Raw genomic sequence first — 103,450 nt, forward strand, 5'->3', positions numbered from 1 at the left:
CCAGGCTGAGCGTGCTCACCCCCCGCTACCGCCGCCAGTCGTGGGACGAGAAGGTGCTGTGCGGGGCCGCGATCCTGCTGCTGCACTGGCTGCTGGTCAACACCTTTGCCCTGCACGCCCGCACGCCACGCGGCGAACCCGAGAGCCATGCGCTGCTCGGCATCGTGCTGGTGTTCGGCATCGCCCTGGCCATGGAACAGCTGAGCAACATGCGGTTTGACACCGGCCGCCAGCAGTTGCTGCGCAGGGGCCTGTCGATGATGCGGGTATCCAACATGGCCCAGAACCCCGAGCGCGACATGCAGCTGTCGCTCATCGCCGACCACCTGCCCAGCCTGCTGCGGCCGCAACGGCTGGCGCTGCACTTCCAGCCCATCCTGGACTTCCGGCAGCAGGGCGTGCAGTTCGAGGCGCTGCTGCGCATCACCGACAAGACCCTGGGGCCCATCAACCCCGAGATGTTCCTGCTGGTGTGCGAACTGCAGGGCCGGACGGTCGAAGTGGACCGCACCATCCTGGCCAACGCGCTCGACTGCGTGAAGTCCTGGCAGGCCCAGGGCCTGCACGACGTCACCATCAGCGTGAACGTGGCGCCCCTCACGCTGCTGGAAGACAGCTTCGTGCCCTGGCTGCGCGGCGAACTGGCCCAGCGCGCCCTGCCGCCCCGCGCGCTCAAGCTCGAGCTGACGGAGCACGCCATCATCGCGCTGGGCGCGCAGATGGTGGCCGCGATGCAGCGCCTGCGCACCCTGGGCGTGGCGGTGGTGATGGACGACTTTGGCACGGGCTACTCGTCATTGGGCATGCTGGCCGACCTGCCGATCGCCGGCATCAAATGCGACCGCCTGTTCGTGCAGCAGCTGCCGAAGGACCGGCGCCGCCAGTCGCTGCTGCGGCACATCGGCACGCTGGCGCAGGAGTTTGGGCTGTCCGTGGTGGTGGAGGGCGTTGAAACGGCAGAGGAACTGCGCATCCTGCGGTCGGTGGGCCTGCACGGCATCCAGGGCTATGTGTACAGCCGCCCCATGCCCGCGGCGGACGTGCCCGCCTGGCACGAAACGCAGATGCAGCCCCGGCGTGCCGCGCTGCAGGAGCTGGTGCCCGCGAAGGGTACCGCGACGGCGGCGCGCGCGCCCACGGCCTCCGCGCGGGGCCCGGCGCCCTGGGTGCCCGGAACATGACCACCCCCAAGGCGGCCCCCCCGCACCCCGCCGCAACCGCGCGGGAGCGCGCCAGCAGGGAATGCGAACGCACCGCGCGCCGCCGGAAACGCCGCCAGCCACCCGGCCTGGCGCCTGCCCTTCTCCTTTCACCCCCTCTTCTCCTGGACATGCACCACCCGTGACGGCACTCACCACCCTGGTCCTCGGCGGCTACGGCAACTTCGGCGCGCGCATCTGCCGCGCGCTGGCCGGCGACCCCGCCACGGCGGGCCACATGGTGCTGCTGGTGGCGGGCCGTGACGCGGCACGCGCCCAGGCGTTGGCCGGCACGCTCGGGCATGGAGCCCGGGGCGTGGCGCTGGACCACCAGGCACCCGGCCTGGCCGCCACGCTGCGCCAGTGGGGCGTGGGCCTGGTCATCCACACGGCCGGGCCGTTCCAGGCACAGGGCTACGGCGTGGCCCGGGCCGCCGCCGAGGCGGGGGCGCACTACGTCGACCTGGCCGACGGCCGCCGATTCGTGTGCGATTTCCCTGCCGCCATGCACGGCCCGTTCACCGCCGCGCAGCGCACGGCCGTCACGGGCGCCAGCACGGTGCCGGCGCTGTCCTCGGCCGTCATCGACCACCTGTGCGCGGGCTGGCAGCGCATCGACAGCATCGACATCTGCATCGCCCCCGCGCAGCGCGCGCCGCGCGGGCAGGCCACGCTGGCCGCGGTGCTGAGCTACTGCGGCCTGCCCATTCCCGTGTGGGAGGGCGGGCGCTGGCAGCCCCGGCGCGGCTGGGCGCAACCCAGCCGCGTCCAGTTCCACCGCCTGCGGCCGCGCCTGGGCGCGGTATGCGACATCCCGGACCTCGAGATTTTTCCCGCGCACTACCAGGCCACCGACCGCGTCACCTTCCGCGCCGCGCTGGAAGTCGGCCTAGCGCAGCGCACCTTCGCCGCCATCGCCGCGCTGCGCGGCTGGGGCATCCTGCCCCGCCCCGAGATGCTGGCGGGCCTGATGCACCACACCGGGGGCGTGCTCGATTTCCTGGGCACTCCGCTGGGGGGCATGGTGGTGCGCGCGGCGGGCACCGGTGCCCAGGGCCAGCCGTGCCGCCGGGCCTGGCACATCGCGGCAGACCACGACCACGGCCCCGAGATCCCCTGCATGGCCGCGATCCTGCTCGCCCGGCGGCTCGCCGCCGGGCATCCCCTGCCGACCGGCGCCCATACCAGCACCGGACTCCTCCCGCTGGAGGCCTTCGCCCCCGAATTCGCACGATGGGGCATGCAGACGGATGTGGTCGAGGAGCCCGCGCCACCATGATGGCGCCGCCGCAACACCGTCTGCTGCGCTACAGCCTGGTCGCGGTCTGGCTGGCCACCGCCTTCGCCAGCGTGTGGGAGCTCCACGGCCAGAGCCGCGAGCTGCTGGCGGGCCTGCCCAGGGCGTGGACCGACGGTGGTGCACCGTGGCTGCCCACCGCCCTCATCCTGGCCGGGGCCGCTGCCGACCTCGTGCTGGGGCTGTGGCTGGCGTTGCGCCCCGGGCGTTGCGCATATGCGGCCGCACTGCTTCTGATGGCCGCCATGACGCTGCTGGCCACGCTCATCCACCCCGCATGGTGGCTGCACCCCTTGGGGCCGCTCACCAAGAACCTGCCCATCGCCGCCATCCTGTGGGTGCTGCTGCAGGACACAACCACCTCGCCGCCCCCGCCATGAGCCTGTACCTCATCCTCAAGTGGATTCACATCGTCTCCAGCGTGCTGCTGGTGGGCACCGGGCTGGGCTCGGCGTTCTACCTCTTCTTCACCAACCGCAGCGGCAACGTGCAGGCGCAGGCCGTGGTCAGCCACCTCGTGGTGCGCGCCGACTGGTGGTTCACCACCCCCACGGTCTTCATCCAGCCGGCCACGGGGCTGGCGATGGCCGCGATGGCGGGCCTGCCGTGGAGCACGCCGTGGCTGGCCGCATCGCTCGTGCTCTACGCGGTGGCCGGTGCGTGCTGGGTGCCGGTGGTGTGGCTGCAATTGCGCATGCGCGACATGGCGGCGGAGGCGGCGCGCAGCGGCAGCGCCCCGCCCGCGCGGTACTGGCGCTATGCACGCCGGTGGGAGGCGCTGGGCTACCCCGCCTTCGCGGCCATGGCGGTGGTGTTCTACCTGATGGTGAACAAGCCTGCGCTGGCGTTCTGACTATCATCGCCCCATGCTCATAGAGACCCTGGACACGGCGCGCGACCTGGGGCGCCTGAAGGAAATTCTGGGTGTGATGGTGCGCCATGGCTTTGGCGACACCGTGCGCCGCCTCGGCCTGGCCGACAGGCTCGAACGCGCCGGCCAGGCCCTGCACTGGGCGCATGCCGCCGACCTGGCCCGCGTCGAGCCACCCGCCCAGGTGCGGCTGGCACTGGAAGAACTGGGGCCTGCGTTCGTGAAGTTCGGGCAGATCCTGGCGGGCCGCGCGGACCTCTTCGGCCCCGAGTGGATCGCCGAGTTTGAAAAGCTGCACAGCCAGGTGCCCGCCGTGCCCCTCGATGTGCTGCGCCCGCAACTGCGGGAAGACCTGGGGGCCGAGCCGGAAGAGGTGTTCGCCTGGTTCGACGCCACGCCGCTGGCCGCGGCCTCCATCGCGCAGGTGCACCGCGCGCGGCTGCGCGATGGTACCGAGGTGATCGTCAAGATCCGCCGCCCCGGCATTGCCGACACCATCCACGCCGACCTGCGCCTGCTGCTGCGCCTGGCCGCGCTGGCGGAGGCCGAACTGCCTGCGCTGAAGCCTTACCGGCCGCAGCAGCTGGTGCGCGAGTTCGCGCGCTCCCTGCGCCGCGAGTTGGACCTGGCCGGCGAATGCCGGCAGGCCGAGCGCATCGCGCTGAACCTGGCGCAGCTGCCCCACATCGTGATCCCGCGCGTGTACTGGGAGCACACCCGCGAGCGCCTGAATGTGCAGGACTTCATCGACGGAACGCCAGGCGGCGCGCTGGGGGCGCTGGTACCCGAAGCCGGATTCGACCGCTCGGTGCTCGCCCGGCGCGGCGCGCAAGCCGTGCTCAAGATGATCGTGGAGGATGGACTCTTCCATGCCGACCCACATCCGGGCAACGTGTTCTACCTGCCGGGCAACCGCATTGCCTTCATCGACTTTGGCATGGTGGGCCGCCTGTCGCAGCGCCGGCGCGAAGAGCTGCTGCAGTTGCTGCTGGGCCTGGTGGAGCACCAGCCGCAGGCGGTGGCCGATGTGCTGCTGGACTGGACGGGCGATGAACACGGCGTCAACCTGGGCCAGCTGGAGACCGAGGTGGAGGCCTTCGTGGACCAGTACCACGGCGTGCCGCTGGCGCAGCTGAGCCTGGGCCAGATGCTGGCCGACGTGACCGCCATCCTGCGCGAACACCACCTGGGCCTGCCGGCGGACCTGGCGCTGCTGATCAAGGCCTTCATCTCCCTCGAAGGCATGGGCCGCAACCTGGACCCGGACTTCCACATGGCCACCGAGGCCCTGCCCCTGCTCCAGCAGGTGGCGCGCGACCGCTACCACCCCCGGGCGCTGGCGGGCCGCGCCTGGTGGACGCTGCGGCGCGCGCTATCGACCGTGGAGCAGTTGCCCGACGATGTCGCGCGGCTGCTGCGCAATGCGCGGCGCGGGCATTTTCAGGTGGGCATCGAGCTGGCCCACCTCAAGCGCGTGGGCGACCAGATCGACCGTTCGGCCAACCGGCTCGCGATGGCGCTGGTGATTGCCGCGCTGATCATCGGCTCGTCCATCGTGATGACCGTCAAGGGCGGACCCACGCTGTTCGGCCTGCCGGCTTTCGGGTTTCTCGGATTCTTCGGCGCGGTGGTCTGCGGCCTGTGGCTGGTGCGCGCCATCTGGCGCAGCAGCCACCACCGCGACGACGACTGAACACGGCGGCCCCCGGCGGCACCGGAAAAAAACACACGCCATGCCCACCCCACCAGGCGGGCGGGCATGGCGTGTGTACCCAGCAACCACCGACCGACGCATTCGGATTCGGTTGTCAGGGCGGCCCGAACCCCAGCCGCCGCAGCACGGCCTGCGCCGCCGGTTGCCGCAGCGCGGTGGCAAACGCCTGCGCCGCAGCGGGGGCATCGGCGCGCACCGCCATGCCATAGGCGGCCCCCACCTGCAGCGCGGGGGGCAGTTGCACCACCCGCAAGCGCGGCACCTCGGCCTGCGCGGCCACCGCGTTCGTGCAATAGGTCAGAAACACATCGGCCTGGCGCTGGTCCATCACCCATGCGTAAGTGCCCCGGCCGGCGGGCGGCTTGGGCGAGTCCGCGCCCCCCGTGAGCTTCAGGGCCTTGGCATCCAGCTGGGCATAGGCGCCCGGCTGAATCTTGTCGGCCTGGCGGAACAGCGCCCAGGCGTAGTCGCCCGACGGGTCGGCCTTGGGCGTGGACGTGCCCACGCGCACGTCACTGCGCAGCAAGGTGGCCAGCAAGGTGCCGGGGGTGGCGCTGATCTGTTCGCTGGTCAGCGCACACAGCGCATTGCGCGTGAACACCACCGGCGCCCGCCAGCCGCCCCGGGCCGCCAGGCGCTCGGGATGGTCGGTGTCGGCCGAGGCAAAGACCTGGGCCGCCTCGCCCTTCTCGATGCGCTCGCGCAGCAGGCCCGAGGCCCCGAAGGTCAGCGCCACCTTCTGGCCGGTGCGGGCTTCATGGTCGCGCGCGATCTCGGTGAAGGCCTCGCGCAGGCTGCCGGCGGCATAGACCTGCACGGGTGCCTTTTCAGCGCCCAAGGCCTCGGCAGCCACCGTGGAACAGCCCGCCAGCGGCAGGGCCAGCACACAAACCACGGCCGCGGCCAAGGCCGCCGTCCTCACGCGGTGCTCCATGGCGCGTTCTCACGGGGCTGCGTTCGGGAAGAACAGCTGCTCGCCGCCAATCTTGTAGCTGGCGATGGCGGCCTGACCCGCGGGCGACACCACCCAGTCCACGAACTTCTGCGCGTCCTGCGCCTTCACGTGCGGGTGTTTGGCGGGGTTCACCACCATCACGCCGTACTGGTTGAAGAGCTTGGTGTCGCCCTCGACCAGGATGGCCAGGTCGGCGCGGTTCTTGAAGTTGAGCCAGGTGCCCCGGTCGGCCAGCACGTAGGCGCCGCTCGATGCCGCGATGTTGAGCGCGGGCCCCATGCCGCAGCCGCATTCCTTGTAGCCGCTGCCCTTGGTGGCGTCGGCGCCCGCGAGCTTCCAGTAGCGCAGCTCGGCCGCGTGGGTGCCGCTCTTGTCGCCGCGCGAGATGAAGCCGCCGTTGGCCGCGGACAACTTCTGCAGGGCTTGCACGATGTCCTTGCCCTTGGTGCCCACCGGGTCGTTCCTGGGGCCGATCAGGATGAAGTCGTTGTACATCACGGGATAGCGCTTCACGCCCCAGCCATCGGCCACGAACTTTTCCTCGGCCGCCTGATCGTGCACGAACAGCACGTCGGCATCGCCCCGGCGCGCCATGTCCAGCGCCTGCCCCGTGCCCAGCGCCACCACCTTGGTATCGAGCCCGGTGGCCTTCTTGAACTCGGGCAGCAGGTAGCCGAACAGGCCCGACTGCTCCGTGGAGGTGGTGGACGCCATGGTGATGCTCTGCGCAAACGCGGAACCAGACGCTACCAAAACAATAGCTACCAGCGCTTTGGGTACCGGCGCTGCAGCGCGAAAAGGCTTGAAACTCGTCATACCAGCTCTCCTTTGACAAACAGACGGGCGGCCTCCGGCAGGGGGCCGTTGAAGAAATCGTGCACCGGCAGGTCGGCCACCAGGCGGCCATGCTCCATGTAGATCACGCGGCTGGCCAGGCGCTTGACCTGGCCCAGGTTGTGGCTGCTGAACACCATGGTCACGGGGTGCGCCGGGCCTGCCGCGCTGTGGCTGGCGGCAAAGTCGGCCATCAGGGCCTCGACCTCGCGCTTGGCATGCGGGTCGAGGCTGGCGGTGGGTTCGTCCAGCAGCAGCACGTCGGGCCGCAGCGCCCAGGCGCGGGCCAGCGCCACGCGTTGCTGCTGCCCCCCCGACAGGGTGCGCGCGTTCTGCGCGGCGATGTCCCGCAGCCCCACGCGCTGCAGCGCCGTGAGCGCCGTGACTCGCGCATCGCGCCACCGCACGCCCCGCAGCCACAGGGCCAGCGCCACGTTGTTCCGTGCGCTGGTGCGCAGCATGTGCGGGCGCTGGAACAGCATGGCCTGGCGCAGCGCGGCATCGCACTGCAGGCCCCCCCCGCTGGCATCGGCCAGGCCGTTGAGCACGCGCAGCAGCGTGCTTTTGCCGCTGCCGTTGGCGCCCACCAGCGCCACGCGCTCGCCGGGGGTGATGCGCAGCGTGACACGGTCCAGCGCCTGCACGTGGCCGTAGCGCACGGTCACCTGGCGCAGATCGACCCAGGGGTTTGCCAAGGGCCCGCTCATGCCGCCACCCCCACGGGGGTGCTGGATGCAGAGCCGTCCACCCGTTCGCGCCAGCGGCGCACCAGGGCGATCAGCACATTGAGCGCCAGCACCACGGCCAGCAGGATGATGCCCAGCGCCAGCGCCAGGGGCAGGTCGCCCTTGCTGGTCTCCAGGGCGATGGCGGTGGTCATCACGCGCGTGAAGCCGTCGATGTTGCCGCCCACGATCATCACCGCGCCCACCTCCGAGATCGCGCGGCCAAACGATGCCAGCAGCACCGTCAGCAGGGCGTAGCGCTCGTCCCACGCCAGCAGCAGGGCGCGCAGCAGCGGGCCGGCGCCCATGGAGCGCAGCTGTTCGCCATGCGCGCGCTCGGCATCCTCCACGACCTGGCGCGTGAGCGCCGTGACCACCGGCAACACCAGGATGGCCTGCGCCAGCACCATGGCCTTGAAGCTGAAGAGCCAGCCCAGCGAGCCCAGCGGCCCGCTGCGCGAGAGCACCAGGTACACCACCAGCCCCACCACCACCGACGGCACCGCCAGCAAGGTGTTGAGCACCGCCAGCGCGGCGCCGCGCCCGGCGAAGCGGGCCACGCCAAGCCAGGCGCCCAGCACCAGGCCCACGCCGCAGGCAAGAAGGCACGCCGTGGCGCTGACCGACAGGGAGCGGCCCACGATGGTCCACAGGACGGGGTCGGACGAGAGTGTGAGTTGCAGCGCTGTGCTCGCGCTTTCCGAGAGTGTGGACATGGGTTCGGCTATCGTAGGCACCCAACCAATATCCAGCGATATGAACTCCCGTGCATAGGGTCCAACTTCACTACACACTCAGCCGCGATGCCGGCAACGCGCTGATCCGCAACCCGCTGCCCGAACTGCTGCAGGCGGTGGCGGAGCACGGGTCCATCTCCGGCGCGGCGCGGGGGCTGGGCCTGTCCTACCGCCACGTCTGGGGGGCCCTCAAGCGCTGGGAGGACCAGCTGGGCGGCGAACTCATCATCTGGGGCAAGGGCCAGTCGGCGCAGCTCAGCGAGTTCGGCGCCAAGCTGCTGTGGGCGGAGCGGCAGGCCCAGGCACGGCTCGCGCCGCAGATCGCCGCGCTGCACGCCGACCTGGAACGCGCATTCGCCGTGGCCTTCGACCCCCACGCCCATGTGCTCACCCTGTACGCCAGCCATGACGACGCGCTGGCCGCGCTGCGCGCCCATGCCGCGGCGCACGGCGGAACGGGCGCGCTGCATCTGGACATCCGCTTCACCGGCAGCGTGGATGCCATCCGCGCGTTGAACGAAGGGCGCTGCACGCTGGCGGGCTTTCACACCGTGGACAACGCCAAGGCGGACTCCCTGACGGCACGCACCTACCAGCCCCTGCTGCAGCCCGGGCTGCACAAGATCATCGGCTTTGCCCAGCGCACCCAGGGCCTCATCGTCGCACCCGGCAACCCGCTGGCGCTGCACGGCCTGGACGACATCGCCCGCACCGGGGCCCGCTTCGTGAACCGGCCGCTGGGCACCGGCACGCGCGTGCTGCTCGACGACCTGCTCGCGCAAGCCGGGATCGGGGCCACCTCCATCGCGGGCTATGCGCTCAACGAACCCTCTCACACGGCGGTGGCGCAGGCCGTGGCCGCGGGTGCCGCGGACGTGGGCATGGGCATCGAGCTGGCCGCGCGGGCGCGCGGACTGGGCTTCGTGCCGCTGGTGCACGAGCGCTACCACCTGGCATGCCTCAAGGCCAGCCTGGACCAGCCCGCCACGCAGGCGCTGCGCGCGCTGCTGCAGACCCCCGAATGGCTGGAGCGGCTGGGGGCCCTGCCGGGCTACACCCCCCTGCACTGCGGCGAAGTCCTGGCCATGAGCACCGTGCTGCCCTGGTGGCGCTTTGCCCGCCCCAAGCGCCGGGCACGCGCCACGGCCTGAGGGACGGAAGGGGCCCGGGAGTCCGCTGAAGCGACTCCGAATCCACAGGAGGCCTGGACAGCAGGCCCGCCGGGAGACGGCGCGGTGGGCGGACACCGGAGAAAAAAGGCAGGAGAAAGAGGGGCAGACGCCCGCCCCCCTGAGGAAAACCCCATGTCCGCGCGTCAGGCTTTCTTCAGCGGCGAAGGGGTAGGATGCGCGTTACTTTCGGACACCCGTTGGGATATTGCTGCGCGCCGTGCAGGCCGCGGACATGCCCCTGGGCCCAGCAGCGCATTGGGCTCGCCCCTTTTTTATACTCTCAGGAGACACCAAGTGTCAGCACTACTCAAATTAGCCTTGGGCATGGACTGGATTTCCGGCAAGCTCAGCAAGGTGGCCACGTGGACCGTCCTGGCCGCGGCGCTCATCTCGGCAGGCAACGCCTTCATCCGCTATGGCCTGGACCTCAGCTCCAACGCCTGGCTGGAGATCCAGTGGTACCTGTTCGCCGCCACCGTGATGCTGGGCGCTCCGTTCGTCCTCATGCTCAATGAGCACGTGCGCGTCGACATCATCTACGGCAAGCTGCGCGGCAACAAGCAGGTGTATGTCGACATCGCGGGCCTGGTGGTGTTTCTGCTGCCCGCCATGCTGCTGATCGCCTACCTGAGCTGGCCGCTGTTCACCCGTGCCTTCTTCTCGGGCGAAATGTCGGGCAATGCGGGGGGGCTGATCCGCTGGCCCGCCATCCTGCTCATGCCGATCGGTTTTTCACTGATGTTCCTGCAGGGCCTGGCCGAGATCATCAAGCGCGTGGCCTATCTGCGCGGCATCTACCAGATGAGCACCCACTACGAGAAACCGGTTCAGTAATCCGGCCCGCAAGCGCCGAACCATGAACCCGTGGTGCCGCTGAGCTGCGAAGCCCGCCGCGCCACGCTCTCAATTCCGGATTTTCAGGAACAACAAAATGCAAATGGAAAACTTTGCCCCGATCATGTTCGCGGGCTTGGTGGTGGTGATGCTGATCGGCTTCCCCGTCGCCTTCTCGCTGGCCGCGCTGGGGCTGGCCTCGGGCTTCTTCGCCATCGAGATGGGCTGGTTCCCCGCCGTCTTCATGGCCAACCTGCCCATCAATATCTTCGGGATCCTGAGCAACGAGCTTTTGCTGGCCATTCCGTTCTTCACCTTCATGGGCGCCATCCTCGAGAAATGCGGCCTGGCCGAAGACATGCTCGACTCCATGGGCCAGCTCTTCGGCACCGTGCGCGGCGGCCTGGGCTACTCGGTGATCATCGTGGGCTTCATCCTGGGGGCCATCACCGGCACGGTGGCGGGCCAGGTGATCGCCATGGCGCTCATCTCGCTGCCCGTCATGATCCGCTATGGCTACAACATGCGCTACGCCACCGGCGTGCTGGCCGCCTCGGGCACCATCACGCAGCTGGTGCCGCCCTCGCTCGTGCTGATCGTGATGGCCGACCAGCTGGGACGCTCGGTGGGTGACATGTACCGCGGCGCCTGGGGTCCCTCCATCCTGCAGGTGCTGATCTTCGCGGGCTACACGTTCATGCTGGGCGTCTTCAAGCCCCACTACCTGCCGGGCATCCCGAAGGAAGCGCGCACCATGTCGGGCGCCAAGCTGTGGCTCAAGTGCCTGCGCGGCATCATCCCGTCGGCCCTGCTGATCTTCGCCGTGCTGGGCTCCATGGGCGGCCTGCCCGGCATCGACACCGCCATTGCGACGCCGACCGAGGCGGGCGCCATGGGCGTGGTGGGCGCCATGGTCCTGGCCGCGATCCACAAGCGCCTGACGCTGGCCCTGATGTGGGAAGCCATGCAGGGCACCATGCGCCTGACCGCCATGGTGGTGTTCATCCTGATCGGTGCACGCGTGTTCTCGATGGTGTTCCAGGGCGTGGACGGCGCCAAGTGGGTCGAACACATGCTCTCGGGCCTGCCCGGCGGCCAGATCGGCTTCCTGATCGCGGTGAACCTGTTCATCTTCTTCCTGGCGTTCTTCCTCGACTTCTTCGAGATCGCCTTCATCATCCTGCCCATGCTGGGCCCCGTGGCCGACAAGCTGGGCATCGACCTGATCTGGTTCGGCGTGCTGCTGTGCGTGAACATGCAGACGAGCTTCATGCACCCGCCCTTCGGTTTCGCGCTTTTCTACCTGCGGGGTATCGCCAACACGCTCTTCAAGGAAGGCCGCATTCCCAAGCCCGTGCTGTCCAGCGACATCTACATGGGCGCGATTCCCTGGGTGATCATGCAGCTGCTGCTGGTGACCATCGTGATCTTCGTGCCACAGACGGTGACCATGTTCCTGCCCAAACAGGAGATCATCGACACCGACAAGGTCCAGATCGAGGTGCCGACGGATGACCTGATGCGCTCGGAAGCCACGCCCGATGCGGGCGGAGAAACCGCCGGCGAGAACCCTTTCGGCAACGCCCCGGCTGAAGCAGCGTCGGAACCGGCAAAGTGATGCACAACAGGCCCATCCCCGCGCTCCCATTGCCATGCTGAACCTCACCCCGCTGCCCCTGCCCGAGCCCTTTCGATTTACACCCGAGGGCGGCACGGTCGTGGGCCCCGCGTTCTCGCGCTCGTTCCGGCTCATGGCCACCGTGATCGTGGGCGGTTGCGCCCTGTGGTTCGCCCAGCTGTGGACACGGGGAGCGCTGGGCAACTCGGTGGGCACGGGCACCGGATGGTTCATCGCGGGCCTGGCGCTGATGGCCTGGACCTGGTGGAGCATCATGGTGAGCACCACGCGCATGGACACGAAAGGCCTGCACCAGCGCTGGGTGTGGGACAAGGCCATGCCCTACGACGACCTGGCCTATGTGCGGCTGATCCGCGTGCGCGGGTTCAGCTGGCTCATCGCTCCCCGCCTGTACGTGCGCACGCTCGCCGGCAAGTTCACGGTGTTCTATGGCGCCACGCCCGCACTGATCGGCGAGTTCGAGCGCATGGGAAAAGAGCTCAGCGCCTTCCGGCAATTCTGAGCCGCCACGGCTTCGTGGAGAGGCGGGCACTCCGAGAGGGGTGCCCGCCTTTTTCATGCGCTCCACACGACGGCGGGCCCGACTCGCCAACGCGCAGCGGCGACTACTCTCCTGGCGGACGTTCCCGGGGCCCGTGTGCAACCTCCCGCGCCGTGCCCCCAGGCCTCTTGAACACTCCCCGCACGGCCACCGGGGGCGCTGCATGCCACACGCAGGGCAAGGTGAGCCAGGGGTTGGCCATGGGTGGAGCTGCGTGCCACGGGGATGAGGAGCCCGGCGGCGGCCCCGGCTCCCGCTGCGTGGGCCCATCCTCTGGCGAGCGGACCGAACAGCGAATAGAAAAACGACGCCCATGAAAAAACCGCGCCAGGGCGCGGTTTTCTTGTTGCACTGAGCGCGGCGGGGCGTCAGAGCTTGAGGGTCTGCATGTAGCTGTCGAAACGGCCTTCGGCCACGCGGAACCATGCCACCTGGTCGCGCTGGAAGTTGCGGAAGTCCGCATAGATCTTCTTCCACTCGGGGCTCTTGGCATCGTTCTCGGCGTACACCTCCTGGGAAGCCTTGAACGAAGCGTCCAGCACGTCCTTGGTGAAGGGCAGCAGCTTGATCTTCGCGCCGATCAGTTGCTTGAGGGCCACGGGGTTGCGGGCGTCGTACTTGGCCAGCATGTCCACGGCGGCGTGCGACGAAGCGGACTGGATGATGGCCTTGTTCTCGGCCGACAGGGCATCGAAGGCCTTCTGGTTGATGAAGAAGTCCACTTCAGGACCGCCTTCCCACCAGCCGGGGTAGTAGTAGTGAGGCGCCACCTTGTTGAAGCCCAGCTTCTGGTCGTCATAGGGGCCGACCCATTCCGCCGCATCGATGGTGCCTTTTTCCAGCGCCTGGTAGATTTCGCCGCCTGGCAGGCTTTGGGGAACAACACCCATCTTCTGCATCACTTCGCCGACGAGGCCGCCGCCCAGGCGCATCTTCAGGCCCTTGAGGTCAGCGACCGACTTGATTTCCTTGCGGTACCAGCCGCCCATCTGCGTGCCCGTGTTGCCGCCCGCGAAGCTCAGCATGCCGTAGCCTGCGTAGAACTCGTCCATCAGCTTGCGGCCGTTGCCGTGCATCATCCACGCGTTCATCTGGCGCGAGTTCATGCCGAACGGGATCGCGGAGCCCAGCGCGAACGCGGGGTTCTTGCCGTAGAAGTAGTACGGCACGGTGTGGCACATTTCCACGGAGCCTTGCTGCACGCCGTCAGCCACGCCCATGGCGGGCATCAGTTCGCCGCCAGCGTGCACCGAAATCTCGAACTTGCCGCCCGACATGGCCTTCACCGCATTGGCAAACACCTCGGCACCGCCGTAGATGGTGTCAAGGGGCTTGGGGAAGCTCGACGCAAGGCGCCAGCGCACGGCAGCCTGTGCGTGAACGGCAGGCGCAACACCCGCGGCCAGCACGCCCGCGATGCCCGCATGCTTGATGATTGAACGACGATCCATGTGGTTATCTCCGAAAACTCGATTGCACAACTTGGCGCAACGGGCGGTAACCCACGGGCCAAGAACCTTTTTACCGGAGTCGATTGTAGGAACATGCCCAGTGCCGGATTTGCGGGTTTTCCCGTGAAATCCCAGACGCCCGATCAGGGCTTCAGGGTTCTGCAAGCATCGGCTGCGCCCCGCGCACGCAAGGCCGCAACGGGCCGCATCGCCTGGAAGCGGCGTCAGATCTTCTGCGCCGACATGAAGGTGTCGTAGCGCGCTTCGGCAAAGCGGAACCAGAGGATCTGGTCGCGCTGGAAGTTGCGCATGTCCCCGTAGATCTTCTTCCACTCGGGGCTTTTGGAATCGTTGTGCGCAAAGACCTCCATGGACGCCTTGAAGGCCGCATCCATGACACTTTGCGAGAACGGCAGCACCTTGGTCTTGGCGGCCACCAGCTGCTTGAGCGCGGTGGGGTTCAGCGCGTCGTACTTGGCCAGCATGTCCGCGTGCGCGATGGCGGCGGCTGCCTCCACGATGAGCTTGTTGTCGGCCGAGAGGCCGTCGAACGCCTTCTTGTGGATGAAGAAATCCACCTCGGGCCCGCCCTCCCACCAGCCGGGGTAATAGTAAAAGGGCGCCACCTTGTTGAACCCCAGCTTCTGGTCGTCATACGGCCCCACCCATTCGGCGGCGTCGATGGTGCCCTTTTGCAGGGCCTGGTAGATCTCGCCCCCCGGAATGCTCTGCGGAATGGCGCCCAGCCGGGACATCACTTCACCCACCAGACCGCCGCCCAGGCGCATCTTCATGCCCTTGAAGTCGCTCGGGCTCTTGATCTCGCGCAAGTACCACCCGCCCATCTGCGTGCCGGTGTTTCCCCCCGCGAAACTGACCATGCTGAAGCCGGCGTAGAACTCGTCCATGAGCTTGCGCCCATTGCCATGGAGCATCCAGGCGCTCATCTGGCGCGCGTTGAAGCCGAAGGGGATGGCCGAGCCCAGCGCGAAGGCGGGGCTCTTGCCGTAGAAGTAATACGGCACGGTATGGCACATCTCGACCGCGCCGCCCTGCACGGCGTCCACCACGCCAAATGCCGGCACGAGTTCGCCCCCCGCGTGCACGGATATCTCGAAGCGGCCGTTCGTCATTACTTTCACGGCCTTGGCGAACACCTCCGCGCCGCCATAGATGGTGTCCAGCGACTTGGGGAAACTGGAGGCCAGGCGCCACCGGATGGATGCCTGCGCAAACACCGCGGGCGCCACGCCGGTGGCCAGGACCCCTGCGATACCTGCGTGTCTGACGAGAGAGCGGCGATCCATAGAACTTGTCTCCAAGAGGGGTGTTGGCAGGCGCGGGCGCATGGCGCCATTGCGGCGCTGGCGGGGGACGGGCACTGTTGCCTTTTGTCGCAATTGTAGGAGGAGGGTCCGCGGCTGGCCCTCTAGGTTTTCCCGGGCACGCAAGGCCATGCGCGGCACCGGCTGGCGGCCCCGCCGTCAGCCGCCCCACCCTGTCCCGGAAAAAAGCAGAGGGCGCGGTCTGCGCACCCACCCACGGCATGCGGCCGTCGGCGAAGCCAGTCCGCGCAGCGCGGCCGTTCGCCCTAGCCCGGGAACCGCTTCTCTATCGCGTTGCGGATTCCCGCCGCGTCGAGCCCCTGCAATGCCAGGAGCCTGGCCGGATCGCCGTGCTCGATGAACACGTCCGGCAGGCCCAGCTGCAGCACCGGGCGCACGATGCCCATGGCGTTGAGCGCTTCGGTCACGGCGCTGCCCGCGCCGCCCATGATCGCGCCTTCTTCCAGCGTGACCAGCGCATCGTGGCGCTCGGCCACTTCACGCAGCAGCGCCTCGTCGACGGGCTTGGCCCAGCGCATGTTGACCACCGTGGCGTCCAGCGCCTCGGCCGCTTCGAGCGCGGGGTACAGCAGCGTGCCAAACGACAGGATGGCGATGCGCGGGGCACCGGCACGGGTGCCCTGGCGCTCGCGGCGGATCTCGCCCTTGCCAAAGGGCAGGCTGTCCAGGCCCGCCAGCGGCGCCACGCCCGCGCCGCTGCCGCGCGGGTAGCGCACGGCCACGGGGTGGTCCTGCTCGAAGGCGCTGCTCAGCAACTGGCGGCATTCGCGCTCGTCGGCCGGGCAGGCCATGCTCATGTTCGGGATGCAGCGCACAAACGGGATGTCATACGCCCCGGCATGCGTGGCGCCGTCCGCGCCCACCAGCCCGGCACGGTCGAGCGCGAACACCACGGGCAGGTTCTGCAGCGCCACGTCGTGGATCAGCTGGTCGTAGCCGCGCTGCAGGAAGGTGGAGTAGATCGCCACCACGGGCTTGACGCCCTCGCAGGCCATGCCGGCGGCGAACGTCACGGCGTGCTGCTCGGCGATGCCCACGTCGTAGTAGCGGTCCGGAAAGCGCTTTTCAAACTCGACCATGCCCGAGCCTTCGCGCATGGCGGGCGTGATGCCCACCAGGCGCCCGTCGTGCGCGGCCATGTCGCACAGCCACTGGCCGAACACCTGGGTGAAGGTGGGCTTCGGCGCGGCGCTGCTCTTGACCAGGCCCACGGCCGGGTCGAACTTGCCGGGGCCGTGGTAGGCCACGGGGTCGGCCTCGGCCAGCTTGTAGCCCTGGCCCTTCTTGGTAACCACGTGCAGGAACTGCGGGCCCTTGAGGCTCTTGATGTTCTCGAGCGTGGGGATCAGCGAATCGAGGTCGTGGCCGTCGATGGGACCGATGTAGTTGAAGCCGAACTTCTCGAACAGCGTGGCGGGCACCACCATGCCCTTGGCCTGCTGCTCGAAGCGCTTGGCCAGCTCCAGCAGGGGCGGCACGGGGCGCAGCACGGTCTTGCCTACGTTCTTGGCGGCGGCGTAGAACTGGCCGCTCATGAGCTGGGCCAGGTAGCGGTTGAGCGCACCGACGGGCGGGCTGATGCTCATGTCGTTGTCGTTGAGCACGACAAGCAGGTTGGCGTCGGCCACGCCGCCGTTGTTGAGCGCCTCGAAGGCCATGCCGGCGCTCATCGCGCCGTCGCCGATGATGGCCACCGCATGCCGGTCTTCTCCCTTGCGCTTGGCGGCCAGCGCCATGCCCAGTGCCGCCGAGATGCTGGTGCTCGAGTGCGCCGTTCCGAAGGTGTCATACACGCTTTCCGCCCGCTGCGGAAACCCCGAGATACCGCCCAGCTGGCGCAGCGTATGCATGCGGTCGCGCCGGCCGGTCAGGATCTTGTGGGGGTAAGTCTGGTGGCCCACGTCCCACACGAGGCGGTCTTCGGGGGTGTTGAAGACGTGGTGCAGCGCCACGGTCAGCTCCACCGTGCCCAGGTTGGAGCTGAGGTGGCCGCCGGTCTGGGAGACGCTCTGCAGCACGAACTCGCGCAGTTCGGTGGCCAGCGCCTTGAGGTCTGCGCGCGAGAGCTTGCGCAGGTCTGCCGGGTCATTGATGTTCTGCAGCAGGGGAAAGGACGTCGTGGACATTTACTATTCTTTTTATAGCTTCCAGCGCTTTACCGATAAGCGCCAGTGGCCAGTTTGGTATGTTTCTTCATCGCGACGCGGCACGGCCCGGGCCCTGCTCAGTGCGAGCGGCGCACCACCATGTCCGCCAGGGCCGCCAGTGCGCGGGTATCGGGCAGGCCGCTGCGGGCCAGCGCCGCATGCGCCTCGCCCAGGAGTTCGTCGGCATGGGCCCGCGCGGGCTCCAGCCCAAGCAGCGAGACATAGGTGGGCTTGTCGGCCGCCGCGTCCTTGCCCGCCGTCTTGCCCAGCGTGGCCGAATCGGCCACCACGTCCAGGATGTCGTCGACCACCTGGAACGCAAGGCCCATGGCGGCGCCATAGTCGGACAGCGCCTGGTACGCCGCGCCCACCGCATGGCCGCACACCGCGCCCATGAGCACGCTGCCCTGCAGCAGCGCGCCCGTCTTGAGGCGGTGCATCTGCCGCAGCTGGTCCTGCGTGAGCGCAACCCCCACGCTGGCCAGGTCGATCGCCTGCCCACCCGCCATGCCGGCCGACCCCGCAGCGCAGGCCAGCAGCCGGCACAGCGCGGCCTGGGTGGCCGCGGGGATGAGGGTGTTGTCCGGCGTCAGCAATTCGAACGCAAAGGCCTGCAGGGCGTCGCCCGCCAGCAGCGCCTGGGCCTCGCCAAACTGCACGTGCACCGTGGGCTTGCCCCGGCGCAGCACGTCGTTGTCCATGCAGGGCATGTCATCGTGCACCAGCGAGTAGGCGTGGATCAGCTCCACCGCGCAGGCCGCGCGCAGCGCCGCGTCGTCGAACACCGCGGAGGCGGAGGCACCGCTGCACACCGCCTCATAGGCCGCCAGCACCAGCAGGGGCCGCAGGCGCTTGCCGCCGTCGAGCACGGCGTAGCGCATGGCATCGCCCAGCCCGGCGGGCGCGCCGTGGCCCACCCACTGCGAGAGGGCCTGCTCCACGCGTGCCAGGTGGTTCTGGCTCCAGAGATTCATGTCAAGGGGTCGGCTCGCACACGCCATCGGCACCGCGCTCATTCCTGGTTCCATGGTTGCAGCTGTCCTTCGTCCAGCACCTTGATCTGGTCCTGCACGGCATCGAGCCGCTGGCGGCAGAACGCCAGCAGCGCCGCACCGCGCTGGTAGCCGGCCAGCATCTGGTCCAGCGGCAGCTGGCCCGATTCAATGCGGGCCACGAGTTGCTCCAGCTCTTCCAGCGCCGCTTCGTAGCTAGCGGGTTCGGCGGGGGGCGCGGGAGTTGCGGGAGCCTTGGGCATGGAGGGGGCGACGGTGCGCGGGTGAAAAACCGGTCATTTTAGGCGCACCACCGCGGCGCGGCGCGGGACGCCCCCCGGCGCGCTCCGCCCCCGGCGCCAGAAGCCTGTGTCCGGCCCGCCACAGGGCCGCGGCGCGCCGTGAGCAGATGGCCGGAACAGGGGTTTCAATACACGTAAGTGGGATGCGGGAATAACCCCACCGCCTATAATCCCATTCCCGTCGAGCCGGCTCATCTCCTGAGCCGGTTTCTTTTTTCCAGATGCGCCCAGGCGCACCTCCCTGTGGGGAGTCTTTAGGTCAGGTCACCCATGTCTGATTTAAGTCTTCAACTGCAGCAGGCCGCAAGCCAACTACCAGTTTCAAGCTACTTTGACGATGCGCTGTTCCAGCGCGAGCTGGAGTCCATCTTCCAGCGCGGGCCCCGCTATGTGGGGCATCAACTGTCCGTGCCGAACGTCGGCGACTACTACGCACTGCCCCAGGAGGGCGAGGGCCGCGCCCTGGTGCGCAACGCCCAGGGGGGGGTCGAGCTCGTCTCCAACGTCTGCCGCCACCGCCAGGCCGTCATGCTCCAGGGCAAGGGCTCGCTGCACACCCAGCAAAAGGGCAGCGCGGGCGGCAACATCGTGTGCCCCCTGCACCGCTGGACCTACAGCCCCCAGGGCGAGCTGCTGGGCGCCCCGCACTTCGCGAACGACCCCTGCCTGAACCTGAACAACTACAAGCTGCGCGAGTGGAACGGCCTGCTGTTCGAGGACAACGGTTACGACGTGGCCGCCGACCTCGCCCAGATGGGCCCGCGCGCCGACCTGGACTTCGAGGGCTACGTGCTCGACCACGTGGAGCTGCACGAGTGCAACTACAACTGGAAGACCTTCATCGAGGTCTATCTCGAGGACTACCACGTGGGGCCCTTCCACCCGGGCCTGGGCAGCTTCGTGACCTGCGAGGACCTGCGCTGGGAGTTCGGCAAGAACTACTCGGTGCAGACCGTGGGCGTGGCCAACCGCCTGGGCAAGGCCGGCAGCCCCGTGTACGAGCGCTGGCATGAGGCCCTGCTCGCCTTCCGGGAGGGCAAGCCGCCCAAGCACGGAGCCATCTGGCTCACGCTGTACCCCCACATCATGGTGGAGTGGTACCCGCATGTGCTCACCGTGTCCACGCTGCACCCCGTCAGCCCCACCAAGACGCTGAACATGGTGGAGTTCTACTACCCCGAGGAGATCGCCGCCTTCGAGCGCGAATTCGTCGAGGCGCAGAAGGCCGCCTATATGGAGACCTGCATCGAGGACGACGAAATCGGCGAGCGCATGGACGCAGGCCGCAAGGCGCTGCTGGCGCGCGGCGACAACGAGGTCGGCCCCTACCAAAGCCCCATGGAAGACGGCATGCAGCACTTCCACGAGTGGTACCGTGAGGCGATGGGCTCGGACACCATCGACCCGGCCACGCCAAAACGCTGAATACGGCGGCAAAACCCCGCCAATCCGCAGGCCCACCATGGTCTGCTCTCATTACAATAGCTGCCAGTGCTTAAAAAATAAGCGCTGGCAGCTATTTTCATTTCTGCGCCCCACGGCGCGCCTCGAGAGACCACAACCCGATGCAAGCCCTCTGGATGGTGTTGGCCGCGTTCCTGTTTGCCAGCATGGGCGTGTGCGTCAAGATCGCGTCGGACTTTTTCAACTCGGCCGAGCTGGTGTGCTACCGGGGCCTGATCGGCATGTTCATCCTGTGGCTGCTGGCGCGCTCGCAAAAGGTGACGCTGGCGACGCAATACCCCGGCATGCACGCCTGGCGCAGCCTGGTGGGCGTGACCTCGCTCGGAGCCTGGTTCTTCGCCATCGCCCACCTGCCCCTGGCCACGGCCATGACGCTCAACTACATGAGCAGCGTGTGGATCGCCGCCTTCCTGATCGGGGGCACGCTGCTGGCCTGGCGCCCCTCGCCAGCCACCCCGCGCCCGGCCCTGCAAGGCCCGCTGGTGCTCACCGTGCTGGTCGGTTTTGTGGGCGTGGTGCTGATGCTGCGCCCCAGCCTGGACCAGAACCAGGCCTTTGCCGGCCTGATCGGGCTGATGTCGGGCCTGACGGCTGCGTTTGCCTATATGCAGGTGGTGGCGCTGTCGCGCCTGGGCGAGCCCGAGTCGCGCACCGTCTTCTACTTCGCCGTCGGCTCGGCGGTGGCGGGCGGCGTGGCCATGCTGTTCACCGGCACCTCGGCCTGGCCGGGCTGGCAGGCGCTGTGGCTGCTGCCCATCGGCGTGCTGGCCGCGGGCGGCCAGCTGTGCATGACCAAGGCCTACGCCAGCGCCAAGACCCAGCGCGGCACGCTGGTGGTGGCCAATCTGCAGTATTCAGGCATCGTGTTTGCCGCCGTCTACAGCGTGCTGCTGTTTGGCGACAAGATCCCGCCCATCGGCTGGTTGGGCATGGCCCTCATCGTGGGCAGCGGCATCGTTGCCACCATCCTGCGCGCGCGGGCTGCGCCCGGGGCACCTGCCGAAGAACACTGACGGATACAAAAACAGATACGGCCAGACGAGGACACGCTCCACCGGGATGGCCACAATGGAGCCCCTTTCGACGCACTCCGTTACTTTGCCCATTTTCTGCCGATGACCACCTACACCACGCTCATCTCTGCCCCCGACCTGCAATCCCTGATCGCCAGCGGTGCGCCGCTGATGGTGTTTGACTGCAGCTTCGAACTGATGCAACCCACAGCCGGTGCACAGCAGTACGCACAGGCGCACATCCCCGGCGCGGTGTACGCCAACCTTGACAACGACCTCAGCGCCAAACACGGTGCCCCCGGAGCTCACGGCACGCTGACCGCCCAGGAAGCCGACCAGCCGGCATCCGGTGGGCGCCACCCCCTGCCCAGCCGCGAGCGTTTTGCAATGTGGCTGTCCAGCGTAGGTTTTGCCAATGGCATGCAGGCCGTGGTGTACGACCGCCAGGGCGCCAACTACTGTGGCCGCCTGTGGTGGATGCTCAAGTGGGAGGGGCACGATGCTGTGGCCGTGCTCGACGGTGGGCTGCAAGCCTGGCAGGCCGCCGGGGGGGCGGTGAACAGCGGCGAAGAGCCCGCGCACTTCCAGACCAATTTCCAGCTGGGCGCCCCCTTGCGCCAGCTGGCCACGGCCAGCGAGGTGCTTGCGCGCCTGCAGCAGCCCGGCCAGACCGTGATCGACGCCCGTGCAGGTGCCCGCTACCGGGGCGAGGTGGAGCCGCTGGACCCCGTGGCCGGCCACATTCCAGGCGCGCTGAACCGCCCATTTGCCGAAAACATCGGCGCGGATGGCCGCTTCAAGCCTGCTGACGTGCTGCGCTCTGAATTTGAAGCGCTGCTAGGCGGCCGTGACCCCGCCACCGTGGTGCACCAGTGCGGCAGCGGCGTGAGCGCCGTGCCCAATCTGCTGGGCATGGAGATAGCCGGCCTCGGCCCGACAGCATTGTTTGCTGGCAGCTGGAGCGAGTGGTGTTCAGACCCCACGCGCCCGGTCGAAAAAGGCTGATCCAGCGTCCAGCACCGCAGCGCAGGTTGTAAAAGTGCAAAAAAGATGGTTTTGAGGGTGCTATCAAAACCATGAACAGAAGTGGGCAGCCTGGGCCCACTGCCACAGCAGCGACCACCGCCTGAAATGCCAGCCTGCACCTGATGTGCGTGTAGGGCAAATTCCTACGCAGCCCACCGCAGAACCAGACACGCGGCACAGCCAAACCCCGACTTAATTTTTGATTGGGGCGGTTTCACAATCCATTTCAACGGATCGCGAAAACCTGCAAACAGCAGGCCACCACGCAAGACCCGGAACTGGAACAAAGGAAGCCGCCATGACCAACGAACAACTCCTCGCTGAAATCCGCGAAGCCAACCTCACTTACCTGATGCTGGCCCAGACCCTGATTCGCCAGGACAAGGCAGAGGCCGTGTTCCGCTTGGGCATGAACGAGGAGTCTGCCGATATTCTCGCATCGCTGTCGGCGGCGCAAGTGATGAAACTGGCCTCCAGAAACACGCTTCTTTGCAGCTTCCGCGTGGACGACAACCTGGTGTGGAGCCTGCTCACCAACCACTCGGCCAAGAAGGTGGGCAACGAGGCCACCAACACGCTGCACGCCAACATCCTGATGGCCAGCCGCGTGTCCGAAGTGCTCTGAGCCCACCGCCAGACCTTTGCACCGAACGCCCTCCATCTCTCTCGCCGAAAGCCCGCCATGTCCTCCACCACCGCCGCCAAAGCCCCAGCCAAGAGCGTTCTGAACGAATCCAAGCAGATCGAACGCGCCGCCATGCTGATCCAGATGGGCGCCCGCATGCAGGTGCTGGAGTCGGAAACCACGCTGTCGTACGAGCGCCTGATCCGCCTGTACAAGGAAATCGCGGGCAAGTCGCCATCGAAGGGCCAGCTGCCCTTCTCCACCGACTGGTTCCTGACCTGGCAGGAGAACATCCACAGCTCGCTGTTTTTGAACATCTACGAATACCTGTCCAAGGGCGTGGACCTGGATTCGGTGGAGCTGCTGACCAAGGCCTACCGCCTGTACAACGAACAGGTGGCCACGGCCGAGATCGAACCCCTGCTGTCGTTCACCCGCGCCTGGCGTCTGGTGAAATTCGTGGATGCCGGCATGCTCACCCGCACCAAGTGCGCCCAGTGCAGCGGCCAGTTCGTGACCGAGCTGTACGAGAACCGCCATTTCACCTGCGGCCTGTGCAACCCACCCGCCCGCGCTGGCAAGAGCAAGACGGCCGGTGCACTGATGCTGCATTAAGTACATCCCCCCGAGCGGCTTTGCCGCTTCCCCCTTCTCTCGAACCGCTACGCGATTCGGGAAAGGGGACGATGCCCTCGCTGCGGGGCGGCCCTTGCCTGGCATCCCTGGCAAGGGAGAAGGCAGCGCCAGTTCGCAAGGCTCGCCCGGTCGGGTCGAGCGTTCAAGAATCCAAGTCAAATTGGCACTTTGCGCTTATAAAAAAAGCGCGAGCAGCTATCAAATTAATATCAAATCCGGTTGAGGCCTGCGAGCGCCCTGCTACCTCCCGGCCAGCAGCGCCCGCACGTTTTCATCCATGGGCACCGCATAGTTGTGCGCCGCCACCACGGTGTTGCCCACGGGGTTCACCAGCTTGAGGCTGATGTACACCACCGACGTGGACACCGCGTACGTGCCCACCACCACCGCCTGCGCGTCCTGGGCCTGGCTCACCTCGCGCACCTCGCGCGACAGCAGCAGCTCGCCCTGGTCGCGCTGCAGCAGCAGGTTCTCGCGCAGTTTCACCTCGGTCACCTTCAGGCCCCGGTGCACCATGCGGCCCGCGATCTGCTCGGAGAAGATGCGGCCCAGCCGCGACGATTCGGTGAGCCGGTCCACACTGACCAGCGTGGCCACCAGCACGGGCTGGTTGGCGTCCAGCGGTGCGGTCTGCAGCAGCGCATCGGTGGCGCGTTCATTCAGCTCGATGAGGTTGCTGCGCGATACTCCGCCCGCCCGGTCGCCGTAGTAGTAGCTGTGCATGGGGTTGGTAGTCTCGCAGCCTTGCAGGCCCGCCAGCGCAAAAGCGGCGGCCGCCCACCAGCTGGCTGCGCGTGCGCCCCGGGGAGCTTGTTGCGACGTCCACAGCCCCTTCATGGCGCCACCACCCGCCAGGTCTTGACGGGCGTCATCGGTGCAGGCGCGGGCGGCCGCTCGGGCTGATACAGCACCGCGTCGGCCCCCTCGATGTAGTACAGATCGGCCGTGCCGGCCAGGTACCTGTCGCGCGATTTGAGCGTGGATGTGATCAGCACCTCGGTGCGCGTGGGTCCGCCTGCGGCGGCGCCCTGGGTGTAGAGCTGGGCCATGTCCAGCGCCACCCCGGCCCCCACGCCCAAGGCCGTGGCCACACCCGGCAACAGGGTGCGGTCGGAATAGTGCACCGCCCAGTCGCGCCACACGCCCACGCCAGTGCCGATGATGGTGCCGGCCATGGGCACGGGCAGGCCGCGCGGCGAGCCAGACCCGTGCTGCACCAGTTGCGTCTGCACCTCCAGCTCCACCGCCGTGGGCACCGTGGACACCGCCACGCCCCGGTTCAGCAGGTGCACCTTGAGCAACTTGAGAAAGCTCTGGTTGAAACTGGAGTTGTCCGCCACCGTGACGTACAGCGGGTATTCGCCCTCGGGCCAGGATGCGATCTTTTCGGCCACGCGCCCGGCCACATCGCCCGCCAGCACATCCCAGTGGTGCACGGCACGGGCTTTCTTCTGGCCGGTGGCGGGGTAGTTGTCGGCACGCGGCACGTCCAGCGTGCCGCAGCCGACCAGCAGCGCTGCGCACAGCAAGGCTGCTGCGGCGGCCGGAATGCGGTGAAGGAAGGATGGCATGTGGGCCATGGTACTGGCGCCCGCCTGCTGCAATCGGCGCAACAAGGCCGTTTTTCCCGGTCAAAGCGGCCGTTTCAGCCCTTGGAGCCGCCCGCACGAACCTTCACAATCAGCCCATTCATACCAACACTCCGTCACGACCATGCTCACCACAACCCGCACCCACCGCCTCGCGTCCTTGATGGCCCTCACTGCGGCTCTGGCGGGCTGCGGCGGCGCCACGGACAAGGACAACAACACGGCCGCCCCGCCGCCGCCCGCGAGCGCGCCCGTCACGCTGCATTTCGTGCAGCCCGCCGAGAACGTGCTCGAACCCGGCGCATCCGAGCCGCTGGCGGCCGACGTTACCGTCAACGGCGGCGCAGCCCCCAACGGCACGGTGGTCACCTTTACTGTCAGCCCCTCCGCAGCCGCCACCTTCTCCCCCGTGGCGCCCACCACCGTGGCCAGCGTGGCCAGCACCACGCTCACCGTGAGCAGCCTGCCGCCCAGCGCCACCTTCCAGGTCAGCGCCACGGCCACCAGCAGCGCCAACACGGCGGGCGACAGCCTCACGTACTACGTGCGCCCCACCCACAAAAACCTGCAGGTGCTGGTGCCCGCGTATTTCAGCGCCAGCGGCACCTCGTCGCCCTGGGCCACCCTCACCAGCGGCGCAGCCAGCTACCCGGACGTGCAGATCACCGCCGTGGCCAGCGCCAGCGACGGCGTGCTGACTGCGGACTCCGAGGTTGACGACGACCTGCTTACGGCCATCAAAGACTTCAAGGCCGTGGCGGGCACTACCAACAAAGTCGTCGCCTACGTGGCCACCTCGGGCAGCGGCGGGTCGCGCTCGGTGGCCGACGTGAAGGCCACCATCGACAACTACATCCGCCTCTACCCCGACCAGCTCGACGGCTTCTTCCTGGACGGCATGGCCACCGACAGCGCACGGCTGGCGTACTTTCAGGACGTCTACAACTACGCCAAGGCCCGGGCCTCGGGCATGAGCAAAGGCGCCACGCCGCCCAACGCGCCCACCGTGATCGGCAACCCAGGCACCTACCCCGTAGCGGCCTATGCGGGTGTGGCCGACACGTTGGTCACCTACGCAGGCAATGCCGCCGCCTACCAGGCCACAGACCCCCAGCCCGCCAGCACCTGGGTCTACGCCAAGGACAACACCGCCCAGGCCATGCTGGTTCACACCGCCAGCACCTGCACCGACATGCAGGCCGCCGTGAAGCACGCCCACCGGCCCCGCCTGAACACCGGCATGGTCTATGCCACCAACCTGGCCATCGGCGCCTCGTGGTCGTCACTGCCCACCTACTGGCAGCAACTGCTGGGCACGGTGGATGCACTCAACAAGAAGCGCCCGCTGCCGCTGTGCTGATGCCACCGGGCAGGGCGCCGAACCCTGCCACACAGGCACCGCTGGCGGGTCGCCGGGCAAACCACCTGCCAGAGCGTGCGAACCGCAGCATCCCGCCGCCGACACGCTGCATGTCAGCCCGACCTACAACCCAGCAGGCCCGAGTCCCATCACAATCCGCGCATGATGACCGAGCCCACCCCTGCATCCCCACCCGCACCCGCTGCCGAGCCGCCACAGCCAGACAGCCCCGCCGCTGACGCAGCCCCGACCTTGCCCCCCCACGCGCCTGCGGCGGAAGGCCCCGCACCAGTCGTCCAAGCGGCCGAAGCGGCCCCACCCGCCAAAGCCAAGTCAACCCAAGACAGCCCCCCACCGCCTGCGCAGCTGCCAAGCGGCGCGCCCGCAGCCACCGCACCCCTCACCGGCCCGCTCATGCTCCACATGCCCGTGGACGTGCGCAACCTCTCGCTCGCGCTGCTGGCCCTGTTTGCCGGCGTGGCGCTGCTGCACTGGGCCAGCGCCGTGTTCATCCCCATCATGCTCAGCCTGCTGCTCACCACGGCGCTGCGGCCCGCCGTCGAGCTCCTGCGGCGCTGCCACGTGCCGCGCTGGCTGGGCGCGGGCGTGCTGCTCATCGCCATCGTCTTCGGGCTGGCGAGCGCCGCCTGGTCGCTGAGCGACGGGGCCGCGCAGCTCGTCGACTCGCTGCCCGTGGCCGCCAAGAAGGTGCGCGACAGCATCAAGGCGCGCGCAGGCACCAGCAGCCCGCTCGACACCGTGCAGAAGGCCGCCACGCAGATCGAGCAGGCCGCCAACGAAAACAGCGCCGCCAGCCCCACCCGGCGGGGCGTGCAGCGCGTGGTGGTGGAGCGCCCTCCGTTCAACATCCGCGACTACCTGTGGAGCGGCACCATGGGGCTGATGTCGGCCCTGGGCCAGCTCACCGTGGTGGTCTTCCTCACCTTCTTCGCGCTGGCCTCCGGCAACCTGTTTCGCAACAAGCTGCTGCGCATCGCGGGCACCAGCCTGGAACGGCGCAAGGTCACCATCCACGTGCTGGAAGACATCACCAACCAGATCCAGCGCTACCTGCTGGTGCAGGTGCTCACCAGCGCCCTGGTGGGCGTGGCCACGGGCCTGGCCTACTGGGCCCTGGGCCTGGAGAACGCGGCCGTGTGGGGCGTGGTGGCCGGGGTGCTCAACCTCGCGCCCTACATCGGCTCGGCCCTGGTCACCGGCGCATCGGCCCTGGTGGCCTTCCTGCAGTTCGGCACCCTGGACATGGCGCTGGCCATCGGCGGCGCGTCGCTGGTCATCCATACCCTGGTGGGCAACCTGCTCACGCCCTGGCTCACCAGCCGCACCAGCAGCATGAGCCCCGTGGCCGTGTTCGTCAGCGTGCTGGCCTGGGGCTGGCTGTGGGGCCTGTGGGGCCTGCTGCTGGGCATCCCGGTGATGATGGCCGTCAAGGCGGTGTGCGACCGGGTGGAGGATCTGAAGGCGGTGGGGGAGTTGCTGGGGGACTGAGGTCCAGGCGCTGCTGCACGAACGCGGGAAGCTCGTCTGCAGGCACCGCCCGGCCGAAATACCAGCCCTGCACCTCCAGGTCCATGGTCCGGGGCAGCCGTTGCAGCTGCTCGGCGGTCTCGACCCCTTCCACCACGATGCCGCAGCCCAGCCCCTGGCAGAAGTTGAGCAGGCCTTCCAGCACCCGCCCTCCCTGCGCCTGCGCGCTGGCGAGCACGAAGCTGCGGTCGATCTTGATCGTATCGACCTCGAAGGCATGCAGGTAGCTCAGGGATGAGTAGCCGGTGCCAAAGTCGTCGATGGAGACCTTCGCGCCCACAGCGTGCACACGGGCGATGGCGTTGCGCATTCCGAAGACATCCGCGGCCAGGGCATCCTCGGTCAGCTCGATGCTGATGCAGCCGGCCGCTGGCGCGATCAGGTCCACCAGACGGATGCAGTGCTCCTGCGACATGAGCGTGGGGCCCGTGATGTTGATGGAAATGGGCAGCTCGAAGCCCGCGTTGCGCCAGCGCCGGTACTGCCGCAGCGCCGCAGCCGCCACCCACAGGTCCACGTCCTTCATCAGGCCCGCCTCGGACAGCCAGGCCAGGAACGCCCCGGGGGGCTGGACGCGGCCCCGGGAATCGCGGGCCCGCAGCAAGGCCTCGCAGCCCGTGCACCGGCCGGTGCGCAGCGACACCTGGGGCTGGTACTCCAGGAAGAATTCGTAGTCCCCCATGCGGCGCACCTGGGCCAGCAGTTCCTCGCGGCGTGCCTGGCCTTGTTGTGCGACCACCACGGGATCGCGCGCATAGAGGCTTCCCTCCTCCTGCAGGCGGGTGAAGGTGGTGTCCAGCCCGGGCAAGTGCACGGTGGTTTCGTTGTGGCGCTCCAGCGAGCGCACCGCAGGCCCATACAGGCAGGCGCCGAGCAGCACCAGCGCCAGCTGCAGGGCCACCGCGCCCCAGTCGCCCTGGGTGCTGACATAGGCATTGAAGACGACCGGCGCATTGAGCGGCATGGGCATGCTGGCCACGGACACCCAGCCCGCCTGCACGGCCGCCAGCGCCAGACAGGCATTGAGGGCGGGCACGGCCAGGAACGGCAGCAGCATCCGCAGGTTCAGGATCAGCGGGATGCCGAAGAGCAGCAGCTCGTTCACGTTCAGCAGCGCCATCGGCAGGCTCGCCAGCGCGAGCAGGCGCAGGCCGGGGCTGCGGGCGCGCCACAGCACGGCCAGCACCAGCGACAAGGTTCCGCCCGAGCCGCCGATGAAGGCAAATGCCCCCAGCAGGCCCGCGTTCAGGGGATGCTGCGGCACCTGATCGGCCAGCAGGGCCAGGGCGTTCCAGCCCACGGCCTGGTCCAGGGACTGGAACAGCGGCTGCAGCGCGTGGTAGCCGTGGATGCCAAAAAACCACAGCAGCGAATTCAGGCCCGTGAGCAATACGGCGTTGAGATAGGACTGATCGGGGTTGGCCACATCGATGGGCAGGCGCCAGTGCACCAGCCCCTCCCACTGCTGCAGCAAGGCCAGAACGACCACCAGCAGCGCGGTGGTGGCGATGCCGGGAACCACCATGTTCATGGCGTCCTCCACGTTCTCGCTGACCTGGGCCATGCGCGCGACCCGCAGCCCGCGCACCCGCATCAGCCAGGCCATCAGCGGCACGGTGACAAGCGGGGCGGCAATCGCGATGAACAGCACCAGCGTGGCCGCCGCCCGCGGATGGCCGCGCAGCAGGTAGGCGGCGAGCGCGGCATGGACGAAGCACAGAAAGGCCACCGGCAAGCGTGGCAACCGGTGGCGGATGGCCAGCATGTAGCCGATGGAGGCGGTGATCAGCAGCGGCAGGATGCGGCTGATCTCCCCGTGCAGGTCCGCCAGCAAGTCGGCCACGGAGGCCGGCAGGCCCAGCATGCGCGCCAGCACCGACAGCACCAGCAGGACGGCCGACACCATCAGGCACGGCAGGACCCAGAGCAGCCCTTCGCGAATGGCACGCATCGCGTCGGCCCTCGCCACGGCCTCCAGCCGCCGGGACAGCAACAGCCGCCAGAACGCAAGATCAATGCCCAAGCCATGCCTCCCACCCTGAAGCGACCGCGAGGATGCCGCCTGGAGCCTGCCCGGCAGCCTCCAGATTCCCCGCACCCGTCCGAAGAGGCGGCCGGCGATCTGCCCGCGTGTCCTCTCCCCCCTGGGCCCATGCTATCGGGCCTGCCCGCATCTTGCAAAGGGCGCCACCGCCCCCCAGGGAAGCCGACGACCTCAGCCCGTGTTGCGCAGCCCCGCAGCGATCCCGTTGATCGAGATGTGAATCCCCGTCTGCACCCGCTCATCCCCCTGCCCCGCGCGCCAGCGGCGCACCAGTTCCACCTGCAGGTGGTGCAGCGGGTCGATGTACGGAAAGCGGTGCTTGATGGAGCGGGCCAGCGCCGCGTTGTGCGTGAGGCGCTGCTTGTCGCCCGTGATGCGCGTGAGCGCCTCGGCCGTGCGGTGCCATTCGGCCTCGATGCTGGTGAACACCTTCTTGCGCAGGCGCGCGTCTGTCACGAGTTCGCTGTAGCGCGAGGCCAGCGCCAGGTCGCTCTTGGCCAGCACCATGTCCATGTTGGACAGCAGCGTGCGGAAAAACGGCCACTGGCGGTACATCTTCTGCAGCAGGGCCAGCTGGGTCTTGGGGTCCTTGCCTTCCAGGTTCACGAACGCATCGACCGCCGAGCCAAAGCCGTACCAGCCGGGCAGCGTCAAACGGCACTGGCCCCAACTGAAGCCCCAGGGGATGGCGCGCAGGTCTTCGATCTTCTGGCTGGCCTTGCGGCTGGCGGGGCGCGAGCCGATGTTCAGTTCGGCGATCTCGCGGATCGGCGTGGAGTTGAAGAAGTATTCGGTGAAGCCCGGGGTGTCGTACACCAGCGCGCGGTAGCTGCCCATGCTGGCCAGCGAGAGCTGCGCGGCGGCGTCCAAGAACGCCTTGGTGGCGGGCTTGGTGGGCTGCAGCAGCGTGGCTTCGAGCGTGGCGGCCACCAGGGTTTCCAGGTTGCGTCGGCCGATCTCGGGGTTGGCATATTTGGAGGCGATGACTTCGCCCTGCTCGGTGAGGCGGATCTGGCCGCGCACGGTGCCGGGGGGTTGCGCCAGGATGGCCTGGTAGCTGGGGCCGCCGCCCCGGCCCACGGTGCCGCCCCGGCCGTGGAACATGCGCAGTTGGATGCCGTGGCTGGTGGCGAGTTCGTCGAAGAGTTCGACGAGGGCGATCTCGGCGCGGTACAGCTCCCAGTTGCTGGTGAAGATGCCGCCGTCCTTGTTGCTGTCGCTGTAGCCCAGCATGATGTCCTGCTCGCCGCCGCTGCGCTGCACCAGGGCTGCCACGCCGGGCAGTGCATAGAACTCGCGCATGATGGGCGCGGCATTGCGCAGGTCTTCGATGGTCTCGAACAGGGGCACCACGATGAGGTGGTTCTTGGACTCGGCATCCAGGGTGCCGCTCATCAGGCCCACTTCCTTTTGCAGCAGCAGCACTTCGAGCAGGTCGCTCACCGTTTCGGTGTGGCTGATGATGTAGTGGCGGATGGCCTCGTGGCCGAAGCGCTCGCGCATCACGCGGGCGGTTTCAAAGATGGCCAGCTCGCCCTGGGCATGGGCCGAATACTGGGCCCCCACCACGCGCAGCGGGCGGGCGTCGTTGAGCAGCTTGATGAGCAATGCGCGCTTGGCGGCTTCCTGCAAGCCTGCGTAGTGAGGCTCGATGCGGGCCGTGGCCAGCAGCTCGGCCACCACTTCTTCATGTTTGTCGGAGCTTTGGCGCAAATCCACCGTGGCGAGGTGGAAGCCGAACACCTGCACGGCGCGGATCAGCGGGTGCAGGCGCTCTGCGGCCAGGGCTTCGCCGTGGTGCGACTTCAATGACGCTTCGATCACACGCAGGTCGGCCAGGAATTCGTCTGCGCTGCCGTAGGCGTTTTGCGGGGCCACGGCGTGGCGTGCGGCCTCGCCACCGGTCAAGTCCTTCAGCGACGCTGCGAGGCGCGCATAAATGCCGGTGAGGGCGCGGCGGTAGGGCTCGTCCACGCGGTGTTCGTTGGTGTCGGGCGAGCGCTGGGCCAGGGCCTCCATCTCGGCGGACACCTGCACCAGGCGCGCCGACAGCGACAGCTCGCCGCCCAGGTAGTGCACCTCGGTCAGGTAGTGGCGCAGGGCCACCTCGGCCTGGCGGCCCAGGGCGTAGCGCAGGGTTTGCGCCGTCACGTTGGGGTTGCCGTCGCGGTCGCCGCCAATCCACTGGCCCATGCGCAGAAAGCTGTGCACGGGGTACTGGCCCAGTTCGTTTTCCAGGTCGGCGTAGATCTTGGGGATCTCGCGCAGGAAGGTGGCTTCGTAATACGACAGCGCGTTTTCGATCTCGTCGGCCACGGTCAGCTTGCTGTAGCGCAGCAGGCGTGTTTGCCACAGCTGGGCCACCCGGGCACGCAGCAGGGCTTCGTTGGCGGCCAGCTCGCGGGGGGTGAGTGCGTCCTTGGCGCTGTTGTAGAGCTGGGCGCGCACCTGGATGTCGTCGCGCGTGGCCAGCAGCTGGGCGATGTCGCGCTCGGCATCCAGAATGCTCTTGCGCTGCACTTCGGTGGGGTGGGCGGTGAGCACGGGGGCCACGTAGCTGCCCGCCAACGTCTGTGAAATCGTCTTGGGCGCAATGCCGGCCCAGCGCAGGCGCGACAGGGCGACTTCGATGCTGCCCTCTTGCGTGTCGCCCGCGCGCTCGTGCACGGCCCGGCGGCGGATGTGGTGGCGGTCTTCGGCCAGGTTGGCCAGGTGGCTGAAGTAGGTAAACGCGCGGATCACGCTCACGGTCTGGTCGCCCGACAGGGACTTGAGCAGCTTCTTCAATGCGCGGTCGGCCTCCTGGTCGGCATCGCGCCGGAAGGCCACGGAGAGCTTGCGCACCTGCTCCACCAGCTCATACGCGGCCACGCCCTCCTGGTCCCGGATCACGTCGCCCAGAATGCGGCCGAGCAGGCGGATGTCGTCAATCAGGGGCTGGTCCTTGTCGGATCGTTTCATGGTGCGTGGGTCTCCGGAGGTGGGTAGGTGACCTGGCGCCGCCTGCCCCCGCGTCCCCCGGGGCGCACCGGCCCCAGTGCGGGCGCATGCTAGCATCGCCCGCCCCTGAATGATTACAAACAGGTTACGAACTTGAGCCTCGCCCATTCCCCCCTTTCCATCGTCATTGCCACCCGAGAGAGCCGCCTGGCACTCTGGCAGGCCGAGCATGTGCAGGCCCTTTTGCGCGCACGCGGCCACCAGGTGGAGCTGCTGGGCATGACGACCAAGGGCGACCAGATCCTGGACCGATCGCTCAGCAAGGTGGGCGGCAAGGGCCTGTTTGTGAAAGAGCTGGAAGTGGCGCTGGAAGAAGGCCGCGCGCACATTGCGGTGCATTCGCTCAAGGATGTGCCCATGGAGCTGCCCGAGGGTTTTGCACTGGCCTGCGTGATGGAGCGCGAAGACCCGCGCGATGCGTTTGTCTCGCCCCGCTACGAAAACCTCGACGCCCTGCCCCAGGGTGCGGTGGTGGGCACCTCCAGCCTGCGCCGCCAGGTGCTGCTGCAGGCCCTGCGGCCCGACCTGAAGATCGAGCCGCTGCGCGGCAACCTCGACACCCGCCTGCGCAAGCTGGACGAAGGCCAGTACGACGCCATCGTGCTGGCGGCGGCAGGCCTGAAACGCCTAGGGCTCGAATCCCGCATCCGCTCTGCGTTTGCGCCCACGGCCATGCTGCCGGCGGCGGGCCAGGGCGCCTTGGGCATTGAGGTGCGCAGCGACCGACAAGACCTGATCGACGCGTTGGCGCCACTTGCGCACCAGCCCACCTGGCTGACCGTGGCCGCCGAACGCGCCGTGAGCCGCGCCATGGGCGGCAGCTGCTCGATGCCGCTGGCGGCGCATGGCACGTTCACCGACGGCGTGCTGCAGCTCGACGCCGCCTGGGGCGACGTGGACACACAGGCCCCGCTGGTGCACGCAGCGGCCAGCGCCGCCGTCACCACGCTGGCACAGGCCGAGGCGCTGGGCGACGCGATTGCGCAGCGCCTGCGTGCCGGTGGCGCGCGGGGCGCCGAACCCCTGAATTGATCGGCCAAGCCATGCCCCGGGTGATCGTCACGCGGCCCGCCCGCGAGGCTGCACACTGGGTAGAGCTGCTGGGCGCGCGCGGTGTGGATGCCGTGGCCCTGCCGCTCATCGCCATCGGCCCCTGCCGTGATGCGGTGGCAGAGCAAGCACTCACCTTGGCGCATGCCCGGCTTTCACAGTACCGGGCGCTGATGTTTGTCAGCGGCAATGCGGTGGTCCATTTTTTTGAGCCAAATAAGGCCCCAGCGCTTGATGGACAAGCGCTGGAAACTATAAAAACAAGAGCATGGGCACCTGGCCCCGGTACAGCGCGTGCGCTGGAGCAGGCCGGTGTGCCGCCTGGCTGCATCGATGGCCCGGCGCCGGATGCCCCCCAGTTCGACTCGGAAGCGCTGTGGCAGCAGGTCTTTGCGCAGATCCGGCCCGGCGACTGCGTGCTGATCGTGCGCGGGAGATCCGACACGTCCCAGGGTGTGCATGAAAGCCAAGGCAACGGCCGCGACTGGCTGGCACGCCAGATCGAGGCGGCGGGCGGCACGGTGGAGTTTGTGGTGGTCTACCAACGCGGCGCACCGCATTTTTCGGCGCACGAGGTGGCGTTGGCGCAACAGGCGGCGCACGACGGCTCCATCTGGCTGCTGAGCAGCTCTGAAGCCGTGGCCCACCTGGCCGAAGCCCTGCCAGGCCAGCACTGGGGCGCCGCGCACGCGCTGGCCACCCACCCGCGCATCGCCGAAGCGGCCCGCGCAGCCGGATTTGGCACGGTGCGGGAATGCCGTCCGGCGCTGGAAGACGTGGTGGCCTCGATAGAATCGGCCGCATGAGCTCCGCGCCCCCCAACGAACTGCCGCCCGCACCACCCGCAGCGCCAACGGCGGCCCCCGCAGCCCCCAGCCGGGGCGGTGCGGTCACGCTGCTGCTGGGCGCGGTGGCAGCGGCAGCGCTGGTAAGCAGCGGCCTGCTGTGGCAAAAGCTCAGCTCCATCCAGGAACAACTGGCCCGGCAGTCTGCGGACTCGGGCGCGCAGGCCATCGAGGCCCGCACCATGGCGCGCCAGGCCGAAGAACTGGTGCGCGAGACGGCCGCCCGCCTGTCGGTGGCCGAAGCGCGGGTGAGCGAAGTGGCACTGCAGCGCAGCCAGCTCGAAGAACTCATGCAAAGCCTTTCGCGCTCGCGCGATGAAAACCTGGTGGTGGACATCGAATCCGCCATTCGCCTGGCCCAGCAGCAGGCACAGCTCACCGGCAGCCTGGAGCCTTTGGTGGCCGCCCTCAAAAGCGCCAACCAGCGCATCGAACGCGCCGCCCAGCCCCGTCTGGCACCCGTGCAGCGCGCCATTGGGCGTGACCTGGATCGCCTGACTCGCGCCACCGTCACCGACACCGCCGGCCTGCTGGGCCGCCTGGACGACCTGGTGCGCCAGGTGGACGAGCTGCCCGTGCTGAACGCCGTGGCCCAGGCCGCCGCCACCCGCCGCCTGGCCGCAACACCCGCCCCAGAAGGCACCACGCCACCCAACCAGGGCAACCTGGCCTGGTGGCAGGCCGCCCTGCAGCGCAGCTGGGAGGTGGTGCGCGATGAGGCCCGGGGCCTGGTGCGCGTGAGCCGCATCGACCAGCCCGAGGCGATCCTGCTGGCACCCGAGCAGACCTTCTTCCTGCGCGAAAACCTCAAGCTCAAGCTGCTCAACGCCCGCCTGGGTGTGCTGGCGCGCCAGTTTGAATCGGCCCGCGCCGACCTGGCGGCCGCCACGGTGGCGCTGAACAAATACTTCGACCCGGCCTCGCGCCGCACGCAGAACGCGGCCAGTACGCTGCAAACCGCCCAGGCCAGCATGAAGGCGGCCGAGCAGCCGCGCCTGGACGAAACGCTCTCTGCGCTGGCTACCGCTGCTGCTGGACGCTGACGACATGCGCGCAGCACTCTGGCTTTTGGCATTGTTTGGCGTGGCCGTGGCGGCCGCGCTGTTTGCGGGCAACAACCAGGGCACCGTCACCCTGTATTGGCCGCCCTACCGCATCGACCTGTCGCTGAACATGGTGGTGCTGTTGCTGGTGGGCGGCTTTGTCACCGTCTACGCGGCGCTGCGCGCGCTCGCCGCCCTGCTGGAACTGCCCCACCAGGCCCGCCGCTGGCGCGTGCAGCAAAAGGAGCGCACCATGCACGCGGCCTTGCTGGATGCCCTGACCCACATGCTGGGCGGCCGCTTCATCCGCTCGCGCAAGGCGGCGGTGGCCGCGCTGTCGCAGGAACATGCGCTGGGCGCCGCCGGCGAGGCCGTGCCCCACGGCCGCCAGCTGCGCGCCCTGGCCCACATGATTGCCGCCGAGGCATCGCACGCCCTGCAAGACAGCGCCACGCGCGAAAGCCATCTGCAGGACGCCTTGCAGGAGGCGCCGCTGCGCGGCAGCGTGAATGAGCAGGAAATGCGCGAGGGCGCCCAGATGCGGGCCGCCCGCTGGTCGCTGGACGACCGCGATGCCAGCGCCGCGCTCGACCGCCTTGCGGCCCTGCCGCAGGGTGCTGCAAGGCGCACGCTGTCGCTGCGCATCAGGCTCAAGGCCACGCGCCTGGCACGCCAGACGCAGGATGCGCTGGACACCGCGCGCTTGCTGGGCAAGCACCGTGCGTTCTCGCCCGCAGCGGCCCAGAGCATCGTGCGGGGCCTGGCCATCGAACTCATCAACAGCGCGCACGACACCGCACAGCTGCAGCAGACCTGGATGTCGCTGGAGTCGTCCGAGCGCAGCATGCCCGAGCTGGCCATCCACGCCGCGCAGCGGCTGGCCGCCCTGGGCGGTGATGCCACGCAGGTGCGCGCCTGGCTGCTGCCCGTGTGGGACCGCATGGTGGACCTGCCCGACGCGCTGGCCGAACACCATGCGCTGAAGCTGGTCCGCGCGCTGGAGGCGGGGCTGGATGCGCTCGACGCCCCCTGGCTGGCCCGCATCGAATCAGCCCAGCAGGCCAACCCGCGCGACGCCCGCCTGCAGTACCTGGCGGGCATGGCCTGCCTCAAGCGCCAGCTGTGGGGCAAGGCCCAGCAGCTGCTCACCCAGGCGGCGCAGCAGCTCGCCGACACCAGCCTGCGGGCGAGCGCCTGGCGCCATCTGGCGGAACTGGCCGAAAAGCGCGGGGACGAGGCCGCTGCCGCCGAGGCCTGGAAGAAGGCCGCGCTCGGCCAGTAAGCGCCCCGGCCTCTCCCTTTTCTCAAGGCAGGCCGCCGCACCGCGCCGTGCGCGCTTGCGGTAACCGCCACCACGCGCCCCGCCGCGGTTTCAGTCCCTCGGCATGCACCCTGATGGGGCATTCCCCATGCCCAGGGCCCTCCCCCGCCCCGGGCCATGCACAAGCCGCACAGCATTGGGGAACTTTGAGCGCTCAGGCCCTCTCAATTCATTTTTTTTGAATTGAAGCATCAATCTGCCTGAAACCGAATGCGGTGACGGCTTTCTACACTGCCCCATTGCTTGACGAATGTCAGCCTTGGCCGAGAGGCGCTCGCCCGGCGCCTCCACCTGACCACCCGCTTTGCTTTTTGCTCCCAGATGACTGCCCCTGCCACCACCGCCCCCCCGGCCGCCGCAACGCCCCGCCGCTACACGCGCACCGCCATGCTTTTGCACTGGGTGCTGGGCCTGGCGCTGATCGGCCTGTTTGGCGTGGGCATCTACATGACGGGCCTGCCGTTCTCGCCGCAGCGGCTCAAGCTCTACAACTGGCACAAGTGGGCGGGTGTCACCCTCCTCGTGCTGTCGGTGCTGCGCCTGCTGTGGCGCGCCACGCACCGCCCCCCCGCACTGCCGCCGGCGATCGAGCAGGCCATGCCGGGCTGGCAGAAGCTGGCGCACCACGCCACGCACGGGCTGCTCTATGCGCTGTTCTTCGCCGTGCCGCTGATCGGCTGGGCCTACAGCTCGGCCGCCGGTTTCCCCATCGTGTTCCTGGGCCTGTGGCAGCTGCCCGACTTCGTGCCCGTGAGCAAGGAGCTGGCCGAGGCCATCAAGCCCTGGCACCAGTACACCGCATTTGCAATGGCGGGCCTCGTGGTGCTGCACATCGCGGGCGCGCTCAAGCACCAGATCGTGGACCGCGACGGCCTGCTCGCCCGCATGCTGCCTGGTGGATGAGGCGGGCCCCGAGCCGCTTCGCGCCGTCTCCCTCTCCGGCGGGGAGGGGAACGCACCCGCAGGCCCGGCAGAGCCGGCTCCACGGCTGCACTGGCGGATGCGCGCCCCTGACATACACCAGCCGACCGCCCCACCTTCTCTTTTCTGTCTTTTGAACGGAGTTTTCGAATGAATCTGTCTTCTTCTTCCACCCTGTCCCACATCGTGCTGGGCGCCGCCCTGGCCGTGGGCGCCCAGGCCGCCCTGGCCCAGCAACAACTGGTGCCCGCCCAAAGCGAAGTGCAGTTCACCGCCCGCCAGATGGGCGTGCCGCTGGACGGCCATTTCAAGAAGTTCAGCGCCCAGGTGGCGTTCGACCCGGCCAAGCCGGCCACCAGCAAGATCGCGTTCACGGTCGATACCGGCAGCGCCACGCTCGGATCGCGCGAGACCGATGCCGAGCTGCCCAAGCCCACGTGGTTCAACGTGGGGAAGTTCCCGCAGGCGCAGTTCGAATCCACCGCCATCAAGGCGCTGGGTGGCGGCAAGTTCGAGGTGGCGGGCAAGCTCACCATCAAGGGCACGGCGCAGAACGTGGTGGTGCCCGTCACGCTGACCCAAAGCGGGGCCAGCACCACCGCCACAGGCACGCTGCCCATCAAGCGCCTGGCGTTCAAGATCGGTGAGAACGAGTGGGCCGACACCTCGATGGTGGCCGACGACGTGACCGTGAAATTCAAGCTCGCGCTCACCGGCGTGGGCAAGATTTGAATGAAGCTCCCCCGGAGTCGCTTCGCGCCTTCCCCTCTCTCGCATTGCTACGCAACGCGGGAGAGGGACGCTCCCGGCGCAGCGAGGCGGCCCTTGTGCGGGAGCGCTGGCTTGAACGTGCCCGATCCCCGCGTCGCACGGCATTGAATCGCTGATTTCTTTCCTTTTTTCCTTCCTTTTCTTTCCACCACTGCTCCAGGAGTATTTACCCATGCGCAAGTCCCTGTTCTCCCTGCTCGCCGTGGCCGCTGCCACCGCAATGACCGCCGGCGCCGCGCAGGCCGCCAACTACGCCATCGACCCCACGCACACCTTCGTGACATTCGAGATCGGCCACTTCGGCACGACCACGAACCGCGCCCGCTTCGACAAGAAGCAAGGCACCGTGGAGTTCGACCGCGCGGCCAAGTCCGGCAAGGTGGACATCACCATCGACACCACCTCGGTGAACTCGGGCACGCCCCCGTTCGACAAGCACCTGCAAAGCGCCGACCTGTTCGATGCCGCCAAGCACCCCACCATCAAGTTCGTGTCCGACAAGTTCAGCTTCAACGGCGACAAGGTCAGCGAAGTGGCCGGCCAGCTCACGCTGCTGGGCAAGACCGCGCCCGTCACGCTCAAGGCCACGCAGTTCAACTGCTATGACAGCCCCATGCTCAAGCGCGAAGTGTGCGGTGGCGACTTCGAGGCCACGATCGACCGCACCCAGTGGGGCATGAACTACGGCGTGGAGTGGGGCTTCCCCAAGAACGTGCGCCTGGTGGTGCAGATCGAAGCCGTGAAGCAGTAATCCAGCCACGCTGGCCACGCGCCAGCGCGCAGGGCGGCGTCCACGCCGTGCCCACAGGCCACCCGCCGCGCCCGCGCAGCGGGTGGCTTTTTCCTTGGCGCGGCCCCACCAGGCCCCCTTCCGCGTCAGGCAGCGTCCAGCGAGGCGTCCAGGTCCCAGCCCTGCGGCCGCCAGGCCCACACCACGTCCGGCCGCAGCGCGCGCAGGAAGGCGGTGTCGTGCGACACCACGGCCAGCGCGCCCGTGAAGGCCGCCAGCGCGGCCTGCAAGGCGTCCACGGCATCCACATCCAGGTGGTTCGTGGGCTCGTCGAGCAGCAGCATCTGCGCGGGCTCGCACGACCACAGGGCGCAGGCCAGCGCGGCCTTGATGCGCTCGCCGCCACTGAGCACACCGGCCCGGCGATGCACCTTGTCCGCATCCAGCCCGAGTTGTGCCAGGTGCGTGCGCAGCGCGGCTTCGGGCAGCGGCGAGCCCAGTGCCCGCAGCCGATCCAGCACGCTGCATTGCGGGGGCAGCGCGGCGGTGTTGTGCTGATCCAGCCAGGCGGCCCGCACGCCGCGCCGCACACCGCCTCCAGGCACGCCATCCGGCGCCGCGACCAGCCGCAGCAGGCTGCTCTTGCCACACCCATTGGGCCCGGTGATCGCTATGCGCACGGGGCCACTCCACACGCCGTTCAGCGCAGGCAAGCCCGGTGGGGCATGCGGCACCTGCACCTGCTCGAACGCCAGCACCTGCCTGCCCGCCGGCACGGCGCTTTGCGGCAGCACCAGCGCCGCGGCTGCCTGCGCGGGCACGCGCAGGGCAGCCTCGCGCACGGCCTCGTTCAGCCGCTGGCGCTCTTGCTGCTGCCGCTCGTGCTCGCGGCCGGCGTGGGCCTGTGCGCTGTTCTTCCGGCGGTCGAGCAGGATGGACGCCTGGTTGGTGGTGCGCCCCTCCGCGCGCCCGCGTGCCGCGCGGCGCTGCTGGGCGTCATGCTCGCGCTGCAGCGCCCGCAGGCCCTGCTCGCGCTCGGTGCGCGCGTGGTCCAGCGCGGCCTGGGCGGCGGCGGCCTCGGCCTGGCGCTGGGCCTGGTACAGCCCCCAGTGGCCGCCATAGCGCTGCAGCCCGGCGGGCGACAGCTCCACGATGCTGCCCACCGCGCCCAGCAATTCGCGGTCGTGGCTGGCCACCAGCACGCCGCCCCGCCACTGCGCCAGCGATTCCATCAGCCATCGCCGGCCCGCGCGGTCAAGGTGGTTGGTGGGCTCATCGAGCACCAGCAGCTCGGCATCGGACAGGAAAGCCCCCGCCAGCGCCACGCGCATGCGCTCGCCCCCGCTGAGCCGCTGCGCGGCGTGTGCCGGCGGCAGGTGGCCCAGCCCCAGGGCGTGCAGCGCCTGCCGCCAGCGCGCGGGCAGGTCCCACCGCCCATCGGCCACGAGCAGGTCATCGGGCGTGCCTTCGCCCGCCTCCAGCCGCGCCAGGGCGCCCAGCGCTGGCCCCAGCCCTGCGACGTCAGCCACCGTGGCACCGGGCGCAGCAGCCACCTCCTGCGCCACCACATGCAGCGAAGGATCGCCCAGCACGGCGCCGCTGGCGGGCTGCAGCGCGCGCGCCGCGAGCCGCAGGAAGACGCTCTTGCCGCAGCCGTTGGCACCCACGATGCCCGTCACGCCCGGGCCCAGGGACACCGTCAGCGGACGGCCCCACAGGGCCTGGCCGCCAGGCGGGCTCCAGCCAACCCCGGCGAACTGCAGCACGGCCTGGCCCGCGCCGGGCGCCGCATTGCCCTGCCTGGCAGGGGCCTGCGATGAAGGAGCAGAAGAAGATGATGATGGGAAATCAGCAGCCGAGGCTGCGGCAGCGCTGCGGCTGCCATGGGCGGATTCGCCCCGTGAAGGTGTCGCCATGCAAAAGCACTCCAAACAAGACATGCAACCACCTGGCCCGCAAAGGGCGGCAGGGGAACGGCTTGAAGAGGCTCAAAGGCGCATGGGAGTAATACCTCGGCACGAATGGGTGTGACTGCGGAATGTACCGCAAATCACCCACATAAAAATTAACTTAACGTAAATCAATTACGAATAGTAGAATTGCAGCCATCCATTTGAGGAGACACCGCATGAATGCCGCCCCGACGCCCGATCTGGCAACCCTGCCCGCGCCTGCCGCCATCCAGCAGCTGCACCACTACGCCTACAAGGCCCGCGACGCGGAAGAGACGCGCCACTTCTACGAAGACATCCTGGGCCTGCCGCTCTACCACATCATCCAGAGCGACTACGTGCCCAGCACGGGCGAGTACTGCCCCTACACGCACTTCTTCTTCCGCCTGCGGGACGGCTCGTTCATCGCCTTCTTCGACCTGGGCGACGACGTGAAGGCCGAGCCCTCGCCCAACACGCCGCTGTGGGTCAACCACATCGCCTTCCGCGTGAACACGGTCGAGGAACTGGAGAACACCAAGAAGCGCCTGGAAGCCCATGGCATCGATGTGCTGGGCGTGACCGACCACCACATCTTCCACAGCATCTACTTCTTCGATCCCAACGGCATCCGCCTGGAGCTGTCGGCCCAGCTGGCCAACGAGGAGCAGATGGCCAAGGACAGCACCGTGGCCCATGCGCGGCTCAACGAGTGGACGGCCCGCAAGGAGCAGTGGCGCAAGGAGCGCGCCGAGGGCAAGGTGGCCGCTCCGCTCAAGCCCCAGCAGAACGACCGGCCCGAGTACGTGCGCGGCTGAAGCGCAGGCCCAGGCCGCAGCGTGGCGCCGTGCGGCGCCCATATCAATAAAAAACGGCCGCAGCGCTTGATATTCAAGCGCTGATAGCTATACAAACTATAGCAAGCACTTTGCCATCGCTAAGCGCGAAGCGCCACGGCGCGCCGCCGTCAGCCGCCCTGCTGCTGCGCCCGCATCACCTGGTGGCGTTGCCAGTAGTGGCCCACCGTGGCGTTGAACGGGTCTTTCTCCTTCTTCAGGCCGGCCAATTTGATCTTGCTGGTTTTGGCACCCAGGCCCAGGGCGTTCTTCTCGGGGTGGGTCACGATCAACGCGTTCCCAAAGCTGCTCTCCTTGTATTCGAGCGCCTTCACCGCATCCCAGAACACGGTGGTCCCGTCCGCACTCGTGCGGATGCCCTCGATGCTGACCTCCACCGTGTGGCCCCCCTTGAGCGCAAACACCACGGGGGGGAAGTACCGCAGCACCAGTGCGCGCTCTTCATCGGTGGCGGGTTCGTAGCGGTAGGCCAGGCTGCGTTCGTGGTCTTGTGCGAACTGCTGCTCGTAGTCGCTCCACAGGCGCTGCTCGATCGCATCGGCCGTCACGATCTCCTGCACCCAGGTCGCCGAGGGCGTACGCACGGCGATGGCGGCGTAGTCCCGCTCCTTGAGCGCCATGCCCACGTTGCGCAGGCGCTCGGGCATGGCCGGGTGCGAGTCGAAGGGGTGCGGCACGTTGGCCGTCTTCATGGCGTCCAGAAAATCGCCAGAGGCTGCATAGGGTGCCAGCCCCTGGGCCACGAAGCGGGCAATGCCCAGCGTGGTGTCGTCGTGCCGCTCATTGCGGCCAAAGAGTTCGGCCTCGATCTTGTAGCGGTACTGGGCATAGGCCGCGATCTTGACCAGCGACTGCGCGATCGCCGCTGGCGACGTGAGCTTGGCGGCCACGCGGTCGGCCTTGAACTCGCGCTCGCGGCTGTCGCGCGCCAGAGCGATCTCGAAGATGGTGCGGTACAGGTCCAGCAGGGGCGAAGCCATCGCCGTGAGCCCTCCGGTGCGCATGGCGTGCCGGTAGTGGTCGTACTGCACGAGCTTGGGGCCCAGCCGGGCGCTGCTGTGGGTGTCGCCGCCGCGCAGGTGGGCCAGTTCGTGGCCGAACACGGCATCGGCCTCGGCCTGGTCCAGGATGCGCAGCAGCGGCAGGCTCACGAACAGCGTGCGGCCCGTGAGCGTCTGTCGGCCCACCGTGAGCGGGGCCTCGGTCACGAAAAAATTGGCGTCGATGCCCGCCACGATGTGCCGGGGCGGATCGGTCTTGAGGCGCTGCGCCATGTGGCGGATGCGCTTCCACAGCAGGGGCGCATCGTCTTCGGACACCAGCTCGCCCACGGCCTGGTTGCTGGACTGCACGCGCTTGAAGATGCCCCTCACCGCCACCAGCACGCCCGCCAGCACCACAAAACCCACGAACAGCACCAGCTTGGGCGAATACTTGTGGAAGAAGAATGCAGTGACCCAGAATGACAGCCACACCGCCATCGCGCCCTGCACCAGCAGTGCCGCGGCGCTGGCAACGGTGGTCAGGCGCCAGCCCGTGACGAAACTCGTGTACTGCAGCGTGCGGTCGGCGAAGGCCAGGGCCCCCAGCCCCAGCACCGCCACCATCAGCACCGCGCCGGCCACCAGGGTCCAGAACGCCACCTTGCGGGCCATGTCGAACTGCCAGACATCCGAGAAGCGTTCGCACAGGGCTTCGCGGTAGTCCTGCGCCTCGGGGTCGGCGCTGCCGCAGATGGTGGATGGCGGGTTGCTGCGGTAGTAGTCCTTGCGGGCCTGCTTTTCGGCGGGCGCCATGCCCTTTTCAGCGTCGATGCGCTGGCCGATACCGGCCACGAAGCGGGCGTCCTGGTCGCGCTGTACATGACCGGCGAAGACATAGGTCACCGCCGGGATGAGAAAAAGCGCCAGCAGCGCATAGGCGAAGACCTTGGCAAGGCCCACACGGAGTGCGGATTGAAGATTCATGGAGGGGACCGATTGGTTGTATGTTTTTGACCCAGGCGAACACAGGGAGCCGCTCCCCCCGCAGGGGCCCTCTCGCTCCACCGGCGGGATTATCAGGACGCAACCGCCAGCAGGCCCACCCACAAGGTAACAATTGGCGAGAAAAGCCCGATGGACGGGATCCCGGTGGTGGGGCCCGCTCGGCGGGAGCCCGCCAGCACTCCCGTAAAATGCCCGGTCCACTTCTTGTCCGTGGAGGCGCGCCCCGTGCCCGCCTCTTCCTTCTGCCAAATCCCATGAGCTCGCCCCAACCACAACCCGGCCTCGACAGCCTGTCCAAGTCTTTTGAACCCGCCGCCCTGGAAGCCCACTGGGGACCCGAATGGGAACGCCGCGGCTATGGCGTCGCGGGATTCAGAGGCACGGGCGCGGCGCAAGCCGGCGAGCCGGCCTTCTCCATCCAGCTGCCTCCCCCCAACGTGACGGGCACGCTGCACATGGGCCATGCGTTCAACCAGACCATCATGGACAGCCTCACGCGCTACCACCGCATGAAGGGCTTCAACACCGTGTGGGTCCCCGGCACCGACCACGCGGGCATCGCCACGCAGATCGTGGTCGAGCGCCAGCTGCAGGAGCAGGGCATCAGCCGCTACGACATGGGCCCCACCCCGCCCGAGGCGCGCAAGAACTTCGTGAGCAAGGTGTGGGAGTGGAAGGAAAAGAGCGGCAACACCATCACCACGCAGATGCGCCGCATGGGCGACAGTGTGGATTGGAGCCGTGAATACTTCACCATGGACGACAAGCTGTCCACCGTGGTCACCGACACCTTCGTGAAGCTGTACGAGCAGGGCCTGATCTACCGCGGCAAGCGCCTGGTGAACTGGGACCCGAAGCTGCAGTCCGCCGTGTCCGACCTGGAAGTCGAGAGCGAAGAAAAAGACGGCTCGCTCTGGCACATCGCCTACCCCCTGGCCGATGGCTCGGGCAGCCTCACGGTGGCCACCACCCGCCCCGAAACCATGCTGGGCGACGTGGCGCTGATGGTGCACCCTGAAGACGCGCGTTACACCCACCTCATCGGCAAGATGGTGAACCTGCCGCTGTGCGACCGGCAGATCCCGGTGATTGCCGACGACTACGTGGACAAGGAGTTCGGCACGGGCGTGGTGAAGGTCACCCCCGCGCACGACCAGAACGACTACGCCGTGGGCCAGCGCCACAAGCTGCCCATGATCGTGGTGCTGACGCTGCAGGCCACCATCAACGACAACGCACCCGCCAAGTACCGGGGCATGGACCGCTTCGTGGCCCGCAAGGCCGTGGTGGCCGACCTGGAAGCCACGGGCGCGCTGGTCGAGGTGAAGAAACACAAGCTCATGGTGCCCATCTGCACCCGCACCGGCCAGGTGATCGAACCCATGCTGACCGACCAGTGGTTCGTGGCCATGAGCAAGGTGAGCGACCAGGACCCGACGGGCAAGAGCATTGCGCAAAAGGCCATCGACGCCGTGGCCACGGGCGAGGTGACGTTCGTGCCCGAGAACTGGGTGAACACCTACAACCAGTGGATGAACAACATCCAGGACTGGTGCATCAGCCGCCAGCTGTGGTGGGGCCACCAGATCCCGGCCTGGTACGACGAAGACGGCAACGTGATCGTGGCCCGCAGCGAAGCCGAGGCGCAGGCCAAGGCCCCCGGCAAGCTGCTGCGCCGCGACGAGGACGTGCTGGACACCTGGTACTCGTCCGCGCTCGTGCCCTTCAGCACCATGGGCTGGCCTGAACAGGGCGACAGCCCCACCGACGACTTCAACCTGTACCTGCCCAGCACCGTGCTGGTGACGGGCTACGACATCATCTTCTTCTGGGTCGCCCGGATGATCATGATGACCACGCACTTCACGGGCCGCGTGCCGTTCAGGCACGTGTACATCCACGGCCTAGTGCGCGACGCGCAGGGCAAGAAGATGTCCAAGTCCGAAGGCAACGTGCTCGATCCGGTGGACCTGATCGACGGCATCGCGCTGGAGCCGCTGCTCGACAAGCGCACCACCGGCCTGCGCAAGCCCGAGACCGCGCCCACGGTGCGCAAGAACACGCAAAAGGAATTCCCCGAGGGCATCCCTGCCTACGGTGCCGACGCGCTGCGCTTCACTTTCGCGGCGCTGGCCAGCCTGGGGCGCAGCATCAACTTCGACAGCAAGCGCTGCGAGGGCTACCGCAACTTCTGCAACAAGCTCTGGAACGCCAGCCGCTTCGTGCTGATGAACTGCGAGGGCCAGGACTGCGGCCTGAAAGAGCACACCAAGGAAGAATGCCAGCCCGGCGGCCCCGCCCACGGCTACATGGCCTTCAGCCAGGCCGACCGCTGGATAGCGTCGCTGCTGCAAAAGACCGAGGCGGAAGTCGCCAAGGGATTTGCCGAGTACCGGCTGGACAACGTGGCCAACACGATCTATGACTTCGTCTGGAACGAGTTCTGCGACTGGTACCTGGAGATCGCCAAGGTGCAGATCCAGACCGGCACCGAGGCCGAGCAGCGCGCCACGCGCCGCACCCTGATCCGCACGCTGGAAGCCATCCTGCGCCTGGCCCACCCCATCATCCCGTTCATCACCGAAGCCCTGTGGCAAACCGTGGCGCCCGTGGCGGGGCTCCAAGGCGAATCGGTCAGCATCGCCCGCTACCCCGAGGCGCAGCCGAGCAAGATCGACGAGGCCGCCATTGCGCACATGGAGCGCGTCAAGGGCCTGGTGGATGCCTGCCGCACGCTGCGCGGCGAGATGAACGTCTCGCCCTCGACCCGCCTGCCGCTGTACACCGTGGGCGACACGGACTTCATGCGCGGCGTGGCGCCGGTGCTGCAGGCCCTGGCCAAGCTCAGCGAGGTCAAGGTGTTCGACGACGAGGCCGCCTGGGCCGCCGCCGCGCAGGCCGCGCCCGTGGCCATGGTGGGCGAGGCGCGCATGTGCCTGCACATGGAGATCGACGTGGCCGCCGAGAAGGCCCGCCTGTCCAAGGAAATCAGCCGCATCGAGGGTGAGATCACCAAAGCCAACGGCAAGCTGTCCAACGAAGCCTTCGTGGCCAAGGCGCCACCCGCCGTGATCGACCAGGAGAAAAAGCGGGTGGCGGACTTCGGCACCACGCTGGGCAGATTGCGCGATCAACTGACACGCCTGGGCTGAAAACAGCCGCCATACTGCGTGGCGCAACGGGCCCCGCCCTGGCGGCGGGGCTCCATCCGACCCGACGATTACCTATCCCCAAAAGGAATTCCATGACTGTTGCCACCACCGTCCGCAAAGCCGTATTCCCCGTCGCGGGCCTGGGCACCCGGTTCCTGCCCGCCACCAAGGCCAGCCCCAAGGAAATGCTGCCCGTGGTGGACAAGCCGCTCATCCAGTACGCCGTCGAAGAGGCCTACGCCGCCGGCATCCGCCACATGATCTTCGTGACCGGCCGCAGCAAGCGCGCCATCGAAGACCATTTCGACACCGCCTACGAGCTGGAGGCCGAGCTGGAAGCCGCCGGCAAGAAGGAACTGCTGGCGCTGGTGCGTTCCATCCAGCCCGACGACATGGACTGCGCGTTTGTGCGCCAGCCCCGCTCGCTGGGCCTGGGCCATGCCGTGCTGTGCGCCGAGCCGCTGGTGGGCAAGGAGCCGTTTGCCGTGCTGCTGGCCGACGACCTGATGGTGGGCCCCCAGGGCGGCCCACCCGTGCTGGCCCAGATGGCCACCGCCTTCCGCCAGCAGGGCCGCTCGGTCATCGCCGTGCAGGAAGTACCGGAAGACCAGGTGCACAAATACGGCATCGTGGCCGGCGAGCCCGCAGGCGGTCCGCTGATCCGCATCGACCGCATCGTCGAGAAGCCCAAGGCCGACGTCGCACCCTCCCGCATGGGCGTGGCCGGCCGCTACATCCTCACCCCCGGCGTGTTCGACGAGATCCGCAACCAGCCGCGCGGCGTGGGTGGCGAGATCCAGCTCACCGACGGCATCGCGCGCCTGATGCAGAGCGAGGCCGTGTACGCCTTCCAGTACCAGGGCAAGCGTTATGACTGCGGCAGCAAGGAAGGCTTTCTGGAAGCCACGGTGGAACTGGCCCTGCAGCACCCTCAGGTGGGCGCGTCGTTCCGGGAATACCTGAAGGGCCTGAGCCTGTAGGCAGCGCCTGCACCGCGATCTGCGCGGCTGCATGACCAGAAAAAAAATCCTCCGGCAGCCCACCAGGGCTGTGGAGGATTTTTTGCCTTGAGGCACTGCTGCGGCCTGCGCCAGGCGCCAGCAGAAACCAGGCGAATTCCGGCGCCGCGTCGCCTGCCGAGCCCGTGGGCCCGGTTTGCCCAGGCTGCGCACGCGCCCCTCGCACAGTGGCGGCAGAGGGCAAGGCGCACCACCTCGTCAGGGTTTCGCTTCTATTTAACTACCTTCTGCGCAGGACGTGGATGTACTCCTCGCCCATCGTCTGCTGCTCCACCAGCTCGTTGCCCGTCTGTTTGGCAAAGGCCTGGAAGTCGCGCAGCGAGCCGCCATCGGTGGACACCACCTTGAGCAGCTGGCCACTGGCCATGTCCGCCAGTGCCTTCTTGGCCTTGAGGATGGGCAGGGGGCAGTTCAAGCCCCGGGTATCGATTTCTTTGTGGATGTCCATGGTCTTCATCAATCCTTTGGCGGCAGGTTGAGCCCCCGGCGGCGCTCTTCGTTTTCCTCTGCCGTGAAAAACACCGGTTCATGCCCTCGCGTGCGCAGCCAGTCCGCCAGCGCATAGCCCGTGCCGGCGGGCCAGCACCTGAGTTCGTGCAGGTCGTAGAACCGGTGGTCCACCAGCTCGGGCGACAGCCGCACCTCACCCTCGGCCACCACATGGTAGGCAATGATGATCTGGTTCATGCGCAGAAACTCGTAGGCCCCCACCAGCGTGGTGGAGCGCACGTCGAGGTTGGTTTCTTCCTTGACCTCGCGCGCGATGCCTTCCTGCGGCGACTCCCCGGCCTCCATGAAGCCCGTGATCAGCGCAAACATCTTCGCGGGCCAGGCCGCGTTGCGGGCCAGCAGCACCTTGCCATTCACCTCCACGATCGCGGCCAGCACGGGCGTGGGATTGTTCCAGTGCGTCCAGCCGCAGGCGGGGCAGCGCAGGCGCTCCTTGTCGCCACCGTCCTCGGCCAGCGTGATCGGCTGCAGCGCGGTGCCGCAGTGGGTGCAGTAGCGGGTTTCGTAGTGCATATGCTCTTATTTTGATAGCTATCGGCGCTTTCCTATCCAGCGCAGACGGCCCATTTTCATTGCAAGGAAGGTGAAGGGGTCGCCTTCGCTGCCTTTCGTCCTCAGGCGGGGAACACCCCCGTCGACAGGTAGCGGTCGCCCCGGTCGCACACCACGAAGACGATGGTGGCATGGCTGTCGCGCGCCGCGATCTGCTGCGCCACCCAGCAGGCCCCCGCCGCCGAGATGCCCGCGAAGATGCCCTCTTCTCGCGCCAGACGGCGGCACATGTCCTCGGCATTGTCCTGGCTCACATACACCAGCTCATCCACCGTGCTCGCGTCATAGATCTTGGGCAGGTACTCCTGCGGCCACTTGCGGATGCCGGGAATGCGCGAGCCTTCCTCGGGCTGCGCGCCGATGATCTGGATGGCCGGGTTCTTCTCCTTGAGGAAGCGCGACACCCCGGTGATGGTGCCCGTGGTGCCCATGGCGCTCACGAAGTGCGTGATGCTCCCGCCGGTCTGCTCCCAGATCTCGGGGCCCGTGGTTTCGTAGTGGATGCGCGGGTTGTCCTGGTTGGCGAACTGGTCCAGCACCTTGCCCTCGCCGCGCTTTTGCATGGCCTCGGCGAGGTCGCGCGCATGTTCCATGCCACCGCTCTTGGGCGTGAGCACAAGCTCCGCCCCAAAGGCCTTCATGGTCTGCGCGCGCTCGATGGAGAGGTCTTCCGGCATCACCAGCACCATGCGATAGCCCTTGATGGCGGCCGCCATCGCCAGGGCGATGCCGGTGTTGCCCGACGTGGCCTCGATCAGCGTGTCCCCAGGCCGGATGTCGCCCCGCTCCTCCGCGCGCCGGATCATCGACAGGGCGGGCCTGTCCTTCACCGACCCTGCGGGGTTGTTGCCCTCCAGCTTGCCCAGCACCACATTGCCCCGCGCCGCGTTGTCCTGGGCCCCAATGCGCTGCAGCGCCACCAGCGGCGTGTTGCCCACCGCGTCTTCAATCGTCGGATATTTCATGCGCCCTACTGTGCCATAATTTGCGGCTTCACGAATTCCAGCCCGGGTGGTGAAATTGGTAGACGCAGGGGACTCAAAATCCCCCGCCGCAAGGCGTGCCGGTTCGATTCCGGCCCCGGGCACCATCGACTAGTCCGGAAGAGTCCAAACTCTTCCGGACTTTTTTATTTTTCCTTTGAAATCAGCATCTTAGCTGTCCGTACCCGTCCAGACTAGTCCACCCCCATCCGAGAAAATTGGGGGCACATTTGGGGGCACATTTTAAAAAAATGGGGGCACCGATGCACCTCAGGGCCGCAGCCCTGGCGGAGTTCGAAAAGCGCTCACGCAGGCCGTGGCGCTGAGGGGGCACGGGCCGGAACCCTCGGGCAGTGGCGGGCACGCAAAGGATGGACGGGCCCGCGACGCAGGAAGTTCATCTGAAAGCGTCTCAAGGCCATTGGCGCTGGAGCTGGGGTGCAGTTGCGGCGAGTGGAGGCGGCTGCGACGACCTGAGCGTCACGTGAACAGGGGCCAGGCACAGGTCTGGCGCCAAAAAGCAAAAAAGCCCCGGCAGTGATGTCGGGGCTTTTCTTTTTGCGCCATCAGATCATCGTCCAGCGCTTCGCCAACCCCTTCGGCTCAGGCCCGCCAATGCTGCGGCCATCAGCGCCGTCAACGCCACACCAAACGGGGACAGTCCCGGAACTGGTGTAGGGCCGGGGCCCGCCATAGCCGTGGGCGTCACCGCAGCCGAGGTCAACGACACGGGACCCAGGCCATTTGGGTGCTGCGCTCGCACCGTGAATGTGTAGGGAGTGCCATTCACCAATCCAGTGACAGTACAGCTCGTCGCGGGTGCTGCCACGGAGCAACCCGGTCCGGCGTTCGATGTCACGGTGTAGCTGTCTGGCGGGTTGCCTCCGGTGTCCACAGGAGGCGCCCAGCTCACAGTGACCTGCGCGTTGCCGGGGACACCGGCTGGCGTTCCCACAGGGTCTGTGAAACGAACCAATCGCCCCTCGGACGGAACACCGTCAACGATAAGCCGCGCCATGTAGAGCCCGGCGGGTAAGGTGCCCAGCGGGGGCGAGGTGAAACTGGTAGCGGTATGGCTGGCGGGAGCCCATAAGCTGATCGCGCCGTTCTCCGCGCGTTGCAGCTGAAGCTGAGGCGTACTGGTACCTGTGCCGCCCGTAAAACCCGTTCCGTTGAGAATCAACGCCGCGCCTGCACGCTGAAGCAGCGGCAATGCATTCGTCATCGCAGCAGGCCCAGGCGGCACGGCTGGGACATAACGGTCCACCGCGCTATAGAAAGTGAGGCTAGGATTGCTCGAGAACCCGCCCGTCAACAGTACATCGCCATTGGGCAACAGATTGGCCGTCCCGTTCTCGCGCGCTGTTCCCATGGAACCTGCTGGCGACCAGTTTCCCGTTGCTGGGTCATACAACTCCGCTATGGGCTGCGTATTTCTTGCGATATCCGAGCCCCCCGCCATCAGCACCAAGCCAGAGGAAAGTACTGTCGCATGGGCCAGCGGCGAGCCCATTGCACCGTTGCGGGGAAAGTTCAGGGCCCCGGTGGCCGTCCACGTATTGGCCACAGGATCGTAGATTTCTGCATGCGTTGTAACGCCGCCGGCTGTAAAGCCACCTGCGAGCAATACTCTGCCGTCCGCTAGCAGCGTCAGGCTCGCATAGTGACGCGGCACGAGGGGCGCCGCCGCCAATGACCATGTGCCTGCAACAGGGTCGTAGAGTTCCGCGACGGGGACTTCGCCCCCTGCGTTGAACCCTGAAGCCACCAGAACACGGCCATCCCGCAGCAACACGGCGCCATGGGCTCGATGAACCACCGACATGCTCCCGGTCGCCGTCCAGGTGCGCGTTTCGGGGTCATACAGTTCGGCCGTATTGAGATTGCTTCCTCCTGCCACCAGAACTTTGCCATTGGCGAGCAACGTCATCGACGGCAGCGAGCGAGATGCAGACTGTGTGCCAGCCGGGAGCCAGGTGTTGGCCACAGGGTCGTACAGCCGGGCATTCAGGCTGCCATCAGAGCGCACAAGCACATGGCCCGTGCCCAGCGTGACGGCTTCGGTCACATTGCCGGCAATCCCAGTGCCGCCTATTGATGACCAGGAGCCGCCCGAATATCGCTCACCGGTGGCGACGAATCCCAGGCGGTTAACGCCGTTGAAAACAGCCACGGAGCCGTCATCCAGCAGCGCCCCCGCGTGTTGCGCCCGGGGATCCGCCATGGGAGCGTCGACATTCCAGCCGACCGCGGCAAGTGCATGAAACTGCCACAGCAGGGTCACCAGACCAAGGGTTGCCGGGCGTGCCAATTGCCGAATGGGGGTTGCTTGGGCAGTGCGTCGAATCAACTTCATAGGTCCTTCTGTCGGGCTTGTGAAACAAAGGTGCATGGCGGTCCCACCGGCGCTCAAAAATCACGATCGCCCTCGGGCAGCCGCGGAAGACTACACGGTTTTTTCGCGGGGGGTTAGTCGCCTTCTGGGGCCACATACACGCCAGACAAAGAGCGCGGCCACCACTCAGAGAGCTGACATAAGGTAGCGAATCGGCCAAAAAATGTCTACTTTCAGCCGGGTTCGGCCGCATTGTCGCTACAGGAACGCAACGTACCGGCCACGTGTTGTGCGCTGGGGCGCCTCCGCAAAAAGCCTTCAGATCCCATCCTCTCCCAGCAGCGTCAATCCACCCGCCAAGCTTTGGCAGGCCTCGCGGCCATGGGCCTGGCCCCAGGACTACAGCTGAAAGCCCGCGTCCCCCAGGCCCGGGCGTTCCATCAAGAAAAGCAGGTAGAGGATGCGTGATGGACCACAGAGGGCCCCAGCGCAGGCCCTGCGCCACCCATGCCCCCAGCTACACCAGCCGCCTGATCGGCCGCTTCTTCCAGATGGCGTGGAAATAGATGGCCTGCAGTGCCAGCGCACACAGGTACGTGAGCGGGTAGCTGGCCCAGATGCCTTGCAGGCCCAGCAGGTGCTGCAGCGCGTAGGCCAGCGGCACAAGCAGCAAGGTGAGGCAGGACAGGGAAATCACCGTGGGCACGCGCACGGTTCCTGCCGAGCGCATGACGCCGGTGAACACGCTGGCCAGCCCAAACGCGAGGCTGCCCCACACCGTGACGCGCAGAACGGTGGCGGCCAGGTCCACCACGGCGGGATCGCGGGTAAACAGGCTGGCGACCTGCGGTGACATCACCGCCACCAGCAGGGCCAGGCTGCCGGTCAGCGCCAGATTCATCCACAGGCCGACCCGCGTGACATGGGCAACATCCTCCGGCTTGCCGGCACCAATGGCTTGCGCGGCGAACACGGAAGCCGCGACGGCGATGGACATGGCGGGCAGCTGCACAAAGGCCATGGCCTGATTGACGGTGCCCCACGCCGCCGTGGCCTGCCAGCCGTAGCCATTGACCAAGCGCAGCAGCAGCACGTCGGCGAGTGAGCTGGTGACGAAGAACAGACCGGTGGGCACGCCCAGCCTCGCCACGGTGGCAAGCAAGGGGGTGTTCCAGCGCAGGTGGGGCCTGAGGTGCGAGAAGGCCAGCACATGGCCCCTGGCATGCAGGTGCCACGCGAGCCATGCCAAGGCCACGGCATTGCCGATGAGGCTGGCCCAACCCGCACTGGCGGTGCCCAGCGGGGGAAGGCCCAGCCATCCCAGCATGAAAGCAGGAGTGAGCAGCATCCACAGGCCCGAGGCCAGGGTGAGCGCGCGCAGCGGCGTTGCCGTGTCGCCCAGGCCGCGCAGGAGGGCGGCACTGAGCTGGTGCAGGAACAGCACGGGCATGGCCAGGAACAGCACGCGCGCGTAGGCGATGGCCTGCGGCAGCACCTCGCCACTGACACCCAGCACACGCAGCAGGCTGCCGATGGCTGTGGCGCCCACGGCCGCTACCACGCAGCCGAGCTGGAACCCACCGAGCAGCACGGCCCCAGCCACGCGGCGCACCTTGTCCGCGTCGCGTGCACCCCAGGCCTGGCCCACCAGCACCGAGGCTCCGGCACCGAGCCCGATCACGAAGGCAATGCAGCACATGAACAACGGGAAGAAGCTGACCGCTGCGGCCAGCGCCTGCGCGCCCAGCAGTTGGCCCAGGCAGATGGTGACGACCGTGCCGCTCAGCGCCTGAAGCAGGTTCGTGGCCACGAGCGGACCGAGAAACCGCAGAAACCTTCGGGGCAGCGGCGTGGTCGGGTCGTTCGTGTCCATGGTGAACACATCGTATGCGACCCGCGTGCGCCGGGACATGGCCTGGCGCGGGGAAACGACACCCGCAATGGAGCCCCCGCACGACGGCGGGCGGCGGCCTGGTGAATGCGCCGCGCTGTCATACCCTACCCAACCTCACGCGCGCCTGCCGTCCATATGGCGTCATTGAGAACGTCGTCACCGACCTTGCGCACCGTGGTCAAGGCTGGGGTCGGGCTGTCCTTTCACATGCTCTGAGCGAAGCTTGGCGCCTGAACTGCTACAAGGTGATGTTGCCGACAGGTCGAAAAGACGAAGCAACTTTGCGGTTTTACGAGCACGTGGGGTTTGATCGCCAGGGCAAGCAAGCACTGGCGGCAAAGCCTCCAGCCTGGCCTGTGTCGCCGCCTGAACGCTGATCACCCTGCAAGGCCCGCACGCAGTCAGGCCTGCAGTTTCGCCGCCGCCGGCTGCATGCTCTGCAGCACGTTGGCGGCCGCCTTGCGCACGTGCTCCTCGCACAGGCGCGCCGCCGTCTCCCCGTCGCTCTGCTCAATGGCCGCCACGATGGCGTCGAGCTCCACCAGCGTGTGCGGAAACCGCCCAGGCTGGGCCATGGAGATGCGGCGCAGCACCGTCACGCGGTTGTTGAGCTGCTGCAGCAATTGCCCGGCCACCAGGTTGCCGCAGCCCGCGATGAGGATCTCGTAGAACTGATTCTTGACGTTGAGCATCAAGGCGCGGTCCTGCGTGATCTCGGGCTGTGACAGCTCGGTGAGCTTGGCGCGCAGCGCCCGCACCTGGTCCTTGGAGGCATTGAGCGCAAAGCCCCGGCCCGCCAGGCTTTCGAGGTGCGCGCGCACTTCGTAGATGTCGCGCACCTCCTTGGGTGAAATGGTGGTGACCTCGGGGCCCCGGTGCGGAATGATGGTGATCAGCCCCTCGGCCTGCAGGTGCTGCAGCGACTCGCGCACGCAGGATCGGCTCACGTCCAGGCTTTCGCAGAGCTCGCGCTCCGACAACTTTTGTCCCGGCGTGAAGTGGCCGTCGAGGATGGCCTGGCGCAGCGTCTGGGTAGCACGCTGGCGCAGGGAGGTCTCTTCGCGGGGGACTCGCAGCAGCATCTGGTTCATGGCGCCATCCTAATGGGTTTCATACACGCTGATTGTCATACAAACATATGAATCATTCGTCAATCCACATTTTCCATATGTATGATTGTCTGACAATCCTAATAAAGTTCATCCACTGCAACGCCGCGTTGCCGGCCTTCTCCCTCTCTATCTATTGATCCCTTGCCACCCCAGGAGCCTTCCATGACCCGCCCCTACGCCCCCAAGAACCCCGCCCTCTTCGACCAGGGCCTGTCCACCCGCCGCGAGGTGCTCGGCGCAGAGTACGTCGATGCCTCGATCAAGAACGCGACCGACTTCAACATCGACATGCAGGAACTCGTCACCCAGTACTGCTGGGGCGATGTGTGGAACCGCCCGGGCCTCGACCGCAAGACCCGCTCTTTCCTCAACCTGGCGATGATCACGGCGCTCAACCGCCCGCACGAGCTCAAGCTGCACGTGCGCGGCGCCATCCACAACGGCCTGACCAAGGACGAGGTGAAGGAAGTCTTCCTGCAGACGGCCATCTACTGCGGCGTGCCGGCGGCTATCGACTCGTTCCGCGTGGCCTCGGAAGTGTTCAAAGAGATGGACCTCTGAGCAGGGGCGCGACGATGAGCCGCATCGCATTCATCGGCCTGGGCATGATGGGCCAGCCCATGGCCCACCTGCTGCACGCCGCAGGCCACCCGCTCGTGGTGAAGGACGCCCATCCTGAAGCCGAGGCGCAGTTCGCCGCGTCGCATGCCGGCACCGTGGTGGCCACCGACAACGCCGCGTACGCAGGGTGCGACGTGGTCATCACCATGCTGCCCAATTCCGACATCGTGGACGCGGTGGTGGCCGACCTGGCACCCCACTTGCGGGCCGGGGCCTGCGTCGTCGAGATGAGCTCCGCCGACCCGATCCGCACGCGGGCCCTCGCAGCCTCGCTGCGCGGCAGGGGGATCGCGCTGATCGACGCACCCGTCTCCGGCGGCGTGAAGAAGGCCGTCAATGGCACGCTGGCCATCATGGTGGGCGGCGACCCCGAAGATTTCGCCCGGCAACGGCCGGTGCTCGAAGTGATGGGCAAGGCCATCAGCTACGTGGGCCCCGTGGGCGCGGGCCACGCACTCAAGGCGCTGAACAACTACGTGTCCGCCGCCGCGCTGATCGCCACGGCCGAGGCCATCCACGTGGGCGCGGCCTTCGGCATCGATGCGGCCACCATCGTGGATGTGATCAACGCATCGACCGGCAAGAACAACACGACCGAAAACAAGGCCCACCAGTTCATGCTGAACCAGGCTTTCAACTCGGGCTTCTCGCTGGCGCTGCAGGCCAAGGACGTGGGCATCGCGGCCGGACTGGGCCGCTCCCTGCAGGTGCCGATGGACCTGGCCCAGAAGGTGTACGCCATGACGGCCGATGCCAGCGCCGCGCTGGGCCCCAGGGCCGACCACACCGAGCTGTACCGGTTCGTCGGCAAGCCCTGACCGTCCCCCCGGGCGCCCGGCAGGGCGCCCGCCGCAACCCAGCAAACAAACAAGCAAGTGCCACCGCCTGGCAGGCCGGGCCTTGGCTGCTCTCACCCTTTCAGGAGACAAGACAATGCGCAACCAGACAAAGACCCTGCTCGCGGCCGCGCTGGCCCTGGCCTCGACGGCGGTGGCCGCCTTTCCCACCAAGCCCGTGACCATCGTGGTGCCCTATGCGGCCGGGGGCTCCACCGACGTGCTGGCCCGCGTGCTGGCCGAGGCCATGGCACGCGACCTGGGCCAGCCGGTGATCGTGGACAGCGCGGGCGGAGCCGGCGGCACCATCGGCACCGCCAAGGTGGTGCGCGCGCCCAATGACGGGCACACCGTCCTGCTGCACAACATGGGCATCGCCACGGCCCCGGCGCTGTACAGCAAGCTGGCCTTCGACGTGAACAAGGACCTGGAGCCCATCGCCCTGGCCGGCGAGGTGCCCATGATCCTGGTGCGCTACAAGAATTTCGCGCCCGCGACCGTGGCCGAGCTGATCCAGCACATGAAGGCCAGGCCGGGCGAGGTGAAGTTCTCGCACGCGGGCGTCGGCGCCACATCGCACTTGTGCGCGATGCTGTTCAACCAGACGGCCGGCACCACCGTGACGATGGTGCCCTACCGCGGCACCGGCCCGGCGCTGCAGGACCTGGTGGCGGGCAACGTGGACCTGATCTGCGACCAGCCCGTGGCCACCGGGCCGCACCTGCAGTCCGGCGCCCTCAAGGCCTACGCCATGGCGACCAGGGAGCGCATCCCGACGATGCCGGAGGTGCCGACCTTTGCCGAGTCCGGGCTGCCGGGCTTCGAGCTGGCCGTATGGCACGGCGTGTACGCGCCCAAGGGCACACCGCCCGCCGTCGTCGAACGCCTGAACAAGGCGGTGCGCGGGGCCCTGGCCGATGCCGGCCTGGTCAAGCGCTTCACCGACATGGGGGTCATCATCCCGCAGGGCGACCGGCTCAAGCCCGAGGCGCTGCGCCAGCAGACCGCTGCCGAGATCAGGCGCTGGGATCCCGTCATCAAGGCGGCCGGCGCCAAGGCAGAGTAGGCGCGCAGCCGCCAAAGCCCCCGCGCAGGGCGGCCGCACGGGCCGATGAGGGCGGTTGCGCTGGCGAACGCGGCCCCGCGCCACGCCTTGGCCGGGCCCGGCCACCACCGGCAGGCCCAGGCCGCCGGGAACGCTACCCGGGAAAATCGGCTCAGTTGTTCTGCCTGCGCACCAAGTGGCGGCCGGTGTCGGTGATGGTCAGCTGGCCCGACGCATTCTTGGTGATGAAGCCGTGTTCGTACAACCGTCCGGACATATGCTCCTTCAGCGCTGAAACCACGCTGATGTTCTCCATCTCCAGGTGCTTCAGCGTGGCGAGTTCGTCCACCGTGGGCTCGAAATGGGGGGCATGGTAGGTTGCGTTCAATGACATAACGGCTCCTTGATGAAATAGTAAAGGTATGAGGTGCCTGGTACGGCCCGCCGGGCCGCCCGCTGGGTGTGACCCTTGCACACCACATACGTTCCGTCCATCTTCTTCCCGCCGCCTGCAGCGAGTGCCACCAGCGTAGCCCTGTCCGCCGCGGGGCGCAAGCCGGCAAGCGCCCTACTCTGCCGCAGCCCGCGCAGTGTCTTGAAGCCATTTCGAGAACACCGCCAGCACGGGCGGCTGCACCTGCGCGGGGCTGACGAGGTAGTAGCCCCGCTCCCCCCGCAGGGGCCGCGCGCAGGCCACCACCAGTTCGCCGCTGGCCAGCTCGGCCTCGATCAGCAAGGGCGGAATCAGCGCCACACCCAGCCCATGCGTGGCCGCCACGGCGAGCATGGAGAACAGCTCGTAGCGCGGCCCGTCCAGCGCATGGGGTGCGTCCACCCCCATGGCGTCGAACCACTGGCGCCAGCCGTAGGGGCGCGTGCTCTGCTGCAGCAGGGGCAGCCCGGCCAGCGCATCGGCGGCCACGGGCTGGTGGGCGCGCCCGCGCGCGCGCGGCGCGGCGGATTCGAGCAGGCGCGGGCAACACACGGGCAGCACATCCTCGTGCATCAGCAGTTGCGCCTGCACGCCGGGCCAGTTGGCCACCTGCTCCGGGGTGCCGGCGTACAGGGCCGCGTCAAAGGTGGTGTCGGCGAACAGAAAAGGGCGCGTCTGCGTCTCGATGTGCACCACGATGTCGGGGTGCAGTTGGGCCAGCTGCGGCAGGCGCGGAATGAGCCAGCGCGTGGCGAACGTGGGCACCGCCGCCAGCGACAGCGTGCCGCCCTCGCCCTGGTGGGCCATCACGTCGAGCGTGTCGCGCTCCAGGCCCTGCAGCCAGCGCGCCACCTGGCGGCCGTAGTGCGCGCCGGCGGGCGTGAGCACCACGCCGTGGCGCGTGCGGCGAAACAGCTGCACGCCCAGAAACTCCTCCAGCGCCTGGATCTGGCGCGAGACGGCGCTTTGCGTGAGCGAGAGTTCCTGCGCGGCGCGGGTGTAGCTCTCGTGCCGGGCGGCGACTTCAAAACAGGCCAGTGCCTGGGTCGATGGGATATTGCGGCGCATGATGAAAATGAACTTTTAAGGGGCCGGCCAAGTAGATGATCTCTAGCTCAAAGTATTTCATACATTCCAGTTATGCATATCTGGATGAAAAGAACTCGCTTGCGGCGCGCTGGCACGAGGCCTACGATCTGCCCCAGAACACCTTTGTTGCCACTCTTTTTTTCACCTGGAGACACGCACATGGCCCACGCCGCCTTTCAATGGGATGACCCTTTCCTCCTGAGCCAGCAACTGACCGACGACGAGCGCGCCATCCGCGACGCGGCCGCCGCCTACTGCCAGGACAAGCTGGCCCCGCGCGTGCTGGATGCCTTCCGCCACGAAAAGATGGACGTGAGCATCTTTCGCGAGATGGGCGAAGTGGGCCTCCTGGGCCCCACCATCCCCGAGCAGTACGGCGGCCCCGGCCTGTCGTACGTGGCCTATGGCCTGATCGCCCGCGAGGTGGAGCGCGTGGATTCGGGCTACCGCTCGATGGCCAGCGTGCAGTCGTCGCTGGTGATGGTGCCCATCCATGAATTCGGCACCGAAGCGCAAAAGCAGAAGTACCTGCCCAAGCTCGCCACCGGCGAGTGGATCGGTTGCTTCGGCCTGACCGAGCCCGACCACGGCTCCGACCCCGGCAGCATGGCCACGCGCGCCTACAAGGTCGATGGCGGCTACAAGCTCAAGGGCAGCAAGATGTGGATCACCAACAGCCCCGTGGCCGACGTGTTCGTGGTCTGGGCCAAGGAAGTCATCAAAGGTGGCGATGGCAAGGATGTTGTGGGCCCCATCCGCGGCTTCGTGCTGGAAAAGGGCATGAAGGGCCTGACGGCCCCCGCCATCCACGGCAAGGTGGGCCTGCGCGCCTCCATCACCGGCGAGATCGTGATGGACGACGTGTTCGTGCCGGAAGAGAACGCGTTTCCTGAAGTGCAGGGCCTGAAGGGCCCCTTCACCTGCCTGAACAGCGCGCGCTACGGCATCGCCTGGGGCGCGCTGGGCGCGGCCGAGTTCTGCTGGCACACCGCCCGCCAGTACACGCTGGACCGCAAGCAGTTCGGCCGCCCCCTGGCCGCCAACCAGCTCATCCAGAAGAAGCTGGCCGACATGCAGACCGAGATCGCCATCGGCCTGCAGGCCTGCCTGCAGTTCGGCCGCATGAAGGACGCGGGCACCGCCAGCGTGGAAGGTACCTCCATCATCAAGCGCAACAGCTGCGGCAAGGCGCTGGACATCGCCCGCCTGGCGCGCGACATGATGGGCGGCAACGGCATCAGCGACGAGTTCGGCGTGGCCCGCCACCTGGTGAACCTGGAGGTGGTGAACACCTACGAGGGCACGCACGACGTGCACGCGCTCATCCTGGGCCGTGCGCAGACCGGCATCGCGGCGTTCAGCTGACATCCCGCTGAGGCGCCGCGCGCCTTCCCCCTTTTCTCGGCTTCGCGGGGAAGGGGGACGACGCCGGTGGCCTGGAGACACGCCCGCCGCGCCTCCCACGCCCATTCAATACGATTTTGGCCTCTAGCGCTTACTGAACAAGCGCAAGCAGCTATTCAAGTTATAGCAATCACTACCATGACCACATCCAACGCAGGCGCCCTCGCAGGCATCAAGGTGCTCGACCTCTCCCGCGTGCTCGCGGGCCCCTGGTGCACGCAGGTGCTGGCCGACCTGGGGGCGGACGTGGTGAAGGTGGAGCGCCCCGGCGTGGGCGACGATACGCGCCAGTGGGGCCCACCCTTCCTGAAGGACGCCGAGGGCAATGACACGAACCAGGCCAGCTACTACACCGCCTGCAACCGCAACAAGCGCTCGGTGACCATCGACATGGCCTCGCCCGAGGGCCAGGCGCTCATCAAGCAAATGGCACAAGAGGCGGACATCGTCGTGGAGAACTTCAAGGTCGGCGGCCTGAAGCAATACGGCCTGGACCACGAGAGCCTGCGCGCGCTGAACCCGCGCCTCATCTACTGCTCCGTCACCGGCTTCGGGCAAGACGGGCCCTACGCCGAGCGCGCGGGCTACGACCTGATGGTGCAGGCCATGACGGGCCTGATGAGCATCACCGGCCAGGCCGACAGCCAGCCCGGCGGCGGCCCGATGCGCGTGGGCGTGGCGGTGATCGACCTGTTCACCGGCCTGTACGCCAGCAACGCCATCCTGGCCGCGCTGCATGTGCGCGACAACGCGGCCACTGGCACGGGCCAGGGCCAGCACATCGACATGGCCCTGCTCGACGTGGGCATGGCCGTTCTGGCCAACCAGGCCTCGGGCTTCCTCGCCACCGGCAAGGCGCCCGGCCGCATGGGCAACAGCCACCCGAGCCTGGCGCCCTACCAGGACTTCGCGACGGCCGACGGCAACATGCTGCTGGCCATCGGCAACGACGGGCAGTTCCAGCGCTTTTGCGCCGCCGCCAACCAGCCCCAGTGGGCAACCGACCCGCGCTACGCCACCAACACCCTGCGCGTGCAGCACCGCACCGACCTGATCCCTGCGATGGAGGCCGTGACGCGCACGCGCACCACGGCCGACTGGATCACGCTGCTGGAAGACAAGGCCGTGCCCTGCGGCCCCATCAACACCATCGCCCAGGCCTTCGGCGACGCGCAGGTGCAGGCGCGCGGCCTGGCCGTGACGCTGCCGCGCTGGAAGGACGGCGAGGCCGCCACCGACAACGTGCGGCAGATCACCGGCGTGGCCAGCCCGCTGCGCCTGTCGGCCACGCCGCCCGTGCTGCGCAACGCGCCGCCGGCACTGGGCCAGCACACGGACGAGGTGCTCGCCGAAATGGGGCTGGACGCGGTGCGCATCGCGGCGCTGCGGGCCTCGGGCGTGGTGTAGCCGCTCACTGATTTACCCGCTCTTGCGCAACGCCCCGCGACATCCCGCCGCGGGGCGTTGGTCTTTTCGCGGCCACGCTACTTCGGTGCTTGCGGCAGCGGTGCGGCGGCGCCCAGCAGGCAGTCCGCCACCTCGTCAGAAAACCGCATGGGGCGGCCGTCCAGCCACACGGCCTCGGAGCCCTGGGGGTCCGGCGCGGCGGGTGGCAATCCATGGTCCAGCAGCGCCTGCGCGCAGCCCGCCCAGTCGCCATCGGGCTCGGGCGTGTTGATGGAGCCCCACGACAACGCGCCGCAGGCGTTGTCCTCAAAGCCATGCCGGGCCTGCCAGCGCGCGCCGTGCTCCAGCAGGAAGCGGGTGAGCGCCGCGTCGCCCCGAAAGATGGCCAGGTGCAGCGCCGTACCGTCCCAGTCGCCCCCTGTGGTGTCGATGGGCCAGCCCAGGCGCACCATGAGCCGCACGGCATGGCCGCAGTCCGCCTGGGCGGCCAGCTCGGGCAGCAGGCGCTGCTGGGGCAGCGACAGCGCGTCCAACAACCCGGGCCGCGCGGCCAGCAGCGTGCGTGCTTGCGCCTCGTCGGCCTGGGCACACGCGGCCACGAAGCGCTCGTCGACAGGCACGTCGCCCTCGCCCACCGCCGCGCGCAGAAAGGCCGCCACCCCGGGCAGTCCGCAGCGCAGCGCCTGGATGTGCGCGGGCGTGCCATCGGCGGCACAGGCAGCCGGGTCGGCGCCCGCCGCCACCAGGGCCTGCACATGGGCCAGCGACCGCCGCCGCCGGATGGCCCAGAGCAGCGGCGCCGCACCGCCCGGCGCCGCGCCATCGGCAAGCTGCTCGTTCGCGTCCGCACCATGCGCCAGCAGCAGTTGCAGCGCGGGCAGGTCGTCCATGTCGAGCACGCGGCACAGCGCGTTCGTGCCCGGCACCCGCGCGCCCGCCTCCAGCAGCAGCCGCGTGCAGTCCAGGCTTCCGAGCGCGTGGTACAGCGATTCGCCATCGTTGGGGTCCGCGCCCGCGTCCAGCAGCAGGCGCGCCATGCCCGCGTGCTGGTTCTGCCCGGCCGCGCCATACAGCGCAGACAGCGGGTGCGATGCATCAGGCTCGGCCAGCGAGGCGGGCGGCCAGCGGTTGGCCACGCACTGGTTCGCATCGGCCCCGGCCTCCAGCAGCAGCGCCACGCAGGCCTGCAGGCGGTCGGCAAAGGCCGGCAGCCGCGCCAGGCTCGAATGCGCCACGGCCACCAGCGGCGGCAGCTGCAAGGGCCCGCCAGGGCGGTGCACCCAGCCCGGGTCTTGCGCGATGGCCTCGCGCAGCCGGGCCTCATCGCCCACGGCGCAGGCCAGCCACGGGTCTTCGTCCCGGGGGATGGCGCCATCGGCCCACAGGCGCTCGGCCAGCCCCGGCCGGGCGCTGTGGTTGCCGCCCGCGATGTCGCCCGCATAGACCAGGCGCAGCCATTGCAGGGTGGCGCGCACCGGGTCGTCCACCAGCGCGCGCCGCGCCAGCACAAAGCCCTGGAAGTCGGCCCAGGACGCAAAGCCATGCTCGCGCGCCAGGCAGGACTGCGCGTCGTGCAGCCGAAGGCCCAGGGCGGCGATGGCGGCATCGCCCTGGCCCGCAGCCGCCGGCAGCGCGGCGCGAAAGCGCGCCAGCGCCTCGGGCTCGCCGCTGCGGCAGCCAGCGAGCAGGTCCTTGGCTTGTTTCTTGAGATGGCCCAGGTCGGGCCGTGGGGGAATGCGTTTCACGAGAACCTCCGTGCATGGATCGCCGACGGCCCGCAAATCCGGCAGCACAAAGGATGGAAAGTCAGCTCTGCAAGGAGCACGAACGTGCTCCAGGAGTCGGCAAGTGGGTTCAACCCTTCCCGCGGGCCCGGGCGCGGCTTGCACCGCGGGAAGGCATCTTACCGCCGTGCGGCGCCCCCCTTGCGGCATGGCGCGAATTCCGTGTACAAAAAATTACATCCGTCGCCATAATGGCAGCGGGAGTCTCCCCCCCGCCACGCCCGATGGCAGGCCCGCAGAGACTTTGCAGCTTTCATTTTCGCGCCATGGGTGCATGCCGTGGCGCCGTTCCGTGGAACCTCAGGAGTCCGCCATGAAGCTCAGCCTCAAACTCCCCCTGGCCTTTACCGTGGCGCTGCTGCTGCTGTTCGCGGCGGCGCTGTTCGGCATCAGCCGCCTGAACCAGGCCCTGGGCACCTACCAGACCACCGTGGCACAAAGCTTCGAGCACGAGCGATTGGCCTCCTCCATGCTCAATGACTTCAAGGTGCAGGTGCAGGAGTGGAAGAACGTACTGCTGCGCGGCAAGGACCCGGCCCAGCTCACACGCTACTGGGCAGCGTTTGAAAAGCAGGAGCAGGCCATCGGCCTGCAGGCGAAGAAACTGCTGGCTGGCCTGCCGCCGGGCGAGGGCCGCGACCGCGTGGCGCAGTTCGCCCAGGCGCACGAACGCATGGGCGCCGCCTACCGCAAGGGCTTCGAGGCCTTCAAGGCGTCCGGGCACGATGCCGAGGCGGGCGACAAGGCGGTGCAGGGCATGGACCGCGAGCCCTCGCAGCTGATCGACCAGGCGGGCGAACTGATCGCCCGGGCCAGCAGCGAAGTGGCCGAACACGCCGCCGCCACCGCGCAGCGCGCGACCACCATCAGCCTGGCCGTGATGCTGGTGGTGTGCGCGCTCGGCATCGCCGGCGCCATCGCCTTCAGCCGCACCGTGGTGAACCCGCTGGACAACGCGGTGCGGGTGTCGCAGGCCGTGGCCAGCGGCGACCTGACCGTGGCGCAGCCCGTGCGCGGCAAGGACGAGATCGCGCTGCTGCTCAATGCGCTGCACGGCATGCAGCTGAGCCTGTCGAGCGTGGTGAGCCACGTGCGCCACAACGCCGACAACGTGGCCGCCGCGAGCACCGAGATCGCGCTGGGCAACAACGACCTCTCGGCGCGCACCGAGCAGCAGGCCAGCGCGCTGGAGGAAACCTCGGCGTCGATGGAAGAGCTCAGCTCCACCGTGCAGGCCAATGCCGACAACGCGCGCCAGGCCAACCAGCTGGCCGTCAATGCGTCCACCGTGGCCGTGCAGGGCGGCGACGTGGTGGCCGAGGTGGTGACCACCATGAAGGGCATCAACGACAGCAGCAAGAAGATCGCCGACATCATCAGCGTGATCGACGGCATTGCCTTCCAGACCAACATCCTTGCGCTCAACGCCGCCGTCGAGGCAGCCCGCGCGGGCGAGCAGGGCCGGGGCTTCGCGGTGGTGGCCAGCGAGGTGCGCAGCCTGGCCGGCCGCAGCGCCGAGGCGGCCCGGGAGATCAAGAGCCTGATCCACACCAGCGTGGAGCGCGTGGAGCAAGGCACGGCCCTGGTCGACAGGGCCGGCGCCACGATGACGGAAGTGGTGGCCTCGATCCGCCGCGTGACCGACATCGTGGGCGAGATCAGCGCCGCCAGCAGCGAGCAGAGCGCGGGCGTGGCCCAGGTGGGCGAGGCCGTGATGCAGATGGACCAGGCCACGCAGCAGAACGCGGCGCTGGTGGAGCAAAGCGCGGCGGCGGCCGACAGCCTGAAGGTACAGGCGCAGCAGCTGGTGGACGCGGTCTCGGTGTTCCGCCTGTCGCCCGGCGAACACCCGGCGGCGGGGGCGCGCGTGCCCCGGCTGGCGGCGGCCTGACAGGACGGGCGGGCCGGGGGGCGAAGAAAATTGAATCAAAACGACCTCTAACGCCCAACCATCCAGCGCAAACAGCTATGTTTTTAATAGCGACCTGAGCCTGTTCCGGTGCCATGGCGCGCGGCCCCGCCAGCGCGCCAGCCCCCCCATGGGGGCTGGTCAGTCGCCGTGCGCCGCTTCCAGCGCCTTGAACTGCGCCATGGTGCGCAGGCACGCGTCGGCCACCTCCGTGCCCTTCTTCACGAAATGCTCGCGGAAGAACTTCAGATGGTCTTCATGCTCGTGGAAGTCACGCGGCGTGAGCACGGCGGACATCACGGGCACCTCGGTGTCCAGCTGCACGCGCATCAGGCCGTCGATGACGGCGGTGGTCACGAACTCGTGGCGGTAGATGCCGCCGTTGACCACCAGCGCACAGGCCACGATGGCGTCGTAGCGGCCGCTTTGCGCCAGGCGCTTGGCCAGCAGCGGGATCTCGAAGGCGCCAGGCACCTCGAACTGCTCGATCTGGCTCGCAGCCAGGCCGTTGCGGGCGAACTCCGCCACGGCGGCGTCGCGGGCCTGGTGGACGATGTCCCGGTGCCAGCCGGCGCAGATGACCGCAACGCGTTCGCTGCGGCGCGCGGAGTCTGCACGGCCTTGTTCGGCATTGGCAGCGGCGGCATGGTGGGAATGGAAGGACTGATTCATGGATTTTCTCGTAGCAAAGAAAAGGATTACCAGAATCAGGGCGCGCGCGAACAGGGCACACCACAACGGCAAGCAGGCACCCGCGCGCCGGGCCCGGGCAGCCGCACGGCGGCGCGCACGGCAAACCGCGCCCGCCCGCCCGCACCAGCGAACACCCGCACCACTGCACACGGGCACCCATCCCGATGGGCGGCCATGGCTTCGCGATCTCTTTCATCCGGACTGTGACCGTCGGCTCTGGCATCGCACCAGATCTGCTGACCCCGGGCCGCCGCCATGCCTGGCGCGGCCCGGGCGCTCGCGGGCTGCTGCGGTGCGGCTGTAGCAACAGCCACCCGCAGATACCGCCGGTGGGGAATTCCGCCCCGCCCTGAGAACGCTGCCGGCCCCCACAAGCTGTGGAGGCCAGCGGCGCGATTCTAGGGGTTACCCGCGGGGCGGGCCGTCGCCCAGGCGATTGCCTGCACCGTCAGCGGGGCCGTTCGAACCCGGCTTCGGCCCAGGCGGTGGCACTGGCGGGCGTGAGCTTGAACGTGGGCGGCACGGGCACGCGCGCCAGTTCCTCGCCCAGTTCATCCTGGGCGCTCAGGGTGGCCGTGGCGCCCTCTTCGTCGGGCACGATGGCCAGTTGCACGCGCAGGCGCTGGCCATTGACCGTGACCGCGACGTTCTTGTGGAGCTGTGCATGCAACTGCTGCTCGTGGCGGCGCAGCACCTCGCTGGCGGTCTTGACCAGGGTGTGGAAGGCCGAGACATCGAGCGGCTTGGGGTTCTTCTTGTCGCGTCCCATGGTCCAGGGCCCCACCAGCGCGGGCTCGGCCTCGCCCCGCAGCGTCATGGACACGGCCCAGCCGTCGTCGTCTTCGTTCTTGATGACCTGCGCGGTCCATTGGCCGTCGCTCCAACGGCGAGGCTCCTGGATGGTGTCGGGGGTGTCTTGCATGGGGAAAAGGGTCGCAGAAGATTCAGGGAAAGGGCGCAGAGCATAACGGCCCCGGCACGGAGGCGGGAGCATGCATTTTCAATAACCGCTGGTTATTGACGGCGGCCGGCACCAGCCCCCGTCACGGCGCATCGGTCACCGGGTTCGCCACCTCGCGCAGCACGTCGGTGAAGGCCTGCATGGCGGGCGTGGGCGGTTCCCCCAGCCGGGTGATGAGGCCGTAGTCGGGCATGCGGTCCGGCAGGTCCACGGGGATGCGGGCCAGCAGGCCCTTGGCGATGTAGCGCTCCACCAGCGCCTGGGGCTGCAGCGACAGCATGTCGGTGGCCTGCATCATCTCCAGCGCGAACAGGAACGACGGGGTCTCCACCACGCCCGAGCCGAGTGCGAGGCCGCTCCGCCCGAAGATGTCGTCCGACACCTTGCGCACCGCGGTGGACGCGGGGTACAGGATCCACGGCCAGTGCGACAGCTCGGCCATGTCCAGGTCGCGCGCGCCGCGCAGGGGGTGGTGCAGGCCGCCCACCACCAGCAGCGGCTCGCTGGACAGGCGTTCGTAGTGGAACTGCGTGCGGTGCGCGTCGTCGGTGAAGCGGCCGATCATCAGGTCGATCTTGCGCTCTGCCAGCCACACGATCAGCTGGTCGCTGCTTTGCTCCAGCACCTTGAGCACCAGCAGCGGGCGCAGGCGCTGGATCTCGGCCACCGACGCCGTCAGCACGTGCGCGGCCGATCCCGTGATGGCGCCGATCGCCAGGTGGCCGTGGCCGCCCTCCTTGAGCGCATTGAACTCATCGACGAACTTGCGGTGGCCGGCGAGCGCGCTGGCGGCGTAGCGCAGCGTGAACAGGCCCAGTTCGTTGGGCCGCATGCCGCGCGACAGGCGCTCGAAGAGCCGCGATTCCAGGATCTCCTCGATGTCCATCAGGATCTTGGTGGCCGCCGGCTGCGTGATGTGCATCTGCTCGGCCGTCAGGCGCAGGTTGCGCGTCTGGCCCAGGATGTCCAGGAACTGCAGGTGCCGAAAGCGCAGCCGCGCGCAGGCCTGCACCATCGACAGGGGTTTACCCGACACAGGGGTGGAGGTCACGGCAACTCATCAGCATTTGGAATGGATGCTAGCAAAAAAGTGAGTGGACCCCGCGCCCTGCGAAACCTAATCTCTCGCCTGCGTCGGGAGGGTCCCGCAGAGACCCGATGGCGCCGGTGGGCCGTCTTTTACGGTGCCCCACCGTGCCCCAGCCATTCCATATCCGGAGACAAACACCATGCAATTCAAAGCCCTGGCCCTTGCGGCCACGATCCTGGCCGCCGTGGCCGCACCCGTGTCGGCGCAGATCAAGGACCATGTTTTCAAGGTCGGCATCGGCCTGAACGACGACCACCCCCAGGCGCAGGCCGTCAAGCACTTTGCCGAGCAGCTCTCTGCCAAAAGCGGCGGCAAGCTGGTGGCCAAGCTGTACGCCAGCGGCTCCCTGGGCAACGACGTGAGCATGACCTCGGCCTTGCGTGGCGGCACGCTGGAGATGACGGTGCCCGACAGCTCCACGCTGATGGCGCTGATCAAACCCTTCGGCGTGCTGAACCTGCCGCTCACCTTCAACAACGAACAAGAAGCCGACGCGGTGCTCGACGGCCCCTTCGGCCAGAAGCTGCTGGCCAAGCTGCCCGAAAAGGGCCTGGTGGGCCTGGGCTTCTGGGAGAACGGCTTTCGCCACGTGACCAACTCGCGCCGCGCCATCACCAAGGCGGAAGACCTGGCGGGCCTGAAGCTGCGCGTGATCCAGAGCCCCCTGTTCCTGGATACCTTCAACGCCCTGGGTGCCAACGCCACGCCCATGCCCTTCACCGAGCTGTACTCGGCCATGGAACAGGCCGCGGTGGACGGGCAGGAGAACCCGCCCGCCACCATCCTGTCGAGCAAGTTCTATGAAGTGCAAAAGCACCTGGTGCTGTCGCGCCACATGTACAGCGCCTGGGTGCTGCTGATGTCCAAGAAGACCTGGGATGGGCTGTCGGCGCAGGAGCAGAAGATCGTGCAGGACGCCGCGCGCGAAGCCACCCTGTTCGAGCGCAAGACCATCCGTGCGTTCAGCGAGACCGCGCTGGGCGAGTTGAAGAAGGCTGGCATGCAGGTGACCGAACTCGCACCCGCCGAGCAGGCCAAGATGCGCGCCAAGCTGCAGCCGGTGCTGACCAAGTACGCCAAGGAATTCGGCGAGGAGACCACTGGCGAGATGAACGCCGAACTTGCCAAGGTGCGGGGCGGCAAGTAACTTTTCTGCTCCACCACAACCGTTCACCGAGCGCGGCCGAAGCGCCGCGCGAGGCTTCGACGGGCTCAGCCCGAACGGTTTGTGGTTCGAGTCAAACATGCCAACCCCTGTTGCAGCGCCCTTCCCGCCTGCTGACACATCGCGATCCATGACCAAAACACCCCGCCGCCCCTTCCGCTCCCGCGAGTGGTTTGCCGACCCCGCACGCTCGGACATGACCGCGCTCTACCTCGAACGCTTCATGAACTACGGGCTCACGCCCGAGGAGCTGCGCTCGGGCCGCCCCATCATCGGCATCGCGCAGACCGGCAGCGACCTGTCGCCCTGCAACCGCATCCATGTGGACCTGGCGCGGCGCGTGCGCGAGGGCATCCGCGACGCCGGGGGCATCCCGATGGAGTTTCCAGTGCACCCCATCTTCGAGAACTGCCGCCGCCCCACCGCCGCGCTGGACCGCAACCTGGCCTACCTGGGGCTGGTGGAGATCCTGTACGGCTACCCCATCGACGCGGTGGTGCTGACCACCGGCTGCGACAAGACGACCCCGGCCGGCATCATGGCGGCGTCCACGGTGGACATCCCGGCCATCGTGCTCTCGGGCGGCCCCATGCTGGACGGCTGGCACGATGGAGAACTGGTGGGCTCGGGCACCGTGATCTGGCGCAGCCGCCGCCAGCTGGCCGTGGGCGACATCGACGAGGAAGAATTCCTGCAGCGCGCCTGCAGCAGCGCGCCGTCGGCCGGCCACTGCAACACCATGGGCACGGCGTCCACCATGAACGCGGTGGCCGAGGCGCTGGGCCTCTCGCTGCCGGGCTGCGCCGCCATTCCGGCGCCCTACCGCGAACGCGGGCAGATGGCGTACGAGACCGGGCGGCGCATCGTGGAGATGGCCTACGAGGACCTGCGCCCCTCGCGCATCCTCACCCGCGAGAGTTTTCTCAACGCGCTGGCCGTGGTTAGCGTGGCCGGGGGCAGCAGCAACGCGCAGGTGCACATCATGGCCATGGCGCGCCACGCGGGCGTGGACCTGCGCCCCGAGGACTGGACGCAGCATGCCTACGACCTGCCCCTGCTGCTGAACATGCAGCCCGCCGGCAAATACCTGGGCGAGAGGTTCTTCCGCGCCGGGGGCGTGCCCGCGCTGATGTGGGAGCTGCAGCAGGCGGGCCGCCTGCATGCCGATGCCTTGAGCGTGACCGGCAAGGCCCTGGCCGACAACCTGCAGGGCCGCGAGACGCGCGACCGCGAGGTGATCTTCCCCTTCGACGCACCGCTGATGGAAAAAGCCGGCTTCCTGGTGCTGCACGGCAACCTCTTCGACTTCGGCATCATGAAGACATCGGTGATCTCCGAGTCCTTCCGCCAGCGCTACCTGAGCCAACCGGGCGCGGAAGGCATCTTCGAAGCACGCGCCGTGGTGTTCGAAGGCGCGGACGACTACCACGCACGCATCAACGACCCGTCGCTCGGCATCGACGAAGGCTGCATCCTGGTGATGCGCGGCGCGGGCCCCCTCGGCTGGCCCGGCTCGGCCGAGGTGGTCAACATGCAGCCGCCCGACGCGCTGATCCGCCGCGGCATCAACACGCTGCCCACGCTGGGCGACGGGCGCCAGTCGGGCACGGCCGACAGCCCGTCGATTTTGAATGTCTCCCCCGAAAGCGCGGTGGGCGGGGGCCTGTCCTGGCTGCACAGCGGCGACATGGTCCGCATCGACCTGAACGCCGGCCGGTGCGACGCGCTGGTGGCCCCCGAGGAGATCGAGCGCCGCCGCCGCGAACTGCCGGCGCCGCCCATCCCCCAGAGCCAGTCGCCCTGGGAGGCGCTGTACCGCGAGAAGACCGGCCAGCTGGTGGATGGCGCGACGCTCGACTTTGCGCTGGACTACCGGCGCATTTCCGAACACACGCCGCGCCACAACCATTGAGACGCTGCGCCTGGGCGGGTGCGGCACCGATTCAGAACCCTTTTCCAAGGAACTCCCATGAGTGAAACGACAGCGGCCACAGCGGCCGGTGGGGCGGCGCGCGCCCACATTCTTCCCGACGACGGCCTGGCCGGCACCCTGGTCGGCCGCGCCTGGGTGCACGGCGCCGTGCCCGGCCCGGCGGTGGTGGCCCTGCGCACCGACGGCGTGTTCGACCTGAGCCGGCACTACCCCACCATGAGCACGCTGCTGGACACGCCCGCGCCCGCCGAGGCAGTGCGAGCCGCCGAGGGCCAGTACCTGTGCAGCGTGGACGAACTGCTGGCCAACAGCCAAACCGGCCAGCATGGCGTGCGCGACACGTCCCGCCCCTGGCTGCTGGCCCCCTGCGACCTGCAGGTGGTCAAGGCGGCTGGAGTGACCTTCGCGGCCAGCCTGATCGAGCGCGTGATCGAAGAGCAGGCGCGCGGCGACGCGGCCCGGGCCCAGGGCCTGCGCAGCCAGGTGGTGGGGCTCATCGGCGAGAGCCTGGCCGACATCCGTCCCGGCTCCGAGCAGGCGATGGCCTTGAAGGCACTGCTGCAGGACAAGGGCCTGTGGTCGCAGTACCTTGAAGTGGGCATCGGCCCCGACGCCGAGGTCTTCACCAAGGCGCCGGTGCTCGCATCGGTGGGCACGGGCGAGGAGATCGGCATCCGCGCCGATTCGGCCTGGAACAACCCCGAGCCCGAGGTGGTGCTGGCCGTCAACAGCCGCGGCGCCATCGTGGGTGCCACGCTGGGCAACGACGTGAACCTGCGCGACATCGAGGGCCGCAGCGCGCTGCTGCTGGGCAAGGCCAAGGACAACAACGCCTCGTGCGCCATCGGCCCGTTCATCCGGCTGTTCGACGCCGGCTTCGGACTGGACCAGGTGCGCAACGAGACCGTGCACCTGCGCGTGGCGGGCGCCGACGGCTTCACGCTGCGCGGCATCAACACCATGGCCAGCATCAGCCGCGACCCGGCCGACCTGGTGGCCCAGACGCTGGCCGCGCACCAGTACCCGGACGGCTTCATGCTGTTTCTGGGCACGCTGTTCGCGCCCATCGAAGACCGCGACCAGCCCGGCGGCGGCTTCACCCACAAGCTGGGCGACGTGGTCGCCATCCAGAGCGCCTGGCTGGGCGCGCTGCACAACACCGTGGCGCACAGCGAGAGCGCGCCGCCCTGGCGCTTCGGCCTGCGGGCCTTCATCGCCAACCTGGCCGCGCGCGGGCTGCTGCAGGGCGCGGCGCTCTGAACGCCTCAAAAAAGCAGACCGGCCCCGCCATCCACGGAGACCTCAGCATGCTCAATACCTTCATCGACCGCTACGTCCGGGCCATCAACCTCCTCATCGCACTGGCGCTGGCCGCCATGGTGGTGCTGGTGTTCGGCAACGTGGTGCTGCGCTACGTCTTCAACTCCGGCATCGCCGTCAGCGAGGAGCTGTCGCGCTGGCTCTTCGTGTGGATCACCTTCCTGGGCGCAGTGGCCGCCATCAAGGAGAACGCGCACCTGGGCACCGACATGCTGGTGTCGCGCCTGTCGGTGCGGGGCAAGAGGGCCTGCATGGCGCTGGGCCACGTGCTGATGCTCTACATCACCTGGCTGTTCTTCGACGGCAGCTGGCAGCAGATGAAGATCAACTGGGATGTGGAGGCCCCGGTCACGGGCGCATCGATGGCCATCTTCTATGCCTCGGGCGTGGTGTTCTCGGTGTGCGCCGGCTTCCTGCTGACGCTGCAGCTGCTGCGCGTGCTGACCGGCAAGGCCAGCGAGGGCGAGCTGGTGATGGTCAAGGAGTCCGAAGAACAGGCGGAGCTCGAAGCCCTGCAGGCCGAGCTGGCGCGCGAAGATGCGGCCGCACAAGCCCTGGGCCTGCCCCCGAAGCAGCGCGGCGAGTGAGCAAGTAAGCACGCATGCACACACAGATGGCACATCAAAAATAACGGAGACAACACATGACCGTGCTGATTTTTCTGGGGGCCCTCATCGGCACCATGGCGCTGGGCATTCCCATCGCGTATGCACTGCTGGCCGCCGGCGTCGCGCTGATGTGGCAGCTCGATCTGTTCGACGCGCAGATCCTGGCGCAGAACTTCATCAATGGCGCCGACAGCTTTCCGCTGCTGGCCGTGCCCTTCTTCATGCTGGCCGGCGAGATCATGAACGTGGGCGGGCTGTCGCAGCGCATCGTGAACTTCGCGCTGGCGCTGGTGGGGCATGTGAAGGGAGGCCTGGGCTATGTGGTGATCCTGGCCGCCTGCCTGCTGTCGTCGCTGTCGGGCTCGGCCGTGGCCGATGCGGCGGCGCTCACGGCGCTGCTGCTGCCGATGATGGTCAAGGCCGGGCACAAGAAGGAGGTGTCGGGCGGGCTGATCGCGGCCTCGGGCGTCATCGGGCCCATCATTCCGCCGAGCATCGGTTTCGTGATCTTCGGCGTGGCGGCCAACGTGTCGATCAGCAAGCTGTTCATCGCGGGCATCGTGCCGGGCATCATGATCGGCGTGGGCCTGGCGGTGACCTGGTGGTGGGTGGGCCGCAAGGAGGTGCTGGCCATGCCGGAGAAGAAGACTGCAGCCGAAGTCTGGCGCACCGCGCGGGAGTCGGTGTGGGCGCTGACCTTGCCGGTGTTCATCCTGGTGGGCCTGCGCATGGGCGTGTTCACACCGACCGAGGCCGCGGTGGTCGCGGCGGTGTATTCGCTGTTCGTGGCCAGCGTGATCTACCGCGAGCTGCCACTGCGCGCGCTGCTGCCCATCTTCACCACCGCGGCCAAGACCACGGCAGTGGTGATGTTCCTCGTGGCGGCGGCCATGGTGTCGTCGTGGCTCATCACCGTGGCCAACCTGCCCGCGCAGATGGTGGAGCTGTTGAAGCCCTTCGTGGGCAACCAGACGCTGCTGCTGATCGCGATCATGGTGCTGGTGATGCTGGTGGGCACGGCGATGGACATGACGCCCACCATCCTGATCCTGACCCCCGTGCTGATGCCCGTGATCAAGGCCGCAGGCATCGACCCGGTGTACTTCGGCGTGCTGTTCATCATCAACAACTCCATCGGCCTGGTCACGCCGCCGGTGGGCACGATCCTGAACGTGGTGGCCGGTGTGGGGCGCATGAAGATGGACGAGGTGACGCGCGGCGTGCTGCCTTTCATGGCGGCCGAGTTCGCGGTGATGTTCATCATGGTGATCTTTCCGCAGACGGTGCTGGCGCCGCTGCGCTGGTTCACGGGCTGACGGCGCCCACCCCTGCCCCACAGCACTCCCACCCACTCTTCACGCCCCGCATTCCATGACACTCCGACTTGCAGGCAAGACCGCCTTTCTCACCGCCGCCGGCCAGGGCATCGGCCGCGCCACCGCCATTGCCTTCGCGACCCAGGGCGCGCGGGTGATCGCCACCGACATCAATGCCGCCGCGCTAGCCACCCTGCAGCGCGACACTGGCTGCGAGACCCGCGTGCTGGACGTGACCCAGGCCCAGGCCGTGCGCGACGCAGCCGCCGCCGTGGGTCCGGTGGATGTGCTGTTCAACGGCGCGGGCTTTGTGCACGCGGGCAGTGTGCTCGACTGCACGGACGACGAGTGGGACTTCGCGTTCGATCTGAACGTGCGCGCGCAGTTTCGAACCATCCGGGCGTTCCTGCCCGGCATGCTGGCGCGCGGCGCCGGGTCCATCATCAACGTCGCCTCGGTGGCGGGCAGTATCAAAGGGGCGCCCCGGCGGTTCGTCTACGGCACCACCAAGGCGGCGGTCGTGGGCCTGACCAAGTCGGTGGCCGCCGACTTCGTGGCCCAGGGCATCCGCTGCAATGCCATCTGCCCGGGCACGGTGATGTCGCCGTCGCTGCAGGAGCGGATCACCGCGCAGGCCGCGGCCACGGGCCAGAGCCTGGCCGCCGTCGAAGCAGGTTTCGTCGAGCGCCAGCCCATGGGCCGCCTGGGCCGGGCCGAGGAGATCGCCGCGCTGGCGGTGTACCTGGCGAGCGACGAGTCATCGTTCACCACGGGCACCGCCCAGGTCATCGACGGCGGCTGGTCCAACTGATTTCATCTACGCTCTGCGTTCCGCGCCACCCACCATCCAACCCTTACCAGTACCAACCATGAAGCTGCTTCGCCACGGCCCCAAGGGCCAGGAAAAACCTGCACTCCTGCACACCGACGGCACGGTGCGCGACCTGAGCGGCGTGCTGCCCGACATCAGCCCTGCCACCCTGTCACCCTCTGGCCTGGCCGCGCTGGCCGCCATCGATGCCGCCACCCTGCCCGTCGTGCCCCAGGGCCGCCTGGCGGTGCCGTGGACGGGCATGCGCAAGTTCATCGCCATCGGACTGAACTACGCGGACCACGCGGCCGAAGCCGGCATGGCCATCCCCCAGGAGCCCATCGTCTTCACCAAGACCGTGGACTGCGCCGTGGGCTGCAACCACCCCGTGGTGCTGCCGCAAGACTCGGTCAAATCCGACTGGGAGGTGGAGCTGGGCGTGGTGATCGGCACCCGCGCGCGCTATGTGAGCGAGGCGGACGCGCTGCAGCACGTGGCCGGCTACTGCACCATCAACGACATCTCCGAGCGCGAATACCAGCTCGAGCGCGGCGGCACCTGGGACAAGGGCAAGGGCTGCGACACCTTCGGCCCCATCGGCCCCTGGCTGGTGAGCGCCGACGAGGTCGGCGACCCGCAGAATCTGTCGATGTGGCTGGACGTGAACGGCGAGCGCCAGCAGACTGGCAGCACCCGCACGATGATCTTCACCGTGGCGCAGCTGGTGAGCTACCTGAGCCGCTTCATGACGCTGGAGCCCGGCGACCTGATCACCACCGGCACCCCGCCCGGCGTGGGCATGGGCAAGAAGCCCCAGGCGCAGTTCCTCAAGCCCGGCGACGTGATGTGCCTGGGCATCGAGAAGCTGGGCGAGCAGGAGCAGACCGTGTTTGCGTGGGACCCGAAGCTGATCGACGGCTGACGGCACGCGCCCCGGCGCGGAGCACGCACGGCTGCCGACAGGGGCCCACGCGCCACCGCCCCGGGGCCTTGAGACGAAAACAGCCTCCTGCGCCCGCCACCCAAGCCCTGGCAGCTATGAATTGAGGAGCATCGACACCGCCTGCACCAGGGCACCGGCTCAAAATGCCAGTCCATAGCGCACCTGGACAAAATCTTCTCCGGGATTGGGCTTGCGGATGCCGCCGTTGGAGACATGGCGCACCATCAGCATCAGCTCATGCTGGCGGCGCGCGCCAAAGTTGAAGCCGATCCCCTGGTGGTCGGTGAAATTGAAGCGTGTGCTGAAGGCCTTGTGCCGCATCGCGTAGTGCCCGTCCAGCACCGAAACGCCGATGCCGCCTTCCATGAACCACGCCGAACGCCCGCCATCGAAGCGCAGCCGCAGCGTGGGCACCAGGGCCAGCTGCGTCCAGTGCCTGCGATCGGACGCCGCCGAGCCCGCAGGGACGCGCCAGTGGGCGATGTGGGCGTCCCAGTGCCCCGTCAATTCGCCGTCCAGGAAGGAACGGCGCCATTCCCATGGCAGCTGCACCCCCACCGACACCAGGCCCACATCGCTCGCGGCGCGTGCGCCGTCGATGAACATGCGCCGGGGTTCGGGGGCGGTCTGCAGCGCCGCATCCTGGGCACCTGCCGCCGTGGCGAGTGCCCCCAACACTCCCAGCAGTGCCAGGCTACGCGGCCAGGGAACGGGAGAGGGAGGACGTTGCGCCCTGCGGCATGCTGCGGGGGCGGGGGCGGGTGGCAAGGCGGTAGAGATCGAATGCACGAAGGTACTCCGACAGGCAGCAGTGGGGCGGGATAACACGCCCTGCTCTGGCGCCGCACCCGGGTGGACGGCAAGGGCAGCAGCGTGGCCGGCCGGCCTGCCTGCGCTTGCAGGCGTCGCCGGCACCACCAATCTACACATCAATCCCGCCGCCTGCAGGTGCTGCGGCCCCATGCGCCTGTAGGCGAACCGGCTGAGATGCCGTCGGCCGGGATGCAGCCCCCGCCCGCACCCCCGGTGGCCCGCCGCCGCGCCGGCCGGGATGCCCAGGCTCAGTGCGCCACCGTGAACCGCTGCTGCAGGTGCCGCGGCGTTTCCAGCTCATCGGCAATGGCCACGGCCAGATCGGCCACGCTGATGCCGCCGGGCTGGTCGCCGTTCATCAGCGGGGCTTCGGTGCCCAGGCGGTACTGGCCCGTGCGTTCGCCGGGAGCCAGCAGGATGGGAGGCGAGAGGAAGGTCCAGTCCAGGGTGCTTTCGGTGCGGATCCAGTGGAGTGCCTCGCGCGCGGCCAGGGCCCCCTGCTTCCATTCCGCCGGGAACTGGGGCGTGTCCACCAGTTGCACGCCGGGCGCCACGAACAGGCTGCCGGCGCCGCCCACCACGAGCAGGCGCCGCACACCCGCCTGCTTGGTGCCGTCGATGATGGCGCGGGTGCCCTTGAGGAATTGGTCGTGGATGTCCGGCACGGTCCAGCCGGGGTTGTAGGCGCTCACCACCGCATCGTGGCCGGCGGCGGCCTTGGCGACCTGGGCGGCATCCTGCGCGTCGGCGGCGACGACGGTCAGGCCTTCACGCGCGGGCAGCTTGCCGGGGTTGCGGGCCAGCACGGTCACGCGGTGGCCGCGCTGCAGCAGTTCATCGAGCACGGCCGAGCCGACGAAGCCGGTGGCACCAATCAGGGCGATGTTCATGGGGAGTTCCTCGGTTCAAAGTTGCGATAGGGTGAGAATATGGGCTTGTCAAAGACCGCACTAGAGGGCTAAAAATGCCTTCACTTTGAAGACCAGCTTCACGATCAAGCAAATTCACCGATGGAAGACCTCAAACGCATGGCCGTGTTCGCCGCCGTGGTGCAGCACGGCTCGATGAGCGGCGCGGCCCGCGCCCTGGGCATGAGCACCTCGGCCGTGAGCCAGCAGGTGCGCAGGCTGGAGAGCGACGGCGGCGTGACGCTGCTGCATCGCTCCACCCGCAAGCTGGCCCTCACCGAGGCGGGCCAGCGCTACCACGCGCGCTGCGCCGCCATGTGGGCCGCGGCCGAGCAGGCACGTGCCGAGCTGGCGGCGTCGCGCGATGCGCCCAGCGGCGAGCTGCGCCTTTCGGCCACCGTGGGCTTTGCACGGCACATCGCGCCCGCGCTAGGTGAGCTGCTGGCCGCCCACCCTGCCTTGCGCTTGAGGCTGCTGGTGGACGATTCGCCCATCGACCTGATCAACGCCCGCATCGACCTGGCGGTGCGCTACGGGCGGCTGGCCGACTCCAGCTGGGCTGCCCGGCGCCTGGGCGGGATGCGGTGGTACCTGTGCGCCTCGCCCGGGTGGGTGGCCAACCATGGCGTGCCGCAGGACCCCGACGCCCTGCTGTCGCACAGCTGGCTGGGCTTTGCGCGCGAGAGCGGCGGCCTGCTGATCGATCTGCGCAGCCCCACGGGCGAACCGCGCGCGCTGCGGGTGGAGCCGCGCATCGCCAGCAACAACCAGTTGTCGATCCAGCAGATGTGCGAGGCCGGCCTGGGCCTTGCGCTCGTGGGCAGCATGGACGCACACGAGGCCTTGCAGACCGGGCAGCTGGTGCGGCTGCTGCCCGACTGGTCCTTCGGCACGCTCGACATCTGGGCCGTCACGCCCCAGCGCGACGCACAGCCCGCCAAGGTGCGCCAGGCCATCGCGGCGCTGCACGGCTATCTGAGCCAGGTGCCGGGCGTCACGGATTGAGGGGCGGCCCTCGGGGCCGCCTTTGGACCCGTTCCCTGTCCTGTGGCGTGGGAGAAGGGAAAAGAAAAAGAAGACGCGGCGGCCTGGCCGCGCTGGTTTCACCGGCCCTGGACCGCGCGCAGCACGATGGCGGATGGCAGTGGCGTGAACGCAGCGCCCGGCATCCTTCCATCCATCATTTTTTTATCGCATCGCTCCACAAATTCCATCGTTGTGCGTGCCGCGCGGGCTGCCTACAGTCGCCTTCCGGTACCTGCTTCCACGACCTTTCTTCAACCCGACCGGAGAACGCACATGACGACCAACCCCACCACCCACTTCCCCATCGACCGCGTACTGGCCGCGTTTGAAAAGGGCGACGTGCCCACATTGCTGGACAGCATCGCCGACGACGTGGATTTCCGCATCGACCACTACCGCGACGAGGCGGACACCAGCTGGCAGGTCGCCCGCCACAAGGCCGACGTGCTGGCCGTGGTGCAGCGCCTGGGCACCGAGGTCTTTCCGCAGGGCACGAAGATCGTGCACACCCACAGCCAGCCCCTGGGCGACGACTGGGTGATCACGAAATTCCACCAGCGCTTCTTTTATGCGGTACAACAGCGCGAAGTGGAATCGCTGACCTGGATCGTGAGCCACTCGCGCAACGGCCAGCTCGACTACTTCCGCGAAACCGTCACCACCATCACCCCGACCTGACCGCGGCCCTCCGTGGCCCCCGCACCATGCTGTTTGACCTGCGCGCCCTGGGCTACTTCGTGGCGGCCTACGAAGAACGCTCCGTGACCACGGCCGCGCGCCGCTGCTTCGTGGCGCAGCCCTCGATCAGCATGGCCATCAAGGGGCTGGAGGATGCGCTCGACACCGTGCTCTTCGAGCGCAGCCGCCAGGGCCTGGCGCCCACGCCCGCCGCCCACCGCCTGTACCCGCGCGCCTGCAGCCTGCTGGCGCAGTCGAGCGCCATGGTGCGCGACTTCCGCGATGCGCCGCGCGAAACGCTGGGCGTGTTCCTGCAGGACGATCTGATGGTGGGCCCGGCCGCGCCGCTGTTCGCGCAGATTGGCGAGCTCATGCCCAACGCCCTGGTGCGGCTCACGGCCAGCGCGCAGGAGGCGCGCCTGCGCCTGGTGGCCGAGCATTGCAAGCCGTCTGGCGACACCTTCATGTCCTTGTGGCGCGAGCCCTATGTGATGCTCCTGCCCGAACAGCACCCGCTGCGTTTCAAGAAGAAATTCGGCCTGGCCGACCTGCAGGGCGTTCCGCTCATCGAATGGCCGTACTGCCCCTTGCACCAGTCGTTCATCCGCCTGCTGGCCGAGCGCGGGATCGCGCTGGAGGTGCAGGCCAGCGCCGCACGCGAAGAGCTGTTGCTGCACATGGTGGACAGCGGCCTGGGCGTGGCCGTCGTGCCGCAGTCCTACGCGGCCCACGCACGCCATTCGGTCGTGCGGCCCCTGGACGGTCCGCTGGCTTTCTCGCGCCATCTGGGCCTGGCCTGCGACGCATCGGACGCGCCCCTGCTCGCGCTGCTGGGCCGCCTCGCCTCCAGCCTCAAGACGCCATCGGACCTCTCCCGCAGCAGCGCGGCCTGAGGTGGGGCCCGCCGCTGGCACGGCAGGCAAGGTGCGGTACAAAGGGGGTTGTCCCCAGCCCACACCTGCCACCATGGTCCTTGAAATCGCCCACCTCACCGTCCGCGCCGGCCAGAATGCCGCGTTCGAGCAAGCCTTTGCCCAGGCGCAGCGGATCATCGCCTCCATGCCCGGCTACCTGTCGCACGAACTGGTCCATTGCGTGGAACGCCCGCAGGACTACGCATTGCTGGTGCGCTGGGCCACGCTCGAGGACCACGAAATCGGCTTTCGCCAGCAGTCGGAGCCCTACCAGGAATGGAAACGGCTGCTGCACCATTTCTACGACCCGTTCCCCACGGTGGTGCATTTCACCCCGGTGGCGCTGCCGCCCTCGGCATGACCCGCGCCGCCAGCGTGTGACGGCGCCGCGACGCCTGGATGCTGCAGCGCACTATTCGGGTATTGCCTGAACATTTAGCGCACTGCACATGCCGTTCTGATCCTAGAATTTGTAAACGCGCGTTTCTTCTTCTTTTCTGCGCGAAGGACCCATCATGAAAGCAGTGCAGCAGGACATCGACGAGCGGACCAACCTCACCAGCACCAACAAGTTCGAACTGCTGCTGTTTCGTCTGGGCACCGACAGTGCCCTGGGCAAATCCGAACTGTTCGGCATCAACGTGTTCAAGATCCGCGAGATCGTGGCCATGCCCAGCATCACGCCGATCGCGGGCACCACGCCGCATTCGCTGGGGGTCGTGAACCTGCGCGGCCAGGTGATTCCGGTGCTGGACCTGCCTTCCATCGTGGGCTGCAAGCCCCAGACGGGACTGAACATCATGCTGGTGACCGAATACGCGCGCACCACGCAGGCTTTTGCGGTGGAGTCGGTGGAAGACATCGTGCGGCTGGACTGGAAGCAGGTGCTTTCCGCCGAAACCAGCGGCGCCGCCGGCAAGCTGGTGACCAGCATTGCCCGCCTGGATGGCAACACCGACGAATCCCGCCTGGCCCAGGTGCTGGACGTGGAAGCCATCCTCCAGATGGTGTCGCCTTCGGACGGCCACGAGGTCACCGAAGAGAAGGTCGGCGCCAAGCTCAAGCTCAAGCCCGGCACCATCATCCTGGCGGCCGACGATTCGTTCGTGGCGCGCTCGCTCATCGAGCAGGAACTCAAGGTGCTGCATGCGCCCTATGAAATGGTGAAATCCGGCAAGGAAGCCTGGGACCGGCTCAACGCCATCGCCAGGAGCGCCGAAGCCGAGGGCAAGAGCGTGCTGGACCGCGTGGCCATGGTGCTGACCGACCTCGAAATGCCGGAAATGGACGGTTTCACCCTCACGCGCAACATCAAGCAGGATGCGCGCTTCCACGGGCTGCCGGTGGTCATCCACTCCTCGCTGTCCGGCTCGGCCAACGAAGACCACGTGCGCAGCGTCGGCGCCGACGGCTATGTCGCCAAGTTCGTGGCGGAAGATCTGGCGGAAACCATCCGCCGGGTGCTGCCCAAATAAACGGGAAGCAGGCCAGCTTCCCGCGCGCCCTTCGCCACGGCGTACACGCCGCGCATCAAAAGGGCGGCTCGCGCATTGCCAGCCACGCGCTTTCGCTATCAATTTTGATTTCAGAAGCCGGTGCACCAAGGCACCAGCCCGGCACGGCATGGGATTTCGTCCTACCCGTTGCATCGGCATGCAGGTCAACCAAATGGGCCCCCCGGGCGCTACAGTGGGAGGCATTGAAAACGCCACTCCGAAACTTGTAACACCCCGCCGGGGTGCTTTTCGGGGGCTTTACGTACAGCGCGGAACGCCCACGCCCTGTAGGGGGTCTGAACAGCATGACATACACACTCGCCCGCATCATTTCTGCCACGGTCCTGGGCGCCGTGGTGACGGGTTGCGCCACCGTGCCGGGCGACCCCTATTACGAACCGACGCCGTACAGGGTCTACGAGCAGCCGGGGTACATCTACAACACCCCGTCGGTGTACTCCAGCCCGCCCCCCGTCTACCCTGCGTATTCGGCCCCGCCCTCCGTCATCTACTACGGCGGACGTGATCGCGACGACCGCTGGGAACGCGACCGCAACCGCAACGACTGGCGCGAGCGAGAGCGTGACAGAGAACGGACAGAGCGCGACCGCGTAGCCCGGGAGCGTGAACGCGACCGCCGCGACCAGCAGGCGCGCGAGGCCGATCGCCGCAACCGGGACCGGGAGCAGGCCTTGCGAGACCAGGCGGAACGCGACCGCCGCGCCGCGGAAGACCGCCGCAACCGTGAAGCCCGCCCTGGCCGCATGGCGCCAGACAGCTACACGCCGCACCCGCTCGACTGGCGTTCACGCCAGCAGTCGAACAGCCCCGAAAAACCCTGAACGCGGCGCCGTCCCGCGCCGTCGTTCCCCCTGCCTGGCAGCCGACCGTGACGATCCGCCCCTGCCTCTTCATTCTCTGCCTGGGTGCCGCCGTGCTTGCCACGGGCGCCAGCGCCCAGGTGGTTCGCTGCACCGATGCCCGCACGGGACAGGTGACCTATACCGACGGCGCATGCACCGGTGGCGCCACCGCGCGCGAGGTCGAAGCGCGGAAAACCCCCGAGGAGATCCAGCAGGAACGGGAGCTGGCAGCGCAAGCACTGGAGCGCAAGCAACAGCGGCTGCAGGCGGAGGCCACCGCGGCGGAAACCGATGCCCGCCGCAACGCCGAACGCGACCGTGCCCGCGCCGCACAGGCCGCGGCGGCCACGCCCCAGCCCCAGGACTACGCCCGATCCCCCGAATGCGCGCGCTCGCGGCGCAACCTGGATATGGTGGCTGCGGGCCTGGCCCGCTCGACCTATGAACAGGAGTTGCGCCTGGAGGCCGCGCAGCGGCAAGTGGACCTGGATTGCCTGGGTCCACAAGGGTATGCGGAAGTCGAAAAAGCGCGTGCCCACCAGCCCCGGGTGGTGGTCGTGCCGCCATCGCGGCATCGCCCCCTTTTTCCTGACCCCTTCCCGCAGACAGGCACACCGCAACCTCCACCTCGCCTGACGCAATGCGGTGACTTTCGCTGCACCGACAACCAGGGCAATACCTATCCCCGCGCCGGTCCCGGGCGGTTCCCCGGTCCCGGCGGTGTGTGCCGCTCCAATGGAGGCCAGGCGCCCTGCTGAACCCGGCGGACGCGCCCGCCCTAAGGCGACGGGCGCGCCGCCCGCAACCCCTCGGCCACGGTCGGGTAGCGCAGCTTCACACCCAGCTCCCGCAGCATGCGCTGGTTGTCCAGCCGCCGCGATTCGCTCATGAAGCTCAGCAGCATCAGCGACAGCTGCTCCTGCGCGGCACTGCGGCGCACGCGCGGGGGACGCGGCAGGCCGTACAGGTCGGCCGCCAGGTCGAAGTAGTCGCCCATCCTCAGTTCCGTGGCATCGCTCACGTTGTAGACGCGTTGCGGCCGCGCACGCCACAGCGCGGCCAGGCAGATGCGCGCCAGGTCGTCGGCGTGGATGTGGTTGGTGAACACATCGTCCTCGCGCTCCAGTACCGGCGTGCCTCGGCGCAGGCGCGCTTCGGGCGTGCCACCGTCCCGGTCGGGGGCGTAGATGCCCGGAATGCGAAGCACGCTGGCCCGCACCCCCCCGCGGCCCAGGTGCCGCACCGCCCGCTCGGCATTCACGCGCCGCTGCGCGCGCGGCGTGGCGGGGGCCACGGGCCGTGTCTCGGACACCATCGCCCCCTGGCAGTCGCCATACACGCCGCTCGTGGAGGCGTAGACGAGGGAGGCGGGCAGGCTGCGCAGGCGCAGCGCGCGCGCCAGGGCCACCGTGCGCGGATCGCGCCACCAGCCATCCCCTCCGGCGCCTTCGCCGGGTGGCGGGGCCAGGTGCAGCACGCGCGTGGCCAGGCCCGACAGGCGGCGCAGCGTGGCCACATCGTCCAGGTTTCCGCACAGGGGGCGGATGCCCAGGGCGCGCAGCGCCGGCTTGCGCTCGGGGCTGGAGGTGAGCGCCAGCACCTGGACGCGCCCGGCGCCCGGGCCGCCCTGGAGCTGGCGCGCCACGCGCTGGCCCACGTCACCACACCCCACGATCAGCAGGCGTTCGCGGCGAAAGCGCGCCGGCAGGGCGCCAAGGGGGTTTTGGTTTGAAGGCAAAATCGGGTCCGTTTGTAAAGAACCAGCCGGCATCTCCTGGCAGGGGCCCACGGCGGCACCAACCGGTTCTTGAAGATCTACGTCCCGAGGATACCCACAAGATGACCAGCGCCGAGGCTGTGAGCACCGCAGCATTCCAGATCACCGTGCAGCCCAGCGGCCGCGCTTTCCAGGCCAACGCCGGCGAGGCCATCCTGGCCGCCGCCATCCGCAGCGGCGTCGGCCTGCCCTATGGCTGCAAGGACGGCGCCTGCGGTTCGTGCAAGTGCAGGAAGCTCAGCGGCACCGTGCACCATGGCGAGCACCAGTCCAAGGCGCTCACGGCCGACGAAGAGGCCGCCGGCCTCGTGCTGACCTGCTGCGCCCAGCCCCTGACGGACGTGGTGCTCGAATCGCGCCAGGTCACCGACGAAAGCGCCTACCCCGTCAAGAAGATGCCCGTGCGGGTGGCCACCCTCGAAAAGAAATCGCACGACGTGATGCGGGTGCGCCTGCAGCTGCCGGCGGCGGACACCTTCCGCTACCACGCGGGCCAGTACATCGAATTCATCCTGCGCGACGGAGCACGCCGGGCGTATTCGATGGCCAATGCACCCCACACGCAGGCCGACGCACCCGGCGTGGAGCTGCACATCCGCCACATGGCGGGCGGCAAGTTCACCGACCACGTGTTCGGCGCGATGAAGGAAAAGGAGATCCTGCGCGTGGAAGGCCCGTTCGGCAGTTTCTTCCTGCGCGAGGACTCGGACAAGCCCATCGTGCTGCTGGCCTCGGGCACGGGCTTTGCCCCCATCAAGGCGCTCATCGAGCACATGCAGTTCAAGGCCATCACGCGCCCCACGGTGCTCTACTGGGGCGGCCGCCGCCCCGGCGACCTGTACATGCACGACTGGGTGCTGGCCCGGGCGGCCGACATGCCCCACCTGACCTACGTGCCTGTCGTCTCCGACGCCTTGCCGGAGGACGACTGGACAGGCCGCACCGGGTTTGTGCACCAGGCCGTGATGGACGACCACGCCGATCTGTCGGGCCACCAAGTGTACGCCTGCGGCGCCCCCATCGTGGTCGATTCCGCCCGCGTGGCCTACAGCGCGCAGCGGGGCCTGCCAGCGGAAGAGTTCTATGCGGACTCCTTCACCTCCGAGGCGGACAAGCACGGCGGATAAGCGGGAGGGTGCGGGTTTGCCGCCCGCGCCACCACCGGCCACAGCCACACCCGTGACAGCACCGTTGCCTCCCCCCAGGCCCCTGGGACGCCTGCGCGATGGGCTGCGCGGAGCCGGCCCCATGGCCGCCGTGTTCGGCCTGGCCGTGCTGCTGATCCTGGGCGCGGGCGAATGGGTCACCCGCAACGAGCTGGAAACCCAATGGGACAACCTGCGCCGCTCCAGCGAGGTCCAGGCCCTGGCCCTGCGCGGCGTGGCCACGCGCTACAGCTACCTGCCCTTCACGGCGGCGCAGCAGCCCCTGGTCGCGGACCTGCTGCGCCGTCCCGCATCGCAGAGCGTGCGGGAGGCGGCCAACGCGTACCTCCAGGCCGTCAATGCGCACGCCGGCTCCGACACGCTGTACCTCATGGACGACAAGGGCCTCACGCTGGCCTCCAGCAACTGGGACACGCCCAGCAGCTTCGTCGACCAGAACTACAGCAACCGTCCCTACTTCCGCGACGCACTGCACGGGCAGGCGGGGCGCTTCTACGGCGTGGGCAAGACCACGGGCGAGCCCGGGCTGTTCGCCTCGGCCCCCGTGCAGCGCGATGGCAAGGTGATCGGCGTGGTGGCCGTGAAGGTGCGCATGCAGCCCATCGTGGACACCTGGGCGCAACTGCTCGACCCGGTGTTCGTCACGGATGAGCGCGGCATTCTGTTTCTGGGCTCCGTGTCGTCCTGGCTCTACAAGACCAGCAAGCCCCTGCCCGCCGAGGCCGTGCGGCAGGTGCAACACGATGAGCAGTACGGCGCGCAATGGCAGCCCGCGCCGGTGCCCTGGAAGCTCCTGCAGCGCCCGGACCAGCCGGGTGCCGAGCTTCGGCTGCCCGGCAGCGGCAAGCACTATCTCGCCTTCGCGGAACACCTGCCCGACCTGGGCTGGACCCTCACCCTCACGGCCGACAGCAAGGTGGTGGCCCTGGCGCGCCAGCAGGCCTGGGCGCTGGCCAGCCTCGCGTCGGGCCTGCTGGTGCTGGGCGCGCTCTACTGGCAGCTGCGCGAGCGGCGCCTGCAGGAGAACCGCCAGGCCCGCATCGAACTCGAACAGCGCGTGCACGAGCGCACCCACGCGCTGCAGCAGGCGCAGGCCTTTCGCCAGTCCATGGAAGACTCCCTGCTCGTCGGCATGCGTGCGCGCGACCTGCAGGGCCGCATCGTGTACGTGAACGCCGCCATGTGCGACATGGTGGGCTACGCCGCCTCCGAACTCATCGGCTGCTTGCCCCCCTACCCCTACTGGCATCCCGACGACCTCGACCGCCACTGGAACGACAGCGACACCTCGCTGGCGGGCAAGGCCACGCCCCAGGGCAACGAGAACCGGCTGCGGCACCGCAACGGCTCGGACGTCTACACCATGTTCTACACGGCGCGGCTCATCGACGGTGATGGCCGGCACATCGGCTGGATGAGCTCGGTGGTGGACATCACTGCCCAGAAGCGCGCCGAGGAACAGCAGCAGCAGCGCGAGGCGCAACTGCAGCGCGTGCAGCGCGTGATCACCGTGGGCGAGATGGCCTCCACCCTCGCGCACGAGCTCAACCAGCCGCTGGCGGCCCTGGTCAACTACGCGGCCGCGGCGCGCGCGCTCGCCGCGCAGGGCCGGACCGAACTGCTCAACGAAAGCCTCGCCGCGCTGTCCACCCAGGCGCTGCGCGCGGCCGACATCGTGGGGCGCATCCGCCGCTGGGTGCGCCAGCATCCCGAGGCCCGCGAACCCTGCGACCTCAATGCCGCCGTGGACCAGTCCCTGGGCCTGCTGCTGCGCGCCGAGGCACGGCGGCATGGGGTGGCGGTGCGCCTGGACCTCGCGCCCGAACCGCTGCGGGTGCGCGCCGACCGCGTGCTCCTGGAGCAGGTGGTCCTGAACCTCGGCCTCAACGCGCTGCAGGCCATGCAGGTGCACGCCACGCCCCCGATGGACCACGAACTGCTGCTGCGCACCCGGGCCGATGCCGGGCACGCCTGCCTCGAAGTGCAGGACCGGGGCCCGGGTCTGCCCCCCGAGATCGCCGAGCGCCTGTTCGAGCCGTTCTTCACCACGCGCTCCGACGGCCTGGGGCTGGGCCTGAACATCTGCCGCTCCATCGTCGAGAGCATGGGCGGCGAACTGCTGGCGCGCAACCGCGAGGGCGGCGGCGCGGTCTTCGAAATCCGGCTTCCCCTGCACGCAACGCCGCCCGTGGCCTCCCCATGACCGATCACCCCACCGCCCCCGGCCCCACCCTTGCCCCGCTGCGCGTCTACATCGTGGACGACGACGAAGGCGTGCGCCATTCCCTCGCCGCGCTGCTGCTGGCCGGCGGCCACGCGGCCCAGTCGTTCGCGAGCGGGCCGGATTTCCTGGCCGGCGCCGACCTGGCCCGGCCCGGCTGCGTGCTGCTCGACCTGCGCATGGACGGCATGAGCGGCCTGCAGGTCTTCGAGGCCATGCGCCAGCGGGGCACGGTGCTCAAGACCGTGTTCCTCTCCGCCCACGGCGAGCTGGCCTCGGCCGTGGCGGCCGTCAAGCAAGGCGCGGTGGACTGGCTGGAAAAACCCTGCGACGAGGCCACCCTGCTGGCCGCCGTGCACCGCGCGGCCACCCTGTCGCACGGCGTGGCCGCGCGCGCGCAGCGGCACGCCCTGCTGCGGGAGCGCTGGAACGCGCTGAGCCCGCGCCAGCAGGAGGTGGCGAGCCTGCTGGCCACCGGCATCAGCAGCAAGGAAGCGGCCCGTGCGCTGGCCCAGCGCGACCCCGGGCGCCCCATCGACCCGCGCACCGTGGACACGCACCGCTCGGCCATCTTCCTGAAACTGGACATCCGCTCGTCGCACGAGCTGGGCATGCTGGTGGAGGACCTGGGCCTCTCGGAAAACCCCTCCCGCACGCCCTGAACACCCCGCTTCAAGGTTTTCGTAAGCCTTCTTACGATTTTTTTGCACAATGGCACCCATGAACCGCAGAAACATCCTCCTCGCCAGCGCCGCTATCGCAGCGGCTTTCTCCTCCCACACCGCGCTCGCGCAGGACTCGGGCCAGCCCATCCGGCTGATCGTGCCGTATGCGGCCGGCGGCCCCATCGACGTGACCGCCCGGGCCCTGGCCGAGCGCGTGCGCGACTCGCTGGGCACGGTGATCATCGACAACAAGGGCGGCGCGGGCGGCAACATCGGCGCCGACGCCATCGCCAAGGCGGCGCCCGACGGCCTGACCATCGGCATCTCGGCCACCGCCACGCACGCGGTCAACCCGTGGCTCTATTCCAAGATGCCCTACGACGCCGCCAAGGACTTCGCGGGCATCACGCAGATGGTGCGCGTGCCCAACGTACTGGTCATCAACGCGGCCAAGGCCGAGCAGCTCAAGATCCACACCGTGGCCGATCTGATCGCCTACGCCAAGGCCAACCCGGCCAAGCTCAACTACGGCAGCGGCGGCAACGGCAGCGCGGGCCACCTGGCGGGCGAAATGTTCAAGCAGCGCGCCGGCATCTTCGCGCTGCACATCCCCTACCGGGGCGCCAACCCTGCGCAGCTGGCACTGCTGGCGGGCGAGGTGGACTTCAACATCGACAACCTGGCCGCCGCCGCGCCCAACATCCGCGCGGGCAAGCTCAAGGCACTGGCGGTGACCTCGCTGGACGCATCGCCCTCGCTGCCCGGCGTGCCGCCGCTGTCGGCCACGTTCAAGGGCTTTTCCATCGACACCTGGTGGGGCCTCGTAGCGCCCGCGGCCACGCCCAAGCCCATCATCGACAAGCTGAACAAGGCTTTCGTGGCGGCCCTGAACGCGCCGGAGACCAAGACCCGCTTCGGCGCCCTGCTCGCCGAACCCGTGGCCACCACGCCCGCGCAGTTCGACAGCTTCATGGCCGCCGAGCGCGCCAAGTACCAGCAGGTGGTGAAGGCCTCGGGCGCGAAGGTGGATTGACCTCCTGAGCGGCTGCGCCCGGTGGACGGGCGAGGCCGGATCCACGGGTGCTACTCGCTTGCGCGGCGCCGCCAATGCCACAGGGTGCGGGATTCGCGCCCTGTGACCATTGGACTCGAATGAAAACAGCCTCTATCGCTTATCCATCAAGCGCAAGAAGCTATTAAATAAATAGCAAATCTATGCACTGCGGCGAAACTGCCGCCGGTAGGCCGAGGGCGCAATGCCTACCCCGGCGGAGAAGTGCTGCCGCAGCGAGACGGCCGAGCCGAAGCCCGCCTCGATGGCCACGGCTTCGATGGACTGGTCCCCGCCCTCCAGCAGGCGCTGCGCCAGCGCGACGCGCTGGTTCTGCAGCCACTGGCCCACCGTCGTGCCGGTGACCTGGCGAAAGCGCCGCGTCAAGGTGCGCGGGCTCATCACCGCGCGCTCGGCCAGCGACTGCAGCGTATGGGTCTCGTGCAGGTGCTCGCCCAGCCACTGCAGCAGCGGGGCCAGGCGGTCGCCCCGCACCGACAGCGCCACGGGCTGCTGGATGTACTGCGCCTGCCCGCCCTGGCGGTGGGGCGCCACCACCATGCGGCGCGCGGCACGGTTGGCGGCCTCGGCGCCGTGCTGCTGGCGCAGCAGGTGCAGGCAGCAGTCGATGCCCGCCGCCGTGCCGGCCGAGGTCAGCACCAGCCCGTCCTCCACGTACAGCACCTCGGGCTTGAGCTGCACGCGCGGATAGCGCTGGGCGAACTGGGCCGCCAGCGCCCAGTGCGTGGTGGCGGTGCGGCCATCCAGCAGCCCCGCCTCGGCCAGCACAAAAGCGCCCAGGCACAGGCCCACGATGCGCGCACCCCGGCGGTGCGCGGCCCGCAGCGCGGCCAGCAATGCCGGGGGCACGGGCGCCAGATCGTCGCGCCAGGAAGGCACGACGATGGTCTGTGCACGCCGCAGCACCTTGAGGCCATGGCCCACCTCGATGCCGAACCCGGCGGAGGTGCGCAGCGGGCCCGGCGCCATGCCACACACCACCAATTTGTAGCGGTTGATGCCCTCGGCCGTGCGGTCCTCGCCAAACACGAGGCAGGGCACCGAGAGGTGGAAGGGGCTGATGCCGTCGAAGGCCACCACCGCCACGGTGTCCGGGGCAGAGGAGGAAACCAGGCGGATGGAGGATTGGGCAGGATGGGGCACGATGGCCTGATTCTATCGATGAGTGTCAATCAAGCCACTTTCAAGGACGGGCGGCCACGCGAACAATCACTCCATTCCTTCCCCGCAACCCATTTCTTTCACCCCATCAAAGGACTGTGACCATGACCTCCTCTTCCACCACCGCTCCGCGCCGCGCCCTGATCGTCATCGACGTGCAGAACGAGTATTTCGCGGGCGGCAACCTGCCCATCGAGTACCCGCCCGTGGCCGACACGCTGCCCAACATCGCCCGCGCGATGGATGCCGCCCACGCGGCCGGTGTGCCGGTGGTCGTGGTACAGCACACCGCCCCGTCCGGTGCGCCCGTGTTCGACAAGGCCACCGAGCGCTGGCAGCTGCACCCCGAAGTGGCGCGCCGCCCTGCCGACCACCACATCGAAAAAGGCATGGCGAGCGCCTTCACGAACACCGGCCTGGCCGAGTGGCTGGCCGGGCGTGGCATCGACACCCTGACCGTGGTGGGCTACATGACGCACAACTGCGATGCCAGCACCATCTACGAGGCCTCGCACCGGGGGCTGGCCGTGGAGTTCCTGAGCGACGCGAGCGGCGCCCTGCCCTATGCCAATGCGGCAGGCAGCGCCAGCGCCGAGGAAATCCACCGTGTGTTCAGCGTGGTGTTCCACAGCAACTTTGCCGCCGCCGCTTCGACCCGCGACTGGGTGGCGGCCGTGCAGGCAGGCCAGGCCTTGCCCAAGGACAACGTGTTGGCCTCGAACCAGCGCGCCAGGCAGGGGTGAGCCCCTGAGGCGCCCCTGCGCCTGCCCACGCGTGCGCTTCACATCCGGGACGTGGCGGCGCGGGGCCCGTGCCACGCCAGCTACCGCTTTGCGGAAAGCGGAGCGGAAAGGCTACACGGCCTCGCACCATGCGGCTGGCAGCCGCTCGATGTGCTGGTCCTGCACCGCCGCCAGCCATGCGGGGTGGACCTGCTCTGGCGCTATCTCGGCCAGGGGCAGCAGCACGAAGGCCCGCTCACGCAGGCGCGGGTGGGGCACGGTGAGTGCGGGGGTGTCGAGCACCTGCCCGCCAAAGAGCAGGATGTCCAGGTCCAGCGTGCGGGGCGCGTTGCGGTAGGGGCGCTCGCGGCCGGCCGCGGCCTCGATGGCCTGAAGCGCGGCCAGCAAGCCGTGGGGTGACAGCGCGGTCTGCACGGCCACCACGGCGTTGTGATAGTCCGGGCCGGCGGCATCCACGGGCGCGCTGCGGTACAGCGACGACCACCGCAGGACCCGGGTGGCCGGCAAGGCGGCAATGGCCTGCACGGCGGAGCGCAGCGCGGCAGGGGCGTCGCCCAGGTTCGCGCCCAGGCCGATGTAGGCCGTGCTGCCGGTGCTTGCCAGGGGTGGCGGGCGAGCGGCCGTGGGCTGGATCGGTGTCATCGGTTCTTCCGGTGGCCCTTCATGGGCACCAGGGCCTGCGCGGTGCCGGGGCGCACGGCATCGGACCGCAGCGGGTCAGGCATCCACCGCGAAACCGGACCCGCCGGGGCCCGCCCCACCGTCGCCCCCGCCGGGCTTGCGGCGGCGGCGGCGGCGCTTCTTGGGAGCGCCGCCCTCGGAAGGAAAGTCGGCCGCGCCCTGGGCGGCATCCCCATCCCCCTCCGCGTCCGCCCCACCCGCAGCCCTTGGCCCGGCTGCAGGGGCCTGGCGCGGCACACGCTTGACCACCGGCTGGGCTTTCTGGCGGGCTTTCTGCTCTTCCTTGGCCTGGTCCATCAGGTCGTCACGGCGTTCGTCGTCGGCCGCCTGGAAGTCCTGCCACCATTCGGCCAGCGCCTCCTCCACCTCGCCCACATCGGCGCGCAGGCGCATGAAGTCGAACCCGGCGCGAAAGCGCGGCTGCATCACCATGCCGAACGGGGTGTTGCCCACGCGCTTTTCAAAGCGCGGCTGCATGACCCAGATCTCGCGCATGTCGGCCGCCAGCTTGCCGCGGCCCGACACGTCGCCGATGCGCTTGTCGAACACCTCGTCGATGGCCTCCTGCAGCGCGGGCAGCGGATGCTGGCGCTGGTTCAGGCGCTCCTGCCAGCCATTGCGCACGTCTTCCCACAGCACGCAGGCCAGCAGGAAGCTCGGGGCCACGGGCTTGCCTTCGTTCACGCGGCGGTCGGTGTCCACCAGGGCAGCCTTCACAAACGGCGTGTCGGCGCGCTCCACGGCCACGTCCAGCAGCGGGTAGATGCCCTTGGCCATGCCCAGCTTGCGCAGCTGTTCGATGGTGGCAATGGCGTGCCCCGTCTGCAGCAGCTTGAGCATTTCGTCGAACATGCGGCTTTGCGGCACCTCGGCCAGCAGGGCCTGCGACTGCACCAGCGGCGCGGCCGACTTGGCGTCGATGCTGAACCCCAGGGGGCTGAGCTTGGCCGCGAAGCGCACGGCGCGGATGATGCGCACCGGGTCTTCGCGGTAGCGCGTGGCCGGATCGCCGATCATGCGCAGCGTCTTCTTCTTGGCGTCCTGCAGGCCCTTGTGGTAGTCCACCACAATCTGGCTCACCGGGTCGTAGTACATGGCGTTCACGGTGAAGTCGCGGCGCGTGGCGTCTTCGTCCTGCGGGCCCCAGACGTTGTCGCGCAGCACGCGGCCGCTGGCGTCCACGGCATGCTGCATGCCCGACAGCTGGGCCTTGCTGGTCTTTTCGTTGCCCGCCACCTGGCCTGCGGCGGCGTTGTCGAGGTAGGCGCGGAAGGTGGACACCTCGATCACCTCGTGCTCGCGGCCCCGTCCGTGCACCACGTGCACGATGCGAAAGCGCTTGCCGATGATGAAGGCGCGGCGGAACAGCCCCTTGACCTGCTCGGGCGTGGCGTTGGTGGCCACGTCGAAGTCCTTGGGGCGCAGGCCCAGCAGCAGGTCGCGCACGGCGCCGCCCACGATGTAGGCCTCGAAGCCCGCCTGCTTGAGCGTGGCCACCACCTCGGCGGCCCGGCGGTCCACCAGCTCGGGGTTGATGCCGTGCACCGAGGCGGGCACCTCTTCGCGCTTGCCGAAATGCGGCTTGCCGCCCGAGGTGCCGGGCGTCGATTTGCCCAGCAGTTTGTCGATGAACTTCTTGATCATGGGTAGGGAGTAATCAGGGGGGTCTGGCGCGGGGCGCAGGTGTCAGGCGGCATCCTGGCCGGCTGGGGCCGTGAACAGATCCAGTATGCGCCAGCCGCGCTCCTGGGCCAGGGCCCGCAGGCGCGGGTCGGGATTGGTGGCCACCGGGTGGTTCACCTTCTCCAGCAGGGGCACGTCGTTCATGGAATCGCTGTAGAACGTGCTGTCGACATCGCCCCAGCCGAGTTGCCGCTCGGCCAGCCATTGTTCCATGCGCCGCACCTTGCCTTCGCGCATGGTGGGAATGCCGTCGATCTCGCCGGTGTACCAGCCGCTGGCGTCGCGCGCCAGCTGCACGGCCAGCAGCTGCTGCACACCCAGCGCCTGGGCGATGGGAGTGGTCACGAACTCATTGGTGGCGGTGACGATCAGCACCTCGTCGCCAGCCGCCTGGTGCTGGCGGATGAGGCTGAGCGCCTGGGGCTGGATGGCCGGGCCGATCACGTCCCGCATGAACTGCAGGTGCGCGGCCGCCGCCGCCTCGGGGCCGCGCAGGCGCACGGCCTCGGTCGCGAAGCGCACGTAGTCGTGCACGTCGAGCGTGCCCGCCTGGTAGTGGGCGTAGAACTCGTCGTTGCGGCGCGCGAACTCCACGGGGTCGTTCCAGCCGATGCGGATGGTGAACTCGCCCCACTCGTAGTCGGAGTCGAGCGGCAGCAGCGTGTGGTCCAGGTCAAACAGCGCAAGCCGCAGGCGGCGGGGTTCAGAAGTCATTCAGGTTCACAGATAAAAAGGGGGCGCATGGGTCGGCGTCATTCCGATTCCAGCATCGTCTTGAGCAAGGGAATCGTGATGGCGCGCTGGGTGCGCAAGGCAAACGCGTCGAGCTGGTCCAAGAGCTGCATGAGGCTGCCCAGGTCGCGCGAGAAGCGGTTGAGCATGTAGTCCATCACCTCGTCACCCAGGAACACGCCGCGCGCGTCGGCTTCCTGGCGCAGCACGGAGCGGCGCTCGGCTTCGCCCAGCAGCTGCAGCTGGAACACATGGCCCCAGCCCAGGCGGCTGCGCAGGTCGTCGCGCAGGGGCAGGTCGGCCGGCGGCAGGTCGCCCGCGGCCAGCACCCAGCGCTGGCTGCCGCTGGCCGGGCTGATGGCATTCACGAACCAGTTGAAGGCCGTGGCCTGCTGGGCGGTGCTGTACAGGTGCACGTCGTCCATGACGATGGCGGCCCAGCGCTCATCGAAATCCGGCGGCTCGGCCACCGATGGGTCGAGCCAGCCCACGCTGGCACCCTGCTCGCGCAGGGCGTGGCGCACGGCCGTGAGCAGGTGCGTCTTGCCGCTGCCGGGCTCGCCCCAGAGGTAGGTGGGCACCGGCGAGCGGGTGGCCTGGCTGCTGCCCTCGCCCACCGCCAGGCGCAGGTGCTGCAGGGCCGCCTCGTTGGGGCCCGCGAAAAAACGGGCCAGGGTGGGGCCGGTGGCCAGGCCGATGTCCAGCGCCAGCTGCTTCATGCGCGGCACCCGGGCAGCATGGCCAGGCCCGTGGCATTCAGTGCGGGAGCGGCAGACAAGGAAGGGATCAGCAGCAGCATCACGGATGAAGTTGGAAGCGCCCGGCCGTAGGTGACTGCGGCGGGTGCGGCGAAAGTGGTGGCCGACGGCCCGTTGCCAGGGCAGGAACTCCTTGCGAAGAGGCCCGGCAACGACAATGGAGCCGATTTTAGTCTGCCGCCGGCCCCCTTCGGCCGCCGGCTTCCCCACGCTCTGCCTCGTCAGCACCCATGGCCCTTCCACCCTCCCCCTCCAAGCGCCTGCCGGCCAGCATCTGGGCCCTGGGCCTGGTGAGCCTGCTCATGGACATTTCGTCCGAAATGATCCACAGCCTGCTGCCCGTCTTCATGGTCGCGGCGCTGGGGGTCAGCATGCTCACCGTGGGCCTCATCGAGGGCGCGGCCGAGGCCACGGCCCTCATCCTGAAGGTGTTCTCGGGCGTCCTGAGCGACTGGTGGGGCCGGCGCAAGCCGCTGGCCATCCTGGGCTACGGGCTCGGCGCCCTGTCCAAGCCGCTGTTCGCGCTGGCCACCACCGTCGGCCTGGTGGTGGCGGCGCGGCTGCTGGACCGCGTGGGCAAGGGCATCCGGGGCGCGCCCCGCGATGCGCTGGTGGCCGACCTGGCCCCGCCCGGCATGCGCGGCGCGGCCTTCGGACTGCGGCAGTCGCTCGACACCGTGGGCGCCTTTCTGGGCCCGCTGCTCGCCATGGGGCTGATGCTACTCTGGGCCAACGATTTCCGTGCGGTCTTCTGGGTGGCGGTGCTCCCGGCCGCGCTGTGCGTGGTGCTGCTCGTCGTGGGCGTGCGCGAGCCGGAGCGCCCCGCCGGCGCCGCCCGCGCCAACCCCATCCGCCGCGAGAGCCTGCGGCGGCTGGGCCCCGCCTACTGGGGGGTGGTGGCCCTGGGCGCGGTGTTCACCCTGGCCCGCTTCAGCGAAGCCTTCCTGGTGCTGCGCATGCAGCAAGGCGGCCTGCCCCTCGCCTTGACGCCCCTGGTGCTGGTGCTGATGAACGTGGTCTTCGCGCTGGGCGCGTACCCGCTCGGCAAGCTCTCCGACACGGCCCGGCACACCACGCTGCTCGCCGGGGGGCTGGTGGTGCTGATCGCCGCCGATGCGCTGCTGGCCTTCACCGGGCAGGGCATCGCCGCCTGGCTGGGCATCGCCCTGTGGGGGCTGCACATGGCCATGACGCAGGGCCTGCTGGCCACGATGGTGGCCGATACCGCCCCCGCCGACCTGCGCGGCACGGCCTTCGGCATGTTCAACCTGGTCAGCGGCCTGGCCCTGCTGGTGGCCAGCGCGCTGGCCGGCCTGCTGTGGGACCAATGGGGCGCAAGTGCCACCTTCGGCGCCGGAATGTGCTTTGCCGCCCTGGCGCTGGCGGGCGTCTTGCTGCAGGCCGCGGCGGCCCGCCGCGCCACCCCAAAGCCCCCGCCGGCACAGGGCTGAGGAGGCACGGCGGGGCATGCCCCTTAAAATCCCCGGATTCCAGCCCGCCGCGCGGGCCTATCTGCACCACACCACCCATGAGCTCTTCTGCCCCCTCCACCCCCATTTCGTACAAAGACGCCGGCGTTGACATCGACGCGGGCGACGCCCTGGTCGAGCGCATCAAGCCGCTGGCCAAGAAGACCATGCGCGAAGGCGTGCTGGCGGGCATCGGCGGCTTTGGCGCCCTGTTCGAGGTGCCCAAGCGCTACAAGGAGCCCGTGCTGGTCTCCGGCACGGACGGCGTGGGCACCAAGCTCAAGCTGGCGTTCGAGTGGAACATGCACGACACCGTGGGCATCGATCTGGTGGCCATGAGCGTGAACGACGTGCTGGTGCAGGGCGCCGAGCCCCTGTTCTTCCTCGACTACTTCGCCTGCGGCAAGCTCGACGTGGACACGGCCGCGGCCGTGGTCGGCGGCATCGCCCGGGGCTGCGAGCTTTCGGGCTGCGCCCTGATCGGCGGGGAAACGGCCGAAATGCCGGGCATGTACCCCGCCGGCGAATACGACCTGGCCGGGTTCGCGGTCGGTGCGGTCGAAAAGTCGAAGATCCTGACCGGCAGGGACGTGGCCCCCGGCGACGTGGTGCTGGGCCTGGCCTCGGCGGGCGTGCATTCCAACGGCTTCTCGCTGGTGCGCAAGTGCATCGACCGCGCAGGGGCCACCGCCCCCGCCACGCTGGACGGCAAGCCCTTCAAGCAGGCCGTCATGGAACCCACGCGCCTGTACGTGAAGAACGTGCTGGCCGCGCTGGCCGCCCACCCCATCAAGGCCCTGGCCCACATCACCGGCGGCGGGCTGCTGGAGAACATCCCGCGCGTGCTGCCCGACGGCACGGCCGCCCATCTCACCAAGGGCAGCTGGCCCCAGACCGAGCTGTTCGCCTGGCTGCAGAAGACCGCCGGCATCGACGACATCGAGATGAACCGCACCTTCAACAACGGCATCGGCATGGTCGTGGTGGTGGACGCCGCCAACGCCGCCGCCACGGCCGCCACGCTGGCCGCCGCGGGCGAGAAGGTGTACACCATCGGTGCGATCGCGCCGCGCGGCGATGGCGCCGCCGTGGTCGTGGCCTGACCGATCGACTTCGCCCCACCATCCCAGCCCGCTTCCGCGCATGGCGCAGCGTCCCCCTTCGGCCCCCCTCTCCTCTGCGCCGCCAGAACCCACGCCCGCCACGCTGCCGCCGCGCACCCTGACCCGGGGCATCGTGGTGGCCAGCTACCTGCTGGTGGCGGCCGTGCTGCTGCTGGTGATGTGGCGCGGCCTGCTCCCGGGCCTGCTGTGCGTGTGCCTGGGCTTCCTGCTCACCCGCGCCCTCACGCGCTGGTTCGCCCACGGCCTGGGCCGGGCGCAGCGCCAGGCCACGCCCTCCGCCGGCAGCGTGCGGGCGGCCCAGGTCGTGGCCGCCGGCCTGGTCATGCTGCTGCCCCTGGCCCTGCTGGCGGCGGGGCTCACCCATTCGCGGGGCTACCTGGTCGATGCGCCCCAGCAGTACCGCGAGCTGCTGGACTACATGGCGCGCACCGTGCTGGAACTGCGCCTGAAGCTGCCCGCCGACGTCGCGGCCCACCTGCCGGAAGGCGCGGCGGAAATCCAGCGCATCATCGCCGGCTACCTGGGCGCCAAGGCGGGTGCGCTGGCCATGGCGGGGCGCGCCTGGCTGGCCGGCCTGCTGTTTGCCTATGTGGGCCTGCTGATCGGCGCGCTGGCCGCCGTGCGCCCGCCTGCCCTGGCGCGGGGGCCGCTGGCCCAGCAGCTGAAGCTGCGCATCACGCTGTTCGGCGAGGCGTTCCGCCAGATCGTGGCGGCGCAGTTCTGGATCGCGGCATTCAACACGCTGCTCACGGCGCTGTTCCTGCTGTTCGTGCTGCCGCTGTGGGGCCTGGCGCTGCCCTACACGACCGTGCTCATCACCTTCACCTTCGTGGCCGGGCTCGTGCCCATCGTGGGCAACCTGGTGTGCAACGTGGTGATCACCATCGTGGGCCTGTCGGTATCGCCGCTGGCCGCTGCCGCCTGCCTGGGCTTTCTGATCCTCATCCACAAGGCCGAATACGTCATCAACGCCAAGGTGGTGGGCCGCCGCACGCAGATGGGGGTGTGGGAGCTGCTCAGCGTGATGTTCGTGGCCGAGGCCGTCTTCGGTCCCGCGGGGCTGGTCGCGGCGCCGCTGTTCTACGCCTACCTCAAGAAGGAACTGGTGGCGGCGCGGCTCGTGTAGACGCCGCGCCCCCCCGCGCCGGGGGTGCCGGGGCCGGACAACGCCGGCGCTATCCCCGCCCCGGGCCCCGCCTGGGCCGCCTTCTTTCGCCGGCCGTGCCCTGCTCATGCGGGTTTTCGCCAAGGCTTGCGCAAAGGCTGCGGCAGTACCCTGCCTGACAGTGCCGTGCAGCCCGCAGGACCACCGCGTCCAGACCTTCCCGTTGTAAAGGCTTCCCATGACCATCGCAAGAAAACTGGCCCTTCTGGTGCTGAGCGCGATCCTCGGCATCGTGGTGATGACAGCATGGTTCCTGGTGTCGGAGCGCCAGCTGATCCTGGAAGAACGCCAGACCGGCGTGCGCCAGGTCGTGGAGGCGGCGCACGGCATCGCCACGCATTTCCACGACCTGAGCACCAAGGGCGGCATGCCCGATGACGAGGCCCGCAAGCGCGCGGCGGCGGCCATCCAGGCGCTGCGCTACAGCGGCAACGAGTATGTCTGGATCAACGACATGCACCCGCGCATGGTGATGCACCCCATCCGCCCCGAGCTGAACGGCCAGGACCTCACCGCCAACAAGGACCCCAACGGCAAACAGCTGTTCGTCGAGTTCGTGCGCACCGTGCAGGCCGGCGGCGCGGGCTTCGTGCCCTACCTGTGGCCCAAGGCCGGCAGCGACACGCCGGTGGAGAAGACCTCGTACGTGAAGGGATTCGCGCCCTGGGGCTGGGTCATCGGCTCGGGGGTGTACATCGACACGGTCAATTCCGCCATCTGGCAGCGCGCGCTGGGCTTTGGTGCCGTGGCGCTGCTGCTGGGTGCGGCGCTGCTGGTGGTGGGCACGCTGATCTCGCGCAACCTGCTGCGCCAGCTGGGCGGCGAGCCCGGCTACGCGCGCACCATCGCCCGCAGCATTTCCGAGGGCAACCTGTCGGTGTCGGTGGAGACCCGGGAGGGCGATCGCTCCAGCCTGCTGCTGGACATGCAGGGCATGCAGGGCAGCCTGCACCGCATCGTGCAGCGCGTGCGCGACGGCACCGAGCACATCGCGAGCGCCTCGCAGCAGATCGCGTCCGGCAACCAGGACCTCTCCGCGCGCACCGAATCGCAGGCCAGCGCGCTCGAGCAGACGGCGGCGTCGATGGAGGAGATGACCTCCAACGTCAAGCAGAACGCCGACAACGCCCACCAGGCCAGCGTGCTGGCGCAGTCCGCCTCCGACGTGGCGCGCAAGGGCGGCGCGGTGGTGGAGAAGGTGGTGCAGACCATGGGGTCCATCGACGCCTCGTCGCGCAAGGTGTCCGACATCACCGGTGTGATCGAAGGCATCGCGTTCCAGACCAACATCCTGGCCCTCAATGCCGCCGTGGAAGCGGCGCGCGCCGGGGAACAGGGCCGGGGCTTCGCGGTGGTGGCGACCGAGGTGCGCAGCCTGGCGCAGCGCTCGTCCGAAGCCGCCAAGGAAATCAAGGCCCTGATCGGGAACTCCGCCGAGCAGGTGAAAGCCGGCGCCCAGCTCGCCCAGGAGGCCGGTGCCACCATGCAGGACGTGGTGGACAGCGTGCTGCGCGTGTCGGCCGTGATCGAGGAGATCAGCCAGGCCAGCCGCGAGCAGACCGACGGCATCGAGCAGATCAACGAGGCCATCGCGCAGATGGACCAGGGCACGCAGCAGAACGCGGCGCTGGTCGAGCAGGCCACCGCCGCCGCCGCCGCGCTGCAGCAGCAGGCGCACGAGCTCAAGCAGGTGGTCGCGGCCTTTCACCTGAACGGCGCGCATGGCGCCGGCCACGCGGCGCCCTCCCTGCCCGCGGCCGCGGCGCCGCGCCAGCTGCGCTGACGGCGGGGCTTCCCACCGCGCGCGTCCTTCTCGCGCACCGCCCGGCCATGGCACGCCGCGCGACTCTTTTGCTACTTGATCAATAGCATTCAGCGCTTACCCAGCAAGCGCCTGGACGCCATTTCATTCAAAATCGCCTGCGATCGAACTGCCGCGCCACGAAGGCCCAGACCAGGGCCGAGGCATCAGGCCCCGCCGGATCGCTGTACGGCTGGTGGGCCGCGCCGCCGCTCCACGCATGGGCCAGGCCCACCACCTCGCGCAGCGCCACCACCGTGCGGCCCCGGGCCTTGTATTCCGTGACCTGCATGGCGTGCCGCTGGCCACGCTGCAGGGTGCGCACCGCTCCGGCGCGCGCGCCCAGCGCCTGGGCCCACAGCACCGCCGTGGCCGCGGCGTTGCGCACCGACACCACGCCGTCCGCGTCCCCATGCAGCACCAGCAGCGGAGGCAGCACGGGCTGCAGCGCGGGGATGGGCGCCGCACCACCGGCCACGATGGCCGGCGCCTTGGCCACGCGCCGCAGCAGGGGCTCGGGCAGCTGCGCCTCGCGCCGCCCGTGCATCGCCGCGATGGCGGTGGCCGCGGACTCGGCCGTGCCCGGCGCCACGCCCGAGTGCATGGCCACGGCGCAGAACCGGTGGGGATACAGCGCGGCCATCAGCACCGCCATGCTCGCGCCGGCCGAGAGGCCCGCCACCGCCACGCGGGCAAGGTCCACGGGCTGGCGGCGCGCGACCTTGTCCACGGCGGCCAGCAGCGTGGCGGCTTCGGCCTGTGCCTTGCCGCTGCGGCGCTCGAACCAGTTCCAGCAGCCGTGCGCGTTGGCCACGCGCTCCTGCTCGGGGTACAGCACCAGAAACCGCTCGCGCGCGGCCAGCCGGTTCATGCGCGATGCGATGGCCAGATCGCGCCCCGTCTGGCCGCAGCCGTGCAGCATGACCAGCAGCGGAAAACGCTCACCCGGCCTGGGCGCCAGCCCCGACGGGATGTAGAGGTGGTAACGCCGCGCCCCCGCGGGCCCCGGCGCCACCCCCGCCAGCCATTCGCCCCGCACGGCGGCGCTGCGCGGCGCGCGCGCGCCGGGTGCCGCCCCCCCCACCCCGTCT

The 103,450-nt window shown here is 68.5% G+C and carries 92 protein-coding genes, 1 tRNA gene and 1 riboswitch (1 of these 94 only partly in view); of the genes, 57 read left to right on the forward strand and 36 right to left on the reverse strand.

The features are described from left to right. The 5 genes from AC07OC_RS24435 to AC07OC_RS24455 all read left to right on the forward strand — a co-directional run. On the forward strand, window positions 1–1,181 hold the 3' portion of the coding sequence (locus tag AC07OC_RS24435) for an EAL domain-containing protein (protein WP_492808313.1). Its footprint begins 526 nt before the window's first position; 1,181 of the gene's 1,707 nt are visible here — the last part of the coding sequence; the start codon falls outside the window, past its left edge; its stop codon occupies window positions 1,179–1,181. A gap of 160 nt (window positions 1,182–1,341) precedes the next feature. Continuing rightward, a complete protein-coding gene (locus AC07OC_RS24440; RefSeq protein WP_492808315.1) occupies window positions 1,342–2,478 on the forward strand; it encodes a saccharopine dehydrogenase family protein in 1,137 nt (378 codons plus the stop codon). Continuing rightward, the gene (locus AC07OC_RS24445) at window positions 2,478–2,876 is read left to right on the forward strand and encodes a DoxX-like family protein (RefSeq protein WP_218294431.1); all 399 of its coding nucleotides are present in this window, start codon (window positions 2,478–2,480) and stop codon (window positions 2,874–2,876) included. The genes AC07OC_RS24440 and AC07OC_RS24445 overlap by 1 nt, the downstream gene beginning before the upstream one ends. Beyond that, window positions 2,873–3,349 (forward strand): DUF2269 family protein, encoded by a 477-nt coding sequence (locus AC07OC_RS24450; RefSeq protein ID WP_218293786.1) that lies wholly within the window; start codon window positions 2,873–2,875, stop codon window positions 3,347–3,349. The genes AC07OC_RS24445 and AC07OC_RS24450 overlap by 4 nt, the downstream gene beginning before the upstream one ends. A gap of 13 nt (window positions 3,350–3,362) precedes the next feature. Then, window positions 3,363–5,060: an ABC1 kinase family protein gene (locus AC07OC_RS24455; RefSeq protein ID WP_218293784.1), complete on the forward strand. Its 1,698-nt coding sequence runs from the start codon at window positions 3,363–3,365 to the stop codon at window positions 5,058–5,060. 115 nt (window positions 5,061–5,175) lie between these two features. Here AC07OC_RS24455 and AC07OC_RS24460 read toward each other — a convergent pair whose 3' ends face one another. Genes AC07OC_RS24460 through AC07OC_RS24475 form a run of 4 tightly spaced genes read right to left on the reverse strand, consistent with a single transcriptional unit; the run spans window position 5,176 to window position 8,311 of the window. Continuing rightward, the gene (locus AC07OC_RS24460; RefSeq protein WP_218293782.1) at window positions 5,176–6,015 is read right to left on the reverse strand and encodes a molybdate ABC transporter substrate-binding protein; all 840 of its coding nucleotides are present in this window, start codon (window positions 6,013–6,015) and stop codon (window positions 5,176–5,178) included. 9 nt (window positions 6,016–6,024) lie between these two features. Next, window positions 6,025–6,852 carry an ABC transporter substrate-binding protein gene (locus tag AC07OC_RS24465; protein ID WP_492808317.1) on the reverse strand — a complete coding sequence of 276 codons (828 nt, stop codon included), beginning with the start codon at window positions 6,850–6,852 and terminating at the stop codon, window positions 6,025–6,027. Then, entirely contained in the window at window positions 6,849–7,577 is a 729-nt protein-coding gene (locus AC07OC_RS24470) for an ABC transporter ATP-binding protein (protein WP_218341672.1), read from the reverse strand. The genes AC07OC_RS24465 and AC07OC_RS24470 overlap by 4 nt, the downstream gene beginning before the upstream one ends. After that, window positions 7,574–8,311: an ABC transporter permease gene (locus tag AC07OC_RS24475; protein ID WP_218293776.1), complete on the reverse strand. Its 738-nt coding sequence runs from the start codon at window positions 8,309–8,311 to the stop codon at window positions 7,574–7,576. Before AC07OC_RS24475 ends, AC07OC_RS24470 begins: the two co-directional genes overlap by 4 nt. Window positions 8,312–8,361: 50 nt before the next feature. Here AC07OC_RS24475 and AC07OC_RS24480 point away from each other — a divergent pair, with 50 nt between their 5' ends. The 4 genes from AC07OC_RS24480 (at window position 8,362) to AC07OC_RS24495 (ending at window position 12,479) form a co-directional block, all read left to right on the forward strand. After that, window positions 8,362–9,483: a substrate-binding domain-containing protein gene (locus tag AC07OC_RS24480; RefSeq protein ID WP_218293774.1), complete on the forward strand. Its 1,122-nt coding sequence runs from the start codon at window positions 8,362–8,364 to the stop codon at window positions 9,481–9,483. Between the two features lie 315 nt (window positions 9,484–9,798). Then, window positions 9,799–10,338 (forward strand): TRAP transporter small permease subunit, encoded by a 540-nt coding sequence (locus AC07OC_RS24485; RefSeq protein WP_218293772.1) that lies wholly within the window; start codon window positions 9,799–9,801, stop codon window positions 10,336–10,338. A gap of 97 nt (window positions 10,339–10,435) precedes the next feature. Then, on the forward strand, window positions 10,436–11,956 hold the full coding sequence (locus AC07OC_RS24490) for a TRAP transporter large permease (protein ID WP_218293771.1): 1,521 nt from the start codon (window positions 10,436–10,438) through the stop codon (window positions 11,954–11,956). Window positions 11,957–11,990: 34 nt separating this feature from the next. Next, window positions 11,991–12,479 (forward strand): hypothetical protein, encoded by a 489-nt coding sequence (locus AC07OC_RS24495; protein WP_218293769.1) that lies wholly within the window; start codon window positions 11,991–11,993, stop codon window positions 12,477–12,479. Window positions 12,480–12,886: 407 nt separating this feature from the next. Here the strand turns inward: AC07OC_RS24495 and AC07OC_RS24500 are convergent, their stop codons facing one another. From AC07OC_RS24500 to xseB, 5 genes are all read right to left on the reverse strand, one after another. After that, the gene (locus AC07OC_RS24500; RefSeq protein ID WP_218293768.1) at window positions 12,887–13,969 is read right to left on the reverse strand and encodes a TRAP transporter substrate-binding protein; all 1,083 of its coding nucleotides are present in this window, start codon (window positions 13,967–13,969) and stop codon (window positions 12,887–12,889) included. Between the two features lie 224 nt (window positions 13,970–14,193). Next, a complete protein-coding gene (locus AC07OC_RS24505; protein WP_218293766.1) occupies window positions 14,194–15,276 on the reverse strand; it encodes a TRAP transporter substrate-binding protein in 1,083 nt (360 codons plus the stop codon). Window positions 15,277–15,560: 284 nt separating this feature from the next. Then, window positions 15,561–17,441 (reverse strand): 1-deoxy-D-xylulose-5-phosphate synthase, encoded by a 1,881-nt coding sequence (dxs, locus tag AC07OC_RS24510; RefSeq protein ID WP_218341673.1) that lies wholly within the window; start codon window positions 17,439–17,441, stop codon window positions 15,561–15,563. Window positions 17,442–17,539: 98 nt separating this feature from the next. Then, window positions 17,540–18,478, reverse strand: a complete 939-nt coding sequence (locus AC07OC_RS24515) for a polyprenyl synthetase family protein (RefSeq protein ID WP_218294430.1) — start codon at window positions 18,476–18,478, stop codon at window positions 17,540–17,542. Continuing rightward, window positions 18,475–18,717 (reverse strand): exodeoxyribonuclease VII small subunit, encoded by a 243-nt coding sequence (gene xseB / locus AC07OC_RS24520; protein ID WP_218293763.1) that lies wholly within the window; start codon window positions 18,715–18,717, stop codon window positions 18,475–18,477. The genes AC07OC_RS24515 and xseB overlap by 4 nt, the downstream gene beginning before the upstream one ends. A gap of 309 nt (window positions 18,718–19,026) precedes the next feature. Here xseB and AC07OC_RS24525 point away from each other — a divergent pair, with 309 nt between their 5' ends. The 5 genes from AC07OC_RS24525 (at window position 19,027) to flhC (ending at window position 23,499) form a co-directional block, all read left to right on the forward strand. After that, a complete protein-coding gene (locus AC07OC_RS24525) occupies window positions 19,027–20,181 on the forward strand; it encodes an aromatic ring-hydroxylating oxygenase subunit alpha (RefSeq protein ID WP_218341674.1) in 1,155 nt (384 codons plus the stop codon). 140 nt (window positions 20,182–20,321) lie between these two features. Next, window positions 20,322–21,233 (forward strand): DMT family transporter, encoded by a 912-nt coding sequence (locus tag AC07OC_RS24530; protein ID WP_218341675.1) that lies wholly within the window; start codon window positions 20,322–20,324, stop codon window positions 21,231–21,233. Between the two features lie 102 nt (window positions 21,234–21,335). Next, on the forward strand, window positions 21,336–22,238 hold the full coding sequence (locus tag AC07OC_RS24535; RefSeq protein ID WP_218341676.1) for a sulfurtransferase: 903 nt from the start codon (window positions 21,336–21,338) through the stop codon (window positions 22,236–22,238). A gap of 319 nt (window positions 22,239–22,557) precedes the next feature. Beyond that, window positions 22,558–22,884, forward strand: coding sequence for a flagellar transcriptional regulator FlhD (gene flhD / locus AC07OC_RS24540; RefSeq protein ID WP_008902803.1), 327 nt, complete (start codon window positions 22,558–22,560; stop codon window positions 22,882–22,884). A 57-nt stretch (window positions 22,885–22,941) separates the two neighbouring features. Next, on the forward strand, window positions 22,942–23,499 hold the full coding sequence (flhC, locus tag AC07OC_RS24545) for a flagellar transcriptional regulator FlhC (protein WP_218293757.1): 558 nt from the start codon (window positions 22,942–22,944) through the stop codon (window positions 23,497–23,499). A gap of 261 nt (window positions 23,500–23,760) precedes the next feature. On the opposite strand, the gene AC07OC_RS24550 is transcribed toward flhC, so the two are convergent. Together AC07OC_RS24550 and AC07OC_RS24555 are read right to left on the reverse strand one after the other, a co-directional pair. After that, a complete protein-coding gene (locus AC07OC_RS24550; RefSeq protein ID WP_304505111.1) occupies window positions 23,761–24,357 on the reverse strand; it encodes a FlgO family outer membrane protein in 597 nt (198 codons plus the stop codon). Beyond that, window positions 24,354–25,091, reverse strand: coding sequence for a hypothetical protein (locus AC07OC_RS24555; protein ID WP_228899943.1), 738 nt, complete (start codon window positions 25,089–25,091; stop codon window positions 24,354–24,356). The genes AC07OC_RS24550 and AC07OC_RS24555 overlap by 4 nt, the downstream gene beginning before the upstream one ends. Before the next feature lie 142 nt (window positions 25,092–25,233). Between AC07OC_RS24555 and AC07OC_RS24560 the strand changes: the two genes are divergently transcribed. Both AC07OC_RS24560 and AC07OC_RS24565 read left to right on the forward strand, forming a co-directional pair. Next, window positions 25,234–26,469 carry a spherulation-specific family 4 protein gene (locus tag AC07OC_RS24560; protein ID WP_218341677.1) on the forward strand — a complete coding sequence of 412 codons (1,236 nt, stop codon included), beginning with the start codon at window positions 25,234–25,236 and terminating at the stop codon, window positions 26,467–26,469. A 162-nt stretch (window positions 26,470–26,631) separates the two neighbouring features. Then, window positions 26,632–27,978 (forward strand): AI-2E family transporter, encoded by a 1,347-nt coding sequence (locus AC07OC_RS24565; protein ID WP_255591827.1) that lies wholly within the window; start codon window positions 26,632–26,634, stop codon window positions 27,976–27,978. Here the strand turns inward: AC07OC_RS24565 and AC07OC_RS24570 are convergent. Both AC07OC_RS24570 and ppc read right to left on the reverse strand, forming a co-directional pair. Next, window positions 27,917–29,968 carry an EAL domain-containing protein gene (locus AC07OC_RS24570; protein ID WP_492255363.1) on the reverse strand — a complete coding sequence of 684 codons (2,052 nt, stop codon included), beginning with the start codon at window positions 29,966–29,968 and terminating at the stop codon, window positions 27,917–27,919. The two genes, AC07OC_RS24565 and AC07OC_RS24570, sit on opposite strands and share 62 nt — an antisense overlap. A gap of 264 nt (window positions 29,969–30,232) precedes the next feature. Further along, the gene (gene ppc / locus AC07OC_RS24575; protein ID WP_218341678.1) at window positions 30,233–33,022 is read right to left on the reverse strand and encodes a phosphoenolpyruvate carboxylase; all 2,790 of its coding nucleotides are present in this window, start codon (window positions 33,020–33,022) and stop codon (window positions 30,233–30,235) included. Between the two features lie 132 nt (window positions 33,023–33,154). On the opposite strand from ppc, the gene hemC reads away from it, so the two are divergent. The 7 genes from hemC to AC07OC_RS24610 all read left to right on the forward strand — a co-directional run bounded on the left by hemC (window position 33,155) and on the right by AC07OC_RS24610 (window position 39,763). Beyond that, window positions 33,155–34,093: a hydroxymethylbilane synthase gene (gene hemC / locus AC07OC_RS24580; protein ID WP_494602463.1), complete on the forward strand. Its 939-nt coding sequence runs from the start codon at window positions 33,155–33,157 to the stop codon at window positions 34,091–34,093. Window positions 34,094–34,104: 11 nt separating this feature from the next. Then, a complete protein-coding gene (locus tag AC07OC_RS24585; protein WP_218341679.1) occupies window positions 34,105–34,917 on the forward strand; it encodes a uroporphyrinogen-III synthase in 813 nt (270 codons plus the stop codon). Then, on the forward strand, window positions 34,914–35,999 hold the full coding sequence (locus AC07OC_RS24590; protein ID WP_218341680.1) for a uroporphyrinogen-III C-methyltransferase: 1,086 nt from the start codon (window positions 34,914–34,916) through the stop codon (window positions 35,997–35,999). Before AC07OC_RS24585 ends, AC07OC_RS24590 begins: the two co-directional genes overlap by 4 nt. A 4-nt stretch (window positions 36,000–36,003) precedes the next feature. After that, a complete protein-coding gene (locus AC07OC_RS24595) occupies window positions 36,004–37,281 on the forward strand; it encodes a heme biosynthesis HemY N-terminal domain-containing protein (protein WP_218341681.1) in 1,278 nt (425 codons plus the stop codon). Window positions 37,282–37,641: 360 nt separating this feature from the next. Further along, window positions 37,642–38,223: a cytochrome b gene (locus AC07OC_RS24600; RefSeq protein WP_218341682.1), complete on the forward strand. Its 582-nt coding sequence runs from the start codon at window positions 37,642–37,644 to the stop codon at window positions 38,221–38,223. 174 nt (window positions 38,224–38,397) lie between these two features. Beyond that, window positions 38,398–38,973, forward strand: coding sequence for a YceI family protein (locus tag AC07OC_RS24605; RefSeq protein WP_218294427.1), 576 nt, complete (start codon window positions 38,398–38,400; stop codon window positions 38,971–38,973). Between the two features lie 211 nt (window positions 38,974–39,184). Beyond that, on the forward strand, window positions 39,185–39,763 hold the full coding sequence (locus AC07OC_RS24610) for a YceI family protein (protein WP_218293746.1): 579 nt from the start codon (window positions 39,185–39,187) through the stop codon (window positions 39,761–39,763). A gap of 125 nt (window positions 39,764–39,888) precedes the next feature. Here AC07OC_RS24610 and AC07OC_RS24615 read toward each other — a convergent pair whose 3' ends face one another. Continuing rightward, window positions 39,889–41,658: an ABC-F family ATP-binding cassette domain-containing protein gene (locus tag AC07OC_RS24615; RefSeq protein ID WP_218341683.1), complete on the reverse strand. Its 1,770-nt coding sequence runs from the start codon at window positions 41,656–41,658 to the stop codon at window positions 39,889–39,891. Window positions 41,659–41,870: 212 nt separating this feature from the next. Here AC07OC_RS24615 and AC07OC_RS24620 point away from each other — a divergent pair, with 212 nt between their 5' ends. Then, complete coding sequence (locus tag AC07OC_RS24620; RefSeq protein ID WP_218341684.1) at window positions 41,871–42,491, forward strand: VOC family protein; 621 nt, start codon at window positions 41,871–41,873, stop codon at window positions 42,489–42,491. Between the two features lie 149 nt (window positions 42,492–42,640). On the opposite strand, the gene AC07OC_RS24625 is transcribed toward AC07OC_RS24620, so the two are convergent. Continuing rightward, window positions 42,641–44,497 (reverse strand): M48 family metallopeptidase, encoded by a 1,857-nt coding sequence (locus tag AC07OC_RS24625; RefSeq protein WP_492808423.1) that lies wholly within the window; start codon window positions 44,495–44,497, stop codon window positions 42,641–42,643. Between the two features lie 275 nt (window positions 44,498–44,772). Here AC07OC_RS24625 and AC07OC_RS24630 point away from each other — a divergent pair, with 275 nt between their 5' ends. Together AC07OC_RS24630 and galU are read left to right on the forward strand one after the other, a co-directional pair. Then, window positions 44,773–47,670 carry a valine--tRNA ligase gene (locus AC07OC_RS24630; protein ID WP_218341686.1) on the forward strand — a complete coding sequence of 966 codons (2,898 nt, stop codon included), beginning with the start codon at window positions 44,773–44,775 and terminating at the stop codon, window positions 47,668–47,670. A gap of 92 nt (window positions 47,671–47,762) precedes the next feature. After that, window positions 47,763–48,650, forward strand: a complete 888-nt coding sequence (gene galU, locus AC07OC_RS24635; protein WP_218293738.1) for a UTP--glucose-1-phosphate uridylyltransferase GalU — start codon at window positions 47,763–47,765, stop codon at window positions 48,648–48,650. A 259-nt stretch (window positions 48,651–48,909) separates the two neighbouring features. On the opposite strand, the gene AC07OC_RS24640 is transcribed toward galU, so the two are convergent. From AC07OC_RS24640 to cysM, 3 genes are all read right to left on the reverse strand, one after another. Beyond that, window positions 48,910–49,137: a sulfurtransferase TusA family protein gene (locus tag AC07OC_RS24640; protein ID WP_218293737.1), complete on the reverse strand. Its 228-nt coding sequence runs from the start codon at window positions 49,135–49,137 to the stop codon at window positions 48,910–48,912. Between the two features lie 8 nt (window positions 49,138–49,145). Beyond that, entirely contained in the window at window positions 49,146–49,712 is a 567-nt protein-coding gene (locus tag AC07OC_RS24645; protein WP_218293736.1) for an NUDIX domain-containing protein, read from the reverse strand. Between the two features lie 101 nt (window positions 49,713–49,813). Further along, entirely contained in the window at window positions 49,814–50,716 is a 903-nt protein-coding gene (gene cysM / locus AC07OC_RS24650; RefSeq protein WP_218341687.1) for a cysteine synthase CysM, read from the reverse strand. A gap of 40 nt (window positions 50,717–50,756) precedes the next feature. On the opposite strand from cysM, the gene AC07OC_RS24655 reads away from it, so the two are divergent. Continuing rightward, window positions 50,757–50,841: transfer RNA gene (locus AC07OC_RS24655), tRNA-Leu, on the forward strand. Between the two features lie 464 nt (window positions 50,842–51,305). On the opposite strand, the gene AC07OC_RS24660 is transcribed toward AC07OC_RS24655, so the two are convergent. Together AC07OC_RS24660 and AC07OC_RS24665 are read right to left on the reverse strand one after the other, a co-directional pair. Then, window positions 51,306–53,090 carry a fibronectin type III domain-containing protein gene (locus AC07OC_RS24660; protein ID WP_255591835.1) on the reverse strand — a complete coding sequence of 595 codons (1,785 nt, stop codon included), beginning with the start codon at window positions 53,088–53,090 and terminating at the stop codon, window positions 51,306–51,308. A 496-nt stretch (window positions 53,091–53,586) separates the two neighbouring features. Next, window positions 53,587–54,942 carry an MATE family efflux transporter gene (locus AC07OC_RS24665; RefSeq protein WP_494602469.1) on the reverse strand — a complete coding sequence of 452 codons (1,356 nt, stop codon included), beginning with the start codon at window positions 54,940–54,942 and terminating at the stop codon, window positions 53,587–53,589. A 14-nt stretch (window positions 54,943–54,956) separates the two neighbouring features. On the opposite strand from AC07OC_RS24665, the gene AC07OC_RS24670 reads away from it, so the two are divergent. Continuing rightward, on the forward strand, window positions 54,957–55,340 hold the full coding sequence (locus AC07OC_RS24670) for a GNAT family N-acetyltransferase (RefSeq protein ID WP_218341689.1): 384 nt from the start codon (window positions 54,957–54,959) through the stop codon (window positions 55,338–55,340). 24 nt (window positions 55,341–55,364) lie between these two features. On the opposite strand, the gene AC07OC_RS24675 is transcribed toward AC07OC_RS24670, so the two are convergent. Further along, window positions 55,365–56,054, reverse strand: a complete 690-nt coding sequence (locus AC07OC_RS24675; RefSeq protein WP_218341690.1) for a GntR family transcriptional regulator — start codon at window positions 56,052–56,054, stop codon at window positions 55,365–55,367. 183 nt (window positions 56,055–56,237) lie between these two features. Here AC07OC_RS24675 and AC07OC_RS24680 point away from each other — a divergent pair, with 183 nt between their 5' ends. The 3 genes from AC07OC_RS24680 to AC07OC_RS24690 all read left to right on the forward strand — a co-directional run bounded on the left by AC07OC_RS24680 (window position 56,238) and on the right by AC07OC_RS24690 (window position 58,598). Continuing rightward, window positions 56,238–56,636, forward strand: a complete 399-nt coding sequence (locus tag AC07OC_RS24680) for a carboxymuconolactone decarboxylase family protein (protein ID WP_218293731.1) — start codon at window positions 56,238–56,240, stop codon at window positions 56,634–56,636. A 14-nt stretch (window positions 56,637–56,650) separates the two neighbouring features. Continuing rightward, window positions 56,651–57,514 carry an NAD(P)-dependent oxidoreductase gene (locus tag AC07OC_RS24685; protein WP_218341691.1) on the forward strand — a complete coding sequence of 288 codons (864 nt, stop codon included), beginning with the start codon at window positions 56,651–56,653 and terminating at the stop codon, window positions 57,512–57,514. Between the two features lie 115 nt (window positions 57,515–57,629). Beyond that, the gene (locus AC07OC_RS24690; RefSeq protein WP_218341692.1) at window positions 57,630–58,598 is read left to right on the forward strand and encodes a tripartite tricarboxylate transporter substrate-binding protein; all 969 of its coding nucleotides are present in this window, start codon (window positions 57,630–57,632) and stop codon (window positions 58,596–58,598) included. A gap of 151 nt (window positions 58,599–58,749) precedes the next feature. Here the strand turns inward: AC07OC_RS24690 and AC07OC_RS24695 are convergent, their stop codons facing one another. Beyond that, on the reverse strand, window positions 58,750–58,971 hold the full coding sequence (locus tag AC07OC_RS24695; protein WP_218293727.1) for a hypothetical protein: 222 nt from the start codon (window positions 58,969–58,971) through the stop codon (window positions 58,750–58,752). Between the two features lie 174 nt (window positions 58,972–59,145). Continuing rightward, window positions 59,146–60,078, reverse strand: coding sequence for a LysR family transcriptional regulator (locus AC07OC_RS24700; RefSeq protein ID WP_218341693.1), 933 nt, complete (start codon window positions 60,076–60,078; stop codon window positions 59,146–59,148). A 180-nt stretch (window positions 60,079–60,258) separates the two neighbouring features. Between AC07OC_RS24700 and AC07OC_RS24705 the strand changes: the two genes are divergently transcribed. Both AC07OC_RS24705 and AC07OC_RS24710 read left to right on the forward strand, forming a co-directional pair. Beyond that, window positions 60,259–61,464: an acyl-CoA dehydrogenase gene (locus tag AC07OC_RS24705; protein WP_218293724.1), complete on the forward strand. Its 1,206-nt coding sequence runs from the start codon at window positions 60,259–60,261 to the stop codon at window positions 61,462–61,464. A 177-nt stretch (window positions 61,465–61,641) separates the two neighbouring features. Continuing rightward, window positions 61,642–62,910 (forward strand): CaiB/BaiF CoA transferase family protein, encoded by a 1,269-nt coding sequence (locus AC07OC_RS24710; RefSeq protein ID WP_494597998.1) that lies wholly within the window; start codon window positions 61,642–61,644, stop codon window positions 62,908–62,910. 77 nt (window positions 62,911–62,987) lie between these two features. Here the strand turns inward: AC07OC_RS24710 and AC07OC_RS24715 are convergent, their stop codons facing one another. Continuing rightward, window positions 62,988–64,655, reverse strand: a complete 1,668-nt coding sequence (locus tag AC07OC_RS24715) for an ankyrin repeat domain-containing protein (RefSeq protein ID WP_494597997.1) — start codon at window positions 64,653–64,655, stop codon at window positions 62,988–62,990. A gap of 352 nt (window positions 64,656–65,007) precedes the next feature. On the opposite strand from AC07OC_RS24715, the gene AC07OC_RS24720 reads away from it, so the two are divergent. Further along, window positions 65,008–66,585: a methyl-accepting chemotaxis protein gene (locus AC07OC_RS24720; RefSeq protein ID WP_218341696.1), complete on the forward strand. Its 1,578-nt coding sequence runs from the start codon at window positions 65,008–65,010 to the stop codon at window positions 66,583–66,585. 159 nt (window positions 66,586–66,744) lie between these two features. Here the strand turns inward: AC07OC_RS24720 and AC07OC_RS24725 are convergent, their stop codons facing one another. The 3 genes from AC07OC_RS24725 to AC07OC_RS24735 form a co-directional block, all read right to left on the reverse strand. After that, window positions 66,745–67,275 (reverse strand): 6,7-dimethyl-8-ribityllumazine synthase, encoded by a 531-nt coding sequence (locus AC07OC_RS24725; protein ID WP_218293719.1) that lies wholly within the window; start codon window positions 67,273–67,275, stop codon window positions 66,745–66,747. A gap of 201 nt (window positions 67,276–67,476) precedes the next feature. Continuing rightward, window positions 67,477–67,657, reverse strand: a riboswitch (FMN riboswitch). Window positions 67,658–67,744: 87 nt separating this feature from the next. After that, window positions 67,745–68,218, reverse strand: coding sequence for a hypothetical protein (locus AC07OC_RS24730; RefSeq protein WP_218341697.1), 474 nt, complete (start codon window positions 68,216–68,218; stop codon window positions 67,745–67,747). A 121-nt stretch (window positions 68,219–68,339) separates the two neighbouring features. Then, the gene (locus AC07OC_RS24735) at window positions 68,340–69,272 is read right to left on the reverse strand and encodes a LysR family transcriptional regulator (protein WP_218341726.1); all 933 of its coding nucleotides are present in this window, start codon (window positions 69,270–69,272) and stop codon (window positions 68,340–68,342) included. 214 nt (window positions 69,273–69,486) lie between these two features. Here AC07OC_RS24735 and AC07OC_RS24740 point away from each other — a divergent pair, with 214 nt between their 5' ends. The 7 genes from AC07OC_RS24740 to AC07OC_RS24770 all read left to right on the forward strand — a co-directional run bounded on the left by AC07OC_RS24740 (window position 69,487) and on the right by AC07OC_RS24770 (window position 77,422). Further along, window positions 69,487–70,494: a TRAP transporter substrate-binding protein gene (locus AC07OC_RS24740; protein WP_218341698.1), complete on the forward strand. Its 1,008-nt coding sequence runs from the start codon at window positions 69,487–69,489 to the stop codon at window positions 70,492–70,494. A gap of 148 nt (window positions 70,495–70,642) precedes the next feature. Further along, complete coding sequence (locus tag AC07OC_RS24745) at window positions 70,643–72,424, forward strand: IlvD/Edd family dehydratase (RefSeq protein ID WP_218341699.1); 1,782 nt, start codon at window positions 70,643–70,645, stop codon at window positions 72,422–72,424. A gap of 57 nt (window positions 72,425–72,481) precedes the next feature. Beyond that, the gene (locus AC07OC_RS24750; protein ID WP_218341700.1) at window positions 72,482–73,705 is read left to right on the forward strand and encodes a fumarylacetoacetate hydrolase family protein; all 1,224 of its coding nucleotides are present in this window, start codon (window positions 72,482–72,484) and stop codon (window positions 73,703–73,705) included. Window positions 73,706–73,752: 47 nt separating this feature from the next. Further along, on the forward strand, window positions 73,753–74,352 hold the full coding sequence (locus AC07OC_RS24755) for a TRAP transporter small permease (protein WP_218341701.1): 600 nt from the start codon (window positions 73,753–73,755) through the stop codon (window positions 74,350–74,352). A 56-nt stretch (window positions 74,353–74,408) separates the two neighbouring features. Then, the gene (locus AC07OC_RS24760) at window positions 74,409–75,689 is read left to right on the forward strand and encodes a TRAP transporter large permease (protein WP_494602474.1); all 1,281 of its coding nucleotides are present in this window, start codon (window positions 74,409–74,411) and stop codon (window positions 75,687–75,689) included. Window positions 75,690–75,744: 55 nt separating this feature from the next. Beyond that, complete coding sequence (locus AC07OC_RS24765; RefSeq protein ID WP_218341702.1) at window positions 75,745–76,500, forward strand: SDR family oxidoreductase; 756 nt, start codon at window positions 75,745–75,747, stop codon at window positions 76,498–76,500. A 58-nt stretch (window positions 76,501–76,558) separates the two neighbouring features. Then, the gene (locus AC07OC_RS24770) at window positions 76,559–77,422 is read left to right on the forward strand and encodes a fumarylacetoacetate hydrolase family protein (RefSeq protein ID WP_218341703.1); all 864 of its coding nucleotides are present in this window, start codon (window positions 76,559–76,561) and stop codon (window positions 77,420–77,422) included. A 159-nt stretch (window positions 77,423–77,581) separates the two neighbouring features. On the opposite strand, the gene AC07OC_RS24775 is transcribed toward AC07OC_RS24770, so the two are convergent. After that, window positions 77,582–78,121, reverse strand: a complete 540-nt coding sequence (locus tag AC07OC_RS24775) for an acyloxyacyl hydrolase (protein WP_218341704.1) — start codon at window positions 78,119–78,121, stop codon at window positions 77,582–77,584. A gap of 383 nt (window positions 78,122–78,504) precedes the next feature. Next, window positions 78,505–79,146 carry an NAD(P)-dependent oxidoreductase gene (locus tag AC07OC_RS24780; protein WP_218341705.1) on the reverse strand — a complete coding sequence of 214 codons (642 nt, stop codon included), beginning with the start codon at window positions 79,144–79,146 and terminating at the stop codon, window positions 78,505–78,507. 120 nt (window positions 79,147–79,266) lie between these two features. Here AC07OC_RS24780 and AC07OC_RS24785 point away from each other — a divergent pair, with 120 nt between their 5' ends. From AC07OC_RS24785 to AC07OC_RS24815, 7 genes are all read left to right on the forward strand, one after another. After that, window positions 79,267–80,169 (forward strand): LysR family transcriptional regulator, encoded by a 903-nt coding sequence (locus tag AC07OC_RS24785; protein WP_218293705.1) that lies wholly within the window; start codon window positions 79,267–79,269, stop codon window positions 80,167–80,169. A 294-nt stretch (window positions 80,170–80,463) separates the two neighbouring features. Further along, window positions 80,464–80,868: a nuclear transport factor 2-like protein gene (locus AC07OC_RS24790; RefSeq protein WP_218341706.1), complete on the forward strand. Its 405-nt coding sequence runs from the start codon at window positions 80,464–80,466 to the stop codon at window positions 80,866–80,868. A 26-nt stretch (window positions 80,869–80,894) separates the two neighbouring features. Then, complete coding sequence (locus AC07OC_RS24795; protein ID WP_218341707.1) at window positions 80,895–81,761, forward strand: LysR family transcriptional regulator; 867 nt, start codon at window positions 80,895–80,897, stop codon at window positions 81,759–81,761. A 73-nt stretch (window positions 81,762–81,834) separates the two neighbouring features. Next, window positions 81,835–82,143, forward strand: a complete 309-nt coding sequence (locus AC07OC_RS24800; RefSeq protein ID WP_218341708.1) for an antibiotic biosynthesis monooxygenase family protein — start codon at window positions 81,835–81,837, stop codon at window positions 82,141–82,143. 154 nt (window positions 82,144–82,297) lie between these two features. Next, entirely contained in the window at window positions 82,298–83,257 is a 960-nt protein-coding gene (locus AC07OC_RS24805; protein ID WP_218293700.1) for a chemotaxis protein, read from the forward strand. A gap of 326 nt (window positions 83,258–83,583) precedes the next feature. Further along, complete coding sequence (locus AC07OC_RS24810) at window positions 83,584–84,120, forward strand: hypothetical protein (RefSeq protein ID WP_255591838.1); 537 nt, start codon at window positions 83,584–83,586, stop codon at window positions 84,118–84,120. A 53-nt stretch (window positions 84,121–84,173) separates the two neighbouring features. Then, a complete protein-coding gene (locus AC07OC_RS24815) occupies window positions 84,174–84,899 on the forward strand; it encodes a DUF4124 domain-containing protein (protein ID WP_218294423.1) in 726 nt (241 codons plus the stop codon). A gap of 20 nt (window positions 84,900–84,919) precedes the next feature. Here AC07OC_RS24815 and AC07OC_RS24820 read toward each other — a convergent pair whose 3' ends face one another. Then, entirely contained in the window at window positions 84,920–85,879 is a 960-nt protein-coding gene (locus AC07OC_RS24820; protein WP_218341709.1) for an SDR family oxidoreductase, read from the reverse strand. A 101-nt stretch (window positions 85,880–85,980) separates the two neighbouring features. On the opposite strand from AC07OC_RS24820, the gene AC07OC_RS24825 reads away from it, so the two are divergent. The 4 genes from AC07OC_RS24825 (at window position 85,981) to AC07OC_RS24840 (ending at window position 91,003) form a co-directional block, all read left to right on the forward strand. Next, a complete protein-coding gene (locus AC07OC_RS24825; RefSeq protein WP_218341710.1) occupies window positions 85,981–87,045 on the forward strand; it encodes a CDP-6-deoxy-delta-3,4-glucoseen reductase in 1,065 nt (354 codons plus the stop codon). Window positions 87,046–87,166: 121 nt separating this feature from the next. Next, window positions 87,167–89,287 (forward strand): ATP-binding protein, encoded by a 2,121-nt coding sequence (locus tag AC07OC_RS24830; protein WP_218341728.1) that lies wholly within the window; start codon window positions 87,167–87,169, stop codon window positions 89,285–89,287. Further along, complete coding sequence (locus AC07OC_RS24835; protein WP_218341711.1) at window positions 89,284–89,967, forward strand: response regulator transcription factor; 684 nt, start codon at window positions 89,284–89,286, stop codon at window positions 89,965–89,967. Before AC07OC_RS24830 ends, AC07OC_RS24835 begins: the two co-directional genes overlap by 4 nt. Before the next feature lie 58 nt (window positions 89,968–90,025). Further along, a complete protein-coding gene (locus AC07OC_RS24840) occupies window positions 90,026–91,003 on the forward strand; it encodes a Bug family tripartite tricarboxylate transporter substrate binding protein (protein WP_218293696.1) in 978 nt (325 codons plus the stop codon). 180 nt (window positions 91,004–91,183) lie between these two features. Here the strand turns inward: AC07OC_RS24840 and AC07OC_RS24845 are convergent, their stop codons facing one another. Next, window positions 91,184–92,185, reverse strand: a complete 1,002-nt coding sequence (locus AC07OC_RS24845) for a GlxA family transcriptional regulator (RefSeq protein ID WP_370627881.1) — start codon at window positions 92,183–92,185, stop codon at window positions 91,184–91,186. A 122-nt stretch (window positions 92,186–92,307) separates the two neighbouring features. On the opposite strand from AC07OC_RS24845, the gene AC07OC_RS24850 reads away from it, so the two are divergent. Then, the gene (locus AC07OC_RS24850; protein ID WP_218341712.1) at window positions 92,308–92,946 is read left to right on the forward strand and encodes a cysteine hydrolase family protein; all 639 of its coding nucleotides are present in this window, start codon (window positions 92,308–92,310) and stop codon (window positions 92,944–92,946) included. Between the two features lie 111 nt (window positions 92,947–93,057). Here AC07OC_RS24850 and folK read toward each other — a convergent pair whose 3' ends face one another. The 4 genes from folK to hda form a co-directional block, all read right to left on the reverse strand. Beyond that, window positions 93,058–93,588 carry a 2-amino-4-hydroxy-6-hydroxymethyldihydropteridine diphosphokinase gene (folK, locus tag AC07OC_RS24855; RefSeq protein ID WP_218341713.1) on the reverse strand — a complete coding sequence of 177 codons (531 nt, stop codon included), beginning with the start codon at window positions 93,586–93,588 and terminating at the stop codon, window positions 93,058–93,060. A gap of 75 nt (window positions 93,589–93,663) precedes the next feature. Next, a complete protein-coding gene (gene pcnB / locus AC07OC_RS24860; protein ID WP_218293692.1) occupies window positions 93,664–95,271 on the reverse strand; it encodes a polynucleotide adenylyltransferase PcnB in 1,608 nt (535 codons plus the stop codon). Between the two features lie 42 nt (window positions 95,272–95,313). After that, entirely contained in the window at window positions 95,314–96,024 is a 711-nt protein-coding gene (locus tag AC07OC_RS24865) for a histidinol-phosphatase (RefSeq protein ID WP_218341714.1), read from the reverse strand. A 38-nt stretch (window positions 96,025–96,062) separates the two neighbouring features. Continuing rightward, window positions 96,063–96,761, reverse strand: coding sequence for a DnaA regulatory inactivator Hda (gene hda / locus AC07OC_RS24870; RefSeq protein ID WP_218293690.1), 699 nt, complete (start codon window positions 96,759–96,761; stop codon window positions 96,063–96,065). A gap of 269 nt (window positions 96,762–97,030) precedes the next feature. Between hda and AC07OC_RS24875 the strand changes: the two genes are divergently transcribed. From AC07OC_RS24875 to AC07OC_RS24890, 4 genes are all read left to right on the forward strand, one after another. Then, on the forward strand, window positions 97,031–98,251 hold the full coding sequence (locus AC07OC_RS24875) for an MFS transporter (protein ID WP_218341715.1): 1,221 nt from the start codon (window positions 97,031–97,033) through the stop codon (window positions 98,249–98,251). Between the two features lie 77 nt (window positions 98,252–98,328). Then, entirely contained in the window at window positions 98,329–99,372 is a 1,044-nt protein-coding gene (gene purM / locus AC07OC_RS24880) for a phosphoribosylformylglycinamidine cyclo-ligase (RefSeq protein ID WP_218341716.1), read from the forward strand. 40 nt (window positions 99,373–99,412) lie between these two features. Beyond that, on the forward strand, window positions 99,413–100,519 hold the full coding sequence (locus AC07OC_RS24885) for an AI-2E family transporter (protein WP_255591842.1): 1,107 nt from the start codon (window positions 99,413–99,415) through the stop codon (window positions 100,517–100,519). A 217-nt stretch (window positions 100,520–100,736) separates the two neighbouring features. Continuing rightward, window positions 100,737–102,341: a methyl-accepting chemotaxis protein gene (locus AC07OC_RS24890; protein ID WP_218293687.1), complete on the forward strand. Its 1,605-nt coding sequence runs from the start codon at window positions 100,737–100,739 to the stop codon at window positions 102,339–102,341. Between the two features lie 127 nt (window positions 102,342–102,468). Here the strand turns inward: AC07OC_RS24890 and AC07OC_RS24895 are convergent. Further along, window positions 102,469–103,450: extracellular catalytic domain type 1 short-chain-length polyhydroxyalkanoate depolymerase (locus AC07OC_RS24895; protein WP_494602481.1), on the reverse strand; the 982-nt coding region annotated here is incomplete at its 5' end.

This window comes from Acidovorax sp. GW821-FHT10E04, assembly GCF_059415185.1.

What these genes read in the sequence shown, in the direction of transcription:
- AC07OC_RS24745 (WP_218341699.1), top strand. Translation starts at nt 70,643, where the DNA reads ATGACCAAAACACCCCGCCGCCCCTTCCGCTCCCGCGAGTGGTTTGCC.
- AC07OC_RS24705 (WP_218293724.1), top strand. Translation starts at nt 60,259, where the DNA reads ATGGCCCACGCCGCCTTTCAATGGGATGACCCTTTCCTCCTGAGCCAG.
- AC07OC_RS24675 (WP_218341690.1), bottom strand. Translation starts at nt 56,054, where the DNA reads ATGAACCAGATGCTGCTGCGAGTCCCCCGCGAAGAGACCTCCCTGCGC.
- AC07OC_RS24640 (WP_218293737.1), bottom strand. Translation starts at nt 49,137, where the DNA reads ATGGACATCCACAAAGAAATCGATACCCGGGGCTTGAACTGCCCCCTG.
- AC07OC_RS24505 (WP_218293766.1), bottom strand. Translation starts at nt 15,276, where the DNA reads ATGGATCGCCGCTCTCTCGTCAGACACGCAGGTATCGCAGGGGTCCTG.
- AC07OC_RS24780 (WP_218341705.1), bottom strand. Translation starts at nt 79,146, where the DNA reads ATGAACATCGCCCTGATTGGTGCCACCGGCTTCGTCGGCTCGGCCGTG.
- AC07OC_RS24515 (WP_218294430.1), bottom strand. Translation starts at nt 18,478, where the DNA reads ATGAGCGCGGTGCCGATGGCGTGTGCGAGCCGACCCCTTGACATGAAT.
- dxs (WP_218341673.1), bottom strand. Translation starts at nt 17,441, where the DNA reads ATGTCCACGACGTCCTTTCCCCTGCTGCAGAACATCAATGACCCGGCA.
- AC07OC_RS24700 (WP_218341693.1), bottom strand. Translation starts at nt 60,078, where the DNA reads ATGCGCCGCAATATCCCATCGACCCAGGCACTGGCCTGTTTTGAAGTC.
- AC07OC_RS24710 (WP_494597998.1), top strand. Translation starts at nt 61,642, where the DNA reads ATGACCACATCCAACGCAGGCGCCCTCGCAGGCATCAAGGTGCTCGAC.
- AC07OC_RS24805 (WP_218293700.1), top strand. Translation starts at nt 82,298, where the DNA reads ATGAAAGCAGTGCAGCAGGACATCGACGAGCGGACCAACCTCACCAGC.
- AC07OC_RS24825 (WP_218341710.1), top strand. Translation starts at nt 85,981, where the DNA reads ATGACCAGCGCCGAGGCTGTGAGCACCGCAGCATTCCAGATCACCGTG.
- folK (WP_218341713.1), bottom strand. Translation starts at nt 93,588, where the DNA reads ATGACACCGATCCAGCCCACGGCCGCTCGCCCGCCACCCCTGGCAAGC.
- AC07OC_RS24735 (WP_218341726.1), bottom strand. Translation starts at nt 69,272, where the DNA reads ATGGTGCAGGCCTGCGCGCGGCTGCGCTTTCGGCACCTGCAGTTCCTG.
- AC07OC_RS24685 (WP_218341691.1), top strand. Translation starts at nt 56,651, where the DNA reads ATGAGCCGCATCGCATTCATCGGCCTGGGCATGATGGGCCAGCCCATG.
- cysM (WP_218341687.1), bottom strand. Translation starts at nt 50,716, where the DNA reads ATGAAATATCCGACGATTGAAGACGCGGTGGGCAACACGCCGCTGGTG.
- AC07OC_RS24465 (WP_492808317.1), bottom strand. Translation starts at nt 6,852, where the DNA reads ATGACGAGTTTCAAGCCTTTTCGCGCTGCAGCGCCGGTACCCAAAGCG.
- AC07OC_RS24490 (WP_218293771.1), top strand. Translation starts at nt 10,436, where the DNA reads ATGCAAATGGAAAACTTTGCCCCGATCATGTTCGCGGGCTTGGTGGTG.
- AC07OC_RS24850 (WP_218341712.1), top strand. Translation starts at nt 92,308, where the DNA reads ATGACCTCCTCTTCCACCACCGCTCCGCGCCGCGCCCTGATCGTCATC.
- AC07OC_RS24885 (WP_255591842.1), top strand. Translation starts at nt 99,413, where the DNA reads ATGGCGCAGCGTCCCCCTTCGGCCCCCCTCTCCTCTGCGCCGCCAGAA.
- AC07OC_RS24610 (WP_218293746.1), top strand. Translation starts at nt 39,185, where the DNA reads ATGCGCAAGTCCCTGTTCTCCCTGCTCGCCGTGGCCGCTGCCACCGCA.
- AC07OC_RS24475 (WP_218293776.1), bottom strand. Translation starts at nt 8,311, where the DNA reads ATGTCCACACTCTCGGAAAGCGCGAGCACAGCGCTGCAACTCACACTC.
- AC07OC_RS24620 (WP_218341684.1), top strand. Translation starts at nt 41,871, where the DNA reads ATGAATGCCGCCCCGACGCCCGATCTGGCAACCCTGCCCGCGCCTGCC.
- AC07OC_RS24670 (WP_218341689.1), top strand. Translation starts at nt 54,957, where the DNA reads ATGCGACCCGCGTGCGCCGGGACATGGCCTGGCGCGGGGAAACGACAC.
- AC07OC_RS24555 (WP_228899943.1), bottom strand. Translation starts at nt 25,091, where the DNA reads ATGCCATCCTTCCTTCACCGCATTCCGGCCGCCGCAGCAGCCTTGCTG.
- AC07OC_RS24570 (WP_492255363.1), bottom strand. Translation starts at nt 29,968, where the DNA reads ATGCGTGCCATTCGCGAAGGGCTGCTCTGGGTCCTGCCGTGCCTGATG.
- AC07OC_RS24875 (WP_218341715.1), top strand. Translation starts at nt 97,031, where the DNA reads ATGGCCCTTCCACCCTCCCCCTCCAAGCGCCTGCCGGCCAGCATCTGG.
- AC07OC_RS24445 (WP_218294431.1), top strand. Translation starts at nt 2,478, where the DNA reads ATGGCGCCGCCGCAACACCGTCTGCTGCGCTACAGCCTGGTCGCGGTC.
- AC07OC_RS24730 (WP_218341697.1), bottom strand. Translation starts at nt 68,218, where the DNA reads ATGCAAGACACCCCCGACACCATCCAGGAGCCTCGCCGTTGGAGCGAC.
- AC07OC_RS24785 (WP_218293705.1), top strand. Translation starts at nt 79,267, where the DNA reads ATGGAAGACCTCAAACGCATGGCCGTGTTCGCCGCCGTGGTGCAGCAC.
- AC07OC_RS24630 (WP_218341686.1), top strand. Translation starts at nt 44,773, where the DNA reads ATGAGCTCGCCCCAACCACAACCCGGCCTCGACAGCCTGTCCAAGTCT.
- AC07OC_RS24830 (WP_218341728.1), top strand. Translation starts at nt 87,167, where the DNA reads ATGGCCGCCGTGTTCGGCCTGGCCGTGCTGCTGATCCTGGGCGCGGGC.
- AC07OC_RS24690 (WP_218341692.1), top strand. Translation starts at nt 57,630, where the DNA reads ATGCGCAACCAGACAAAGACCCTGCTCGCGGCCGCGCTGGCCCTGGCC.
- AC07OC_RS24695 (WP_218293727.1), bottom strand. Translation starts at nt 58,971, where the DNA reads ATGTCATTGAACGCAACCTACCATGCCCCCCATTTCGAGCCCACGGTG.
- galU (WP_218293738.1), top strand. Translation starts at nt 47,763, where the DNA reads ATGACTGTTGCCACCACCGTCCGCAAAGCCGTATTCCCCGTCGCGGGC.
- AC07OC_RS24450 (WP_218293786.1), top strand. Translation starts at nt 2,873, where the DNA reads ATGAGCCTGTACCTCATCCTCAAGTGGATTCACATCGTCTCCAGCGTG.
- AC07OC_RS24680 (WP_218293731.1), top strand. Translation starts at nt 56,238, where the DNA reads ATGACCCGCCCCTACGCCCCCAAGAACCCCGCCCTCTTCGACCAGGGC.
- AC07OC_RS24865 (WP_218341714.1), bottom strand. Translation starts at nt 96,024, where the DNA reads ATGACTTCTGAACCCCGCCGCCTGCGGCTTGCGCTGTTTGACCTGGAC.
- AC07OC_RS24590 (WP_218341680.1), top strand. Translation starts at nt 34,914, where the DNA reads ATGAGCTCCGCGCCCCCCAACGAACTGCCGCCCGCACCACCCGCAGCG.
- AC07OC_RS24800 (WP_218341708.1), top strand. Translation starts at nt 81,835, where the DNA reads ATGGTCCTTGAAATCGCCCACCTCACCGTCCGCGCCGGCCAGAATGCC.
- AC07OC_RS24595 (WP_218341681.1), top strand. Translation starts at nt 36,004, where the DNA reads ATGCGCGCAGCACTCTGGCTTTTGGCATTGTTTGGCGTGGCCGTGGCG.
- AC07OC_RS24660 (WP_255591835.1), bottom strand. Translation starts at nt 53,090, where the DNA reads ATGAAGTTGATTCGACGCACTGCCCAAGCAACCCCCATTCGGCAATTG.
- AC07OC_RS24500 (WP_218293768.1), bottom strand. Translation starts at nt 13,969, where the DNA reads ATGGATCGTCGTTCAATCATCAAGCATGCGGGCATCGCGGGCGTGCTG.
- AC07OC_RS24750 (WP_218341700.1), top strand. Translation starts at nt 72,482, where the DNA reads ATGAGTGAAACGACAGCGGCCACAGCGGCCGGTGGGGCGGCGCGCGCC.
- AC07OC_RS24470 (WP_218341672.1), bottom strand. Translation starts at nt 7,577, where the DNA reads ATGAGCGGGCCCTTGGCAAACCCCTGGGTCGATCTGCGCCAGGTGACC.
- AC07OC_RS24665 (WP_494602469.1), bottom strand. Translation starts at nt 54,942, where the DNA reads ATGGACACGAACGACCCGACCACGCCGCTGCCCCGAAGGTTTCTGCGG.
- AC07OC_RS24560 (WP_218341677.1), top strand. Translation starts at nt 25,234, where the DNA reads ATGCTCACCACAACCCGCACCCACCGCCTCGCGTCCTTGATGGCCCTC.
- AC07OC_RS24530 (WP_218341675.1), top strand. Translation starts at nt 20,322, where the DNA reads ATGCAAGCCCTCTGGATGGTGTTGGCCGCGTTCCTGTTTGCCAGCATG.
- AC07OC_RS24535 (WP_218341676.1), top strand. Translation starts at nt 21,336, where the DNA reads ATGACCACCTACACCACGCTCATCTCTGCCCCCGACCTGCAATCCCTG.
- AC07OC_RS24740 (WP_218341698.1), top strand. Translation starts at nt 69,487, where the DNA reads ATGCAATTCAAAGCCCTGGCCCTTGCGGCCACGATCCTGGCCGCCGTG.
- AC07OC_RS24460 (WP_218293782.1), bottom strand. Translation starts at nt 6,015, where the DNA reads ATGGAGCACCGCGTGAGGACGGCGGCCTTGGCCGCGGCCGTGGTTTGT.
- AC07OC_RS24525 (WP_218341674.1), top strand. Translation starts at nt 19,027, where the DNA reads ATGTCTGATTTAAGTCTTCAACTGCAGCAGGCCGCAAGCCAACTACCA.
- AC07OC_RS24840 (WP_218293696.1), top strand. Translation starts at nt 90,026, where the DNA reads ATGAACCGCAGAAACATCCTCCTCGCCAGCGCCGCTATCGCAGCGGCT.
- xseB (WP_218293763.1), bottom strand. Translation starts at nt 18,717, where the DNA reads ATGCCCAAGGCTCCCGCAACTCCCGCGCCCCCCGCCGAACCCGCTAGC.
- AC07OC_RS24720 (WP_218341696.1), top strand. Translation starts at nt 65,008, where the DNA reads ATGAAGCTCAGCCTCAAACTCCCCCTGGCCTTTACCGTGGCGCTGCTG.
- AC07OC_RS24725 (WP_218293719.1), bottom strand. Translation starts at nt 67,275, where the DNA reads ATGAATCAGTCCTTCCATTCCCACCATGCCGCCGCTGCCAATGCCGAA.
- AC07OC_RS24565 (WP_255591827.1), top strand. Translation starts at nt 26,632, where the DNA reads ATGATGACCGAGCCCACCCCTGCATCCCCACCCGCACCCGCTGCCGAG.
- AC07OC_RS24755 (WP_218341701.1), top strand. Translation starts at nt 73,753, where the DNA reads ATGCTCAATACCTTCATCGACCGCTACGTCCGGGCCATCAACCTCCTC.
- AC07OC_RS24890 (WP_218293687.1), top strand. Translation starts at nt 100,737, where the DNA reads ATGACCATCGCAAGAAAACTGGCCCTTCTGGTGCTGAGCGCGATCCTC.
- AC07OC_RS24455 (WP_218293784.1), top strand. Translation starts at nt 3,363, where the DNA reads ATGCTCATAGAGACCCTGGACACGGCGCGCGACCTGGGGCGCCTGAAG.
- AC07OC_RS24625 (WP_492808423.1), bottom strand. Translation starts at nt 44,497, where the DNA reads ATGAATCTTCAATCCGCACTCCGTGTGGGCCTTGCCAAGGTCTTCGCC.
- AC07OC_RS24790 (WP_218341706.1), top strand. Translation starts at nt 80,464, where the DNA reads ATGACGACCAACCCCACCACCCACTTCCCCATCGACCGCGTACTGGCC.
- hda (WP_218293690.1), bottom strand. Translation starts at nt 96,761, where the DNA reads ATGAAGCAGCTGGCGCTGGACATCGGCCTGGCCACCGGCCCCACCCTG.
- AC07OC_RS24645 (WP_218293736.1), bottom strand. Translation starts at nt 49,712, where the DNA reads ATGCACTACGAAACCCGCTACTGCACCCACTGCGGCACCGCGCTGCAG.
- AC07OC_RS24810 (WP_255591838.1), top strand. Translation starts at nt 83,584, where the DNA reads ATGACATACACACTCGCCCGCATCATTTCTGCCACGGTCCTGGGCGCC.
- AC07OC_RS24585 (WP_218341679.1), top strand. Translation starts at nt 34,105, where the DNA reads ATGCCCCGGGTGATCGTCACGCGGCCCGCCCGCGAGGCTGCACACTGG.
- AC07OC_RS24495 (WP_218293769.1), top strand. Translation starts at nt 11,991, where the DNA reads ATGCTGAACCTCACCCCGCTGCCCCTGCCCGAGCCCTTTCGATTTACA.
- AC07OC_RS24835 (WP_218341711.1), top strand. Translation starts at nt 89,284, where the DNA reads ATGACCGATCACCCCACCGCCCCCGGCCCCACCCTTGCCCCGCTGCGC.
- ppc (WP_218341678.1), bottom strand. Translation starts at nt 33,022, where the DNA reads ATGAAACGATCCGACAAGGACCAGCCCCTGATTGACGACATCCGCCTG.
- AC07OC_RS24765 (WP_218341702.1), top strand. Translation starts at nt 75,745, where the DNA reads ATGACACTCCGACTTGCAGGCAAGACCGCCTTTCTCACCGCCGCCGGC.
- AC07OC_RS24550 (WP_304505111.1), bottom strand. Translation starts at nt 24,357, where the DNA reads ATGAAGGGGCTGTGGACGTCGCAACAAGCTCCCCGGGGCGCACGCGCA.
- AC07OC_RS24615 (WP_218341683.1), bottom strand. Translation starts at nt 41,658, where the DNA reads ATGGCGACACCTTCACGGGGCGAATCCGCCCATGGCAGCCGCAGCGCT.
- flhC (WP_218293757.1), top strand. Translation starts at nt 22,942, where the DNA reads ATGTCCTCCACCACCGCCGCCAAAGCCCCAGCCAAGAGCGTTCTGAAC.
- flhD (WP_008902803.1), top strand. Translation starts at nt 22,558, where the DNA reads ATGACCAACGAACAACTCCTCGCTGAAATCCGCGAAGCCAACCTCACT.
- purM (WP_218341716.1), top strand. Translation starts at nt 98,329, where the DNA reads ATGAGCTCTTCTGCCCCCTCCACCCCCATTTCGTACAAAGACGCCGGC.
- AC07OC_RS24795 (WP_218341707.1), top strand. Translation starts at nt 80,895, where the DNA reads ATGCTGTTTGACCTGCGCGCCCTGGGCTACTTCGTGGCGGCCTACGAA.
- AC07OC_RS24770 (WP_218341703.1), top strand. Translation starts at nt 76,559, where the DNA reads ATGAAGCTGCTTCGCCACGGCCCCAAGGGCCAGGAAAAACCTGCACTC.
- pcnB (WP_218293692.1), bottom strand. Translation starts at nt 95,271, where the DNA reads ATGATCAAGAAGTTCATCGACAAACTGCTGGGCAAATCGACGCCCGGC.
- AC07OC_RS24600 (WP_218341682.1), top strand. Translation starts at nt 37,642, where the DNA reads ATGACTGCCCCTGCCACCACCGCCCCCCCGGCCGCCGCAACGCCCCGC.
- AC07OC_RS24760 (WP_494602474.1), top strand. Translation starts at nt 74,409, where the DNA reads ATGACCGTGCTGATTTTTCTGGGGGCCCTCATCGGCACCATGGCGCTG.